Source organism: Mycolicibacterium xanthum (assembly GCF_019710635.1).
GTDB lineage: Bacteria > Actinomycetota > Actinomycetes > Mycobacteriales > Mycobacteriaceae > Mycobacterium > Mycobacterium xanthum.
The window spans coordinates 1-82,221 of sequence record NZ_JAIFZS010000058.1; the positions used below are offsets into that span (position 1 = coordinate 1).

The window sequence follows — 82,221 nt, forward strand, 5'->3', positions numbered from 1 at the left end:
GAGTTGTCACTGAAACAAGTGAATAAAGTTACGGCGGAAATAGCGGCAGGGAAACGCCCGGACCCATCCCGAACCCGGAAGCTAAGCCTACCAGCGCCGATGATACTACCCACCCGGGTGGAAAAGTAGGACACCGCCGAACACAAATTGGAATCGCCCCCCACGATCACGTGGGGGGCGATTCTCTTTTGCGCATATTCCCGCGGCCGAATTCCATCAAATTGCGGGCGAATTGTGGGCCAATAGAACTTGGCCGTATCCTTTGCAGGACGACGCTTGACACGAACACGTGAAGGAAGGGCCTACGTGCCCCAGGACAATCAGGGCGGCAGGCCGGAACGGCGCCCGCAGCGCGGGGCGCAATCGGCCGCCCGACGGCCCCGCCGCGATCAGCGCGACCATCTCGGGGCGCCGAGGACCTCGGGGCCGCAGCGGGCCCGCCCGGTCCAGCCGCGGAACGAGGACGATCAACAGCGTCCCAGCGGTCCGCCGATTCCGCCCGAGATCGAGGCCAAGCAACTCGCCCCGGAGGTCCGTGGCGAGCTGACCACCCTGGACCGCACCACCGCCGACTTCGTGGCCCGCCATCTGGTCGCCGCCGGCGAGCTTCTCGACGAGGATCCGGAGGCCGCGCTGGCGCACGCGCGCGCGGCGCGGGCCCGTTCCGGTCGCATCGCCGCGGTCCGCGAAGCGGTCGGGATCGCGGCCTACCAGTGCGGCGACTGGGCGCAGGCGCTCGCGGAGCTGCGCGCCGCCCGCCGGATGGGCAGCCGCTCACCGCTTCTCGCGCTGATCGCCGACTGCGAACGCGGCGTGGGGCGCCCGGAACGCGCCATCGACCTCGCGCGCAGCCCCGAGGCGGCCGAGCTCACCGGCGACAACGCAGACGAACTGCGCATCGTGGTGGCCGGCGCCCGTTCCGATCTGGGCCAGCACGAGCAGGCCCTGGCGGTGCTGTCGACCCCGCAGCTCGACCCGTCGCGCACCGGGCAGACCGCTGCACGGCTGTTCTACGCCTACGCCGAGACGTTGCTGGCCCTCGACCGCGCCGACGAGGCGGTGCAGTGGTTCCTGCACGCGGCGGCCGCCGACCTCGAAGGAGCCACCGACGCCGAAGACCGGGTCACGGAGCTGTCCTGACGTGACCTCGCTTGCCGAACAACATGATTGCCTGCTGCTCGACTTGGACGGCACGGTGTTCCGCGGACACGAGCCCACCCCGGGGGCGGTCGAGACGCTGGCCACCGTCGATGCCCGCGTCCTCTACGTCACCAACAACGCTTCGCGTGACGCGGGCCAGGTCGCCGGGCACCTGCGGGAGCTGGGCTTCACCGCCGAGCCGGGCGATGTCGTCACCAGTGCGCAGAGTGCGGCCCGCCTGCTCGCCGGCCAACTTGCGCCGAATGCCAAGGTGCTCATCGTCGGCACCGAGTCACTGGCCAACGAGATCGGCGCCGTCGGGTTGACCCCGGTGCGCGAGTTCTCCGACGCCCCGGTCGCCGTCGTGCAGGGTCACTCAACGGAGACGTGCTGGGCCAACCTCGCCGAAGCGGCGCTGGCGATCAGGTCCGGTGCGCTGTGGGTCGCCGCCAACGTCGACAAGACGCTGCCCTCGGAGCGCGGTCTGCTGCCCGGCAACGGCTCGATGGTTTCCGCGCTGCGCACCGCCACCGATCAGGACCCGCAGGTCGCCGGCAAGCCGTCGCCGGTGCTGATGGCAGATGCGTTGGCCCGCGGCGACTTCCGCAACCCGCTGGTGGTCGGCGACCGCCTCGACACCGACATCGCGGGCGCCAACGCCGCCCGACTGCCCAGCCTGATGGTGTTGTGCGGAGTCAACACCGCCGCCGACGCGGTCTGGGCCATCCCCGGGGAACGTCCGGGCTACCTCGCCGAGGATCTTCGGGCCATCACCACCGACGCCGAGATGCTACGCGTCGCTCCGCACCCGGCCTGGCGGATCGAGGTCGGGCCGTCGGCGCTGACGGTGCACTCGACCGGCGCCGAACCGGGCGACGATCTCTCGATGGTGCGTGCGCTGGCCGCCGCGGTGTGGGAGCTCGACGGCGACCGGCGCCCGTCGGCGGTCACCGCCGCCGACGACGCGGCACGACAGGCCGTCGACCGGTGGTCGCTCGGTGCGGTGGCGATCGACTAGCGTGAACACCGAGATGAGTACCGACCCCGACCAGATTCGCGCCCAGGTCGCCGAACTTCTGGGCGAGCCGACCGAACCGTCGGCCTCCGATCCGGCCGCTGACCTGGATTCCGTCGCGGCGCGCCTCGAGGAGGCGCACGAACTCCTGGTGCGCGCGCTGGAATCGGTCGAGAAGGGCTGATCCGCGTGACGCGGCGCGCTCGTGTGGACGCCGAGCTGGTGCGGCGTGGCCTGGCCAGGTCGCGCCAGCAGGCCGCCGAGCTGATCGGCGCGGGCCTGGTGAGCATCGACGGGATGCGCGCGGCCAAGCCTGCGACGGCGATCCCGCTCAATGCCAATCTCACCGTCGAGGAGGCCGACGAGCACTCCTGGGTGTCACGGGGTGCGCACAAGCTGATCGGCGCACTCGACGCGTTCGGGGTCCCCGTCGCGGGCCGGCGCTGCCTGGATGCCGGCGCCTCGACCGGCGGATTCACCGAGGTGCTGCTCGACCGCGGCGCCGCGGAGGTCATCGCCGTGGACGTCGGCTACGGCCAGATCGCCTGGTCGCTGCGCACCGACCCGCGCGTGACGGTCATGGAACGCACCAACGTGCGGGAGCTGACCGTCGACGCCGTCGGCGGCCCGGTCGACCTGGTGGTGGCCGACCTGTCGTTCATCTCGCTGGCGATGGTGCTGCCGACGCTGGTCGGGTGCGCGTCACGGTCCGCCGATATCGTTCCCATGGTGAAGCCGCAGTTCGAGGTCGGCAAGGATCGTGTCGGATCCGGCGGGGTGGTGACGGATCCGATGCTGCGCGCCGAAGCCGTGGCCTCGGTGGCCCGTCGTGCCGCCGAACTGAACTGGCACACCGTGGCGGTCTGCGCCAGCCCGTTGCCGGGCCCAGCCGGCAACGTCGAGTACTTCCTGCTGTTGCGCGCCGAGACCGCCGGGGCCCTGACCGGAGCGGCGCTGGACGCCGCGATTCGGCGCGCCGTCGACGAGGGGCCGCAATGACCCACCGGGAACGTTCCATCCTGCTCGTTGTGCACACCGGCCGCGACGAGGCCACCGAGACGGCGCGCCGAGTAGAGAAGGTGCTGGGCGACAACGGAATTGCACTGCGAGTGCTCTCCGCCGAAGCCGTCGACCGGGGCCCGGTGCACCTGGCGCCCGACGACATGCGCGCGCTCGGCGTCGACATCGAGGTCGTCGACGCCGACGAACGCGCCGCCGAGGGATGTGAACTGGTGCTGGTGCTGGGCGGCGACGGCACGTTCCTGCGGGCCGCCGAACTGGCCCGCAACGTCGAGATCCCGGTGCTCGGCGTCAACCTCGGCCGGATCGGCTTCCTGGCCGAGGCCGAGGCCGACTCGATCGACGCGGTGCTGGACCGCGTGATCACCCGCGATTACCGCATCGAGGAGCGGATGACGCTCGACGTCGCGGTTCGCGCCGGCGGGGAACTGCTGGACCGCGGCTGGGCGCTCAACGAGGCCAGCCTGGAGAAGGGCCCCCGGCTGGGGGTGCTCGGCGTCGTGGTGGAGGTGGACGGGCGCCCGGTGTCGGCGTTCGGCTGCGACGGCGTGCTGGTGTCCACGCCGACGGGGTCCACCGCCTACGCCTTCTCGGCCGGCGGACCGGTGCTGTGGCCCGATCTGGAGGCCATTCTCGTGGTGCCCAACAACGCCCACGCCCTTTTCGCACGGCCGATGGTCACCAGCCCGGCGGCGACGATCGCGATCGAGATCGAGGCGACCGGCCATCCCGCGCTGGTGTTCTGCGACGGCAGGCGCGAGATGCTGGTGCCGGCCGGCGGACGGCTGGAGGTGACCCGGTGCGCTACCCCGCTGAAGTGGGTACGCCTGGACAGCGCACCCTTCACCGACCGGTTGGTGCGCAAGTTCCATTTGCCGGTGAAGGGCTGGCGCGGACAGTAGTGCTCTCCGAGATCCACATCGAGTCGCTGGGGGCGATCAGCGCCGCGACCGCCGAATTCGACGGTGGTCTGACCGTGCTCACCGGCGAGACCGGCGCAGGTAAGACCATGGTCGTCACCGGCCTGCACCTGCTCGGCGGGTCCCGCGCCGACGTCACCAAGGTGCGCTCGGGCGCCGACCGGGCGGTCGTCGAAGGCCGCTTCGTCACAACCGAACTCGGCGCGGCGGTGGCCGCGCAGGTGGACGAGATCCTGGATTCCTCGGGTGCCGAACGCGACGACGACGGCAGCGTGATCGCCGCACGCTCGGTGACCCGAGACGGTCCGTCCCGGGCCTACCTCGGCGGGCGCAGTGTGCCGGCGAAGTCGCTGAGCGGATTCACCAACGAATTGCTGACCCTGCACGGTCAGAACGATCAGCTCCGGCTGATGCGCCCCGACCAGCAGCGGGGGGCGCTGGACCGCTACGCCGAGGTCACCGGCCCGCTCGAGCACTACCGCACCGTCCGTGAGGAATGGCTCGCGGCCCGGCGTGACCTGGCCGACAGAAGGCGCCGGGCCAGGGAGCTGGCCCAGGAGGCCGACCGGCTGCAGTTCGCCCTGCACGAGATCGACGCGGTGGCACCGCAACCCGGCGAGGACGAGGACCTGGTCGCCGACATCCGCCGGCTCAGCGAGCTCGACGCGGTGCGCGAGGCCGTGCAGACCGCCCGGGCCGGACTGGCCGGTGACGGCGAGGACGTCGTCGACGGATTCTCCGCCACCGGAGCTGTCGGGCAGGCCCGTGCGGCGCTCGGGGGCACCCACGACGCAGAGCTGAAGGCCCTGGCCGAGCAGCTCGGGAGCGCGCTGACGGTGCTCGTCGACGTATCCGGTGAGCTCGGCCGCTATCTGTCCGAGCTGCCCAGCGACGCAAGCTCGCTGGAGTCCAAGCTGGCCCGACAGGCCGAGCTGCGGACCCTGACCCGCAAGTACGCCGCCGACATCGACGGGGTGTTGTCGTGGGCGCGCGAGTCGCGGGACCGGCTGGCCCAGCTCGACGTCTCCGAAGAGGCACTGGCCGACCTGGCCCGCCGCGTGGAAGGGCTGCAGGCCAAGGTCGCCGCGGCAGCGCAGGAGCTGACCAAGGTGCGGGCCAAGGCCGCCAAGGGCCTGTCCAGGGCGGTCACCGAGGAGCTGGCCGGGCTGGCGATGGCCGGTGCCGAGTTCACCATCGCGGTGACCCCGCTACCGGCCCGCGAAGGCGACAGTGCGCCGCTGGAACTGCCCACCGGCACCACGGTGCACGCCGGTCGCGACGGTGTGGACGCGGTCGAGTTCGGCTTCGCCCCGCACCGGGGCTCCGACATCCTGCCGTTGAACAAGAGCGCGTCGGGCGGCGAGCTGTCCCGGGTGATGCTGGCGCTGGAGGTGGTGCTGGCCGCATCCACCGAGGGCACCACGATGGTGTTCGACGAGGTCGATGCCGGTGTGGGTGGACGCGCGGCGGTCCAGATCGGCCGCCGGCTGGCCCGGCTGGCCCGCACCCACCAGGTCATCGTCGTCACCCACCTGCCCCAGGTCGCCGCGTATGCCGACGTCCACCTCGTCGTCGACAGCGCGGCCGACGGCCGTGGCGGACGGGCCAAGTCCAGCGGGGTGCGCCGGCTCGACGAGGACGACCGGGTCGCCGAACTGGCCCGGATGCTGGCCGGGCTGGGGGAGTCCGACAGCGGCCGCGCCCATGCCCGCGAGCTGCTCGACGCCGCCCGCGGCGACCGTGAGCAGGCCGAGTGACTTGTGTGACAGATGTGAAAAGACTTAACTAATGAGGCTGGTGTTACGGCGCGCCTCCGACGGATAACGGTCGATCCTGGCCAGAATCGCCGCATGAAGATGTCAGCGCTGCTGTCCCGTAATGCCAGCTCACGCCCCGGTATCACCGGCACCGCCCGGGTGGACCGCGACATCGACCGGCTGCTGCGGCGCGTCAGCCCCGGCGACATCGTCGTGATCGACGTCCAGGATCTCGACCGCATCACCGCCGACGCACTGGTCGAGGCCGAGGTGGCCGCCGTGGTCAACGCCTCCCCGTCGATCTCGGGGCGCTACCCGAACCTGGGGCCGGAGGTGCTGGTCGCCAACGGCATCACGCTGGTCGACGAAACCGGCCCGGAGGTCTTCAAGAAGGTCAAGGACGGCGCCCGGGTCCGGATCAACGAGGGCGGCGTCTACTCCGGTGACCGCCGGCTGATCCTGGGCACCGAACGCACCGACGCCGACATCCACGAGTTGATGCAGGAAGCCAAGGGCGGCCTGGTCGAGCACCTCGAGGCGTTCGCCGGCAACACCATCGAGTTCATCCGCAGCGAGAGCCCGCTGCTGATCGACGGCATCGGCATCCCCGACATCGACGTCGACATGATTCGCCGCCACGTCGTGGTCGTCGCCGAGGAGCCCTGCGCGGCAGCCGATCTCAAGGCGCTCAAACCGTTCATCAAGGAGTACCAGCCGGTGCTGGTCGGTGTCGGCACCGGTGCCGACACGCTGCGCAAGGCGGGCTACCGTCCCCAGCTGATCGTCGGCGACCCGGACACCATCAGCACCGAGGTGCTGCGGTGCGGTGCGCAGGTGGTGCTGCCCGCCGACGCCGACGGTCATGCCGCGGGCCTCGAGCGCATCCAGGACCTCGGCGTGGGCGCGATGACGTTCCCGGCCGCCGGCTCGGCCGCCGACCTGGCCCTGCTGCTGTGCGACCACCACGGCGCCTCGCTGATCGTGACCGTGGGTCACACCGCCTCCATGGAGGAGTTCTTCGACCGCACCCGCCAGCAGAGCAACCCGTCGACGTTCCTGACCCGGCTCAAGGTCGGCGAGAAACTCGTCGACGCGAAGGCCGTCGCGACGCTGTACCGCAGCCGGGTCTCCGGTGGCGCGATCGCGCTGCTGGTGCTCGCCATGCTGATCGCGGTGATCGCCGCGCTGTGGGTGAGTCGCGCCGACGCCGCGGTGCTGGACTGGGTGATCGACTACTGGAACCGGTTCACCCTGTGGGTGCAGAACCTCGTCTCGTAGGGGGCCGACCGTGATCTCGCTGCGTACGCACGCCATCTCGCTGGCCGCGGTGTTCCTGGCGCTGGCCATCGGGATCGCCCTGGGCTCGGGACTGCTGTCGGACACCGTGCTGTCCGGGCTGCGCGCCGACAAGAGCGAGCTGGGCGACCAGATCGACGCGCTCACCGACGAACGCAATGCGCTCAACGAGAAGTTGAGTGCGGCAAGTGATTTCGATGCCCAGATGGCCCCGCGGATGCTACGGGACAGCCTGGCGGACAAGTCGGTGGTCGTCTTTCGCACGCCCGACGCCGCCGACGACGACGTCGACGGGCTGAGCCGGCTGGTGACGCAGGCCGGTGGCACGGTCACCGGCACCGTCGCGCTCACCCAGGAGTTCGTCGACGCCAACTCGGCGGAGAAGCTGCTCTCGGTGGTCAACTCGCCGATCGTGCCCGCCGGCGCACAGCTGAACACCGCGACCGTCGACCAGGGTTCGCAGGCCGGCGACCTGTTGGGCATCGCGCTGCTGGTCAACCGGGATCCGGCGGCGCCGCCGATCGACGACGCCCAGCGCGACACCGTGCTGGCCGCGCTGCGCGACACCGGTTTCATCACCTACGGCACCGAACACATCGGCGCGGCCGACACCGCGCTGGTGGTGACCGGCGGTGCGCTCGGTGACGATGCGGGCAACCAGGGTGCCACCGTCGCCCGGTTCGCGGCGGGGCTGGCCCCGCACGGCTCCGGCACGGTGCTGGCGGGCCGGGACGGTTCGGCGACGGGCACCTCGGCGGTGGCCGTCGCACGTTCCGACGCCTCGCTGAACTCCGCGGTCAGCACGGTCGACGACATCGGCGTGGAGTCCGGCCGGATCACCGCGGTGCTGGCGCTGGGCGACCTGATCGCCGGCGGAAAGCCCGGCCAGTTCGGCATCGGTCAGGGTGCCGCCGCCGTCACCGTCCCGCAGTAGCGGGGCACGGCGCCCGCGTGTCAACAACGCCGTGCCGGAGTCGGTGTTAGGGTGGGGTTCCGTGGGTCGGCAGGCCCCAAACCGGGTTTCGGCCCAGCACAACAAGCCCTGCCCGTCGTCACGGAGGTAGCACTTGCCTGGTCATGCGAAGCCGTTACGCAAGCACCCGCAGACCGCCACCAAGCACATCTTTGTCACCGGTGGTGTGGTGTCATCGCTCGGCAAGGGCCTCACGGCGTCCAGCCTCGGCCAGTTGCTGACCGCGCGGGGCCTGCAGGTGACCATGCAGAAGCTCGACCCCTACCTCAACGTCGACCCCGGCACCATGAACCCGTTCCAGCACGGCGAGGTCTTCGTCACCGAGGACGGCGCCGAGACCGACCTCGACGTCGGCCACTACGAACGTTTCCTGGACCGCAACCTGTCCGGCTCGGCCAACGTGACGACCGGCCAGGTGTACTCCTCGGTGATCGCCAAGGAGCGGCGCGGCGAGTATCTCGGCGACACCGTCCAGGTGATCCCGCACATCACCGACGCGATCAAGGAACGCGTCCTGGCGATGGCCGACCCGGACGGCAAGGGAAACCGGCCGGACGTCGTCATCACCGAGATCGGCGGCACCGTCGGTGACATCGAGTCGTTGCCGTTCCTGGAGGCCGCCCGCCAGGTCCGCCACGAGGTGGGCCGGGAGAACTGTTTCTTCCTGCACTGCTCGCTGGTGCCCTACATGGCCCCGTCGGGCGAGCTGAAGACCAAGCCGACCCAGCACTCGGTGGCGGCGCTGCGCAGCATCGGCATCACCCCGGACGCGCTGATCCTGCGCTGCGACCGCGACGTGCCCGAGCCGCTGAAGAACAAGATCGCGCTGATGTGCGACGTCGACATCGACGGGGTCATCTCCACCCCGGACGCCCCGTCCATCTACGACATCCCCAAGGTGCTGCACCGCGAGGAACTCGACGCCTACGTGGTGCGGCGGCTGAACCTGGCGTTCCGCGACGTCGACTGGACCCAGTGGAACGACCTGCTGCGCCGGGTGCACGAGCCCCGCGAGACCGTGCGAATCGCCCTGGTGGGCAAGTACATCGACCTCTCCGACGCCTACCTGTCGGTCGCCGAGGCGTTGCGCGCGGGCGGGTTCGCCCACCACGCCAAGGTGGAGATGCGCTGGGTGGCCTCCGACGACTGCGAAACCGACACCGGTGCCGCCGCGGCACTGGCCGACATCGACGGCGTGCTGATTCCCGGCGGTTTCGGGATCCGCGGCATCGAGGGAAAGATCGGCGCGATCCGCTACGCCCGCAAGCGCGGCCTGCCGGTGTTCGGGCTGTGCCTGGGCCTGCAGTGCATCGTGATCGAGGCGGCCCGCTCGGTGGGCCTGTCGGGCGCCAACTCCGCGGAGTTCGACCCGGCCACCCCCGATCCGGTGATCTCCACGATGGCCGACCAGCGCGACGCGGTGGCCGGTGAGGCCGATCTCGGCGGCACCATGCGACTGGGCGCCTACCCGGCGGTGCTGGAGCCGGATTCGATTGTGGCCCATGCCTATGACGCGACCGAGGTGTCCGAGCGTCACCGGCACCGCTACGAGGTGAACAACAGCTACCGCGACAAGATCGGCGAGAGCGGTCTGCGGTTCTCGGGCACTTCGCCCGACGGTCACCTGGTCGAGTTCGTCGAGTACCCGGCCGAGGTGCATCCCTTCCTGGTCGGCACCCAGGCGCACCCGGAGCTCAAGAGCCGCCCCACCCGCCCGCACCCGCTGTTCGTGGCGTTCATCGGTGCGGCGCTGGACTACAAGAACGAGGAACGGCTACCCGTAGAAATCCCGGAGATTCCGGAGATCCCCGAGCCGCCCGAACACCGGGCCAACGGCGCCGAGCACGCCCTCGAGGACGCCCCGGCCCGTGGCTGAGAACGATCCCGGCAGGCACCAGTTCTCCACGGCGGCATCGGAAACGCTCCACATCGGCAAGATCTTCGCGCTGCGCTCCGACGAGGTCCGGATGCCCGCCGGCCGAACCGCGCGCCGCGAGGTCGTCGAGCACTTCGGCGCGGTGGCGGTGGCCGCCCTGGACGGGGACGGCCGCATCGTGCTGGTCCACCAGTATCGGCATCCGTTCGGCCGCCGGCTGTGGGAGCTGCCCGCCGGTCTGCTCGACCTCGGCGGCGAACCCCCGCACGTCACCGCGGCGCGCGAACTCGCCGAGGAGGCGGGCCTGGCCGCCGAGCACTGGCGCACGCTGATCGATCTGGACTCCGCACCGGGGTTCTGCGACGAGAGCGTGCGGGTGTTCCTGGCGACCGGCCTGTCCGACGTCGAGCGTCCCGAGGCGCACGACGAGGAGGCCGACCTGACCCTGCGGCGGTTCACGCTCGAGGACGCGGTCGCGATGGTCTACGCGGGCGAGATCGTCAACTCGACCGCGGTGGCCGGCGTCCTGGCCGCGCATGCCATGACCGATGCCGGGGCACTGCGTCCCGTCGACGCTCCGTGGCCGGACCGGCCGACGGCCTTCGCGCGGCGGATGGGGCATCTGTGACGCAATCCCCGGTGTCGCTGGGTGTGTCCCTGGGTGACCAGGTGCAGGGCTACCTCGACCACCTGGCGATCGAGCGTGGGGTGGCGGCCAACACGCTCAGCTCCTATCGCCGGGACCTGCGGCGATACACCGAGCACCTGGCAGCCAGGGGCATCGACGATCTGGCCGCCGTCGCCGAGGCCGACGTCAGCGAGTTCCTGGTGGCGCTGCGCCGCGGGGATCCCGACAACGGTGTGGTGCCGCTGTCGGCGGTGTCGGCCGCCCGGGCCGTCATCGCGGTGCGTGGGCTGCACCGGTTCGCCGCCGCCGAGGGCATCGCCGCGATCGACGTCGCCCGCGAGGTCAAGCCCCCGACCCCGAGCCGCCGGCTGCCGAAGAGCCTGACCGTCGACGAGGTGCTCGCGCTGCTGGAGGCCGCGGGCGGGGACAGCGAGGCCGACGGTCCGCTCACGCTGCGCAACCGGGCGCTGCTGGAACTGCTGTACTCGACCGGCGCCCGGATCTCCGAGGCCGTCGGCCTGGACCTCGACGACGTCGACACCGCGGCCCGCTCGGTGCTGCTGCGCGGCAAGGGCGGCAAGCAGCGGCTGATCCCGATCGGCCGGCCGGCGGTCGCCGCGCTGGACGCCTACCTGGTGCGCGGGCGTCCCGACCTGGCCCGCCGCGGCCGAGGCACGCCGGCGATCTTCCTCAACGTCCGGGGTGGCCGGTTGTCCCGGCAGAGCGCCTGGCAGGTGCTGCAGGACGCCGCCGAGCGGGCCGGGATCACCGCCACGGTGTCCCCGCACGTGCTGCGCCACTCGTTCGCCACCCATCTGCTCGACGGCGGCGCCGACGTGCGCGTCGTGCAGGAACTGCTCGGGCACGCCTCGGTGACCACGACGCAGATCTACACCATGGTGACCGTCAACGCGCTGCGCGAGGTGTGGGCGGGCGCCCATCCGCGGGCGCGCTGAGGACGACGATCAAGCGGCGAGGGACGAGCCGCGTTGAGAAGTCCGACCAGACGGGCTCAGCGGTCAGCCCCGGTACACCGACTCCAACACCAGATCGGGCACCAGCGACTGGTACTCGAGGTGGGTCTTGTGCTCGACGGTGTCCCACAGCGTGCCCTGGTGCTCGCGCAGGTAGGAGCGGTAACCGGGTGCGCCGGGCATCCCGACGTTGTCGGCGACCACGATCGTCCCCGGGTGCAGCCAGCCCCGGCCGAGGATGCTGCGCAGATCGGCCAGGTAGGCGTTCTTGTCGTGGTCGATGAACACCAGGTCCACCGCACCGGCGCCGAAGCCGTGTTTCACGCTCCAGGGTGTCGAGGGTACGGCCGCCGTCGCCGATGGTGCCGACCACGCAGCGGACCCGGTCGGCCACCCCGGCGTGCGTCCAGATACGCTGCGCCACTTCGGCGTTGGCGGCCGAGAACTCGACGGAGACGACCCGTGCCGCGGGCGCCGCGCGGGCGATGCGCAGCGCGCTGTAGCCGCAGTAGGTGCCGAGTTCGAGTACCAGGTCCGGTGCGGCCCGACGAACGGCCGCATCGAGCAGCAGGCCCTTCTCGTCGCCGATGTTGGCCAGCACGGCCCGCTGCCGGGCGAACGTGTCGATCGCCGCCAGCGCGGCGTCGATGTCGCCCGGCCCGGTGGTTTCCTCGACGTGGGTCGCGCACGCCGCCTCGCGCCCGTCACCGATCTGGCCGGTTTTCAGGAACGACCGCATGCCCAGCGCCCAACGCCCCCAGTAGCCAAGTCGGCTCAGCACAGCCATGCCTCCAGGGTAGGCAGCCCCCGCCGGCCGCGACCGTGCGCCCAGTGCGAATCTGCCGCCGATTTTTCGCAGTGGGTTCACGTTCGGCGCCGCTCGGCCGGCCGTCCGGGGAATCGGCGAGGATCTTGCCTGCGGGTCTGCCTCACCGGCGCGACGCTCACCGTTAAACTTGCCGCGATGTCCGCCATGCCCGTGGGTTGCCCGACCAGCGACGGTCCGGTATGAGCGACCCCACCGGCGGTGCGCCGGCCGATCCGGCCGGGACCGTCGGCCCGCCCGTGGAGCCCGAGCCGACGCCCGGCCTGACCGGCCGGATCCCTCGGCACATCCCCGAACCGGCCCCGCGGACCAGCCATGGGCCGGCCAAGGTCATCGCGATGTGCAACCAGAAGGGCGGCGTCGGCAAGACCACCTCCACCATCAACCTGGGCGCCAGCCTGGCCGAATACGGCCGGCGGGTGCTGCTGGTCGACCTCGACCCGCAGGGCGCGCTGTCGGCCGGGCTCGGGGTACCGCACTACGAGCTCGAGAACACCGTGCACAACCTGCTGGTCGAGCCTCGGGTGTCTATCGACGACGTGCTGCTGAGCACCCGGGTGCCCGGCATGGACCTGGTGCCCAGCAACATCGACCTGTCCGCGGCCGAGATCCAGCTCGTCAACGAGGTCGGCCGGGAGCAGTCGCTGGCCCGCGCGCTGTACCCGGTGCTGGACCGCTACGACTACGTGCTGATCGACTGTCAGCCGTCGCTGGGCCTGCTCACCGTCAACGGGTTGGCGTGCGCCGACGGCGTGATCATCCCGACCGAGTGCGAGTTCTTCTCGCTGCGCGGGCTGGCGCTGCTCACCGACACCGTCGACAAGGTGCACGACCGGCTCAACCCGAGGCTGTCGATCAGCGGGATCCTGATCACCCGCTACGACCCGCGCACCATCAATTCCCGTGAGGTGATGGCCCGGGTGGTCGAGCGGTTCGGCAACCTGGTGTTCGATACCGTGATCACCCGCACGGTACGCTTCCCGGAGACCAGCGTCGCCGGTGAGCCGATCACCACCTGGGCGCCGAAATCGGCTGGCGCCGAGGCGTATCGGGCGCTGGCGCGTGAGGTCATCCACCGGTTCGGCGCGTGAGCGGGTCGGCGCCCCAGGACGAACCCGGCCCCACCGGCTTCCAGGTTCGGCTGAGCAACTTCGAGGGTCCGTTCGACCTGCTGCTGCAGTTGATCTTCGCGCACCGGCTCGACGTGACCGAGGTGGCGCTGCACCGGGTCACCGACGAGTTCATCGCCTACACGAAGGTGATCGGCAGCCAGCTGGGCCTCGACGAGACGACGTCGTTCCTGGTGGTCGCCGCGACGCTGCTGGACCTCAAGGCGGCCCGGCTGCTGCCCGCCGGCGAGGTGCACGACGAGGAGGACCTGGCGCTGCTCGAGGTCCGCGATCTGCTGTTCGCCCGGCTGCTGCAGTACCGGGCGTTCAAGCACGTCGCCGAGATGTTCGCCGAGCTGGAGGCCGCGGCGATGCGCAGCTACCCGCGCGCGGTGTCGCTGGAGCAGCGCTTCGAGGACCTGCTGCCCGAGGTGATGCTCGGGGTGGACGCCGAGCGGTTCGCCCAGATCGCCGCCGCCGCGTTCACGCCGCGCCCCGTCCCCACCGTGGGCATCGATCATCTGCACCAGGTCGAGGTGTCGGTGCCCGAACAGGCGGCCAACCTGATGACGTTGCTGCAGGGGCGCGGGATCGGGCACTGGGCATCGTTCTCCGAGCTGGTCGCCGACTGCCAGGCGCCGATGGAGATCGTCGGCCGGTTCCTGGCGCTGCTCGAACTGTACCGGGCCCGGGCGGTAGCATTCGATCAGCCAGAACCGCTTGGTGTGCTCCAGATTTCGTGGACCGGAGAGCGGCCGACCAGCGATCAACTGGCCACCGCAGACACCGAATAGCACGGACAGAAAGACCGATGACTGACGACTTCGCGCCGGAGAGCACGGCCGAGCTGGATCTCGAGCCCGCCCCCGGCCTCCACTCGGATCTGGAGGATGCCGAGCTCGACGCGGCGCTCGAGGCGCTGCTGCTGGTCGTCGACACCCCGGTCAGCGTCGAAGCGCTGGCCGCCACCACCGATCAGCAGCCCGCCCGGGTGGCCGACCGGCTGCGGCAGATGGCCGACGGGCTGGCCGCCCGCGACAGCGGTATCGACCTACGGGAAGCCGGCGGCGGATGGCGGATGTACACCCGGGCCAAGTTCGCCCCCTATGTGGAGCGGCTGCTGCTCGACGGCGCCCGGTCGAAGCTGACCCGCGCGGCCCTGGAGACGCTGGCGGTGATCGCCTACCGCCAGCCGGTGACCCGGGCACGGGTCAGCGCGGTGCGCGGGGTCAACGTCGACGCCGTGATTCGCACACTGCTGGCACGCGGCCTGATCACCGAGGCCGGCACCGACGCCGACTCCGGTGCGGTGGCCTTCGCCACCACCGAGTTGTTCCTGGAGCGGCTGGGCCTGACCTCGCTGACCGACCTGCCCGACATCGCGCCGCTGCTGCCCGATGTGGACGTGATCGACGACCTGTCCGAAACCCTCGGGGAAGAGCCCCGCTTCATGAAGCTCAACGGTGCGGCCGCGCCCGCACCCGACGCATCCTTCGACGTGGACCGGGATTGACGATGACCGAAGACAACGGTGTGCGGCTGCAGAAGGTGTTGTCCCAGGCCGGAATTGCGTCGCGGCGCGTCGCCGAGAAGATGATCCGCGACGGCCGGGTCGAGGTCGACGACGTCATCGTCACCGAGCTGGGCACCCGGGTGGATCCGGCGGTGTCGGTGATCCGGGTCGACGGCGCGCGGATAACCGTCGACGACACCCTGGTGCACCTGGCGATCAACAAGCCGCGCGGGATGCACTCCACGATGTCCGACGACCGGGGCCGGCCCTGTGTCGGCGACCTCGTCGAGCACCGGGTCCGCGGCAACAAGAAGCTGTTCCATGTCGGACGGCTGGACGCCGACACCGAGGGTCTGTTGCTGCTGACCAACGACGGCGAACTCGCGCACCGGCTGATGCACCCGTCGTTCGAGGTGCCCAAGACCTATCTGGCCACCGTGCTGGGCTCGGTGCCGCGCGGGCTGGGCCGCAAGCTGCGCGACGGCATCGAGCTCGACGACGGGCCGGTGCGGGTGGACGACTTCGCCGTCGTCGACGCGATGCCGGGCAAGTCGCTGGTGCGGGTGACGCTGCACGAGGGCCGCAAGCACATCGTGCGCCGGCTGCTCGCCGAGGTCGGCTTCCCGGTGCAGGACCTGGTGCGCACCGACATCGGTGCGGTGTCCCTGGGCGATCAGCGCCCGGGCAGCATCCGGGTGCTGACCCAGAAGGAGATCGGCGAACTGTACAAGGCGGTGGGGTTGTGAGCCGGGCACTGGTGATCGCCATCGACGGCCCGGCGGGAACGGGAAAGTCCTCGGTGGCAAGGGGTTTGGCGACCTCGCTGGGGGCCCGCTACCTGGACACCGGCGCGATGTACCGGATCGTCACGCTGCACGTGCTGCGCCGCGGCATCGACCTGACCGACGCGACCGGGATCGCCGCGGCGGTCGGCGACATCGACCTGGCCGTCGGTCACGACCCGGGGGAGGACCGGTCGTTTCTGGCCGGCGAGGACGTGTCGGCCGAGATCCGCGGGGATGCGGTGACCAAGGCCGTGTCGGCGGTCTCGGCGGTGCCCGAGGTGCGCGCCCGGCTGGTCGGCATGCAGCGGGCGCTGGCCGGCGGGTCGGGCCATGTGGTGGTGGAGGGCCGCGACATCGGCACCGTGGTGCTGCCCGACGCCGACGTGAAGATCTTCCTGACCGCCTCGGCCGAGGAACGTGCGCGGCGGCGCAACGACCAGAACGTCGCGGCCGGCCTGCCGGGCGACTACGAGGCGGTGCTGGCCGACGTCAAGCGCCGCGACCACCTCGACTCCACCCGCGCGGTGTCCCCGCTGCGTGCCGCCGACGATGCCGAGGCGGTGGACACCAGCGACATGAGCCAGGCCGAGGTCATCGCGTTCCTGACCGGGCTCGTCGAGCAGAGGGCGGGGGCCACCCGATGACCGACGACGGAACGTGGGCCGACGAGAGCGACTGGGAGCTGGGAGCCGAAGAGGTCGCGGAGGCGATCGAGGAGGCGTCGGCGCCGCCGCCGGTGGTGGCCGTCGTCGGGCGGCCCAACGTCGGCAAGTCCACCCTGGTGAACCGGATCCTGGGCCGGCGCGAGGCCGTCGTGCAGGACGTCCCCGGGGTGACCCGCGACCGGGTGTCCTATGACGCGTTGTGGTCCGGGCAGCGGTTCGTCGTGCAGGACACCGGCGGCTGGGAGCCCGACGCCAAGGGCCTGCAGCAGCTCGTCGCCGAGCAGGCGTCGGTGGCGATGCGCACCGCCGACGCGATCATTCTCGTCGTCGACGCCACCGTCGGCGCCACCTCGGCCGACGAGGCCGCCGCCAGGATCCTGCAGCGCTCCGGCAAGCCGGTGTTCCTGGCCGCCAACAAGGTCGACACCGAGCGCGGCGAGGCCGACGCCGCCGAGCTGTGGTCGCTGGGGCTGGGGGAGCCGCACCCGGTCAGCGCCATGCACGGGCGCGGTGTCGCCGACCTGCTCGACGTCGTCGTCGACGCGCTGCCGACCATCTCCGAGGCCGCGGGCGCCGGCGGTGGTGGACCGCGCCGGGTGGCGCTGGTAGGCAAGCCCAACGTGGGCAAGTCCTCGTTGCTCAACCGGCTGTCCGGCGACGAGCGCTCGGTGGTGCACGACGTCGCGGGCACCACCGTCGACCCGGTCGACTCGCTGATCGAGATGGACGGCAAGCTGTGGCGCTTCGTCGACACCGCCGGGCTGCGCCGGAAGGTCGGGCAGGCCAGCGGCCACGAGTTCTACGCCTCGGTGCGCACCCACGGGGCGATCGACTCCGCCGAGGTCACCATCGTGCTGATCGACGCGTCGCAGCCGCTGACCGAGCAGGACCAGCGCGTGCTGTCGATGGTGATCGAGGCCGGCCGGGCGCTGGTGCTGGCGTTCAACAAGTGGGACCTCGTCGACGAGGACCGCCGCTACCTGCTGGACCGTGAGATCGACCTGGACCTCGCACAGCTGCAGTGGGCGCCGCGGGTCAACATCTCGGCCAAGACCGGCCGCGCCGTGGCGAAGCTGGTGCCGGCGCTGGAGACCGCGTTGCGGTCCTGGGACACCCGCGTGCCCACCGGGCGGCTGAACACGTTCTTCAAGGAGGTGGTGGCCGCCACGCCGCCGCCGGTGCGCGGCGGCAAGCAGCCCCGGATTCTGTTCGCCACCCAGGCCACCGCTCGCCCGCCGACGTTCGTGCTGTTCACCACCGGCTTCCTGGAGGCCGGCTACCGCCGGTTCCTGGAGCGCCGGCTGCGCGAGACGTTCGGCTTCGAGGGCAGCCCGATCCGGATCAACGTGCGGGTCCGCGAGAAGAGGGGAGCCCGCTCCCGGTGATTTCGGTGTGAATCTCGTCGCTGAGCGCCGATGAGCACACCGAAATCGCTCGGCTAGGGTCTCTCTGGTGCCCGTCATCGACATGGTCCTCATCGCGCTGGCGGGCGTCGGGGCCGGTGCGATCAACGCGCTCGTCGGCTCGGGCACGCTGATCACCTTCCCGACGCTGGTGACGCTGGGCTATCCGCCGGTGACGGCGACGATGTCCAATGCGGTCGGCTTGGTCGCCGGCGGGGTATCGGGGACCTGGGGCTACCGCCGCGAACTGCGCGGCCAGGGCAACCGGCTGAAGTGGCAGATCCCGGCGTCGCTGCTCGGGGCCGGGTGCGGTGCCTGGCTGCTGCTGCATCTGCCGGAAAAGGTGTTCACCCAGGTGGTGCCGGTGCTGCTGGTGATCGCGCTGGCGCTGGTGGTGGTCGGCCCGCGCATCCAGGACTGGGCGCGCCGGCGTGCCGAGCTGACCGGGCGCTCCGCGGAGCATCTGTCGCCGCGACGGCTGACGGCGCTGGTCGTCGCGACGTTCGCGATCGGTGTCTACGGCGGCTACTTCACCGCCGCACAGGGCATCATGCTGATCGCCGCGATGGGCGCGCTGCTGCCCGAGGACATGCAACGGATGAACGCGGCGAAGAACCTGCTGTCGCTGCTGGTCAACATCGTGGCCGCGGCGGCCTACACCGTGGTGGCGTTCGACCGGATCAGTTGGGCGGCGGCCGGCCTGATCGCGGTGGGGTCGCTGGTCGGGGGTTTCCTCGGGGCGCACTACGGGCGGCGCCTGTCACCCGACGCGCTGCGGGCCGTCATCGTCGTGGTGGGACTGATCGGGCTCTACCGGCTGTTGACCGTGTAGTCTGACCGAAGCTTTTTCCGGGTTCAGTGGTGATGGAGATGTCGATGGCGGAATGCGTGCTGGTCGCACCGGCGCCGTCCGACGCGTCCGCGCTGGAGCCTTTCTGGCCGTCGCGCCGGCTGATGGCGTTCGACGAGTGGTGTTGTCCGCGTCCCTGACGCACGCCCACCCGTCCATCGCGGTCCCTTGTCGGTGATCGCAGTCCCCGAAAGCAGCCATGCGTTCGCTTCTCATCTTCACGCTCGTCGGCGTCGGAGCCCAGCTGGTCGACGGCGCCCTGGGCATGGCGTTCGGCATCACCGCCACCACGCTGCTGGTGCTCTCCGGCGTCGGCGCCGCCCAGGCCAGCGCTGCGGTGCACCTCGCCGAGGTGGGCACCACGTTCGCCTCCGGGCTCTCGCACTGGAAGTTCCGCAACATCGACTGGTCGCTGGTCGCCAAGCTGGGCGGCCCCGGGGCGGTGGGGGCGTTCCTCGGCGCGACGGTGCTGTCGTCGCTGGCCACCGAGCACGCGGCCCCGCTGATGGCCGGGATCCTGGTCGCGATCGGCACCTACGTGCTGCTGCGGTTCTCGCTGCGCACACCGCTGACGTTCGGCCACCACGGCTCCAGCCACAGCGCGAAATTCCTTGCACCACTGGGACTTTTCGGCGGCTTCATCGACGCCTCCGGTGGCGGCGGCTGGGGCCCGGTGACCACCAGCACGTTGCTGTCGCAGGGCAAGACCGCGCCGCGGACGGTCATCGGCTCGGTCAGCGCCTCGGAGTTCCTGGTGTCGGTGTCGGCGTCGCTGGGCTTCCTGATCGGGCTGCGCGAGGAGTTCCTGGCGAACTGGCCGGTGGTGGTCGGGCTGATGGCCGGCGGGGTGATCGCCGCGCCGTTCGCCGCGTGGCTGGTGAGCCGGGTCAGCCCGGCCCTGCTGGGCACCGCGGTCGGCGGGGTCATCGTGCTGACCAACAGCCAGAAGCTGGTGCACTTCTTCGGGATCCACTGGCCGTGGTCGTCGGTGATCTACGGGTTGATCATCGTGGCGTGGGTGTCGCTGGTGCTCTACGCCTGGCGGGTGTCGCGGGCCCCGAAGTTCGCCCCGGAGACGCCTTCGGTGGCGGCGGGGGAGTCGGAGTCGGAATCGGTCACGCGGTGATCCAGGGTGGTCGCAGGGCGTCGGTCCGGCGCGGCATCGCCCGCCGACCACGCGGTTTCGGTCTGGGCGGGGGCCTGAGGTAGGCTTTCGACCGCCTACCGGTGATCCCGGAGGCACCACGGGCTGTGGCGCAGCTTGGTAGCGCACTTGACTGGGGGTCAAGTGGTCGCAGGTTCAAATCCTGTCAGCCCGACCGTTTAACCAGCACGAATGCAAGTCCGTGCAAGGTGCGTGCAAGATGCGGCGTGGTCTCCCAACCCAAGGAGAACCAGCCCATGACCACCAAGTACCCCGTCGACAGCGCCTACTACGACTGCTGCAACGCCATCGGCACCCACACCGAGCAGTGCCCCGGCCCTGACATCCCGGTCCCCGCCGGCGCCACCGCGGACGGCTGGAACAGTATCGGCGCCGACGGTGTCCTGGTGCGGGGGCTGGAGTGGTCACGCCACGACACCGCGAAGGTCGGCGTCGGCGTCGACGGTTTTCAAGATTCCACGGGCGCCGTGTGCCGCAGCATCAACCTCTACCTGCGAAGCGGCGAGGACCTTGGCGCCGACGACGCCCGCGCCCTGGCCGCGAAACTGATCGAGGCCGCCGACAAGCTCGACGCGATCAGCTAGCCCAACAGCCCCACGTTCGGCCCGTCACCAACACGGTGGCGGGCCGACTGCGTTGACCATAGTTTTTACTGACCTCAGTAAAAACCTCGGCAACCACGGTCATCACGACCGTCGTGGCAACTGCCGCCGGGGCCGAAAGTTTCATTTCGTACAAATCCCGGCATGCTATGCCGACCGCGCCGCGCTTCTGGGGGCCCGGAGGGACTGCTTCCCTGGTGGTGGGGGAAAAAGTTTTTTCCGGCCTCCCTCTCGCCACGCCTATGGCTGCGATGGCGCGCGGCGGGTACCGGAGGGGTGGGTGCCCTGGGGGGTGGTCAGGCCCGCGCGCGATCACCAAGTCACGCGGGCCTGACCGTTCCCGGGGTGCTGCGGGCTGGCGGACTCGGCAAGAGGTAGGCCAGCCGCGCACACCCGAGCCTATTTACGAACCGGGCTCGAGGCTGAACTTGCCCAGCCAGTTCGGCCTGGTGACGCCCCAGCCGATACGCCACGTCGCCCGCAGCTGCACGGCGTCGCGGGAGAACAGGGCGTGCTCGGACACGGCGACCTGCACGGGCCCGATCGCACTGACGATGGCGCGCCGGTCGAGGACCAGGCCGTGGTAGGCGGGGATGAACCGGCTACGCAGGATCGGCAGCGACAGCAGGCGGGGTTCGGTGGTTTCGGTTCCTGCGCCGAGCAGCATGGCGTTGTAATCGGTGCCGATCTTCATCGTCTGAAGGCTGCTCCATGCGTACGGATCCACCGCGATCGCCGACGGTGTGGCGCCGTTGGACTCCAGCGTGGCGATCAGCTCCACCAAGTTGTCGAGGTTGTCGTACACGCCGGCGTCGGCGGACACGGTGCCGGGGATGTTGAGCAGCCCGGTCGGATCGGTCACGTCAGCAATGTAGGAGTTGTCGGCCTTGCGGACCAAATCCCTTGCAACGCTTTGGGATACCTGCTCGGCGGTCATCTCCTGCCGGAACTGCTCGCTGGAGAGGTTGACCAGGCGGGCCAGCTTCTTGGTTCTGACGACCGCCTCGCTCAGGGTCGGTTCGTCCTCGGGGATCTCGGCGTTCTCATCGACATAGTCCGCGCTCTCGGCGTCGTCGACGTAGGCGACTCGGACGGCAGGCTGATCACCGTCAACCTCCCCGGCGATCGTGGAGGTTTGCAGGATCAGGGCGTCACCGACGACCTCGTTCGCGGCGAAGAACGTGGTGTCCGGCCGCCACGGATAGGCAGAGGTGGGGGTAGTGAGCGTACTCACGGGCAGGGTTCCTTTGAACGGTCACAACGTGTTCAGGGCAGCGTCGTGAAAACTGTTGGTTTTCATCGCGGCTGCCCGTCCTGGGCTGTGCCGTGCCCGCGCCTGGCGGGGAGCGTGCGCCGGGCCGATCAACCTGGACCGGGATCCCGGCGCAACGCCCATTCTATCCGCTATCTGGTGCGCGGCTTGAACGCCGACTCCCAACGGTTCGGGTTCGGCAGGATGTTGGGCACGTTGCCGACACCGGGCACCGGGGCGCCCTTCGTCTGCACCCCCAACGTGTCCCGGGCCTGTTTGACGGCGTCGGCGACTTTCCGGGGATCGACCGCCCCGTCATCACCGACCATGTCCGACAGGGCGGCGACCGCATGCACGGCCGCCGGCCGGACACCGGCGGAGTCGGCGATCGCGTCGATCTGCGACCGCTGCAACGCCTCGACGGTGGCGGCGAGCCGGTCACGCTGCGCCTCGGCGTCACGTAACTTCCGGCGCCACTTCGCGGCCTCCTTGTTGGAGGACTCCTCGACCGGCTCGGGCGGGGTTTCCTCCGCAGCCTCGGGGGCCGGATCGACCGCCTCGACGGGCTCGGCAGGATCCGCGGTGGTGTCGGGGGTGGGTTCAGTCATCAGGGTTCTCCATACGGACATGGTTGACGAAGTCACGAACCTGCTCATCGGTCATGGTGATCGCCTGGTGCAACACGTCGTGCACCAGGGCCATCTGGTCGGGCTCGAGCACGACGTGCAGGCGGCCGATCGGCGCCGGCAACTCCATCGCCAGATGGCAGGCGATCCGCCCGGGTTCTTCGGCGGGGCCGAAACTCACGCCGACCTGATACGCCCGCACGTAGACGGGGTCTGAGGTGTTCTCGATCATCTTGGTGTTCCTTCCAATTGGTTGGGTGGGAAATTTCTTTCGACTGGGCGTCGGGGACTATTCGCGTCCGAGCCCGTCCGGGGAAAACGCGGCGCTCCACCGATTCGCGCGCGACGACGGCGCGCCGAGCCCGGACTTGAGGCCCTTCACCGACAGCCGCCGACGCGGCGACGGCGGGGTGATACCGAAATGCTCCCGTGTGGCCGCCACCGCAGCGGCGACCAGATCGGCGTCCACCGTGCCGTCGGCGCCGACCAGATCGGACAGGGCGACACCCGTCGCCCACAACGCCGCCGGCCGCACCCCAGCCGCGGTGACCTGAGCATCGACCTGCACCCGCTGGAGCGTCTCCAGCTTCGCCGCGAGATCGTCACGGGCCGCCTCAGCATCGCGGAGCTGGTGCCGATACCGGGCCGCCTCACCCGATCCCCCGCTGTCGGGGGTGTCCTCGGCGGGCGTGTCCTGCGGGGTTTCCGGCCCGTCGACGGGGTCGTTTACGGGTTCAGCGGATTCATCAGACATTCAAAACCTCCTATAGGTGTCGGAAAAGCGGACTATGGATCGGTTTGTAAAAAATGTCGAAGCTAACCTGCGACTGCTTCGTTGTCGCAGGTCAGGGGGTTGACCCCCACCGGGGTGGGTGGTCATCGTGGCCTGCCCAGCTTGGTGGCCTTGTCGATCAGGTGGTGTCCGATGTCGGCGGCCATTGCTGGGGTGAGTGCTACGCAGATCGGGTTGTGGTCGTTGTCGCGGATGGTGAGCATCACGACGTCGGCGCCGGTTTGGGCGATGTGGCCGGCGGCGATCTGGGTGGGCTGCCCTGCGGCGGGCGTGATGACGGTTGCGCCGGCGGGGATGTGGTTGAGGATGCTGTTGTCGGGCTCGTCGGGGCCGGACTCGTTCGGGTTGGTGGTCATGGTTGGGTTCCTTTCTCAATTGCGGTGCTGTAGTTGGTGATGGTGTCGCCGACGACGATTCGGCAGTCGCGGCAAATCCTGCTCGGGTGCCGGGTCAGCCGGGTGGTGCAGACGAGGCACGGGCCGGGGGTGCGGCGGCGGCGCCGGGGTAGGCCGGTTGCTGTCATGGGCTATCCCCGTTCTCACTGCGGCCAGCGGCCATAGTGAATTCGTCTGCCATGAAACGCATTTCGTCGGTGGTCAGCTTCGCCGCCAACGCGGCCGCTAATTCCTCCAGCTCGGCGCACCGTTGCGGTCCCAGACGGCGGCGCCTGGCATCACGTGCTCTGTCTTCCCTGCTGGCACCGCTGGCACGGGCTCGGGAGCGCCGGCTGACCGGCGGCTTGCGGGTGCGACCGCGATCGGTCACCCACCCGTAGCGCTTGGCCAGACTGATCAAGGTTTCACCGTCTGGGCATGGCCCCCACACTTCCGAAGCGATCCGCAATGGCCGGTGCTGCTCGTCGCGCTGGTCGAGCATCGGCGCGAGGGCCGCCGCTGCGGCGCGGCCCTTGAACACCTCGCGCATGTCGTCGTACTTGACGCCGCACGTGATCAGGAAGTAGTCGAACTCGGCAGCCTGCCAATGGCATGCGTGTCCGTTGATGTCGTAGTTGCGCCAGGCGCCCGAGGTGGCGATGTCGACGACGGCCTCCGCGATGCGCGCGATACTGCCCGCGTCGAACATCCTGGTTGCGAATTCCCGGACGCGTTCATTGTTGGCGTCGTGAACGGTGGCTGGTGGATTAGTCACACCGCCTGGCTGGTCAGTGTGGCCGGTGGCCATAGTGGTCATGTTGTGCCTCTTCCTGTTGATTGGGTTTCGTTCCCGCCGGGCACCTTTGGCACGTTTGCCCGTATTAACTCCCGTCTGCGCGCCCGTGAAAGTGAACCCGGAACACGTGCCAAACGTGCCCTACCTGTCTTCATCGGGGGTGTCCTCGCTGGCCAGGACGCAAATACCGTGGCGCCAACGATTTCCGTGGGAAGGCTTGGCGGCGGGGTATCCGCGCCGGTCCAACACCTCGCCGAAGTTGCCACGGCCGATGTCGTCGCATCCTTCGGCTTTCGCCCACCGCTGCCATTCCTCGTAGAGCTGGGTGGTGGTGGCCTTCACCGTGGGTGCGCACACGCACCGGTCGGCGATGAATCTGCCGACGGTGTCGCTGCGGCGCTGATAGTCGTCGGTGCGGGCCCGCACCGCGTCGGGTTCGGCCAGGCCGCCGTCGAGGTATCCGCGCAGCCCGGCGATCGCCCACGACAGGATGCCGTCGGCCTCCAGCTCGAGCTTGCCGGGAAGGGTGTCGTCTTGTTCGTCGTCGGGGATGACGGTGTCGAACGGGACGACGCGCAGCCGGCGCCAGATCGCGGGGCTGTCACCGGACACCAGCGGTAGATGGTTAGTGACCAGGACGGGTAGGTGCGCCGGGGTGAACTCCACGAAGTCCTGCCGCATGCGGCGGGCCTTGATGCGGTCACCGCCGGTCAACCGTTTCATGGTGGCTTCGGCCAGGCGCCGGCCCTCGTCGGTTTCGGACACCACCACCAGCCGCCGGCCCATCAGGTCCATTTCTCCGGTGGGGTGTGCCCCTTCGCGGTGCATGAACAGGTCGGGCTCGGCGGTGGCGGCGTAGTCGCCGAGGGTGTGCAGCACGGCGTTCCAGAAGGTGCTTTTGCCGTTGGCGCCGACACCGGTGCAGATCGGCAGCAGGTGCTCGCGGACCTCGCCGAGCAGCGCCAGGCCGAGGAGGCGTTGCACGAACCCGCGGACCTGGCTGTCGGGCAGGATGCGGGACAGGAACCCTTCCCATTGCTCGGCTGTCTGCTCGCTGCTGTAGCCGCCGTTGCAGACCTTGGTGATGCGGTCGGCCGGATCGTGTGCCCGCACCCGTAGGGTGTGGAGGTCCACGGTGCCGTTGGCGGCGTTGAGCAGGTAGGGGTCGGCGTCGAGGTCGGCGACGGTGGCGGCGAACTCGGTGAGCGCGGAGGCGATCCCGAGGACTCCGACGACTCCGGAGTTCGATTCGCAGGCCCGGATGTCGCGTTGCAGTTGCCGGTCGCCGAGCGCGCCGGCCAGCGCCGCCCGGAGTACGTCGAGGACTGCCCGTTTCGCGGCGCCGATCTCATCGACCGCCCAGCGGGTGCCGTCCCAGTGATACCAGCCGATCCCGTGGACGTGCAGCAGCCGGTCGCGGTGGGACGCGGCGAGCCGGTAGGCCATCCGCACCTGCCCGGAATGCCCGAGCCCGCTGGCGTCGGGACCGGGATCGGCCGGGCCCGGATCATCGGGGTGGTGCCCGTTGCGGGCCGCCTGATCGCGGCGGGCATCGTCGGCGATGAGTTCAAGCAATTCGTCGGAGCGGTCCAGATCGTCGGTCACGCGACCACCTCCTTCCGCGCCGCTGTGCAGTCGGCTCGGTGCCGGTGATGAACAACCGGGTAATACAGGCATTGGTCGCAGTACTCGGCCGGTTTCGGGACCGCGGTGCAGTCGGCCCGGTGTTCGCCGCTGTAGACGACCGGGTGGTATCCGCAGCCGGTGCAATAGTCCGTTGGCGGCGGGAACGTGTTGCCCTGAGAGACAAGGGTGAAGTCGTGGTGATCACGCCGTGCGAACATTCAGACCACCGCCTGCGGGTCGGCCGTCGAGGTGTCCAAGTTGGACACCTCGGGATCGGCCCACCGGTAGACCCGTTCGGGGTGCGCATCGCGCCATTGCCGATGCCGGTCATCGCAAACCGCGCAGTCTGCATCACACTGCCAGGAGCGGATCTCGTCGAACCCCGTCCCGAGCAGCCGCCCGAACAGTTCCCGGTCGGCCAACCAGTGATCCGCCTCGCGCAACTGATGCCATGTCATCCGCTCCAGGACGTCGCCGACCGTCTGCCAGTTCGCGCCCTCACGATGCTGCATGAGAGCGGTCATGGCGATCCGGCCCTGCAAGTCGTTGATCTCGGTGACGACCTGTTTTTCTAGCTCCTCAAGCTGGCGACGTTTCTCGGCGCGGATCTCTTCGGCGCGTTCCTCCTCCCGGCGTTTGGCCTCTGCCGCAATCTCGGCTTCGGCCTGGCAGAGGGCGGCGCGGACCGCTCCCACCGTGGACGGCGAGCAGCCGACCCGGCGGGCAATTGCACGGTCGGAATCCCTTGTACGGCGACGGATCTCGTGGCCGATGATGTCGCGGACCTGTTCACGTGTCAGATGGCGGCGTGAGCAGTTGAGCGCGACCGCCCGGTCCATCGCGTCATCGTCGTCATCGACGGTGATCACGACGACCGGGTAATTGATGCCGAGTTCGGCGGCGATGGCCGCCCGATGGTTACCATCGACGATCCGGCCGTACTGATCTTTGATGACCGGCATCTGGACGCCTTTGTCCATGATGTCGTTGCGGAGCGCTTCGTATTGCTCGGCCGGCAGCTCCGGCATCGGCTGGAAGTGGTCACTCATGCGATCACCCCGTCGGTCAGCCGGTGCAGTTCCTCGGCGAGGGCGCGGTCGTCGCCGCCGCGCCGCCACATCTGGCGCAGCGTCGTCGCGTCGAACAACGGTGCCAGTCCGGCGATCGCCAGGTGCTCGGCCGCAGCCACCACACCATCGGCCTGCGGGTCGGACAGCACATCGGGACGCCACGGTGTCCACGGATCAGCCACCCGGCTGTGCTCAAGGACCGGCAGGCGCCGGGACGCGGCACGCCGACGACGAACACCAGCCACAGCCGCGCACTGACGGTCTGCGGCGCTAGACTGCGGATAGCCGTCGGCTTCGTGGTGGTTGTCGGTGGTGGTGGTTAGTGTGGTGTCGCCCAGGCCGTGCGCCTGGGCTTCATCTTTTCGGGCCATCTACGCACCGCCGTCCAACTCGGCGCGGATCATCCTTACAACGCGGCACAACTGTTCATCGAGCGTGTCGCTGTCATCGACGCGGAACACCAGCCAGCCCTGCGAACGCAGCCAGGCATCGCGGGCGACGTCCTTCACAGCCACATCAGGTCGCCAATGGTGCGGGCCGTCGGCCTCAAGTGCGATTCTCACGGTGGGCCAGGCGTAGTCGAGCCGGTATTTGCCTACGCGGTATTGGGTCTGATCGAGAATGTCCCAGGTGTGCAGCCGCCAGGTGACTCTGTTCTCCAGCGATGTGCCGGTTGGCAGGCCGTGCTGCTCGATGAGGTTGCGGGTGATGTGATGGATAGCGGTGGTCACGCCGCACCGCCGACCGGCTGGATAAAAGCCTCAAGTTCGTTGAGGTCGACCTTGATCAGGCGGGGGCCGACACGGTAGCCGGTGAGCCTGCCTTCGGAGATCCAGCGGCGAAGGGTTCTCGGGTGAACGTCGGCGTTCTTGGCGGCTACGGGAATGCCAGCCAGACGCGGCTGAGCCTTCGATTTGGACATGGCGCACCTCTCGCACCGGGTGCCGACTCCGGTAGGGGTGCGCCAATTCTGGACGGGCTCAGTGTTCCGTTATGCCTACATACGTTACATGGTGTTCCCGCGTGGGAGCGGGATCGTGGCGCCTCGGCGGGTTGCGGCGAGATCCTGGCGGATCTCAGAGAAGGTGATGTTGAAGAACGTCCGGTGTGGGCACCGCAGTGTGATTCGCTCACTCTCACTGTCGCCGCTGGTGAGCCACTGAGCCCGCGCCGGGTCGCGTTCGCGTTCAACCTGGAACACGTCGGGGCGCCCAGCGCCCGCGGCGGGCCGTTGCGGCGGGCGGCCGAGCAGCACACCATCGGGTGTCGAGAGCACATGCAGAAGGACGCAGCGGCACCCTGCCCGCCGGTAGGTGATCAGCAAGTGGGCGTTGAGCTTTCGCTTGTCCGACAGGAAAGACTCGTATCGTGCGGCCCGCTGCCGTGCCGGCTCAAGGACAACCCTGTCCATGATGTTGATCAGCCGGGCGATGTCATCGGGGTCGACGCGGTCCTCTTCGTCATCCATCAGGCACCGCCTGCGGCAAGTTTCGACAGACGTTCGGCAATCTCGGCGTCGCGGCCCTCGGCGACATGCTGGTACTTGAGCGCCATCGCCGGGCTGGTGTGACCCAGCCTGTGCATCAACTCGGCGGTGGTGGCGCCGGACTGCGCGGCCAGAACCGCGCCGACGTGCCTTAAGTCGTGGACGCGGAAGTTCGGCTTGCCGATGGCGGCGCGGGCTTTCTCCCACGGATACTGGTACTCGTAGTGGCGCACATGCCCGCCGGCCTTGCCGGTGAACAGCAGCGAGTCGCCGGCCTTGCCGACATGCTCGGCGAGATGCTTCTTCAGGGCCGGCCTGATGTGCGGCGGCACGTTCACGGTTCTGATGCCCGCCGACGTTTTCGGCTCCCCGACGTGGATCGCGCCCTGGCGGTAAGTGACCGCCCGCCGAACATGCACCGCACTGCAATCGCGCTCGATGTCCTTACGGCGCAACTCCGATGTCTCACCCCAGCGCAGTCCGCACCAGGCGGCCAGAGTCACGGTCATCTGCAAATGCTTCGGCATCTTCGCAGCGAGCTTGTCCAGCTCGGCCGGGGTGAGCACGTCGACCTGATGACGCCGCCTGGTCTGCGATGCCTTCGGAATGCGGCACGGGTTGCCGTCGAGCAGTTCGTCCTGCACGGCGGTGGCGCAGATCGCGTGCAGCAGGCTGTATGCGTGGGCGTTGCGGGTCGGGGTGTCCGCGCCGAGGTCGGCGTGCCATTCGCGAACCTGGGCGGGGGTGAGCTTCACCAGCTTGGTGTCGCCGAGGTCGGGCAGAATCAGCCGATCGAGCAGTGACCGGTAGAGCTGGTGGGTGCGGGGGCGTAGCCGCCGCTGTTCCAGCCAGCGGTCGGCGTACTTGGTCAGGGTGATGCCGTCGGAGCGTTCCGCGGCGCCCCAGGTGCCGAGGTCGATCTTGCGGCGTTCGTTGGACAGCCAGCCCTCGGCGTCGGACTCCTGGGAGTACGTGCGCGGCGCTTTGTGCAGGCGCGTGTCGGGTCCGACGTAGGCTGCCTGCCATCGGCCGCTAGGTAGTTGGCGCACCCGGCCGAACCCGCGTTTCTTCCGCGCCATCGTTTGCCATCCCCTCGGTCATTCCGTGCAAGATTCGTGCAACATGAATGTACCAATGTGTCTGACAGTGTCCTATACTGTCACTGCGGCTTGAGCGGCATACCAGCAGGTAGAAGCGCGAAAACCGCTGATAAGAGAATCGGCCACGTCGCATCCACCATCAGGTTCAAATCCTGTCAGCCCGACCAAGAATAAGGGCCAGGTCGGCTTCAGCCGGTCCTGGCCTTTGCGTTGCGGAGGGCGACCAGGATGTCGCGAGCCCGAGTGCCCTCCGGGTCAGCGGCGCTCAGACGGCGGCTCCTGTCAGCCCGACGTTGTGATGTCTCAGGACATCGGAATGGTCCCGCTTGACCGTCGAACGAGTCCGCTCGCATCTCGATGCCGAGCCGTGGCACTGCGATCCTCAAGCGACAAGCTCGATATGGGCATCGTGGCCATGAGATCGGGCGAGCCGTCCGTCGCAGGTGACAAGCGGTACGTCGAAGCCCTCTGCGAGGGCGATGTAAAGTCCGTCGGCCACGCTGTGAGTGCTCCGCAATTGGTAGGCGCGCGAGACGAATGGCTTTGTCGGCCAACGACGAACCGGCAGGCTCAGGAAGTCGGCAACCGCGACGAGTCCTTCGTGATCGCTGATCAGCCGCCGCATGACGGCCCGCCGTACCGCCCCCATGACCTCGACGTCGAAGTGGGCAGGGGCATGCACCGCCTCGCCCCGCAAGCGCTGCGCCACTGCCGCACCCGGCGGCGTCGCGAGGACGAGTTCGACCACCGCAGAGGCGTCCACCACGATCACTCGGACCGAGCCTCGTCAAGCAACTCGGCTGCGCTCGCACCGAGGTCTCGGCGCGGCAATGCCGCGAGACGGGAAAGAACATCATCGAGGGCTGGCTCTCCCGCGATCTCGGCGAGCCGAGTCAGCAGGAAATCGCTCAGGCTCATCCGCTGCGCTGCGGCACGGGCCTTCAGTTCGTGGAGAAGTTCGTCCGGAACATTTCGAATCTGGACCATGCTAGACATGCTTTAACCATACTCTTCATGTTTTACACATGCGATAAAGTTTGAGCGGCGCTGGGATTGTCGGATGGGACCGCGTCGGGACCACTCGTCATCCCCTAATGCCGAACGCCGCAACACGGCCGCCGACCCATGGCGCCGGCCGGGGCGAGCGCCGGGCACCGACCCGGGCAGAGCGTGCCGATGAAAATTGCGTTCACCGCCGGCAGGAGGAGCTGCGCCGCGAGCTTCGGGACTACTTCGCGACGCCGATGACCCCGAACGCCGCGAGGCGCTGAGCTTCGTCGACGGCCAATACCGCGACGGCGCGGTCTATCTCGAGGTGATCCGGCAGCTCGGCAGGGACGGCTGGCTGGCCATCGGCTGGCCCACCGAGTTCGGCGGTGGGGCCCGGTCGATGGTGGAGCAGCGGATCTTCGGTGACGCCGCGGCAGTGGCCGGAGTGGCCGTCCCGTACCTGACCATCAACACCATCGGCCCGACGCTGATGCAGCACGGTACCGGAGATCGCGGCGCGGATCTGTGCGAACGGCCCACTGGCGGTGCAGAAGTCGAAGGCGTCGATCCTGGCCACGGGCTGGCTCGACGAACAGGACGCTCGGGCGATCGAAAGCGGATTCACCGCGCAGGTCATCGGTTCGCAGGATGCCCGCGAGGGCCTCAGGGCGTTCGCGGAGAAGCGCAGGCCGCGCTTCGGCGGACGGTAACTTGCTCGGCGCGCATCGCGGGACACCTCCCGCACTGGCCGCCCCCGGGTCACCGGCAGCACGTCGAGCACTGGTCAGCCGACAATCGGCAGTCGCCGCTCGCGGGCGAGCCGGTGTAGCGCAGCCTGCATCACGCGGCGCACGTGGGCGTCGACCACCGCGGGGTCGGCGTCGGGTCCGTATTCGGCGATGACGTCGACGGGTTTGAGCACCTCGGTGATGATCTTGGTGGGCAGCGGCATGTTGACCGGGAGAAGGGCACTCGGCCCGAACGGGAAACCGATCGAGACGGGCAGGATGTCCGTCCGGCCCAGCCTGCGTTCCAGGCCGGTCAACCGCAGCGCACGGGCCAGCCATACGCCGCGGGTCAGGTACAGCTGCGTCTCCTGGCCACCGATCGACACCGCGGGCACGATCGGGACGCCGGCCCGCACCGCGGCGGTCACGTACCCGGTGCGGCCGGCGAAGCTGATGAGGTTCTCCCGAAGCGTGGGCCGGTACACGTCGTAGTCTCCACCGGGGTACAAGAGGGTCACCGCCCCTGCCGCCAGCGCCGCGGCGGCGTTTTCGGGGTTTGCCTGAACGATCCCGAGCTGGGGCAGCCACTTGCCCGCGGGGCCGTGGAACAACATGTCGTGGGCCAGGATGTAGAGCGGGCGCTGATAACCGAACCTGCGGTAGAAGTCGACCGCGAACACCGCCGGGTCGGGAGTGACCATACCCCCGGAGTGGTTGCACACGACCAGCGACGCCCCGCTGGGGAGGTTGTCGAGACCGCGCACCTCCGATCGGAAGTACAGCTTGTTCATCGGTTGCAGCACAGCGACCAGTCGCCGCACGGCACCGCGGTTCCACCTGCCCACCTGGGTGCGCACAATATTGGCGTCGCTGCCGGCCATCGCCCTCCTCGGGGAGATGAACATACGCCACCGCGAATGCTTCCGCGGCCGTTTCGGCCGGGCGGCGGGGGCGGTCGGCGAAGCTCCGGCTCGATTCATTGACAGCCGGCCCGGTTCGGTGTGATAGTCGTCGTGCGCAACTGAAAATACCGTTTTCGAAACTGGTGCCCGCCGGTGCCGGAACGGAGAAATGTGGCCGAAGAGCAGGCGCCCACCGCGTGGAGAAACCCGATGGCTTGGCTACCGCAGTCGATTGCCGATGCGGCCCTGTCGGACGGCGCCGGTGCGGATGGACAGCTCGCCGCTGCCTGGGCCCACCTGCAGGAGCGCTTGTCCGCGGCCGAACGACTGGTGGCGTCGGCGCCGGTGAACCAGAACCGGATCGACTACGCCTCCGGGATGCGCCACCTCATGGTCTTGCTTGCGGTGGGCGTCGACACGGCGCTTCGGGCCGACCCCGATCCGGTCCTCGCGGTCAATCGCGCCAAGATGGACGACATCGTCACCTGGGGCCTGGAATGCCCCGACTGTGTCTACATGAACGCGGGCATGCGTGCCGGTGAGACCTACCGGCTGTCCGGGAACCGGGGCACAGCACGCTATGTCGGCCTACAGACCATGGACGGAATGACCACTGTCGCAAACTGTCTCGTCGACGATCTCCAGTTGGACGACGACGGACACTTCGAGGCGATCCTCTCTGCCGACGAACACAACGGCAACTGGTTGCGCCTGGCCGGCGATCATCCGGTCCTGACGGTGCGGAACTTCCTCTACGACTGGGACACCGAGGAGCCGGCGTCGCTGAGGATCGAGCGGATCGGTGCGGAAGTCGGCCCGATGGACCGACCCGTCGAGCCCGACGTCTCCGTCTCGCGGCAGCTCGTCGCGCTGGGCGACTTCGTCCACGACAACCTGAAGTTCTTCCTGGACTTCGGCGCTATGCCGCAAGCCAACGGTTTCATTCCGCCCATGGACATGACGGAGATCGGTGCTGCCGCCGAAAACCGGCCGGTGATAGGACGATTCGAACTGCAGCCCGATGAGGCACTGATTCTGGAGCTCGACCCGCCCCGAGGCGTCTACTGGAGCATTTCACTCGGCAACCCGTGGCTGGAGACCATCAACTATGGGCGCCACCAATCCAGCCTCAACGGCCATCAGACGGTCATCGACGCGGACGGACTGGTGCGCTTCGTCATCTCGGCGACGGATCCCGGGGTGGCCAACTGGCTGGACACCGCCGGACACAGCAACGGCGCGATGCTCCTGCGTTGCGTGCGAACCGACACCGCCCCGGTGCCGAAAACCCGCGTGGTGCCTGTCGACGCGGTCCTCGCGGCATTGCCCGCCGACACCGCGATGACCACCTCCGACGAACGCGCGAACGTCATCGCAGCACGTCGCCGCGCCGTGCACGAACGGTTCTACCGATGAGCTTCACCGCCGACGAACTCGAAGACGGAGCCCGCACAGCCACCGGGTTGGAGGACTTCGGGTCGACCTACTACCGCGAGGGTCTCGAGCGGACCGTCGCCGCGCTGAACACCGAGGCCGACCTCAATGACCTCGGCAGCATCATTCAGCACGCCACGATCAGCAATGCACTGATCCAGCGGCTCAAGATCATCGACACCTATCGGGCCCACCCCGAGATCGCGGACGAGACGATCGAGGGACCCATTGTCATACTGGGCCTACCACGCACCGGCACAACGGCTCTGGGCCAGCTGGTGGCCAACGATCCGCAGTTCAGGTCTTTGCGGACCTGGGAATCGCAGGCCCCGACACCGCCGCCCGAGGCGGCCACCCAGTACACCGACCCCAGGATCGCGCAGGCGGCCGAGGATATCGCAATGATCGACAGCATGTTCCCGGACTTCAAGACCATGATGAGTTCTGAGGCCGAGGCGGCCACCGAATGCCAGGACCTGATGGGAATGAGCTTCCGCACCTACCACTTCGACGGTGTGGTCCGGGTTCCCGGCTATGTCGACTGGCTGCTGCACTGCGATATGCGGGAGACCTACCAGTTTCACAAGTGCGTGCTCAAGCTACTCCAGTGGCACTGCAAGCCGAGTCTGTGGCAGCTGCGCACACCGGTGCACATGTTCGCACTCGAAGCGTTCGTCGAGGCATACCCCGACGCCAAATTCCTCTGGAGTCATCGTGATCCGGCGAAGGTGCTGGGCTCGGTGTGCAGTCTCATCGGCTATGTCCGGAGCTGGAGCAGCGACTACCGGAACCCGCACGAACTCGGCGCCGAGCAACTGGCGTGGTGGGCCGAGGCGACCCAGCGGGCCATGGACTTCCGCGCGAAGTTCGAAGACGACCGCTTCGCCGACGTGTCGTTCGCGGACCTGCAGACCGATCCGATCGGCACGATCGCCGCGAGCTACGAACAGCTCGGGCTGACCTTCAGCGATGCGGCCAGGGCGAAGGTCGGCCGATGGGCTGCCGACCACCGGCCCGGCCACCGGGGCGCGCACACCTACGAGCTGGCTGAGTTCGGCTTGACGCCGCAGCAGGTGCGGGATGCGTTCGGCGACTACCTGACAAAGTTCGGCGCCACGGCCTGATGGATACGACCAGGATGAGCGTGCGGCGGGAAGCCGGCGGGGCGGGCGGGCGACGGAAGGTCGAGCCAGACCCCGAGGTACGTGCCGCCATTCTGGCTGCGGCCTCCCGGATCGTCGATGCGGAGGGGGTCGGCGCCCTGGGTGTCGCGAAGGTGCTGGACCGGGCTCAGTTGAGCACCCGCGCGTTCTACCGGCACTTCGGTTCCAAGGACGAACTCGTGTCAGCCCTGTTCCTGGAGATGGCCCGGGCCGAGAGGCTGCGCCTGCGTCAGCGCATGGACACCGCGGCCGACCCGGTCCGGGCGGTGGCAGCCTGGATCGACGCCCGCCTGGACCTGGCGCTCAACGCTCGTACCAGGTCGGACCTGCGCAAGATGTCGCTCGAAGCGCAGGCGCAGATGTCCGCCACACCGGAACTGATCGGACCCGCATACGCCGAGATCCTGCTGCCACTGGTCGAAGAGCTGCGCCGCGGCCGGGACGGCGGACTGTTCCCCGACATCGACCCGGAGACCGAGGGGTTGTCGATCCAGGCCGTTGTGTGGGCCGCTGTCGAACGGCACTGGTCGACCGGCGGTTCCGTTCCCGGCGAGCTGCGCAGCCACGTCCAGCGCTTCTGCCTGCGCGGCCTGGGTGTCGCCCCGGAGACCATCGCCGCGGTGATCGCCGGCGGCACCGGACGGTGACCCGTCCCGGACTGCTCAGTGGCCGAACCTCGCAACGACAAGGAACAGCATGGATCTAGGTCTGGCCGGCGCCGCCGCCGTGGTGACCGGCGGCAGCAAGGGGATGGGGCTGGCGATCGCGACGACGCTGGCCACCGAGGGATCACGTGTCGCGGTGATGGCGCGGAACCGCGCCGCACTGGACGCGGCCACCGACACCCTGCTGGCAGCCGGAGCTCCCGACGCCGTGGGTATCAGCGCCGACATGTCGGACGCCGGTTCCATCGCCGCGGGCTTCGGGCAGGTCAGGCAGCGCTGGGGTCTTCTCAACGCGCTGGTACATACCGTCGGACCCGGCGACGGCTATTTCGAGGACATGACGGACGAGGACTGGGACGCCGCCTTCACGCTGGGCACGATGTCGGGGGTCAGGTCGATCCGGGCAGCGCTGCCGCTGCTGCGGAGCGCGGACTGGGCACGCATCGTCACCCTGTCCGCCCACTCCATCCAGCGCCAGAACCCGAGGATCGTGGCATACACCGCATCGAAGGCCGCGCTGAGCAGCGTCACCAAGAACCTGTCGAAAAGCCTTGCCAAGGATGGGATCCTGGTGAACTGTGTGTGCCCGGGCACCATCGTCACCGCCAGTTTCACCGAGAGCCTCAAGGACGTCCTGGCCGCCGACGGCCTGGATGCGACCGACCCGGTCGACGTCATGACGTGGATCGACGACAACTTTCACCAGCCCTGCGATTTGGGCCGGGCCGGTCTTCCCGAGGAAATCGCCTCGATCACCACGTATCTGGCGTCCCGGCGCAACGGCTATGTCACCGGCGCGACCGTAAACGTCGACGGCGGAAGCGACTTCATCTAGCGCAAAAAGCTGTCGAATGCCGGCCCGCCGATCTAGGCTACCGTTCGACAGCCACCGGGAGGTCGGGCATGCCGACGGTGCGGGGAAGCGCCGAGGACTTCGAAGTCGATCCGGATTGGGCCGACATCTGGTTCGGCGCGGTCCATCCGATGCAGATCGAGGTGCCCCGCTTCCACGAGGCGCTGCAGATGATCGACGAACGGGGCGGCGTCGCGCCGGCGTGGTTCTTCCCGGGCATGCCCTGCTACGTTCTGACCAGCCACGACGACGTCCATCGGGCGTTCCTCGATACCCACACGTTCTCGCCGCGCAAGACCCAGGAAGTCATGACGTTTCCGATCCTGGGCCCGACGTTCCTCGGCTACGAAGGCCGTGAGCACGATCTGCACCGCAACGTGGTTGCCCGACAGTTCACCAAACGCCGTTCCGAAGCCTATGTCCCCACGCTGCTGGAGCCGCAGGCGCACGCCGTCATCGACGGTTTCTGCGCCCGTGGGGACGCCGATCTCATGGGTGAGTTCGGCAAGCAGTATCCGCTGGCCGTGATCGGCGGGCTGCTCGGCATCCCGATCGACGACTGGGACCGGATGTCGGCGTGGGCCAGCGACCTGATTCTGGGCAGCGACCCCGACCATCAGCAACAATCGGCGCGCGCCTTTCGGGAGTTCCTTCTGCCGCATGTCGACAGTCGCCGCGGCCGCCCCGCCGACGACATTCTGTCGCTGCTGGCCAACGGTGAGGTCGACGGCAAAGCGTTGACCCAACAGCAGATCGCCAGCTTCATGCTGTTGCTGTTTCCCGCCGGAGCCGACACCACATGGTTGGGCATCGGCAACATGATGTCGGCCATCCTCACCACGCCGGGTGCCCTGGAAGCGCTCAGTGCCGACCCGGAATTGCGGCACCGGGCTGTCGAGGAAACACTGCGGTGGGCCCCGCCGGTCGCTCTCGTCCCGCGAATCACTGCCCGCGACATCGAAATTCGCGGAGTCGGCATTCCAGCCGACTCGCTCTGCCTCCTCGGGATCGCTGCAGCCAATCGGGATCCGAGCCGGTTCAGGGAGCCAGCGAGCTGGATTCTCGACCGTCGCCCCAACAAACACATCTCCTTTTCATTCGGCGAGCATTTCTGCCTGGGCGCCCACATCGCGCGCGGGGAGATGAGGAGCGCACTCGACGCCATCCTCGACCGCCTGCCCGGGCTCAGGCTCGTCGAAGAGCCGACCTACTGGGGCGCGAGCATCCGCGGCCCAGACGCCCTGCGGGTGACCTTCGACCCCTCCGAACCCGGTCGGCGCGAACGTCGGTAGGTCCCCAACCGGCGGTGTAGCCGCGTCGCTCGGCGGCCCCGGTGGACAAACCGGGGCAATTCTGCCGAAGCGGCCCGGCCGTACGCCGCGTCTTGCAGGATTGACTGAGCGGCACCCCTTCGGCGGGGTGCGTGATCTGCGGCGGTTGGCTCATGAGATTGATGGTCGGCTATCTGGCCACGCCCGGCGGGGCGGACGCCCTGGCGCTGGGCGTCCGGCTGGCCCGCACCCTGAGCGCCGAAGTGGAGATCTGCCTGGTGTTGCCGCACGGCAGCGATCTGGGCGCCGTCGTGGCGACCGGCGGATACGAGGAACAGCTCGGCCATCAGGCCCACGAGTGGCTGGCGGACGCGCTGGACCTGGTGCCCGAGGACATCGTCGCCCACTGCCACGTCAACATCGACGATTCGTTCGCCGAAGGGCTGATCGACGCGGCGGTACAGCTGGAGGCCGTGGCCATCGTGGTGGGCGGGTCGGGCGGTGGCCTGAGCGCCAACTACACGCTGGGACCGGTGGTCAACGAGCTGTTGCACGCCTCACCGGTACCGGTGGTGGTGGCACCGCGGGGAGCCCGCGATTCGAAGATCGACCGGGTCCGCACGGTGACCTGCGCGATCGGCGAACGCGAGGGAGCCGACCTACTGCTCGAGACCGCCTTCCGGGCCAGCGAAGCGGCGGGCACGCCGTTGCGGCTGGTGTCGCTGGTGGCGCTCGATCCGGTACCCGGGGCAATTCGCGGCGACGACGAGGCCGTCCGCCATCGGGCGGTCGAACACGCATTTCAGACCCTGGACGCCGCGAAAAAGGCTCTGCGAAAAGGTTTCCCGGTCACCGCGAACGTCGCCGACGGCGGCACCGTCGAGCAGGCGGTGAAGAAGCTCGATTGGCACGACGGCGACCTGATCATGGTCGGCTCGAGCCGCCTCGGCACCGCGCGACGGACCTTTCTCGGTTCGACCGCGGCGAAGATGCTGCGAGCGCTCGACGTACCGATGGTGGTGGTGCCCAAGGCGGAGATCGCCACCGGCCACATCCCGCAGTGATGTCCCGCCCGCCGGCGGCGCGGGGGCCACCGGGCCGGACGGGTTCGTCGCGCCGCATCCAGATAAAGTGCGCCTTATGGCCGACGAAACGATGGCGGGATTCCCCCCACCGCCCGAGTCGGTGGCGACGCTGGAGAACTGGCAGCAACCACCCTTCAACCGGTGGGCCTTCCAGCATCTGCGCGAGCTCATCCCCACCCAGCGCATCGCCCCGGGCCCCGAGAAATCCGCGCTGGCGTACCACGCGAACCCACCCGACCTCGACGGCATCGCCGTGACGCGGATCGGCGAGGGCCCGCCCACCGTGGGTGCGGTACTGGCCGACAGCTGGACCGACGCCGTCATCATCGTGCACGACGGCCAGGTCGTCCTCGAGCGCTATCTCGGCGAGATGCGAGCCGATACGCCACATCTGTTGATGTCGGTGTCGAAGTCGATCGTGAGCTGTGTCTGCGGAAACCTCGTGGCACAGGGCCTGCTGGACCCCGACGCGCCCGTCACCCGGTACGTGGCCGAGTTCGCCGACTCCGGCTACGACGGGGCGACGGTGCGCAACCTGCTGGACATGCGCACCGGCGTCGCGTTCAGCGAGGAGTACGAGAACCCCCAGGCCGGGGTCCGCGTCATCGAGCGGCACATGGGCTGGCGTCGCCGCACGGACGAGAACGGGAATGTCGGCATGTACGCCTACCTGGCCTCGCTGCCCTCCGACGGGCCGCACGGCGGGCCGTTCGTCTACCGCTCGGCGGATACCGATGCACTGGGCTGGGTGTGTGAGCGGGCCGCCGGGGTTCGGATGGCCGATCTGGTGTCCAGCCTGATCTGGGCCCCGATGGGCGCCGAGTTCGACGCCGAGGTCACCTGCGACCCCCTCGGATCCGCGGTGCACGACGGCGGGATCAACGCCACCGCACGCGACATGGCCCGCTTCGGCATGATGCTGATCGACGACGGCCGGGTGGGGGAGCGGGCCGTGGTGCCCGAGGGCTGGCTGCAGCAGGCCCGCCACATCGACGCCGACATTCGCGGCGCCTTCTCCGGCTCCGACTCCGAGCCCGTCCTTCCCGGCGGCTGGTACCGCAACCAGTTCTGGTTCGTCCCCGGCCCGTCCGGCGACATCCAGCTGTGCCTCGGCATCAACGGCCAGATGGTCTTCGTCGACCACGAAACCCGCACGGTCGCGGTGAAGTTGTCGTCCTGGCCCACCGCCCAGGACGCCGCCTATCTGATCGACACCATCCGGGCGTTCGGCGCGGTCGGCCGCCACCTGGCCGGGTTGGGACCGGTCGGTGGAGTGGCCTCACCCCACCCGTCCGGACCGGCCGGGGTCGTCGAAGGATCCGAACGCGGGCACGGGCGCCCCGGAGCTATTTGACGTAGCCGATCGGCACGACCGTCGGTGTCTCGGGCAGCTTTTCGCTGACATACTGCGACCGGATCCCGTCGATGTAGCGGCGGCAGCGCTGGGTGAGCCCTTCGGAGGTCTGCATCCGGCCCTTGGTGACCAGGACGCCGAGATCGGCGCCCTTGAAGCGGTAGTCGCCCGGCCCGTAGACGCGCAGGAAGAAGCACTCGTCCTCGTGGGTGACGTCGTGCCAGTCCTTGGTGACACCGGCGAACCGCAGCGATCCGTCGTCCTCGAGGTGCCAGGTGCCGGTGCGCGGCACCTCCAGCAGTCGCTCGACGGAGTCCACGGTCTCCTTCATGATCAGCTGCGCCCACACGTCCACTGCCGCCAGATCGCGCCAGCGTTCGTTGATCTCGCCGATGTCCAGCTCGTAGTCGACGTCCATGAACTCCAGCAGGTGGAACAGGAACAGCGGAATGTCGGCGTAGGCGCCCGCGGTCACGTTGGTCATCGACGACGCCCCGGAGATGCGCGGGTTCAGCTCGCCGAGATAGACCTCGTCGGAGTCGAGGTCGACGAGCACGTCGACCTCGAAGAAGCCCCGATAACCCTCCTGGCGCAACCGATCACCCAGCCGGCGGACGTGTTCGATCGCGACGGCGCGGTGCTGCTCGCTGAGGGCCTCCGGAAACAGGTCGTTGCCGCACCAGCCGCCCTTGTACGGGGTGAGCTCGGGATAGCCGGTCAGGTCTGTCATGAACGGCCCGACGACCGTCCCGTGCCGGGTGTTGACGGCCTCCACCGCCGCGGCGCGGTTGTTGATGCGCTTCATGATCTTGAGTTCCTCGCCGACCATGTGCTCGGCGTTGCGCCGCCAGTCGTCTTCTTCCTTGATGAAGAAGGTGGTCTTGCCCGAGTCGCCGTAGGGGGTCTGGACGACGAGGTCGGAGCCCAGGCCCGCGGCGCTGGCCTGCGCGGACAACTCGGCGTAACTGTCGGCGCGTCCGAGGACGTTGGGTACCGACGGAGCACCCGCCTCCTCGCCGAGTCGGGTCGTGACGATCTTGGAGTCCAGATGCCGGCGCAGCGAGTCCGGCGGCAGGATCAGGTTGTAGCCGAGCTCCGCGCAGATCTCCTCGGTCTCCTCGTCGAAGAACACCATCGCGATCATCGGCGCCATCCCCGAGGCCTCCGAACGAGCCGCGATGTGCGCCTGCACCTCGGGGTCGCGCAGCAGGTAGTTGTTGATCTCCTCGCTGCTCTCGAACTCGACGTAGGGCTTGTGTTTCGGGGTGAACACCAGCGGGTGGGCACCGTCCCAGGAGTCGTAGTAGACCAGGTAGCGGAAGTTGCGCACCCAACGGTCGATGCCCAGCAGGTTGAACGCGGTCGGCCCGACGAAGAAGATCGGGGACACGTTGGTCCGGAAGAAGCCGCGGATCTCCGAGATCGTCCGCAGTGTCTTGCGCGACGGCCCACTCGCACCGGCAACCTGGCTCTTTGGCCCCATCACCACCGCCTCTCGGGGGTATCGTCGCATAGTCAACGACGGTCGTCCATGCCCGGCAAGGGGTCTGGGCTCACCGGCCGGGACAACCCGGCTGGGCCGTCGTCGTTGCTGGTCTGAAAGGGGCTGTCGGCCATGGCATCACACCCACTGGAACCTCTGAATGCCGAGGAGTTCAGCCGCACCGCCCAGATACTGCGCCGCGACGGCCACGTCACCGACACCTTCCGCTTCGCGTCGATCGAACTGCTGGAACCGCCCAAGCAGCAGGTGCTGGCGTGGCGGGCCGGCGACCCGGTGCCGCGGCAGTCCTTCGCGGTGGTGTGGAACCGTTCGGACAACAAGACCTACGAAGCGATCGTCGATCTGACCGGCGACACCGTCGTCTCGGTCGAGCACATCCCCGACGTCACGCCGAACTTCACCGTCGACGAGTTCCACGACGTGGACGAGGCGCTGCGCCGGCATCCGGACGTCATCGCCAAGCTGCGGGACCGCGGCATCACCGACATGAGCCTGGTCATCGTCGACGTCTGGACCTACGGCAAGGCGCTCATGCCCGAGAAGTACCGCGACCGTCGGCTGGGCTGGGCCGACCTGTGGGTCCGCGAGACGCCCGACGGCAACCCGTACGCCCACCCGGTCCCGGGGCTGAAGCTCATCGTGGACATGAACACCAACGAACTGCTCGACATCGACGACGGCTACGACGTCGGAATGCCTGCGGTGCAGGGCGAATACGTGCCCGGGCCGTGGAAGGGCGAGCAGCGCACCGACCTCAAGCCCCTGCACATCACCCAGCCCGAGGGCGGATCTTTCACGATCGACGGCACCGAGCTGCGGTGGCAGAACTGGTCGATGCGGCTCGGCTTCAACTACCGCGAGGGCCCGGTGATCTATCAGGTGGCCTACGACGACCACGGGGTGCGGCGCGAAATCGCCTACCGGATGTCGTTCGCCGAGATGGTGGTGCCCTACCGCGACCCAACCTTCGACCACTACCGCAGGACCGCCTACGACATCGGCGAGTGGGGCCTGGGTTTCATGACCACCTCGCTGGAACTCGGATGCGACTGCCTGGGCGAGATCACCTATGTGGATGCCGTACTGCACGATTCGACCGGTGCGCCGTACGACATCAAGAACGCGATCTGCCTGCACGAAGAGGACAACGCCGTGCTCTGGAAGCACGTCGACCCCGCGACCGGTGCCGAAGTACGCCGGCAACGACGCATGGTGGTGTCCTGCCACGTCACCGTCGCCAACTACGAGTACCTCGTCTACTGGCGCTTCTATCAGGACGGCAACATCGAGTGCGAGGTGCGGGCGACCGGCATCATGGTCACCACGCCGTACGCCGAGGGTGCGGACGCACCGCCGTACGGGACGGTGGTCGACACCCGCACCTACGCACCGTTCCATCAGCATTTCCTGGTCGCCCGACTGGATCTCGACGTCGACGGCTCGGCGAACACGGTCGTCGAGGTCGACTCGGTCGCGCCCCCGGTGTCCGCGGAGAATCCCTACGGTCTTGCGCTCGTCACCCAATCCACCCCGATCACGTCGGAGTCGTCATCGGCCCGCGACTACAACTGGGAGACCCAGCGTGGGTGGAAGGTGATGAATCCGGACAAGCAGAACCGCCACGGCACCCCGGTCGCCTACAAGCTGGTGCCCGGTGCCGCGTTCCCGGCGATGATGGATCCCTCGACGCCGCAATACCTTCGGGCCCCGGTGATCGGCCACACGCTGTGGGTGACGCAGCACGACGACGACGAGCGCTGGCCGTGTGGCAAATACCCCACCCAGTCCACCGTCGACACCGGATTGACCGAGTGGATCAAGGACGACGCGCCACTGGAGTACGCCGACGTCGTGCTCTGGTACGTGTTCGGCATCCACCACATCACCCGGGTGGAGGAGTGGCCGATCATGCCCGTCGACACGGTGTCGTTCTGGCTCAAGCCGTTCGGGTTCTTCGATCAGAACCCGTCGATCGACGTCGCACCGACGCCGAAGGCCGACGGCGGCGCCTGCCACACCACGGCCTGACCCCGGGGCAGGCGGGGCACCGCCCGGCGGCTACGGCTCGTCGACGACGAGGACCGGCGTGTCCTTGCGCAGCGTCTGTCCACGGAAGAACGCCGGCTGGCGGGCCCGCATGATCAGCATGAACACCAGGCCGACCACGATCAGCCCGAGACCGAGGATCAGCACCAGGCCGACACCGCCGATGCTGGCGCCGCTGCCGTAGTCCGGTGAGGCGCTGTCCCGGATCGTCACCAGGAAGACCCCGAGCAGACCCAGTCCGCCGAGCAACGGGAACAGGAACTTGAACACCACGCTCTGGATGTTCTTGAACAGTTCGTGGCGGAAGAACCAGATGCAGGCGAACGCGGTCAGGCCGTAGTAGAAGCAGATCATGATGCCCAGCGAGTAGATGGTGTCGGTGAGCACGTTTTCGCTGGTGAACGTCAGGATCGAGTAGAACAGTGCCGCGCCGACGCCGGCGGCCAGCGTTGCGAAGGACGGGGTGAGGAAGCGCGGGTGGATGGTGGCGAAGCGCTCGGGGAACGCCTTGTAGGTGCCCATCGCCAGCATGGTGCGCGACGTCGGCAGGAACGTGGTGATCAGGCTCGCCGCGCTGGAGGCCAGCACGGCCAGGAACAGGAACAGGTGCAGCGGGCCGCCCATCACCGGTTCGGCCAGCGCCCCGAACACGTTGTCGGCGATCTCCTCGTTGCCCAGCCCCAGGCCCTCGGCGCCGACCCCTGCGTACATCTGGGTGGCGACGGCCACCAACAGGTAGGTCAGCAGGATCGACAGCACGCACAGCAGCGCGGCCCGGCCCGGGGTCTTGTCGGAGTCCTTGGTCTCCTCGTTGACGGTCAGTGCGGTGTCCCAGCCCCAGAACGCGAAGATCGACCCGGACAGGCCCGCGATGAACGCCGACAGCGTCAGACCGGCGGGGCTGAACCAGTCCCAGCTGAACGATATACCGGTCGGCGAGGAACCGGCCTTGGCGAAGGCCATCACGGTGAACACCAACAGCACCAGCATCTGGAACCCGACCAGGAAGAACTGGACATGTTCGGTGGTGGTGATGCCCCGGTAGGCGACCGCGGTCGCGATGGCCAGGAAGGCCAGGCAGGTCAGGACGTTGATCGGTTTGTTCTCCCACAGTCCGGCGATGGACTCGCTGTTGAACAGGTCGCCGATGAATTGATAGAAGAACTGCACGGCGACGCCGGCCAGGTTGGAGAGCACGATGACGGTCGCGAGCACCGCCGCCCAGCCACCGAGCCAGCCGACATAGGGCCCGAACGCCTTGGTGGTCCAGGTGAACGACGTTCCGCAGTCCGGTGCGACCTTGTTGAGTTCGCGGTAGGCGTATGCGGCGAAGAACATCGGCAGGAACCCGGCGATGATGACCACCGCCATCTTGCTCTCGGCCTCGGCGACCAGAATGCCGATCGTCGCCGTCAACGCATAGGCCGGGGCCACCGACGAGATGCCGAGGACGGTACCGCCGAGTAACCCGACGGCGTTGTGGGACAGTCCCTTGTCCTGAAGATCAACCTCAGGGCGGTGGAGCGGGTCGTGCGCCTCGATCTGCATGATGACCTCACCGGATCGGTATGGGATTTTGCCCAAGCTAACCACGGTTTCACCAGCTAAGCAGCGGTTTCCGGGCACCTCGCCGGTGTCGGGAATCGCGCCGGGCCGCGGTTGGCAGCGAATGCACAGCAGCCGCGACTGGTCTCGGGAGGCGCCCGGCGTGCAGCATCGAGCGGCAGGTGTCACAGCGACATCGAGACACCTGGGAGGTGCGCCATGAATGACCGACACAGCTGCGCCGGCTGCCACCGACGTCCGCGCCTAGTCGATTCCGTACTGTGTGTGACCTGCGGATTCTCGACCATCGAAGCGTCCGAGGCGCGCTGGAATCAGCAGGCTCGTCCCGGCCCGGTGGCCGGTGCGCTCCCGTCGCGGCGATACGGCGCCACAGCGTACGGGACCTGACATGTCGGCGACCACGGGTCGATCTATCAACGATCTTTGAACCTGTTGTACGCCAATATCTTTCACGGTCAGATCCGAACCGTCAGGTGGCTGTGGGGCCGTGGCGGTGGCCGGAGCCGGCGATGCCGCCGGACCGCACCACCACCGCCTGCCTGAAGCGAGGCTGAAGGAAACCCGGCTGAGGCGCCCGACTTCAGGTTCGCTTCAGGTAACCCCGCGAACGTCGACTCCGTAAGTACCCAACAGGCGCCGCGGGAAGACCTGATGTCTGCATCGCAAACCCAGCGGTCGTCGACGAAAGGAGAGTTCGATCATGACCGCAGTTGACACGACCACAGTCACGTTTGACACCCGCTCGACCGCCGCGCAACGGCCCACCGCGCGCGGGGCCCACCTGCCCGCGACCGCGCGGCGGTACCTCGTGGAAGCGATCGGGACGCTGGTTCTGGTCTTCACCGTCGGGGCCAGCGTTCGCAGTGGCAGCATCCTGGCGCCGCTGGCCATCGGGGCGGTGCTGATGGCGATGATCTACGCCGGCGGCCACATCTCGGGAGCCCACTACAACCCGGCGGTCACGGTCGCCGCGCTGGCGCGCGGCCGGATCGACGCGCGCGAAGCGATCGGCTACTGGATCGCCCAGTTCGCCGGGGGGTTGGTCGGCGCCGGCGCCGTGTCGGCCGTCGTGCCGGCCGGAGAAACCGCGGCGCTGGGCCTGTCCGGCCACGCCCTGATGGGCGCGGTCGTCGCCGAGCTGCTGTTCACCTTCGTCCTGTGCTACGTCGTGCTGAATGTCGCCACCAGCAAGGACCACCCCGACAACTCGTTCTATGGGCTGGCCATCGGCTTCACCGTGGCGGCCGGCGCAGTCGCCGTCGGCGGCGTCTCGGGTGCGGCGTTCAACCCCGCGGTGGTTCTCGGCGGCGCCGCGTTGGGTTTGTTCACGCTGCCGATGTTGCCGGTGTACTTCGCGGCCCAGATCGTCGCCGGCGTCGCCGCGGGTATGGCGTTCCGGGCACTGAATCCCGACGACAAGTAAGGACCGAAGCGGTTCGCAGCGCGCGGCCCTCCTCTCAACCGGGCACCGGAGAGAGGAGGGCCGCCTGCTGAACGCTGTAAACCGCGGCCGACAGATCGTAGAATCCGCCGCAGAACACCTGTCCGAGCTATCGCGGAGGTGGTACGGGCGTGGCTCCTCATCCCGATGACGTCTACCCGTGGTCTACCGGTCGATCCAGGCGCAGCGCCCTTCGCGATCTGGGCGCACTCGCGGCGCTGGCCGTGACCGGGTCGACTCTCGCCTGCTCCCGGCGTGGACAGAACGGTGAAGATTCGGCGCCGGCGCCGGCGGCCGGCGCCAGCCTGTTCGAGGCCGACGTCGCCCGGGCCGCCCGAGAGCTCATCGATGTCACCCCGGACGACCAGCGGGCCAGACTGGTGATGGCCTTCGACAGTGAATCCCGCACCCGCGGGCAGGACCGGAGCCAGACCGAAGCCTTCTGCGCGGTGCTGCAATGGTGTCCGCTGGGGTGGGGAATCACGATCGGTGCGATGACGACACCGCAACGCACGGCGGCGCACGCCCTGCTGAATCGGGCGATGTCGCCGGGCGGGTACCAAGCTCTGCTTGCCGTCCTGAACCGCAACCGCGTCATCGGCGAAATGGAGGACGTCGGGGACGGGGGAGTCATCCGCCGGATTCTGGACACCGATCCGACCGCGAGCGGCGCACAATCGGTGTTCGATGTCGCGCAGAACCCGGACCCGTCCAAGCCGTGGTACCCGGTCGTGGGCGGCGCGAAAGAGTTCCTGGGGTCGGGCATGGCCATCGATTGGAGCTGGGGCCTACCGCCCGGCCTACAGGCGCGATACGACCAGTTCTCCAACTACACGATCGGGATCTTCGGAAACCCCGGCGACGACGCCTGGGCCATTCGGTTCGAAGGGCATCACATCACCGTGAACCTGACGTTCCAGAAGAACGACGACGGTCGGGTCGACGTGCATTCCACGCCGATGTTCTTCGGCTCGTTCCCGATGATCATTCCCGAGTCCCCGTTCGGAACCGAGGACAAGGACAAGCAATGGCACTGGACCACGGGCCAGGTGCTGATGCTGGGTGTCGTTCACCACCTTCGCGAATTCTGGCGCAATGTCCCGGAGGCGGCGCGCAGTGCGGCGTTCATCGGCGCGGACCTGATGGAGCAGGCGCCGCCGCTGGTGCTCGACACACCGGCCTCCTCGATGATCGCGGCGCTGTCACCCACCGTCGATCGGCAAGCGATCGCCGCGTACCCACACATCGAGGTCAGCGCCGCCGAGTTGGGTGAACCCGCGTTGTGGAATCTGCGCCAAGCGTTTGCCTTCTACACGGGAGCGATGAATCCCACCATCGGCCCGGACTATCTGGCCCGCTTCGACAATGCGGTCGACGGCGGAGCGAAGTTCACCCTGTCCTGGGCCGGAGAGCAGCTGGATGAGATCGGTTCACATCACTACACCTACGCCGTGGTGGATGATCTCCTGCTGGAAGTCCTTCAGAGCAACCAGTTTTCGGTGCAGCACGACCCGGAGGTCACGGGCAACCATCTGCACACCATGCTGCGCGATCTGAGCTTCGACTGGGACGACCCGATGCGTCGGCATCATCAGGGCGATCACACGACGACGCACCAGGGTTGACCCGCGGGTCAACCGACCGGCAGCGACAGCCGGAAGGTGGCCCCGTCGCGACTGGACAGGCACTCCAACGACCCGTGGTGGGCCTCGGCGAGTCCGCGGGCGATCGGCAGTCCGAGCCCGGCGCCACCGGAGTCCTGGTCCCTGGCGTCGTCGAGGCGGACAAGTCGGTCGAATATCCGTTCCCGGTCGCCCTCGGCGATGCCCGGACCGGTATCGCTGACCGTGACTTGTGCCGTGTCGTCCACCTTTTCGACGTGAACGGTGATCTGGCCCGCCGGCGGTGTATGGCGGCGGGCGTTGTCGAGCAGATTGGACAGAATCTGCGCGACCCTGGTCGGATCGGCGTCGACGTAGAGCTCTGGATCGCCGGTACGCCGGACGGTGACCTCCGGCGCCAGCATCGCCGTGCGATCCACTTCGTCGGTGGCGATTCGCCCGAGGTCGGTGTGTTCCGGACGCAGGCTGAGACCGGCGTCGATGCGGGCGATGTCGAGCAGGTCGTGGACCAGCCGCGCGGCCCGTCGGGTTTCGCCGGCCAGCAACTCGGCGTACCGCCGCGTCCGCGCCCGCGAAGGGTCCGCACCGTCGGGCGCATCGGACCGTTTGGTGGCAGAGGCGATGAGCTGGTCGGCGACCGCCTGGATGCCCGCCAGCGGGGTACGCAGCTCGTGGGCGGCGTCGGAGAGAAAGCGTCGGCTCTGCGCTTCGGCCCGGCGTGCGACCGCCGCGGCGTCATTGGCGTTCTGCTCGGCGGACTCCAGCGCATCGAGCATGCGGTCGAACGCCTCGGCGGCGTGTCCGAGTTCTGTCCCCGGGCGGTCGGGATGCAGCCGGCGGCCCCGATCGCCGAGCGTGATGCCGTCGGCGGTCGCAGTCAGGCGCTGCAGCGGAGACAGCGCCCGCCCGGCTGCGAACCGCACCGCCAGCGCCGCCACCACGAGCGTCACGATCGCCCCGATCAGCATGTTCCGCCGCACCGTGGCCCGCGTCCGGCTGACGCCGCTGGTGTCGGCCTGGATGGTCAGCAGCGAGCCGTCGGACAGCAGGCCGGTCACCTTGAGGCTCGGAAGGTCACCCCAGGGCATCGGTGTCTGCCCCGCGACGTCTATCGGGGCGGGCGTGGGTAGCGGATGGGGATGTTCTGGCGCCGGAACGATGTCGGGATCGCCGTAGCGGGTGCCGTCGGCGCCGATCAGCTGGACCCGGAAATCGGGCTCCTGAAGAACGTCGACCAGTTCCTGCGGGCTGAGCCCCGCCTCGACCAGGGCCGGCGCATCGTAGAAGAGGTCGGCCAACTCGTCATCGAGGTCGTCGGTGAGGCGCGCACCGAATACGGTGTCGAACGCGAACCCCACCAGGATCAACAGCACGGCGATCAGCCCGACCGCGGCGACGGTGACCCGGCGGCGCAACGACGGGGTCGGCGTGGTCTGCCGGCTCATTGTTCACTCGCCGAGAGCCGATAGCCGATTCCCCGCACGGTGTGCAGCACCCGCGGGCCATGGGCCTCCAGTTTGCGCCGCAGTGCGCTGATGTACACCTCGACGAGGTTGGGGTCATAGGCGTCGTACCCCCACACCGCGGCGAGGATCTGGTCCTTGCTGACCACCCGGCCGCGCTGATCGGCCAGATAGCCCAGCAGCCGAAGTTCGGTGGCGGTCAGATCCAACACCACCCCGGCGCGGCTCGCGGTCGACGCGTCGACGTCGAGTACCAGGTCGCCGAGTTGGATGGCCGATGAGACCCGGCCCCGGCGTCGCAACACCGCCGCCACCCGCGACAGCAACTCGGCCATCTCGAACGGTTTGACCAGGTAGTCGTCGGCTCCACTGTCGAGCCCCCGCAACCGGTCCGCCAACCCGTCGCGCGCCGTCAGCAGCACGATTCCGGCATCACCGTAGCCGCGCACCACATCGATCAACTCGAACCCGTCGCGACCCGGCAGCATCACGTCGAGCACGACGACGTCCGGGCGGAATGCCGCCAGCACGTCTTCGAGTCCGCCGCCGTGAGTTCGGCCGCCGCTGACGTAGCCGGTGTCGGCGAGCGCCTCGACGACCATCTCGCGGATCGTGACCGAGTCCTCGACGACGAGCACCCGCGGGGGACCGATGTCTTTGCCGGGTTTGGTGGACACATCCGCCATTGTCCCCGTCGATACCTGAAGTGAGGCTGAAAGAAGCCAACTCACCGTGGCCGGCTTCAGGTTCCCTTCAGCCGCCCGGGCGAGTGTTCACCTCGTAGGAACCAAACCGGTCGCCGAAGATCCGTTGTGCTGCATCCGATCCTCCGGCGACCACCACGAAAAGGAGTAATCCCATCATGGCCAAGAAGACCTACCTCACCGCAGTGGTCGCCGGCGGATTCTGCGCGCTGTCGCTGGCTGTCGCTCCGATGGCGTCTGCGGCGCAGACCGCCCCGACCTGCTCGCACGTGGGCGGCCAGACGACGCTGTGTCAGTCCAACGGCAGTGCCAGCCTGCGGACTTCGCCGGAAATCAGGGCCAACGGCTGGTCCCCGTCCTGGTACGGATACGGCGGGTACCACCGCCGGTGACCTGCACGGCGTGCAGGTTCGCACCTCGTTGATGTTCGATTGTCCTGCCCCACAGGAGATCATGGCTTCGCCAGGCGGCTCCACGCTCCGACCTCCGAACGCCCGATCACCGTCGCCGAGGTCTCTCGGACCTCGTGAATCAGTCGCTGTGTCAGCGTGTCTCGTCCGACCTCGGACGCGGTGGCCACGCCCGTCGCTTCCATCGCAGGCAGCAGCGTCTCGACGATGTCGACGAGCGCCTCCAGCCAGACCTCGGCGGTATCTCCTGATCCGATGAAAGTCCGCATCGTCAGCGTCGGTACCGGGAAGCCGGCCTCGGTGAAGGCGCCGTGCAGTCGGTCGGCCATGTTCCAGGACGTGTGCATGCGGTCCAGCGTGTCGAGCACCCATCGACAGCAGCGGTCGTAGGTCGGCGCCGGGGGAGAGGATCGGATGGCGCGCCAGTCCGGTTCGTGGAAGACGATGACGCCGCCGGGCGCCAGGTGCCGGGCAAGGTGACGAAGCATTGCCGCGGGATCGGGCTGGAAGGTCAGGACATAGCGGCCGACGATCGCATCGAACGATTGGTCGAAGGTCAGCTCGGCGGGGTCACCCAACCGGAAGCCGACGATCTCGGACAGGCCCCGCGCCGCGGCGGCGGCCGAAGCCGCGTCCACGGCGGTTGCCGCCGTGTCCGTTCCGAGCACCTCACCGCCGGGCATCGTGAGCGCCGAGGCGAGGAACGCGACATCGCCGGCACCGCTACCCACATCCAGCACCCTCATCCCCGGTGCCAGACCGGCCGATGTGAGGTACTCCCGGGTAGTGGGGGCGAGCAGGGCCGCCTGGCGCCGCAACCGGCCCAGCTCGTGATCCGAGTGGCCCAGTACATAGTCGGGTTCGTCCATGTGGCAACCCCTGCCTGCTGGTCCGCACGATGAGCTACCGCCCTGACTGGGCAGATATGCTAACCCTCGCGCGCTCGCGTCCGTCGCGACGACACTGCCCGCGCGCGCCGCCCGCCGTCCCCGTAGGGTCTGTGGCGGATGGCGGTTCAGGTTCTGTTTGTGTTGGCGGGGGCGGCGCTTCTGGCGTTCGCATCGGATCAGCTCGTCATCGGCGCGAGCCGGCTTGCCGCCGCCGCGCGGATGGCGCCGATCGCCATCGGCATCCTGGTTCTCGGATTCGGCACCAGCGCCCCGGAGCTGGTGACGTCCGCCTCGGCGGCGGTGCGCGGCGAAACGGATGTGGCGGTCGGCAACGTCCTCGGATCGAGCATCGCCAACCTGACGCTGGTGCTCGGCGTGGCCTGCCTCTACCGGCCGCTTCGGGTCAGCAGGCGGGCACTGTGGCGGGAGGCGCCGATCGCGATCGTCGCCGCCTGCGCCTTTCTGATCGCGCTGTATCTCGGTTTCGGGCGCCTGCTGGGAGCGGCGCTGCTCGCCGGTGCGGGCCTGTTCGTCTGGCGCGCCCTGACCGTGCCCGACGACACGACCACCTCGGACGCCGGCGAGGTGTTCGACGACGGTCGACACCACCCGTTGCGCCCGGAGGCCGCACGCACGCTGCTCGGGCTGGCCGGGACGATCGGCGGCGCTCAGTTGCTGCTGCTCGGCGCGCTGGGCATAGCGGACTCGTGGGGAATCTCCGAGGCGTTCGCCGGCCTGACGCTGGTCGCGCTCGGCACCTCGCTTCCCGAGGTCGTGACGGTTCTTCAGGCCGCCCGGCGCGACGAAGCCGATCTGGTGGCCGGCAACCTGTTCGGCAGCAACGTCTTCAACTTCCTCGTCGTCGGCGGTGTTGCGGCGCTCGTCGCGACCGCACCCACCGAGCCGACCCCGCTGATGGTCGGGGCGGGAGCGCTCGCCATCGGCGTCTCGGGCCTGGCCTGGTTGCTGAGCGCCAACGGAGGGCGGCTGAACCGCTGGGAGGGCGGTGTGTTGTTGGCCGTCTACCTGGTCGCGATCCCGCTCCTGTACTGAACCGGTCGACCCGACCTCACGCGTCGCCGGCGATCCAGGCTTTCGCCGCGTCGGTCTGCCCGGCCGGGAAATGCTTGATCTTCGCGGAGACGAAGTGCGAAGCCAGGTGCTCGCCGAGATCGCCGACCGGCGAGTCGGTGACGACGGCGACCTTCTTGACGTGCTTCTGATGATCGCGGACGAAGCGCAGATGGCTGACCAGGGCGCCGAAACTGTCCCAGCCGGGGAACTTCGGCGCGTCGAGGATCAGCCCGGCGAGATCACCCGACGTCTCGATCTGCGGGTCGATGGCCTTGGCCAGTTCGACGAAGTCGCTTTTGTCCAGCGGCGCCTCCGGCTGCACCAGTACCACTGAGTTCGCGGCGTCCACGTCGACGTCGATCATGACAACCTCCCAGCTAGATCACCTGTGGCCACCTGATCGGATGCGCCACCGCCAGTATGGGTCTACAGAAATGCGCATCCGTAGGGCACAACGTCACCCGGCCCGACAGGAAGCTCAGGTGCTCACGAACTGTGTGTTGCGCTCGGCGCCGATTCACCGCCGGGACCCTTGCCCTTGAACTGGCTCATGTACAGCGCGTGGTAGAAGCCTGCGGCGGCCATCAGATCGTCGTGCCCCGCCATCCCGACGATCTCGCCGCCGTTGAGCACCATGATGCGGCTCGAGCTGCGGATCGTCGCCAACCGGTGCGCGATGGAGAAGCTCGTCTTGTTCTCCATCAGCCTGCGCCTACCGTCCTGGATGAGCTTCTCGGTGCGGGTGTCGACGTTGGAGGCCGGACTATGTCCGACGCCACGGTGATGCTCGCGTCCCCGGTCCTACACCGTGGATGGCTACAAGCTCGGCCAGTGGGTTGGACGGCAACTCCGCAACCCCTCCAACGGTACCCTCGACGCTGAAACGCTGACCTCCAACATCGACTCCAGGGCATCTCCGGCTGGACCTGGGACCCCTTCGCCGACCAGCGGGAGGAGGGGTTCCAGCACCTCCTGGACTACGTCGAACGCTACGGTCACGCCCGCGTCGCGCAGTCCTGCGTGGTCAACGGCTACCCGCTCGGTACGTGGGTCGGTACGCAACGCGCGTTTCACACCAAAGGCGGGCTTGACGCCGACCGCGAACGCCGACTCCAGGAGCTGCCCGGCTGGACATGGAAGGCATCGTCATCGGAATAGGCCGAGCTGGCTGGCCGGTCGCAGCAGCGTAATTCATGACCCGGGCCGGTGATCTCGCACAGGGCGTTTAGCGACGGCAATCGTGCTCTGCGCGAAGGGAATTCATCCCGCGTGCGTGATGCTGGCGCGGGCCCGGTCGATCTGGTCGTAGGCGTAGGTCGCCATCGCGGCGGTGGTCATCGTCTTGCCCTTGCGGGCGAACGATTCGTAAACCTGGTCGCCGAGAACCTCGCGCAGGTGGGCGATCGCGGTGCCGAGCTCGGGGACCCACGCTGCGGTGAGGGGATCGAACGCGAATCCGGCGACGGTGGCCGCCGGTTCGTGGCATCCGAGCCGGTCGAGAAACGTGGCGAGGATAGCTAGAGGGACACGAATCGTGGTGGTGTCGCCCGAGTCGTGGTAGTTGCGGATTGACAAAGCGAAGTAATCGAGTGCGGCCGACGGGTCGCCGTGGGCGGCTTCGAGGCGGCACAGGCTGGCTGCCAGATGCGACTCGTTGGCCCGGTTGCCGCTGTCTTGGGCGATGACCAGGCCCCGGCGCGTGTCCTCCAGCGCGCGGCTGGGATCGGTGTCGCGGCGGGCGAAGCCCTGGGCCAAGAGCGCGTAGGAGAGCGCATGCGGATTGCGGGCCTCTTCTGCGGCATCGATCAGACCGGTCGCGGCGGCCATCGCCTCGTCAAAAGACCCGGCGATGGCCAGGCACAGGACCAGGGATGCCCTGGTGAGCGTGTGAGTGTCGCGACCGCGTGCGAGCTGGGTGCGGCACCATTCGGCCGCCCGTTCAGGCTGGCCGATGAACACATACGCACCACCAAGCTTTTCCTCAACGCCCTCAACGCCGAACGGCACCTCGTAGCAGCCAGCGCTCATTACCATCTCACCGGCATTGCTGTAGCGGACGGCGTCATCGGTCCTACCAGCCAGGTAGCACTGCGACGCGACCACATACAAGGCCGCGAGCCGGGGATGGTCGACGGCGCGGGCGGGTCCGATAAGTTCTTCGGCCCAGGCGATCGGCTCGTAATTTTCGACCATTACGCCGAGGAACGCCGCGTACGTGGCGATGACGGCGGCGGCATCGTCGAGGTCGCCGTGGTCGGCGGCCCACCGGAACGCGGCGCGTAGGTTGGCCAGCTCGGCGGTGAACCAGTCGTAGGCTTCGCGTTGTCGGGGGCTGTCCCACAGGGCCAGGATGTCGGCTTCCCGTCCGGCGAAATGTTGGGCATGCGCCGTCCGGACCTCGGTGGCCGCCCCCCCCCGCGACGAGTTGCTCCTCGGCGAAATCGCGGATCGTCTCCAACATGGAAAACCGGGTCCGCCCAGAGGACCGGTCAGCGACCAGCAGCGACTTACGCACCAGGGCATCGAGTAGATCCAGCACGGCGAAGTCGTCGTGGTCATCGGTTCCCGCTACCGCGCAAGCACTTTGGAGGTCGAATCCGCCCGCGAACACCGAACACCGTGTCAACAGCGACTTTTCGGCGTCGTCGAGCAGGTCATAGGACCACCCCACCGCGTGGCGCAGCGTGTGGTGGTGGTGCAGCCCGCGCCGGGAGCCGACCAGCAGCCGGAACCGCTGATCGAGACGATCCCGCACCTCAATCGCGGTCATCGACGCCATCCGCGAGGCGGCCAGCTCGATGGCCAGCGGGATGCCGTCGAGGCGGCGGCAGATCTCCACCACCGCACCCGCCTCCTCGGGCGTGGCCAGCGAGAAGCGCGGGGCCACACTGCGGGCACGGTCCACGAACAAGCTCACCGCCACCGAATCGAATCCTCTACCGAGGTCCAGCGCTGGCACCGGCCACACTTGCTCATCGGCGACCCCCAACCCTTCACGGCTGGTGGCCAAGACCTTCACCGTCGCCGACTGGGTGAGGATGGCCTCGATGAGATCGGCGGCGGCATCCAGCACGTGTTCGCAGTTGTCGAACACCAGCAACCGGATTCGGCCCTCCAACGCCGTCGCCACCGACTCACCCACGCTCTTGCCCGGCTGCTGGGTGATGCCTAACAAGGCGGCCACCGCATCAGGCACCGCCGCCGGATCGGCGACCGCCGCCAGCTCGAAAACCCAGACACCGTCGGGGAACTCCTCAGCCAGGTGCGTGGCGACTTCCAGGGCCAGGCGTGTTTTGCCGACCCCTCCGACGCCGGTCAACGTCACCAACTGACATTCGCGCAGCGCCGCTGTCACCTCAGCGAGATCTGATTCGCGCCCAATGAAGCTGGTTTTCTGAGGCCGCAGGTTCCCCGGACCCGCATCCAGTGCCCGCAGGGGTGGGAAGTCTGTCTTCAGCCCGGGCGCTTGAACCTGGAACACCTGTACCGGGGTGGGTAGATCCCGCAGCCGCCGCGGCCCCAAATCCAGCAGGTCCACTCCGCTGAGCAGTCCCGCCGTCGAGTCGGCGAGCAGGACTTGACCGCCGTGACCGGCGGCCATCACCCGCGCCGCACGATTCAAGACCGCCCCGAAATAATCGGCCCCGCGCAGTTCGGCCTCCCCGGTTGCGATGCCCATCCGCACCGGCAACTCCAGCGCCCGCTGCGCGGCCACCGCCGCATCCACCGCCCCCTGCGGCGAGGTGAACGCGGCGCATATCCCGTCGCCGGTGTGCTTGAACACCCAGCCTCCGCGCGCCTCAATCGCCGCACACAGAACCTGGTCGTGGGCGGCCAGCGCCGCCCGCATCGCCTCGGCATCGTCCTCCCACCGACGGGTCGACCCCTCCACATCGGTGAACAGAAACGTCACCACCCCCGAAGGCGGCACCGCCGGATCAGCGGACACCCACCCAGAATGGCACACCGGACCCGCTGTGACCTGAAAGATCAACGGGAATGCACGGCCCCTTCCACATGTACGGCCCGCGATATCCCAGGTTCGACCTCTTGGCGGTCAGTCCCGTGTTGCAGTCCTTCGGCCCGCGCAGAGGCCGAGGTAATGCTCGGTGCGGCGCTTGGCCCGAGCAACTGTTGGCCGACGTGGATAACCTGGCTTACTTGATGCCGACCACCATCGAGTCGGGGCCGGCCAGGTGCTCGACGTAGCTGTCGCTGAAGCCGGTTTCGGCCATCCACGCGCGGCAGTCCGCGCCCGTGTAGTCGAATCCGTGGGGCGTCTCGATCAGCATGTTGAGACTCATCAGGAGACCGAACGCGTTCTCGCGCCGGTCGTCGTCGATGATGGCGTCGTACACGATCAGCGCGCCGCCTTCAGGGAGGGCGGCGTGGGCCTTCTGGAGGAGTAGACGCTTCTGGTCCAGGTCCCAGTCATGCAGGATGTGGCCCATGATCAGCACGTCGGCGCTGGGCAGTGGGTCGGCGAAAAAGTCGCCACCGATGAAGCTGAGACGGTCGGCGAGCCCATTGGTTGTGACGTAGGCGTGGAAGATCGGTTCCAGCGCGGGCAGGTCGAAGCCGCCACCGGTCAGGTGCTCGTGTGCGGTGGCGATGGCCACCGGGACTGCGCCTTGCGCGCAACCGATATCGATCACACTGTGGTAGTCGTGCCACCCGAACTTGGCTGCGATAGCGCGAGCTGCGGCGGTGCTGACCCCGCTCATCCCGCGGGCGAACTGTTCCAGCCGCGCGGGGTCGGCATAGAGCGTCGCGAAGAAGTCTCCTCCGGTCTTGGCCTCGTTCTGCGGTTGTCCAGTCTGCAGACCTTCAGTCAGTGATCCCCAGAACTGGTAGAGGCGGGCACCCGCCATCTCCAACCATCCCCCCACGTAAGTCGGCTTGGCCGGGTCGAGGAAGAGGTCGGTTGCCGCGGTGTTGGAGTACGTCTCGCCGTCACGCTCGAGCATTCCGAGCGCGAGCAGCGCGTCGAAGAAATCTCTGGCGCTGCGCGAATGCAAGCCAAGTCGCTGCCGTAGCTGTTCGGCCTCGAGCGGACCCTCACGCAGCACGCCGAACAGCCCGAGCTCGACGGCACTCAACAGCGCTTTGGAGCCCCAAAAACCGAGTCCGAGTTGCATGATCGCGTCTGGAGTCACCGCCGCGGGCTGCTCGGCAGCGGTCGGCATAACTGGTTTCGTCATCAGATTCCGTCCATTCGGATACTGGTATGCCAGAAGCCCATAGTCCCCCTTCGACCGCATGTAAGTAGGAGGACTCGACAAACGGCGACGTTACGCCCGTTACGTCCGCCGCCACGCCGGGCGTAAGGATCTTCAGGCGATTGACAGCCAGTAGGGCGACTAAGGTTCTCGAAAGTCCCTACCGGTCTTCCCAACTCAACGTGGGGAACGCCACCAGCCGTGATGTCCGCAGCAGTTCATAGGGATTAGCGGCGCAGTCGTTACAGCCAACGCCTGCCGGTGGTTCAGGATGATGACCTGGGCGCTTTGGCGGCGTCGTTCAACCGGATGCAGGCCGGTTTGGCCGAGCGGGAACGACTTCAAGCGGCGTTCGGCACCTACGTCGACCCCGCCCTCGCGGCCCGACTACTCGAGCAGGGCCACGACGTCTTCACCGGTGAGCGCCGTGCGGTGACGGTGATGTTCGTCGACGTTCGCGATTTCACCCCGTTCGCGGAGGCCAACACCGCCGAGGACACCGTGGCCCGGCTCAATGCGCTGTTCGAGATCGTGGTTCCCACGGTCGTCGATGCCGGTGGGCACGTGAACAAGTTCCTGGGCGATGGCGCTTTGGCCGTTTTCGGCGCCCCGATCGGCCTTGCGGATCGCGCCGACGCCGCGGTGGGCGCCGCAGTACTGATTCATTGCCTGGTCGCCGAACGTTTCGACGGTGCACTTCGGATCGGCATTGGGATCAACACCGGTCTGGTGATCGCGGGCACCATCGGTGCCGGAGGCAGGCTCGAGTTCACCCTCATCGGTGACACCGTGAATGTCGCCGCCCGCGTCGAGCAGCTCACCAAGACCACCGGTGACGCAATCCTTCTCACCGGCCAGAGCGTCGACGCCCTGGATCATCGACCGGCCGCCCTCACCGACCGGGGGTTCCACGCACTGAAGGGTAAGTCAGCGGCAGTGCAGGTCTTCGGCCTCGACCCACGGGAGGATGCCATCTCGGGCTGATCCCTACGCGGGCCGGTCGGCTACCGGGGCAGCGGACTGTAGAAGACCAGGCCGTTGCCCTTGGTGTCGTAGACGACCGCGCGGCGCTCGTGGGCGTCGTCGTAGGGTCCGCGCACCACGCCGCCGCCGCTTTCCTGGACCGTCTTGGCCACCGCGTCGACGTCGGCGGTCTTGATGCCGACGACCACCTGACCGGGGATCGGGTGATCGACCGGGGTGGCAAGGGCCAGGGTCACCCCGCCGCCATCGAGGGCGGCGAAGTGGGTGCCGTCACGGAACTTGACCGGCATCCCCAACGTCTCGCTGTAGAACTTGATCGACTCGTCGAGATCGTCGGTGGACAGGATGATCATCCGAACCTGGTGCTCGCTCATGCTGCGGACCGCTTCGTCTGGGGTTTTGTCGTCATGGTGTTCACATTAGGCATGAGGCCGGCCGCAGACTGCTGCCGACAGCCCTCACCGTGGAGGGACCAATGTCCCTGGGCGGGGGCGGCCCGATCCGCCTGGTCCGCGCGGGCCATGACGTCGGCGGCATCGGCCTACGCTGAGCCGATGGGAACCAGCGAGCTACTGGACCGGGTGCTCGATGCGCACGGCGGCATCGATCGATGGCGAGCGGCCCGGACGATCCACGCGCGGGCGCGCACCGGCGGACTGCTGCTGCGCACCCGCGTCCCCGGCAACCGGCTGGCCGACTACCACATCACGGTCGACGTCCAGCACGCGCTGACGGTAATGGATCCATTCCCGCGCGACGGGCGGCGCGGGGTCTTCGACGGAGGCGCCGTGCGCATCGAGGCTTCCGACGGCTCGGTCCTCGGTTCCCGGTCCCGTCCGCGGGACGCCTTCTTCGGCCGCGCCGGCCTGCGCAGGAACATCCGTTGGGATGCACTGGATTCCGTCTACTTCGGCGGTTACGCGATGTGGAACTACCTGACCACGCCGTATCTGCTCACCCGCGACGGTGTCGTGGCCGTCGAGGGCGAGCCCTGGACCGAGGCGGGGGAGACCTGGCACCGGCTGAACGTGGACTTTCCCCCCGGGATCGTCACCCACTCGCCCCGCCAGACGTTCTACTTCGACGCCGACGGACGCCTCCGTCGCCACGATTACGTGGCCGAGGTGATCGGCGGCTGGGCACGGGCGGCTCATCGGTGCACCGACCACGTCGAGGCCGGCGGCCTGGTGTTTCCGACGCGCCGGTGGGTGCGCCCCATCGGGCCCGGCAACCGCGCGCTGCCGTTCCCGACCCTGGTGTCGATCGAGTTGTCGGAACTGCGGGTCGTCACCGACTAGGTTCGATCAGCGCCGTGCGCACTCGATGACGATCGCCGGCGGGTACTGCAGGTAGTCGTCCCAGAAGTCGCCCTCGTCGACCCCGTCGGGTGGCGGTGCGACCGTCGGCAGATGCACCCGAAAGTCGGTGAACCCGGCGTCGTGAAGAGCCGATTCGTAGGCCTCGATCGGCAGGTAGTAGTTCTCGATGACCAGCCCGGAGTCGCCTGCGGTGACGGTCAACTCGATGGGAGCCCCCTCGGCTGCGGCATCGGCGAGCCGGATCCGGAACCCGTACTTCCGATAGTCGGGCACCCGGTCGAAGTGATAGAGATCGGGGTTGGTGGTCAGCGTGACGAACCGGCCGCCCGGCCGGATCCGGCCGGCCAGCCCGCGGCACATCTGCGCCAACTCGTCCCGGTCGCGCGCATACACCAGCAGGTAGGCCGCCACCGCGATGTCGAAATCCTGTTGCGGCACCACCGTGCGCGCGTCGGCCACCCAGTAGTCGATGCCCAGCGGCTCCTGCGCCTCGTGCCCGCGGGCCAGCGCGATCATCTTCTCGGAGATGTCGAATCCCGCCACCCGGGCCGCCCCGGCGCGCGCCAGCATCCGGGTGTAATGCCCTGCGCCGCAGGCTACATCGAGCAGGTCGAGATCACGCACATCGCCGATGTGGTGCAGAAAGGAGTGCGCCTCGACCCGAGAGCGCACCGGGATGTCCTTGGTACGCGTGTACAGCTCGGCCGTGTCGCCCTCGTCGTAGTCGGTGATCACGACGTTCCCCCTCTGCGCGGGCCGTCAGCCGCCGGCGGTGGCCGTCAACCGGCGCGCGCGGGCCCGGCGCTCCTCGATGACACGGCCGATCTCCTGCATCAGCAGCGGCCTGCGCAACACCAGCGCCTCGATGTGCTCGCGGTCGAGTTGGGCCACCGTCAGCTCGTCGACGGCGCGGCCGACCGCCGCCACGGGTTCGCGGGTCAACGTGGTCTGGCCCAGGAACTCTCCGCGTTCCAGCGTGCGGATGCCCAGCGCCGTCCCATCGGGCCCGCGCATTTCCAGCCGCGCCCTGCCGCTGACCACGAACTGCATGCCGGCCGGTACCGAGCCGGGCTCCTGGACGATTTCGCCGGCGCCGTAGCGCAGCACCCGAAGGTGTTCGCGCATCACCTCCTGGTCGGTGCGGCCCAGGTGCAGGCTGCGCCCCACGATGCGCAGCGCCTCCTCGAACACCGCAGGCGGCGGGAACTCGTCGGCGATGTCGTCCAGCTTGAGCGCTTCGCGGCGGGCCGCGTACCAGACCCAGCGCAGGAAGGTCGAGCGCGTCTCGACGTCGTCGGCTGGGGAGTGCAGCGGGATCGTGGTGGTGAACTCGCCCGATCCGCCGGTGCGGGTGACCGGTTCGGCGTCGCGACGCAGCAGCGGCAGCTGGTGTGCCACTGCTGTCAGCGTCCGGGACACCGCATCGGGCGGGTCGCCGGCGGAGAACTTCGTGACGACATCGATCGAGTGCTCGTCGCGGGGCAGGCTGAGGTTGATGAACCACTCGGTGGCCAGCAGCGAGTTGGGCAGCACGTAGATACCGTTCCCGGAATCCAGATGGGTTGCCCGCCAGTTCACCTCGACCACCCGGCCGCCGCCGATCCACCGGGTGGCCACCCAGTCACCGATCTGGAACGGCTGCTCGAACAGCACCAACAGGCCCGAGATGACCTGTCCGACCGAGTTCTGCAGCGTCAGGCCCAACACGATCGAACCGATACCCAGCGCGGTGAACAGCCCGCCGATGTTCGCGCCCCAGACGAACGCGAAGATCAACCCGACCCCGACGCTGATCAGGACGAAGCGTGCGACGTCGAGGAAGATCGACGGCACCCGCTTGCGCCAGCTGCCCTCGGGTGCGCTCTGGAACACCGTCGCGTTGAGCCCGGACAGCAACAGCACCAGGACGACGAAGCCGAGCACCGTGGCAACCACCCGAACCGGGGTGGCGTCCGCGCGCACCTCGGTGGCCTTGACCAGCAACAGCAGCAGGGCTCCCAACGGGAGCACGTAGTTGCGGATCAAGCTGACCGGCCGCGCCAGGTAGCTGTCGCGGCGCAGCAGGGCGTCGTGGATCTCGGTGAGCACGACCAGCGAGATGGGTAGCGCCACCGCGATCGCCAGTGCCCACCAGAACCACGGAGCAGAGAAGATGTCGGTCATCGCCGCTCTCCGGACAGCCGCCAGACGCGTTCGGTGTGCTCGTTTACGGTGATCTTGCCGGCGGGGCCGAAGTCCTCGACATCCCGCATCGCCAGGTAGACGACCTCGGTCACGTAGATCCCCGCCTCCGGCGGTGATTTGTGCAGCTCGTAGGCGGTGGTGACCGCCGCGCCCCAGATGTCGTACACCAGGTTGGACCGGCCCAGCAGACCACTGGTGACCGAGCCGGTGTTGATGCCGGCCCGCAGCCGGAGCCGGTGTCCGGTCTCGGCGTTGAACCGCTCCACGATGCGGTGCATCTCGATGGCGAAATCGACGGTGCGCCGGGCGTTGTCCAGTCTCGGGAGGGTAAGTCCGCAGCTGGCCAGGTAGCCGTCGTGCAGGGTGCGGACCCGTTCGATGCCCAGATTCTCGGCGGCGGCGTCGAACTGGCGCACCAGCTGGTTGACCACACCGAGCGACTCGTTCGCGGTGAGCGTATCGGCGAGCTTCTCCAGGCCGTCGACGTTGGCGAAGATCACCGTCACGTTCTGATGCTCCTGCGCGATGTTCTGTTCGCCCTCGCGGTAGCGTTGCACCACCGACTCGGGCATCAACGACAGCAGCAACCGGTTGTTCTCGTCGCGCTGTTCGTTGAGCTGGTCCTCCTTGGTGCGCAGGCTCGAGCTCATGTCGTTGAAAGCCTTTGTCAGGTCGCCGAATTCGTCGCGGGACGTGACGGGCAGCGCGACGTCGTAGTCGCCGGCTCCGATGCGCCCGGCGCCGGCCTCGAGGCGGCGGATCGGACGCACGAACACCCGGGCCAGCAGCAGTGCGGCGATACACACCACCAGGATGATGGCCACGGTCGACAGCACCAGCGTGCGAGTGAACGCGGCCACCGGGGCCGACGCCTCGGCGACATCGATCTTGGCCACCAGCACCCAATTCAGACCGGTGAACTGCACCGGCGAGTAGGCCTGCAGCGTGCGGTGCCCTTCGTAGTCCGTGGTGATCAGCGTTCCGGTCCCGCCCTGGAGCGCCCGTTTGACCGCCTCGGTGTCCACCGGCTGCACCAGGATCGTGCTGCCCAGCCGCACCGCCTCGTCGGCGACCTCGACCGGGGTGCCGGCCTCCACCACATCGGTGCGGTAGGCGTCGGGGTCCTCGATGAACAGCCGGGATTCCGAGCGCATCAGCAGGTCCGGGCCCACCAGGATGGTCTCACCGGTCTTGCCGAGGCCCGCGCCCTGCCAGTCCCCACCGAAGGTCATGCCCCGGTTGAGGTTGTCCACCGGCAGCGCCAGGGCCAGGACGCCGGACACGCTTCCCGGCGGGCCGATCGGCGACACCATCCACGCGGTCGGGCGGCCGGACGGCTGATAGATGTCGAAGTCGCGGATCACCACCTCGTCCAGCGAGTTGGAATTCATCGCCTCCTTGAACGCCTCGGCGAGGTTGGTGCCTCGATAGGGTCCGTAGAGCAGGTTGGTGCCCAGATCGATGCCCTTGTCGACGCTGTACACCACGATCCCGCGGGGATCGATGAGCAGGGCGTCGGCGGAGTGCTGCCGCTTGATCACCTGGCGGAAGTACTCGTTGTACTTCGCGTTGGCCGCCGACCAGGCGCTCCCGTCGCCGGCGTCGTCGAGGTTGGCGCCGCCGTCCGTGTGGTCGGCACGCACGGTGTAGTGGGCTTGCAGGTAGCGCTGGGCCGGCGGTTTGGGCAGCAGGGCCTGCACCTTGGCCTGGGTGGTGTCGTGGTCGGGCTCGCCGTAGTTTCGCTGGTAGTAGTCGACCAGGGCCTGCTGCTGCTCCGGGGAGATCTCGGCGTCGCGCAGTTCGTTGAAGCCGGCGGTGAACGCGGCGATCGCCTGCTCGGCGGTGGCGCCGCGGGTGTAGACGACCATCGAGCTGGTCAGGTCGCTCAGCGACTTCTCCAGCAGCCTGCCCTGCGCGCTGCGGATCAGCGTCAACCGCTCGAACGCCGCATCCCGTAATGACTGGCGGCCGGATTGAAACCCGATCGCGCCGACCACCGCGACCGACAAAACGCTGGTCAACAGCAACATCACCAGCAGCTTGGACTGGATGCTGATCCGTCGGAGTCGCCGTGGGGTGTCCGGCACACTGACCCTTCCGTCGCTGGCGGTACTCATGGCGCGCAGCGCAGGAACGGAAGCGTCGCCGTCCGGTCCCATTCAGTCGGCGCTTGGCCGAGCCTACCCGGGGTGTGCCATCGTGCAGGAATGACGGGTGCCGATCCCTTCGCGCTGCAGAGGTTCGTGACGGCCCAGGAACGCGTCTACGACGCGGCGCTGAGCGAGCTGCGCGCGGGGCGCAAACGCACCCACTGGATCTGGTTCGTCTTCCCTCAGCTGGCCGGTCTGGGCAGCAGCCCGACCGCGGCGCGCTACGCCATCTCGGGCCTGGACGAGGCCCGTGCCTACCTGCGCCACGACGTGCTGGGACCCCGCTTGCGGGAGTGCTGCGAGGCCCTCCTCGCGGTCACCGACCGCTCCGCCGACCAGATCTTCGGCTGGCCCGACGTGCTGAAGGTGCGCAGCTCGATGACATTGTTCGGGATCGCTGCGCAGGTCGCCGGCGATGACCGGGGAGTCTTCGCCAGCGTGCTGGACAAGTACTACGCCGGCCTTCCCGACGGGCCGGCCGACCCGCGCACGCTGGCCAATCTGGGCCTGACCGATCCCGGAGGAACTCGCTGAATCACGCGGCCGACCCGGGGCCGGCGGCGTAGCTTTACGGCGGGTCGGCGGAAGGAACCTCATGGGTTGCGCCAGGTACATCGGTCGGGTCGGCGCATTGGCGGTGACCTTGGGCGTGGGGGTCGCGGTGGCGACGATGTCGGGGGTCGCCGAAGCCACGCCCACGACGGCCTCGACCGGCGATACGACGGCGGTGAGCGCATCGCCGTCGACGACCTCATCCGACGGCGACGACCCAGCGTCGGACGGCGGGGGCGCACAGCCGACCGATGAGGCCGACGGGCCCGCCGATGACGAGCAGGACGGTGGCGATCCGGCCGACGATCTCGCCGACGATCTGGCCGACGAGGCTGATGACCCCTACAGCGAGGAGGACGGTCTCGACGCGGACGTCGAAGCGGTCCCCGACCTCGTCGACGAGACGCCCGAGGATTCCGCCGGCGGCGACTACCTCCAGCCGCCCCCGGTGCCCGTCGAACCGGACGCGGGGTCTGCCGGGGAACCCGACAATGAGATCGACGACTACATCGACGACTATGCCGTAACCGACGAGACCGCCGACGCACCGGTGGTCGAGGAATCGGCCGTCGCACCGGACCCCGAACCGCCGGCACGAACCGCGGTGGCGCCGCAGGTCGAGCCCGAGACGGTGATGAACACGCTGGCCGCGCCGTCGGCGGGCAGCGTGCAGTCCGATCCCGCACCGGTGCCCGGCGCCCCGCTACAGGCGACCTTGATGGTGGCGGCGCTGGCGGCGGTGCGCGACGAGCTGGAACGCAACCTGCTGCCCAGCACCACCGTGGCGCCGCAGCAGCTGCAGGGTTTCCTGGTCGACCCGTCGCCCAACGTCCTGGTGATCGGGGTGGACGGCACCAATCTCAGCAGGGTGCTCGACGACTACTCCAACGCCAACTTCTTCGCCCTGATGCAGGACGGCACCACCGCGCCGGCGAGCATCGCCGGCCACACCACCATCTCCAACCCGTCGTGGACGGCCATCCTCACCGGGGTGTGGGCGGAGACGACCGGAGTGATCAACAACGTCTTCACGCCGTGGACCTACGACACCTGGCCGACGGTGTTCAACCGGCTGGAGACGCTCAACCCGGCCATCCAGACCACGGCCATCGCCGACTGGGACGTCATCGCCGCCATCGCGGGGGCCGGCTCGGTGCCCGCGGACACCATCATCTACCAGCAGCAGATCGACGGTGACACCAACTGGTTGCTCACCGACGACGCCATCGGCGACGCGACCGAATCGGCGATCGCCGCCGCCGACCCCGACGTCCCCAATTTCATCTTCAGTTACTTCGTCGGGGTGGACGAGAACGGCCACCTCTACGGCGGTGCGTCACCGGAATACGCCGAGGCGATCAACAACGTCGACCGCAACCTCGGCGAGATCCTGCAGGTCGTCGACGAGTGGGAGGCGCTCACCGGCGAACAGTGGACCGTCATCGTCGTCACCGATCACGGCCACCAGCCGCAGAAGGGTTTCGGGCACGGCTTCCAATCACCGGACGAGACGGCGACTTTCGTCATCGCCGAGAACCCCCTGCTGTTCTCGGCCGGCGTGATCAACCTGCAGTACCAGATCATCGATGTGACGCCGACGGTGGTGACGCTGTTCGGCGGCGTACCCGCCGACTACTCCGACGGCGTGTCGCTGACGACGCTCGGCGACAGCGATGTGGTGCCGGTCGACGACGACGAGGCGCTGCGCGCGGGCCTGCAGGACATCATCGACAAGTACGGCTATCCCGACATCGGCACCGAGCTGGCGTTGGGTGCGCGCACGATCTTCGCCACCCTGCCCTACTGGGTGTTCGGGTTCACCAACGGCATCGTCGACGATCTGCAGTCCGTCGCCGATGAGGACATCCCCGTGGTCAGCCAGCTGGCCGTGCTTGCGATCGTTCCGGTGAAGATCATCGGCGGGCTGGTCTACGCGGCGACCAACACCATCGCGCAGATCGTGGCGTGGCTGACCGGCGTGCAGGGTGCGAGCATCTTCCCGCTGTGGCCGCCGGAGCCGCCGTCGTTCGAGACCCCGGAGCCCGACACATTGCTCGACGCCGCGGTCTGCGACGGCGGGCTCGAGTCGGCCGGTCAGTCGTCGTGCGAGGAACTGGACATCGCGGTCTGAGCGGCCGGCTACTGCTTCATCGAGCTGATGTAGTACGTCTCGTTGCCGGTCGGGTAGCCGCCGCCGATCGTGGCGATGTGGACGTGGTCGAAGTGGTTGGCGGTCTCGTTGCCGTAGTCCGCGGTCCAGCTCGGCGCCCCGATGCCGGGGTAGAAGCCCTGCCGCCAGATCACGTGCAGCACCCCCCAGCGCTGGGCGTTGGCCAGCGCATAGCCGGCGATCTGATTGCCGAGCTCGATGCCTTCCTCGGAGTGGTAGTTCGGGATCATCACGTCGATCGCCAGCCCGTTGGGATGCCACTTCAGCGGATCCTGCCGGTATCCGCCGATGGTGGTGATGTCGGGGAACAGCGCGCTGATCGCGCGGGCGGCCCAGATCGTCCGGACCTGCAGTCCACCCTCCGGCGCAACACCGGCGGGCAGCGAGAGGTCGAACACCCGGGCGTCGACCGGCTCGCTGGCCGCCAGCAGCTCGGCCTCCGACGGTGTCGGCAGCGAGGCCGCCTGCGTGGGTGCCGACTCCGGGGCGGCCGGCGCCGCCACCGGCGGACCGGAACAGCAGGGAGTCTCGGCGGTCTGGGCGTAGACCATCGCGCCGGAGATCACCACGGACAGCCCGACGGCCAGCCAGCGGCGGCGCCCCTTGGCGAACAGACCCTTTCCCACGAACAGAAACCATAGTGTCGGGACTGACGCGTGAGGCGATCTTTCACACGTTTGCCGGGCGCGTCGTGTCCGCACCGGCCGGTGCGGACGCGGTCCGGCGGCCCAGCGCCACGAACAGTGCCCCGCCGAGCAGCGCCGCGACCCCGGCGAAGGTGAGAAAGCCGTTGAAACTCGGGCTTTCCCGCAGCGTCCGGCTCAGGATCAGCGCGCCCAGCGCCGAGGACAGCCCGATGGCGGCCGACAGGATGCTCAACACGGTGCTGTAGATCTGCAGACTGAAGCGCCGCGCCACCAGATAGGCGATCACGTCGCCTTCGGCGCCCCACGCCGCTCCCAGGCAGCAGACCGCGATCACCACCGCCGGCAGCCCGTCCCACGGGGAGGCCAGCAGCAGGGCGCCCACGCCGGGCAGGCCCATCGCGACCGCGGCGACCAGGTGGGCGGGAAACCGATCCAGCGCGACCCCGCACACGAACCGGCCGACGATCACGGCGGTGGCGAACGTCGAGATCAGCACCGCGACCGCATCGCCCGGACCCACCGAATCGCCGAGCACCACCCCGAGTTGCGAGGTGGTCACCGAGTGATACAGGTTGCACAGCAGCACGCCGCCGAGCAGGATCCAGAACACCGGGCTGCGGGCGATGGCCCGGTAATCCCGGCTCGTCTTCCGCGCTCCGGGAACGTGATCCGCGGGCCCGGCGGGCGGGATCAGCATCAGCGCCGCGACCCCGATCGCAGCGATGACGACCGCGATGCTCAGACAGCCGATCCGCCAGCCGTGGGCGCGGTTCACCGCTTCGAGGGCAGGCGCTCCGATCGCACCCAGCAGCGGCGGTCCCGAGATCGCGACGGCCAACGCCAGCCCCCGGGCGCGCTGGAACCGGGTGGCCACGATGCGGCTGTAGACGGCGGGTGTGGTCGTCACGCCGAGCGCGATGACCGCGACGCTGATCGCGAAGTACTGCCAGATCGGCCCGGTCATCGCCGCATACGCCACCCAGCACAACGGCAGCCCGACGACACCGACGATGGCGACCCGGCGCACCCCGAGCAGGTCGGTGAGGCGCCCGTAGAACGGCAGGAAGACGAAGGTGAGCAGTGCGATGACACCGGTGAGGGCGAACTCGGAGCGGCTCCACCCGAACGCCCCGAGGAACTGCGGCGCCATCGCGGCGTTGGTGTAGGCGCTCAGGCTCAGCCCGGCGCTCAGGCCCGCGGTGGCTGCCGCGAGTGGCCGCCAGTTGATCCGAAGCTCGCCGAGGTAAGTCATGTCCGCACCTGCCTAGCACACGCGGTGGCGCGGGTGATCACGGCAGGCCTGCCGCTCACGGCTCGGTGACAGCAGCCGTCAGGTGCAGCAGTTCGGGTCCAGCACCCTGCACAATGCGCCCACCGCGTCGGAGGAGGGGCGGTGGAACACATGCATGCCGTGCCGATCCGAGGTGACGAAGCCGGCGCGGCGCAACTGCGCCAGGTGGTGGCTGACGGTCGACTCGCTCAGGCCCAGCGCGGCCGCCAGCTCGCCGCTGTTCTGGGCGCCGGAGGCCGAGCTGAACAGCATCGACATGATCTTGACCCGAACCGGGTCGGCGAGCGCCTTGAGGCGCAGCGCCACGTGCAGCGCGTCCTCGTCGGACATCGGGCCGGCAGCCACCGGTGCGCAACACACCGGCGCGGACATGTCGATCATCGGCAACGACTTGGGCACGGGGCGATCCTGCCATAGAGTTTGACATATATCAAAAAGGTGGCAGGCTCAGGTGTATCGACCATTTCGACATAAGTCACACAGGTTCGGAGGTAGCACAATGTCCCGACTGCAGCTCGCCCTCAACGTCGACGACCTCGACGAGGCGATCACCTTCTACTCGAAGCTCTTCGGTACCGGGCCGGCGAAGGTCAAACCCGGGTACGCCAACTTCGCGGTCGCCGAGCCGCCGCTGAAGCTGGTGCTGATCGAGAACCCCGGCCAGGGCGGCTCGCTGAACCACCTCGGTGTCGAGGTCGAATCCAGCGACACCGTGCACAGCGAGATCGCCCGCCTCGCCGGCGCGGGCCTGTTCACCGAGGAGGAGATGAACACCACCTGCTGCTTCGCCACCCAGGACAAGGTGTGGGTCACCGGTCCGGGCGGGGAGAAGTGGGAGGTGTACACGGTGCTGACCGATGCCGAGGTGTTCGGCACCAGCCCCGATCTGCTCGCCGACCCCGGCGCCGGGGTGTGCTGCGGCAACGCCGGTTGACGTCGTCCCCGCAGGATCGGACCCCGCTCAGGGCAGCTTGGCGACGGTCAGCAACAGCGCGGAGTCGGCCAGCGCCACCACCGAATGACGGGCATCGGGAAGCTTGAGCAGATCCCCGGCGCGGGCGTCCCACTGCTCGTCGCCGGCCGACATCCGGACCGAGCCCTTGATCACGTACAGGGTGGCTTCCCCGGGGTTCTCGTGTTCGCCGAGCTCCGCGCCGGCCACCATGCCGATGACGGTCTGGCGCAAGACCTTCTCGTGGCCGCCGACAACGGTGTCCGCGGCGTTTCGGCCGTTGGCCCCGGCCCGTTCCAATTGTTGGCGCGCCAACGCCTCTATCGAGACCTTCTGCATAACCCCCATTCCATGCCCGTCGCCACCCCCCGTCAACCCTGAGGCGCCTGCCCGATCCCGGTGTGCCGGCCGGCCCGCCTGGATACGGTGACACGATGGCGGATCAGGACGGGCCGGCGATGCTCGGCGTGCACCACGTGTCGTTGACGGTCACCGACCTCGACACCAGCGTCGCGTGGTACGAACGGGTCTTCCGCACCCGTCGGCTGGACTTCACCGTCGCGCACTACGGCCGCCCGGAGACCGGGTACGCCGTGCTGGTGCCCGAGCCCCGCTCGGGCCTGATATTCGGACTGCACACCAACACCGGCAACCGCGGCGAACGGTTCGACGAGGCGGACACCGGCCTCGATCACGTGTCGTTCGGCGTCGCCGGGCGCGCCGACCTCGAGGCCTGGGCCGCCTGGCTCGACGAGCTCGGGGTCGACAACAGTGGTGTCATCGACGAGACCGCGCCGTTCCCCTATTCGACCGTGGTCTTCCGCGACCCGGACAACATCCAGCTGGAGCTCATCGCGGTGGGCTGAACACCCGTCAGAACGGCTGCACCATCCGGACGCTGACCACCGCCCCGTGCCCGGTCTCGTCGTTGGTGAAACGCAGACCCGACGGGGACGCGACGATCGTCCAGCCCTCGGCCCGGTAGGTGCGTTCGGCCAGCGTCGTGGTCGGCGGCGTGCCGAGGTTGCCGTCCACCCACGACCCGGTCCCGTCCGGGTTGATCCGGACCCCGTGGTAGGGCCCACTGCCGTCGGCGTGCTGGGGCCAGCTCATCTCCCCGGTCTCGCACCCGACGTACGTCGTCTCGATCATGCACCGGATGTCCCCGGAGGCGGTCTGGACGGCGACGTAGCCGTACCGGTTCGGCGGGATGGTCTCGACGCCGGCCGGAGGCACCGCGGCGGGCAGGTCCGCCGTCGAGCGGGCCAGCGCCGCCGACTGATACGACACCACGTCGAAGCCGTATCTCTTGAGCGGATCGAGGTCGCTGGCCTCGCCAGACGGGGTCCAGATCGCCAGCGGACGGCCGTCGACGACGGTCTTCGCCACATACGGCGAGGCCGCCCAGGACAGCATCGAGTCCATCGACGAGGCCGACTCGAAATGGTCGAAGTTGACGACCCCGTCGCCGTCCTGCGGCACGCAGGTGCTGCCGTCGACGATGTGGCTGGTACCCGAGTCGGTTTCGGTGCCGTCCCGGCACACCGAATCCCGCCACTCGGTCAGCGACCCGGACACCGACGGCTCCGCGGCGGTGTTCGCCGAACCGCCCGTCACCGGTGCCGACGAGCAGCCCACCGCGGCCAGCGCCAGGGACAACGTCGCTGCGCCGCAGCACAGCGGGCGGGTGAACCCGGCAGGTCTCATGGTCGTTCCTCTCCCGGCGTCGGCGGCGAACGTTGCCCCCGATCGGCGTGAATGTAGCGACGGGAGTCGATCGCCCGGGCGCGACTCGCCGAGGCCGGCGCAGACCGTGATCGACCCGTGCCCGGCGCTGGCCCGACCCGACCGGTGGACCGTTCGGTACGCTGCGCCAGAAGGGTGCGGTGCCGCGATACTGGAGGCAGCCGTTGGTCCAGGCGAACATGGCGCCGCGCCCCGCGTGAAGCTTCTTCGACCTGACCGAAACTGACGCCGGGAGACATCACATGAGCGCCGAGCAGCCGACCATCATCTACACGCTGACCGACGAGGCGCCGCTGTTGGCGACCTACGCCTTCCTGCCGGTGATCCGTACGTTCGCCCAAGCCGCCGGCATCGACGTCAAGTCCAGCGACATCTCGGTGGCCGCCCGCATCCTGGCCGAGTTCCCCGACTACCTGACCGAGGAGCAGCGGGTCCCCGACAACCTCGGCGAGCTGGGCAAGCTGACGCAGCTGCCCGAGACCAACATCATCAAGCTGCCGAACATCAGTGCATCGGTGCCCCAGCTCGTCGCGGCGATCAAGGAGCTCAAGGAGAAGGGCTACAACCTGCCCGACTACCCGGGCGACCCGAAGACCGAAGAGGAGAAGGAGATCAAGGCGCGCTACTCCAAGGTCTTGGGCAGCGCGGTGAACCCGGTTCTGCGCGAGGGCAATTCGGATCGGCGCGCCCCGAAGGCCGTCAAAGAGTACGCCCGCAACCATCCGCACAGCATGGGGGAGTGGTCGCAGGCCTCGCGCACACACGTCGCGACCATGAAGGGCGGCGACTTCTACCACGGCGAGAAGTCGATGACCCTGGACCGGGCCCGCAAGGTCAAGATGGTCCTGGAGACCCAGAGCGGCCAGACCATCGTGCTCAAGCCCGAGGTGGCACTCGACGAGGGCGACATCATCGACAGCATGTTCATGAGCAAGAAGGCGCTGTGCGACTTCTACGAACAGCAGATCGAGGACGCCTACAAGACCGGGGTGATGTTCTCCCTGCACGTCAAGGCCACCATGATGAAGGTCAGCCACCCCATCGTGTTCGGGCACGCGGTCAAGATCTTCTACAAGGACGCCTTCGCCAAACACCAGCAGTTGTTCGACGAACTGGGCGTCAACGTCAACAACGGGCTGTCCGACCTCTACAGCAAGATCGAAGAGCTGCCGGCCTCGCTACGCGAGGAGATCGTCGAGGATCTGCACCGGTGCCATGAGCACCGTCCGGAACTGGCGATGGTGGACTCCGCCAAGGGCATCACCAACTTCCACTCGCCGTCGGACGTGATCGTCGATGCCTCGATGCCGGCGATGATCCGGCTGGGCGGCAAGATGTACGGCGCCGACGGCCGCACCAAGGACACCAAGGCGGTCAATCCGGAGTCGACGTTCTCCCGCATGTACCAGGAGATCATCAACTTCTGCAAGACCAACGGGCAGTTCGACCCGACGACGATGGGCACCGTGCCCAACGTCGGTCTGATGGCACAGAAGGCCGAGGAGTACGGCAGCCACGACAAGACCTTCGAGATTCCCGAGGACGGGGTGGCCGACATCGTCGACATCGACACCGGCGACGTCCTGCTGTCCCAGAACGTCGAGGTCGGCGACATCTGGCGGATGCCGATCGTCAAGGACGCGCCGATCAGGGACTGGGTCAAGCTGGCCGTGACCCGGGCCCGGCTGTCCGGGATGCCGGTGGTGTTCTGGCTCGACGACGAGCGTCCGCACGAGAACGAACTGCGCAAGAAGGTTCACACCTACCTCGAGGACCACGACACCGAAGGCCTCGACATCCAGGTCATGCCGCAGGTGTGGGCCATGCGCTACACGCTGGAGCGGGTGATCCGCGGCAAGGACACCATCGCGGCGACGGGCAACATCCTGCGCGACTACCTCACCGACCTGTTCCCGATCCTGGAGCTGGGCACCAGCGCCAAGATGCTGTCGATCGTGCCGCTGATGGCCGGCGGCGGCATGTACGAGACCGGCGCGGGCGGCTCGGCGCCCAAGCACGTCAAGCAGCTCGTCGAGGAGAACCACCTGCGGTGGGACTCGCTGGGCGAGTTCCTGGCACTGGGCGCCAGCCTCGAGGACATGGGCAGCAAGCTCGACAACGAGAAGGCCAAGGTGCTGGGCGCCACGCTGGACACCGCGGTCGGCAAGCTGCTGGACAACGACAAGAGCCCGTCACGCAAGACCGGGGAGCTGGACAACCGCGGCAGCCAGTTCTACCTGGCGATGTACTGGGCCGAGGCGCTCGCGGCCCAGACCGAGGACAAGGAGCTGGCCGAGTTCTTCGCGCCGCTGGCCAAGACCCTGGCCGAGAACGAGGACACCATCGTCGGCGAGCTGGCCGCCACCCAGGGCAAGCCCGCCGACATCGGTGGCTACTACTACCCGGACGCGGGGAAGACCGAGTCGGTCATGCGGCCCAGCAAGACGTTCAACGAGGTGTTGGCGGCCGCCAACGGCTGACCCCACCGCGCTGCGCTGGCGAGGCACGGCAGGAGCGGTAGTTCTACTCACGCTGTCCGGGCCCCTGCCCGGCATGCTTACCTCATGACTACCAGCACGCCCACCCCCGACAGCACACCGACGGGGCGCGACCGCGCCGTCGACGTCGCCCGGCTCTCGGCGCTGATGGTCGTGATGTTCGGCCACTGCGCGCTGCTGTTGGCCACCATCGACAGCTCCGGTGTCCGCGTCGGCAACTCCCTCGGCGAATTGCCCCACCTTGCCGCGATCACCTGGATCCTGCAGGTCATGCCGCTGTTCTTCCTGGCCGGCGGCGCCGCGGGCGGCTACGGATACCACCCGGACACCCCGTGGGGCGCCTGGCTGTTCACCCGCGCCCAACGGCTGTGCCGCCCGGTGTTCTGGTACCTGGCGGTGTGGTCGACGGTCCTCGTCGTGGTGGGACTGACGCTGGGCCCCGAGTCCGCGGCCAGGCTCGGCGGCGAGAGCGTGGCCCTGCTCTGGTTTCTCGGCGTGTACGTGCTGGCGCTGGCGTTCGTGCCCGCCCTCACCCGACTGGGCAGCAGCCACGCCATCGCGGTTGCGCTGGCCGCGCTGCTGGCGGCCACGGCCGCGATGGACGGGATCCGGTTCGCCGTCGGCTCGCCGATGGCCGGGGTGGCCAACTTCGTGCTGGTGTGGTTGATCCCGATGGTTCTCGGCGTCGGCTACGCACGACACCTGATCGGCGTCCGCGCGGCGGCCGTCCTGGCCCTGTCGGCGCTGGCCGCCCAGATCGCGCTCGTCGTGCTGGGACCCTATGACGTGCCGTTGGTGGCCACCGGGGTGGAACGGATCTCCAACGTGTCACCGCCCACCCTGGTGCTCGCCATGCAGTGCACCTGGATGTCCGGAGCATTCGTGGTGATGGCAGGTGCGTTGCGGCGCTGGGCACAGCGACCCCGGGTGTGGCGGTTCGTGGCCACCGGCAACGCGGGCGCGATGACGCTGTACCTGTGGCACATCCCGGCCATCGCGATCGCCGCGTTCGGCCTGCACGCCGCCGGTCTGGACGCCTTCGACGTGCACGCGCCCGGCTTCTGGGGCCTGCTGGCATTGCGGGCGGCCGTGTTCGCCGTGATCATGCTCGCGTTGTTCACGGTGCTGTCACCGCTGGAGCACCGCCCGCTGCCCTGGTGGGACACCCGCTCCGGGACCACCGGGGTGCGCGCGACGGCGGCCGGGGCGCTGATCTGTGTCGCCGGTGTCGCGCTGGTCTCCATGGCCAAGTTCGGGCTGGGCGACACGCCGGGATGGACGGCGATGGCGTGTTTCGTCGCCGCGGCGGTAGCAGCCAGGATCGTCGCGGGAGCGGTGACACGGCCGCGTGTGCACGCCGATTCCGTCGCCGGCGTTCGGTAGGGTCCTGCGGGTGAATTCGAGCTCTGCCGTGAAGTCCGTAAATGCCCGTCTCGCTGCGGAACTGACCGTGGGAGAGGGTCAGGTCAGCGCCGCGGTGCGGCTGCTCGACGACGGCGCCACCGTCCCGTTCATCGCCCGCTACCGCAAGGAGGTCACCGGCAGCCTCGACGACGCGCAACTGCGCCTGCTCGAGGAGCGGCTGGGGTATCTGCGTGAGCTCGACGACCGCCGCGACGCGGTGCTCGCGTCGATCAAGGAACAGGGCAAGCTGACCGCCGGGCTGACGGCGGCGCTGCTGGCCGCCGACACCAAGGCCCGGGTCGAGGACATCTACCTGCCCTACAAGGCCAAGCGCCGGACCAAGGCGCAGATCGCCCGCGAGGCCGGGCTCGAGCCGCTGGCCGACCGGCTGCTGACCGAGCCGGGCGTCGTCCCCGACGTCGCCGCGGCCGAATTCGTCACCGGCGGCGTCGCCGACGCGGCGGCCGCACTCGACGGTGCGCGCCACATCCTGGTGGAGCGGGCCGCCGAGGACGCCGAGTTGGTCGGCGCGCTGCGGGAACGGTTCTGGGAGCACGGCTCGGTGCGCACCCGGGCCGCCTCGCAGGACGCCGAAAGCAGTTCGGCCGCAAAGAAGTTCCGCGACTACTTCGACTTCACCGAGGCGCTGACGAGCATCCCGTCGCATCGGGTGCTCGCGGTGCTGCGCGGGGAGAAGGAACAGGCGCTCACGCTGACCCTGGAGGCCGGCGGCGGTGACGACGTGTATCCGTCGATGATCGCGGACGCCCTCGGCATCGACCTGTCCGCCCGCGCCGCGGCCACCCCGTGGCTGACCGCGACGGTCGGCTTCGCCTGGCGCACCCGGCTTTCGGTGTCGGCATCGGTGGACGCCCGGATCCGGCTGCGCCGGCGCGCCGAGCAGGACGCCGTCGCGGTGTTCGCCCGCAACCTCTCCGACCTCCTGCTCGCCGCGCCGGCGGGCGACCGCGCCACGCTGGGCCTGGATCCGGGCTTCCGCACCGGGGTCAAGGTCGCCGTCGTCGACGGCACCGGCAAGGTGGTCGACACCTGCGCGATCCACCCGCATCAGCCGCAGAACAAGTGGGATGCGGCCAAGGCCACGCTGGCCACGCTGATCGCGCGCCACGGTGTCGAGCTCATCGCGGTCGGCAACGGCACCGCCTCCCGCGAGACCGACGCGCTGGCAACGGAGTTGATCGCCGACCTCCGCGCCGCCGGGACGGCCGCACCGGCCAGGGCCATGGTCAGCGAGGCCGGCGCATCGGTGTACTCGGCCTCGGCGTACGCCGCCCACGAACTGCCCGATCTGGACGTGACGCTGCGCGGCGCGGTGTCGATCGCCCGCCGGTTGCAGGACCCGCTGGCCGAACTGGTCAAGATCGAGCCCAAGTCGATCGGCGTGGGACAGTACCAGCACGATGTGACGCCCGGCCTGCTGGCGCGCAGCCTGGGGGCGGTGGTCGAGGACGCCGTCAACGCGGTGGGGGTCGACCTCAACACCGCGTCGGTGCCGCTGCTGGCCCGCGTCTCCGGCATCAGCGAGGCCCTCGCCGAGGCCATCGTCGCCCACCGCGACCGCACCGGGCGGTTCAACAGCCGCGAGCAGCTTTTCGATGTTCCGCGGCTGGGGCCCAAGGCATTCGAGCAGTGCGCCGGGTTCCTGCGGATCCGCGACGGCGTTGATCCGCTGGATGCGTCGGGCGTGCATCCGGAGGCCTACCCGGTGGTGCGCCGCATCCTGGACCGCACGGGTGTCACGCTGGCCGAGATGATCGGCGACGAACGCGCGCTGCGTTCGCTGCGCCCCGCCGAGTTCGCCGACGACCGGTTCGGCATCCCGACGGTCACCGACATCCTGGCCGAACTGGAGAAGCCCGGCCGCGACCCGCGACCCGCATTCGTCACCGCCACCTTCGCCGCCGGGGTGCAGAAGGTCGCCGACCTCGAGGTGGGCATGGTGCTCGAGGGTGTGGTCACCAACGTCGCGGCGTTCGGCGCGTTCGTCGACGTCGGCGTGCACCAGGACGGACTGGTGCACGTCTCGGCGATGGCCGACCGCTACATCTCCGACCCGCACGAGGTGGTGCGCTCCGGACAGGTGGTGCGGGTCAGGGTGACCGACGTCGACGTGGAACGTCAACGCATCGGGCTGAGCCTGCGCTTGAACGACGATGCGCGGCCCGGGCTCGGCGGGCGCGGGCCCGAGCGCGGCGGGTCCCGCGGCGGAGCCGATCAGCGGCGCACTGCCCAGCAGCGAAATCAGCGGCGTTCCAACACTTCCGGCCGAAACACAGGCGACCAGTCGACCGGGTCGATGGCGCAGGCGTTGCGGGACGCGGGCTTCGGTCGGTGAGCTGCTCCGCTCGCCGCCGCACCGCCGCGCCGCTGGCGGTGGTCGCCGCGGCTGGCCTGCTCGCCGCGGGGTGTACCCGTCAGATCGATGACGCCACCCCCACCGCGCAGTCGTTGGCCGCGCCGATCGTCACCACCCAGGTGGTGGACCTGCTCAGCCCCGACGTGCTGGGTGAGGAGGGCAACCTGTTCGCCTCCGCGCAGCCCGACCGGTGTGCCGGGCTGGCGCGTGAGGTCGATCCGCCGTTCATCCAGGACAATTGGCCACTGGCCACCGACGGCGGCCACTGGACCGCCATCGGCGACACGACGGTCTACGTCGAGGAGATGGTGGCGGTCTACCCCTACGACTTCGACCCCACCGCGGCCCTGGAGTCAATGCGCGGCACGATCGGCGAGTGCCGCGGCACCACGCTGACCGTGACGACGATGGCCGGCCGCACCTATTCGTTCGACGTGGGTGCACCAGCCGCCGAAGGACCCGAGGGCAGCGTGGTGTGGACATTGCGCGCGGTCGACTGGAACTGCGACAACACGTTCGTCGCGGCCTACAACGCGGCGATCGAGATCACCGCATGCGGCGCGGCCGGCGGATTCGACATCGCCGCGCTGGCCCGGCAGGCCCTCGATCGGATCGATGCGCTGGCCAACACGACCGCATAGCGGCGCGCGGGTCACGGCACGCCCAGTCGCCGGGCGCCGGCGACCAGCGCGGCGGCTGCGCAGCCGGCCAGTTCGTCACCGGACCGCTTCGGCGTCGCCTTGGCCAACACGTCGACCAGACCGTCGAACTGGTAGGTGTGGCCGCAGAGTCGTTGGGTGTAGGCCATTCGGGCTTCGGCTCCGTCCGGATGTGTGACCTAGCGCACGCTGCTCGGATGCCGGGCGGTGCAACACCCAGAGCAGTTGAGCGACATGGTGATCGCTGGGTCCTGCGGTCTCGGTGACACAGGCCGCGACGGCGTCGTCGCGAGCGCAGGGCGCGCGGGATGCCTGCGTCGGCGTTACGCTCCTGCCGTCCGGGCGCGGGCCGCCCGGCGGCCAAAGGTCTTCAGTCCGACCTTTGGATGACGAGCCCATGGCCCGTCGTAGGTGGTGTCCACCCGAGCGGTGGTGTAACAGCAGGTCCAAGGCGTGCGATACATCGCACACACCGGGTTTCGAGGGATAAGGAGTGCGTCGTGGGCATCGTGCTCGGGCTGTCGCTGACCGCCGGCGAGGTGGCCTGGGTCGTGGCCGACACGACCGGCGGCACCGTCCTCGATCATGACGCGCTGACCTTCGACACCGGAACGGAGATCGCCGGGACCGCCGCCCGCGGCGCGCACGCGATCGCGACCGCCGACGGACACCGTGTGCAGCGAGTCCGGCTGACCTGGAGCCCCGATGCGGCCGACGACGCTGTGCGGCTGCGGACCCGGCTGCGCGACATGGGCTTTGGGCCCGTCGAGGCGGTTCCGCCGGAGCACGCATCGGCAGCGTCGGCGGGCCACCCCGACGGCCTGACCACCTCGGTCGTACTGGCCTACGGCGCGGCGCTGGCCGTGGTCGACCCGAGCGAGGCGATCACCGAACCGGTGGCCCAGCGCATCCCGCCAACCCGTCCCGCCGGCCGCCGCCGCTCACTGACCGGCTGGATGGGCGTGGCCGCCGCCGTGGCGGTCGGTGTGCTGTGCCTGTCGGCGGGTGCGGTCCCCACCGTGGCACCCGCCGCGACCTCGGCCGAGCAGACCGCCCCGGATCCCGGAGCAGGCTGGGAGTCGGTGACCGCGCCGCCGAACCCGGCCAGCACCCAGATCCGCAAGGTGGTCCCCGCCCCGTCGGCGGCGACCAGGCGGCCCGCGCCGGTACCGGCCTATTACCCGCCGGCCCAGCCCGCCGGCGTCACCGGCCCGGTGCCGGCAGCCGCCCCCGTGCCCGCCGGCGAGCCGCACCTGCCCGACGCCCAGCCCCACCTGCCCGGCGCCGGGCCCACGGCCGGGCCCGTCGAGGATCCCGCGCCGGCTCCGGAGGCGCCCGGACCACCGATGACAGTTCCGGTGAATCTGTTCAGTGCCCTGCCCTGACGGGCGTAGCGTTTCCGGTGTGACGGCGGGATCACAGGCAACCGATGTCGAAGGCCGGGTCGTCGGATTGGCCCGTGAGATGCGGGATCTGGTGCTCGCCGAGGCCGCGGAGTCCGAACGGCTGCGCACGATGACACCGGCGATCGTGGCGGCGATGTGGTCGACCGGGCTGATGTCGGCGTTGAACCCAACCGCGGCGGGCGGAGTCGAGCCGTCGTTCGCCGAGATGATCGACACGTGGATCGAAATGGCCTGGCAGGACGGGTCGTTCGGCTGGGTGGGGATCGCGAACATGCCATCGGCGTTCGCCGCGGCGACCTACCTGCCCGATGCGGGCTTCGCCGAGGTGTTCACCGCGCACGACAACCGCGTCACGATGGGCGGGCAGTTCTTCCCCAACGGTCAGGGCGTGGCTGTCGACGGGGGGTACCGGTTGACCGGGGCCTGGAGTTTCGGCTCGGGCACCGGGCACGCACAGTACATCGGCGCCGGGTTCCTGCCGATGGTCGACGGGGAGATCCGCTGGGTGGCCGAGGGTATACCCGACATGCAGGTGGCGGTGCTGCCGCGCGACGAGGTGACCTTCGACGACGGCTGGTTCGTGCAGGGGCTGAAGGGAACGGGCTCCTACGACTACGCGGTCGACGACGTGTTCGTGCCGCATGCGCGAACGTTCGCGCTGTTCACCCGCGAGCCGCGGCGGGGGAGTTCGCCCGTCACCCGGATGGGGATGATGCCGGTGACCGCGGCCGGGCACGCGGCCTGGGCGCTCGGGGTGTCCAAGAGCATGCTCGACGACGTCGCCGCGCTGGCCGCGACGAAGTACCGGATGAGCGACATGGCGGCGCTGGCCACCAGGCAGACGTTCCAGAAGGGGCTGGCCCACCACGTCGCCGCGTGGCGCGCGGCGCGGCTGCTGGTGCTCGACACGTTCGCCGCCGCCGAATCCGCCGTCGCCGCGGGCGAGGAACTGACCCCGACGCTGCGGGCCGACATGCGGGTGGCCGCCGTGTTCGCCACCGACACCGCCCGCGGATGCGCAGAGTGGGCCCACCTGGTGGCCGGCACTAGTTCCATCCGTGAGGGCAGCCGGCTGGAACGCGCGTTCCGCGACGTCTACACCGGCACCCAGCACGCGTTCATCAGCGAGAAGGTGGCCATGGACGCCGCCCAGGTGTGGCTGGGGATCGTCGACGACCACTTCGGGCTCTAGCACAGTGCGCCGTGCAGGGACGACGTCGTCGCGCGTCATCGCGGATTCCGCCACCATTGCCGTGGTGGTAGCCCGGTGTGACGCGGCACCGGCGGATCCGCGTCCAGGGCCACAGCCGACACAGTGGTTGTAGCCGTGTGGTTCTCGTCGTCGGGTCTGGTTCCCTGCGTAAAACCCGTTGCGACAAGTGTTGTCACGAGGCTGCCCTAGAACGGTGGGGGTTCGTCGGGGTCGTGGGGCGTCATCGGTGGGGGTTGCCAGTCGGGTGGCAGGGTCTCGGGTTCGTAGGGTTCGTTGACGAAGGCCATGAACGGGCTGGTGGAGGGTTTGACGCCGGGCGGGCAGCCGTGGAACAGCGTGCGGTACCAGCGGGCCCGGTTGCGCCATGTCCGGTGGGCGGTTTCCGTGCGCGCCGCCCGGTTGCGGTAGCGGTGGTACTCGGTGTGGGGCAGATGCTCGCGCAGCCGCTTGCGGGCGGCGGCCACCCGGGCACGGTCTTCGGGCCGGCGCCGGGCGAGTCCGGGGAACAGGTCGGCGCTTGCCGGGGCGGTGCGGTATTCGTCGCCGGTCGGTGAGGTCCAGACGATGATCCCGTCGGCCAATTGCCGGTCTGTCCAGCCGCAGTCAAAGGTTTTCAAGCGGTGATGCAGGCGGCAGTAGCAGGCC

79 protein-coding genes, 1 tRNA gene, 1 rRNA gene and 7 pseudogenes are annotated in these 82,221 nt (G+C 68.7%); 49 read left to right on the plus strand and 39 right to left on the minus strand.

Annotated features, from left to right (window positions below):
* The first annotated feature begins 29 nt into the window (after positions 1-29).
* From rrf to xerD, 12 genes are all read left to right on the plus strand, one after another.
* Positions 30-142, plus strand: a 5S ribosomal RNA gene (gene rrf, locus JDV09_RS20940).
* 164 nt (positions 143-306) lie between these two features.
* Positions 307-1,140: a tetratricopeptide repeat protein gene (locus JDV09_RS20945; protein ID WP_221371065.1), complete on the plus strand. Its 834-nt coding sequence runs from the start codon at positions 307-309 to the stop codon at positions 1,138-1,140.
* A 1-nt stretch (position 1,141) separates the two neighbouring features.
* Positions 1,142-2,158: an HAD-IIA family hydrolase gene (locus JDV09_RS20950; RefSeq protein WP_221371066.1), complete on the plus strand. Its 1,017-nt coding sequence runs from the start codon at positions 1,142-1,144 to the stop codon at positions 2,156-2,158.
* Positions 2,159-2,171: 13 nt separating this feature from the next.
* Positions 2,172-2,339 (plus strand): hypothetical protein, encoded by a 168-nt coding sequence (locus tag JDV09_RS20955; RefSeq protein ID WP_221371067.1) that lies wholly within the window; start codon positions 2,172-2,174, stop codon positions 2,337-2,339.
* Between the two features lie 5 nt (positions 2,340-2,344).
* Positions 2,345-3,154 (plus strand): TlyA family RNA methyltransferase, encoded by an 810-nt coding sequence (locus JDV09_RS20960; protein WP_221371068.1) that lies wholly within the window; start codon positions 2,345-2,347, stop codon positions 3,152-3,154.
* Positions 3,151-4,077, plus strand: coding sequence for an NAD kinase (locus JDV09_RS20965; RefSeq protein WP_221371069.1), 927 nt, complete (start codon positions 3,151-3,153; stop codon positions 4,075-4,077). Before JDV09_RS20960 ends, JDV09_RS20965 begins: the two co-directional genes overlap by 4 nt.
* A complete protein-coding gene (gene recN, locus JDV09_RS20970) occupies positions 4,077-5,852 on the plus strand; it encodes a DNA repair protein RecN (RefSeq protein WP_221371070.1) in 1,776 nt (591 codons plus the stop codon). Before JDV09_RS20965 ends, recN begins: the two co-directional genes overlap by 1 nt.
* A gap of 93 nt (positions 5,853-5,945) precedes the next feature.
* Positions 5,946-7,130: a putative cytokinetic ring protein SteA gene (steA, locus tag JDV09_RS20975; RefSeq protein WP_221371071.1), complete on the plus strand. Its 1,185-nt coding sequence runs from the start codon at positions 5,946-5,948 to the stop codon at positions 7,128-7,130.
* A 10-nt stretch (positions 7,131-7,140) separates the two neighbouring features.
* Complete coding sequence (locus JDV09_RS20980) at positions 7,141-8,082, plus strand: copper transporter (protein ID WP_221371072.1); 942 nt, start codon at positions 7,141-7,143, stop codon at positions 8,080-8,082.
* 133 nt (positions 8,083-8,215) lie between these two features.
* Positions 8,216-9,997 (plus strand): CTP synthase, encoded by a 1,782-nt coding sequence (gene pyrG / locus JDV09_RS20985; RefSeq protein ID WP_221371073.1) that lies wholly within the window; start codon positions 8,216-8,218, stop codon positions 9,995-9,997.
* Entirely contained in the window at positions 9,990-10,625 is a 636-nt protein-coding gene (locus JDV09_RS20990) for an NUDIX domain-containing protein (RefSeq protein WP_221371074.1), read from the plus strand. Before pyrG ends, JDV09_RS20990 begins: the two co-directional genes overlap by 8 nt.
* Positions 10,622-11,581, plus strand: coding sequence for a site-specific tyrosine recombinase XerD (xerD, locus tag JDV09_RS20995; protein ID WP_308124191.1), 960 nt, complete (start codon positions 10,622-10,624; stop codon positions 11,579-11,581). Before JDV09_RS20990 ends, xerD begins: the two co-directional genes overlap by 4 nt.
* A 63-nt stretch (positions 11,582-11,644) precedes the next feature.
* Here the strand turns inward: xerD and JDV09_RS21000 are convergent.
* Positions 11,645-12,386, minus strand: a pseudogene (locus JDV09_RS21000) (O-methyltransferase).
* Between the two features lie 221 nt (positions 12,387-12,607).
* Between JDV09_RS21000 and JDV09_RS21005 the strand changes: the two are divergent.
* From JDV09_RS21005 to JDV09_RS21050, 10 genes are all read left to right on the plus strand, one after another.
* Entirely contained in the window at positions 12,608-13,516 is a 909-nt protein-coding gene (locus tag JDV09_RS21005) for a ParA family protein (RefSeq protein ID WP_221371075.1), read from the plus strand.
* Complete coding sequence (locus tag JDV09_RS21010) at positions 13,513-14,328, plus strand: segregation/condensation protein A (RefSeq protein ID WP_221371076.1); 816 nt, start codon at positions 13,513-13,515, stop codon at positions 14,326-14,328. Before JDV09_RS21005 ends, JDV09_RS21010 begins: the two co-directional genes overlap by 4 nt.
* 17 nt (positions 14,329-14,345) lie before the next feature.
* Positions 14,346-15,047, plus strand: a complete 702-nt coding sequence (scpB, locus tag JDV09_RS21015; protein ID WP_221371077.1) for an SMC-Scp complex subunit ScpB — start codon at positions 14,346-14,348, stop codon at positions 15,045-15,047.
* 2 nt (positions 15,048-15,049) lie between these two features.
* On the plus strand, positions 15,050-15,793 hold the full coding sequence (locus tag JDV09_RS21020) for a pseudouridine synthase (RefSeq protein ID WP_221371078.1): 744 nt from the start codon (positions 15,050-15,052) through the stop codon (positions 15,791-15,793).
* Entirely contained in the window at positions 15,790-16,476 is a 687-nt protein-coding gene (gene cmk, locus JDV09_RS21025; RefSeq protein ID WP_221371079.1) for a (d)CMP kinase, read from the plus strand. Before JDV09_RS21020 ends, cmk begins: the two co-directional genes overlap by 4 nt.
* On the plus strand, positions 16,473-17,882 hold the full coding sequence (der, locus tag JDV09_RS21030; RefSeq protein ID WP_221371080.1) for a ribosome biogenesis GTPase Der: 1,410 nt from the start codon (positions 16,473-16,475) through the stop codon (positions 17,880-17,882). The genes cmk and der overlap by 4 nt, the downstream gene beginning before the upstream one ends.
* 67 nt (positions 17,883-17,949) lie before the next feature.
* Positions 17,950-18,732 carry a sulfite exporter TauE/SafE family protein gene (locus JDV09_RS21035; RefSeq protein WP_308124192.1) on the plus strand — a complete coding sequence of 261 codons (783 nt, stop codon included), beginning with the start codon at positions 17,950-17,952 and terminating at the stop codon, positions 18,730-18,732.
* A gap of 217 nt (positions 18,733-18,949) precedes the next feature.
* Complete coding sequence (locus tag JDV09_RS21040) at positions 18,950-19,876, plus strand: sulfite exporter TauE/SafE family protein (protein ID WP_221371081.1); 927 nt, start codon at positions 18,950-18,952, stop codon at positions 19,874-19,876.
* A 119-nt stretch (positions 19,877-19,995) separates the two neighbouring features.
* Positions 19,996-20,069: transfer RNA gene (locus tag JDV09_RS21045), tRNA-Pro, on the plus strand.
* 82 nt (positions 20,070-20,151) lie between these two features.
* Positions 20,152-20,499 (plus strand): hypothetical protein, encoded by a 348-nt coding sequence (locus tag JDV09_RS21050; RefSeq protein WP_221371082.1) that lies wholly within the window; start codon positions 20,152-20,154, stop codon positions 20,497-20,499.
* A 421-nt stretch (positions 20,500-20,920) separates the two neighbouring features.
* On the opposite strand, the gene JDV09_RS21055 is transcribed toward JDV09_RS21050, so the two are convergent.
* The 15 genes from JDV09_RS21055 to JDV09_RS21125 form a co-directional block, all read right to left on the minus strand.
* On the minus strand, positions 20,921-21,751 hold the full coding sequence (locus tag JDV09_RS21055; protein WP_221371083.1) for a phage major capsid protein: 831 nt from the start codon (positions 21,749-21,751) through the stop codon (positions 20,921-20,923).
* Between the two features lie 170 nt (positions 21,752-21,921).
* Entirely contained in the window at positions 21,922-22,377 is a 456-nt protein-coding gene (locus JDV09_RS21060) for a hypothetical protein (protein ID WP_221371084.1), read from the minus strand.
* Complete coding sequence (locus tag JDV09_RS21065) at positions 22,370-22,627, minus strand: hypothetical protein (RefSeq protein WP_221371085.1); 258 nt, start codon at positions 22,625-22,627, stop codon at positions 22,370-22,372. The genes JDV09_RS21060 and JDV09_RS21065 overlap by 8 nt, the downstream gene beginning before the upstream one ends.
* A gap of 57 nt (positions 22,628-22,684) precedes the next feature.
* Complete coding sequence (locus tag JDV09_RS21070; RefSeq protein ID WP_221371086.1) at positions 22,685-23,149, minus strand: hypothetical protein; 465 nt, start codon at positions 23,147-23,149, stop codon at positions 22,685-22,687.
* Between the two features lie 122 nt (positions 23,150-23,271).
* Entirely contained in the window at positions 23,272-23,544 is a 273-nt protein-coding gene (locus tag JDV09_RS21075) for a hypothetical protein (protein WP_221371087.1), read from the minus strand.
* A 163-nt stretch (positions 23,545-23,707) separates the two neighbouring features.
* The gene (locus JDV09_RS21080) at positions 23,708-24,370 is read right to left on the minus strand and encodes a hypothetical protein (protein WP_221371088.1); all 663 of its coding nucleotides are present in this window, start codon (positions 24,368-24,370) and stop codon (positions 23,708-23,710) included.
* A 129-nt stretch (positions 24,371-24,499) separates the two neighbouring features.
* Positions 24,500-25,804, minus strand: coding sequence for a DNA primase family protein (locus JDV09_RS21085; RefSeq protein ID WP_255605765.1), 1,305 nt, complete (start codon positions 25,802-25,804; stop codon positions 24,500-24,502).
* 398 nt (positions 25,805-26,202) lie between these two features.
* Positions 26,203-27,033, minus strand: a complete 831-nt coding sequence (locus tag JDV09_RS21090) for a ParB N-terminal domain-containing protein (RefSeq protein WP_221371090.1) — start codon at positions 27,031-27,033, stop codon at positions 26,203-26,205.
* The gene (locus tag JDV09_RS21095) at positions 27,030-27,236 is read right to left on the minus strand and encodes a hypothetical protein (protein WP_255605750.1); all 207 of its coding nucleotides are present in this window, start codon (positions 27,234-27,236) and stop codon (positions 27,030-27,032) included. Before JDV09_RS21095 ends, JDV09_RS21090 begins: the two co-directional genes overlap by 4 nt.
* A gap of 189 nt (positions 27,237-27,425) precedes the next feature.
* On the minus strand, positions 27,426-27,785 hold the full coding sequence (locus JDV09_RS21100; protein ID WP_221371091.1) for an endonuclease domain-containing protein: 360 nt from the start codon (positions 27,783-27,785) through the stop codon (positions 27,426-27,428).
* A complete protein-coding gene (locus JDV09_RS21105; protein ID WP_221371092.1) occupies positions 27,782-27,976 on the minus strand; it encodes a helix-turn-helix domain-containing protein in 195 nt (64 codons plus the stop codon). Before JDV09_RS21105 ends, JDV09_RS21100 begins: the two co-directional genes overlap by 4 nt.
* A gap of 84 nt (positions 27,977-28,060) precedes the next feature.
* The gene (locus JDV09_RS21110) at positions 28,061-28,522 is read right to left on the minus strand and encodes a hypothetical protein (protein ID WP_221371093.1); all 462 of its coding nucleotides are present in this window, start codon (positions 28,520-28,522) and stop codon (positions 28,061-28,063) included.
* Positions 28,522-29,619, minus strand: coding sequence for a tyrosine-type recombinase/integrase (locus tag JDV09_RS21115; RefSeq protein ID WP_221371094.1), 1,098 nt, complete (start codon positions 29,617-29,619; stop codon positions 28,522-28,524). The genes JDV09_RS21110 and JDV09_RS21115 overlap by 1 nt, the downstream gene beginning before the upstream one ends.
* Before the next feature lie 403 nt (positions 29,620-30,022).
* Positions 30,023-30,412 (minus strand): type II toxin-antitoxin system VapC family toxin, encoded by a 390-nt coding sequence (locus tag JDV09_RS21120; RefSeq protein WP_221371095.1) that lies wholly within the window; start codon positions 30,410-30,412, stop codon positions 30,023-30,025.
* Positions 30,409-30,636, minus strand: a complete 228-nt coding sequence (locus JDV09_RS21125) for a FitA-like ribbon-helix-helix domain-containing protein (protein ID WP_221371096.1) — start codon at positions 30,634-30,636, stop codon at positions 30,409-30,411. Before JDV09_RS21125 ends, JDV09_RS21120 begins: the two co-directional genes overlap by 4 nt.
* A 319-nt stretch (positions 30,637-30,955) precedes the next feature.
* Between JDV09_RS21125 and JDV09_RS27325 the strand changes: the two are divergent.
* Positions 30,956-31,075: pseudogene (locus JDV09_RS27325) on the plus strand (acyl-CoA dehydrogenase); the annotation flags it as partial.
* A 64-nt stretch (positions 31,076-31,139) separates the two neighbouring features.
* Positions 31,140-31,340, plus strand: a pseudogene (locus tag JDV09_RS27330) (enoyl-CoA hydratase-related protein); the annotation flags it as partial.
* Between the two features lie 74 nt (positions 31,341-31,414).
* Here the strand turns inward: JDV09_RS27330 and JDV09_RS21135 are convergent.
* Entirely contained in the window at positions 31,415-32,239 is an 825-nt protein-coding gene (locus tag JDV09_RS21135) for a 1-acyl-sn-glycerol-3-phosphate acyltransferase (protein WP_221371097.1), read from the minus strand.
* A gap of 231 nt (positions 32,240-32,470) precedes the next feature.
* Here JDV09_RS21135 and JDV09_RS21140 point away from each other — a divergent pair, with 231 nt between their 5' ends.
* The 7 genes from JDV09_RS21140 (at position 32,471) to JDV09_RS21170 (ending at position 40,085) form a co-directional block, all read left to right on the plus strand.
* The gene (locus JDV09_RS21140) at positions 32,471-33,676 is read left to right on the plus strand and encodes a DUF1214 domain-containing protein (protein ID WP_221371098.1); all 1,206 of its coding nucleotides are present in this window, start codon (positions 32,471-32,473) and stop codon (positions 33,674-33,676) included.
* Positions 33,673-34,818, plus strand: a complete 1,146-nt coding sequence (locus tag JDV09_RS21145; protein ID WP_221371099.1) for a sulfotransferase family protein — start codon at positions 33,673-33,675, stop codon at positions 34,816-34,818. The genes JDV09_RS21140 and JDV09_RS21145 overlap by 4 nt, the downstream gene beginning before the upstream one ends.
* A 14-nt stretch (positions 34,819-34,832) precedes the next feature.
* Positions 34,833-35,504 carry a TetR/AcrR family transcriptional regulator gene (locus tag JDV09_RS21150; RefSeq protein WP_221371100.1) on the plus strand — a complete coding sequence of 224 codons (672 nt, stop codon included), beginning with the start codon at positions 34,833-34,835 and terminating at the stop codon, positions 35,502-35,504.
* A gap of 49 nt (positions 35,505-35,553) precedes the next feature.
* Positions 35,554-36,357 carry an SDR family NAD(P)-dependent oxidoreductase gene (locus tag JDV09_RS21155; RefSeq protein WP_221371101.1) on the plus strand — a complete coding sequence of 268 codons (804 nt, stop codon included), beginning with the start codon at positions 35,554-35,556 and terminating at the stop codon, positions 36,355-36,357.
* A 68-nt stretch (positions 36,358-36,425) separates the two neighbouring features.
* Positions 36,426-37,667 carry a cytochrome P450 gene (locus JDV09_RS21160; RefSeq protein WP_221371102.1) on the plus strand — a complete coding sequence of 414 codons (1,242 nt, stop codon included), beginning with the start codon at positions 36,426-36,428 and terminating at the stop codon, positions 37,665-37,667.
* Between the two features lie 152 nt (positions 37,668-37,819).
* Positions 37,820-38,710: a universal stress protein gene (locus JDV09_RS21165; protein WP_221371103.1), complete on the plus strand. Its 891-nt coding sequence runs from the start codon at positions 37,820-37,822 to the stop codon at positions 38,708-38,710.
* Positions 38,711-38,786: 76 nt separating this feature from the next.
* Complete coding sequence (locus tag JDV09_RS21170) at positions 38,787-40,085, plus strand: serine hydrolase domain-containing protein (protein WP_255605752.1); 1,299 nt, start codon at positions 38,787-38,789, stop codon at positions 40,083-40,085.
* Here the strand turns inward: JDV09_RS21170 and JDV09_RS21175 are convergent.
* Positions 40,078-41,568 carry a biotin carboxylase gene (locus JDV09_RS21175; RefSeq protein ID WP_221371104.1) on the minus strand — a complete coding sequence of 497 codons (1,491 nt, stop codon included), beginning with the start codon at positions 41,566-41,568 and terminating at the stop codon, positions 40,078-40,080. The two genes, JDV09_RS21170 and JDV09_RS21175, sit on opposite strands and share 8 nt — an antisense overlap.
* 132 nt (positions 41,569-41,700) lie before the next feature.
* Here JDV09_RS21175 and JDV09_RS21180 point away from each other — a divergent pair, with 132 nt between their 5' ends.
* Complete coding sequence (locus tag JDV09_RS21180; RefSeq protein ID WP_221371105.1) at positions 41,701-43,617, plus strand: primary-amine oxidase; 1,917 nt, start codon at positions 41,701-41,703, stop codon at positions 43,615-43,617.
* Between the two features lie 30 nt (positions 43,618-43,647).
* On the opposite strand, the gene JDV09_RS21185 is transcribed toward JDV09_RS21180, so the two are convergent.
* Positions 43,648-45,183 (minus strand): APC family permease, encoded by a 1,536-nt coding sequence (locus JDV09_RS21185; protein ID WP_221371136.1) that lies wholly within the window; start codon positions 45,181-45,183, stop codon positions 43,648-43,650.
* A 718-nt stretch (positions 45,184-45,901) separates the two neighbouring features.
* Between JDV09_RS21185 and JDV09_RS21190 the strand changes: the two genes are divergently transcribed.
* Positions 45,902-46,624 carry an MIP/aquaporin family protein gene (locus JDV09_RS21190; protein WP_221371106.1) on the plus strand — a complete coding sequence of 241 codons (723 nt, stop codon included), beginning with the start codon at positions 45,902-45,904 and terminating at the stop codon, positions 46,622-46,624.
* A 149-nt stretch (positions 46,625-46,773) separates the two neighbouring features.
* The gene (locus JDV09_RS21195) at positions 46,774-48,267 is read left to right on the plus strand and encodes a DUF3500 domain-containing protein (RefSeq protein ID WP_221371107.1); all 1,494 of its coding nucleotides are present in this window, start codon (positions 46,774-46,776) and stop codon (positions 48,265-48,267) included.
* A gap of 8 nt (positions 48,268-48,275) precedes the next feature.
* On the opposite strand, the gene JDV09_RS21200 is transcribed toward JDV09_RS21195, so the two are convergent.
* A complete protein-coding gene (locus JDV09_RS21200) occupies positions 48,276-49,709 on the minus strand; it encodes a sensor histidine kinase (RefSeq protein WP_221371108.1) in 1,434 nt (477 codons plus the stop codon).
* Positions 49,706-50,404, minus strand: a complete 699-nt coding sequence (locus tag JDV09_RS21205) for a response regulator transcription factor (protein ID WP_308124193.1) — start codon at positions 50,402-50,404, stop codon at positions 49,706-49,708. The genes JDV09_RS21200 and JDV09_RS21205 overlap by 4 nt, the downstream gene beginning before the upstream one ends.
* Before the next feature lie 185 nt (positions 50,405-50,589).
* Between JDV09_RS21205 and JDV09_RS21210 the strand changes: the two genes are divergently transcribed.
* Positions 50,590-50,823 carry a hypothetical protein gene (locus tag JDV09_RS21210; RefSeq protein ID WP_255605753.1) on the plus strand — a complete coding sequence of 78 codons (234 nt, stop codon included), beginning with the start codon at positions 50,590-50,592 and terminating at the stop codon, positions 50,821-50,823.
* A 59-nt stretch (positions 50,824-50,882) separates the two neighbouring features.
* Here the strand turns inward: JDV09_RS21210 and JDV09_RS21215 are convergent, their stop codons facing one another.
* Positions 50,883-51,710: a class I SAM-dependent methyltransferase gene (locus JDV09_RS21215; RefSeq protein WP_221371110.1), complete on the minus strand. Its 828-nt coding sequence runs from the start codon at positions 51,708-51,710 to the stop codon at positions 50,883-50,885.
* A 138-nt stretch (positions 51,711-51,848) separates the two neighbouring features.
* On the opposite strand from JDV09_RS21215, the gene JDV09_RS21220 reads away from it, so the two are divergent.
* The gene (locus JDV09_RS21220; protein WP_221371111.1) at positions 51,849-52,784 is read left to right on the plus strand and encodes a calcium/sodium antiporter; all 936 of its coding nucleotides are present in this window, start codon (positions 51,849-51,851) and stop codon (positions 52,782-52,784) included.
* A 16-nt stretch (positions 52,785-52,800) separates the two neighbouring features.
* Here the strand turns inward: JDV09_RS21220 and JDV09_RS21225 are convergent, their stop codons facing one another.
* Together JDV09_RS21225 and JDV09_RS21230 are read right to left on the minus strand one after the other, a co-directional pair.
* The gene (locus JDV09_RS21225) at positions 52,801-53,169 is read right to left on the minus strand and encodes a SpoIIAA family protein (protein ID WP_221371112.1); all 369 of its coding nucleotides are present in this window, start codon (positions 53,167-53,169) and stop codon (positions 52,801-52,803) included.
* Positions 53,170-53,291: 122 nt separating this feature from the next.
* Positions 53,292-53,507 (minus strand): hypothetical protein, encoded by a 216-nt coding sequence (locus JDV09_RS21230; RefSeq protein ID WP_221371113.1) that lies wholly within the window; start codon positions 53,505-53,507, stop codon positions 53,292-53,294.
* 210 nt (positions 53,508-53,717) lie between these two features.
* On the opposite strand from JDV09_RS21230, the gene JDV09_RS27550 reads away from it, so the two are divergent.
* Positions 53,718-53,963, plus strand: a complete 246-nt coding sequence (locus JDV09_RS27550) for a helicase associated domain-containing protein (RefSeq protein ID WP_221371138.1) — start codon at positions 53,718-53,720, stop codon at positions 53,961-53,963.
* A gap of 102 nt (positions 53,964-54,065) precedes the next feature.
* Here the strand turns inward: JDV09_RS27550 and JDV09_RS27335 are convergent, their stop codons facing one another.
* The 3 genes from JDV09_RS27335 to JDV09_RS21245 all read right to left on the minus strand — a co-directional run bounded on the left by JDV09_RS27335 (position 54,066) and on the right by JDV09_RS21245 (position 57,991).
* Complete coding sequence (locus JDV09_RS27335) at positions 54,066-54,833, minus strand: hypothetical protein (RefSeq protein WP_308124194.1); 768 nt, start codon at positions 54,831-54,833, stop codon at positions 54,066-54,068.
* Between the two features lie 43 nt (positions 54,834-54,876).
* Positions 54,877-56,754 (minus strand): ATP-binding protein, encoded by a 1,878-nt coding sequence (locus tag JDV09_RS21240; RefSeq protein ID WP_308124195.1) that lies wholly within the window; start codon positions 56,752-56,754, stop codon positions 54,877-54,879.
* A gap of 208 nt (positions 56,755-56,962) precedes the next feature.
* Positions 56,963-57,991, minus strand: a complete 1,029-nt coding sequence (locus tag JDV09_RS21245; protein WP_255605754.1) for a methyltransferase — start codon at positions 57,989-57,991, stop codon at positions 56,963-56,965.
* A 276-nt stretch (positions 57,992-58,267) separates the two neighbouring features.
* On the opposite strand from JDV09_RS21245, the pseudogene JDV09_RS21250 reads away from it, so the two are divergent.
* Positions 58,268-59,008: pseudogene (locus tag JDV09_RS21250) on the plus strand (adenylate/guanylate cyclase domain-containing protein); the annotation flags it as partial.
* A gap of 20 nt (positions 59,009-59,028) precedes the next feature.
* On the opposite strand, the gene JDV09_RS21255 reads toward JDV09_RS21250, so the two are convergent.
* A complete protein-coding gene (locus tag JDV09_RS21255) occupies positions 59,029-59,382 on the minus strand; it encodes a VOC family protein (RefSeq protein WP_221371114.1) in 354 nt (117 codons plus the stop codon).
* Between the two features lie 180 nt (positions 59,383-59,562).
* Here JDV09_RS21255 and JDV09_RS21260 point away from each other — a divergent pair, with 180 nt between their 5' ends.
* A complete protein-coding gene (locus tag JDV09_RS21260) occupies positions 59,563-60,306 on the plus strand; it encodes a hypothetical protein (protein ID WP_221371115.1) in 744 nt (247 codons plus the stop codon).
* Between the two features lie 6 nt (positions 60,307-60,312).
* Here the strand turns inward: JDV09_RS21260 and JDV09_RS21265 are convergent, their stop codons facing one another.
* Genes JDV09_RS21265 through JDV09_RS21275 form a run of 3 tightly spaced genes read right to left on the minus strand, consistent with a single transcriptional unit; the run spans position 60,313 to position 64,628 of the window.
* Positions 60,313-61,062, minus strand: coding sequence for a class I SAM-dependent methyltransferase (locus JDV09_RS21265; RefSeq protein WP_221371116.1), 750 nt, complete (start codon positions 61,060-61,062; stop codon positions 60,313-60,315).
* 24 nt (positions 61,063-61,086) lie between these two features.
* Entirely contained in the window at positions 61,087-62,490 is a 1,404-nt protein-coding gene (locus tag JDV09_RS21270; protein ID WP_221371117.1) for a mechanosensitive ion channel family protein, read from the minus strand.
* Positions 62,487-64,628, minus strand: a complete 2,142-nt coding sequence (locus JDV09_RS21275; RefSeq protein ID WP_221371118.1) for an adenylate/guanylate cyclase domain-containing protein — start codon at positions 64,626-64,628, stop codon at positions 62,487-62,489. The genes JDV09_RS21270 and JDV09_RS21275 overlap by 4 nt, the downstream gene beginning before the upstream one ends.
* 90 nt (positions 64,629-64,718) lie before the next feature.
* Between JDV09_RS21275 and JDV09_RS21280 the strand changes: the two genes are divergently transcribed.
* Positions 64,719-65,195 carry a DUF1810 domain-containing protein gene (locus tag JDV09_RS21280; RefSeq protein WP_221371119.1) on the plus strand — a complete coding sequence of 159 codons (477 nt, stop codon included), beginning with the start codon at positions 64,719-64,721 and terminating at the stop codon, positions 65,193-65,195.
* Positions 65,196-65,256: 61 nt separating this feature from the next.
* Complete coding sequence (locus JDV09_RS21285; RefSeq protein ID WP_255605755.1) at positions 65,257-67,344, plus strand: alkaline phosphatase family protein; 2,088 nt, start codon at positions 65,257-65,259, stop codon at positions 67,342-67,344.
* An 8-nt stretch (positions 67,345-67,352) separates the two neighbouring features.
* On the opposite strand, the gene JDV09_RS21290 is transcribed toward JDV09_RS21285, so the two are convergent.
* The 3 genes from JDV09_RS21290 to JDV09_RS21300 form a co-directional block, all read right to left on the minus strand.
* Positions 67,353-68,015, minus strand: a complete 663-nt coding sequence (locus JDV09_RS21290) for a VldE C-terminal domain-containing protein (RefSeq protein ID WP_255605769.1) — start codon at positions 68,013-68,015, stop codon at positions 67,353-67,355.
* Between the two features lie 37 nt (positions 68,016-68,052).
* Positions 68,053-69,282, minus strand: a complete 1,230-nt coding sequence (locus JDV09_RS21295) for an MFS transporter (protein WP_221371121.1) — start codon at positions 69,280-69,282, stop codon at positions 68,053-68,055.
* 78 nt (positions 69,283-69,360) lie between these two features.
* Complete coding sequence (locus tag JDV09_RS21300; RefSeq protein ID WP_221371122.1) at positions 69,361-69,720, minus strand: Rv2640c family ArsR-like transcriptional regulator; 360 nt, start codon at positions 69,718-69,720, stop codon at positions 69,361-69,363.
* A gap of 100 nt (positions 69,721-69,820) precedes the next feature.
* On the opposite strand from JDV09_RS21300, the gene JDV09_RS21305 reads away from it, so the two are divergent.
* Positions 69,821-70,255, plus strand: coding sequence for an ArsI/CadI family heavy metal resistance metalloenzyme (locus tag JDV09_RS21305; protein WP_221371123.1), 435 nt, complete (start codon positions 69,821-69,823; stop codon positions 70,253-70,255).
* 27 nt (positions 70,256-70,282) lie between these two features.
* Here the strand turns inward: JDV09_RS21305 and JDV09_RS21310 are convergent, their stop codons facing one another.
* On the minus strand, positions 70,283-70,612 hold the full coding sequence (locus JDV09_RS21310; protein ID WP_221371124.1) for a cupin domain-containing protein: 330 nt from the start codon (positions 70,610-70,612) through the stop codon (positions 70,283-70,285).
* Between the two features lie 95 nt (positions 70,613-70,707).
* Here JDV09_RS21310 and JDV09_RS21315 point away from each other — a divergent pair, with 95 nt between their 5' ends.
* Positions 70,708-71,139, plus strand: a complete 432-nt coding sequence (locus JDV09_RS21315) for a VOC family protein (protein ID WP_221371125.1) — start codon at positions 70,708-70,710, stop codon at positions 71,137-71,139.
* Positions 71,140-71,146: 7 nt separating this feature from the next.
* Here the strand turns inward: JDV09_RS21315 and JDV09_RS21320 are convergent, their stop codons facing one another.
* Complete coding sequence (locus JDV09_RS21320) at positions 71,147-71,980, minus strand: hypothetical protein (protein ID WP_221371126.1); 834 nt, start codon at positions 71,978-71,980, stop codon at positions 71,147-71,149.
* 281 nt (positions 71,981-72,261) lie between these two features.
* Between JDV09_RS21320 and JDV09_RS21325 the strand changes: the two genes are divergently transcribed.
* From JDV09_RS21325 to JDV09_RS21340, 4 genes are all read left to right on the plus strand, one after another.
* Positions 72,262-74,499: an NADP-dependent isocitrate dehydrogenase gene (locus tag JDV09_RS21325; protein ID WP_221371127.1), complete on the plus strand. Its 2,238-nt coding sequence runs from the start codon at positions 72,262-72,264 to the stop codon at positions 74,497-74,499.
* 84 nt (positions 74,500-74,583) lie between these two features.
* Positions 74,584-75,900 carry an acyltransferase family protein gene (locus JDV09_RS21330; RefSeq protein ID WP_221371128.1) on the plus strand — a complete coding sequence of 439 codons (1,317 nt, stop codon included), beginning with the start codon at positions 74,584-74,586 and terminating at the stop codon, positions 75,898-75,900.
* Between the two features lie 10 nt (positions 75,901-75,910).
* Positions 75,911-78,277 carry a Tex family protein gene (locus tag JDV09_RS21335; protein ID WP_221371129.1) on the plus strand — a complete coding sequence of 789 codons (2,367 nt, stop codon included), beginning with the start codon at positions 75,911-75,913 and terminating at the stop codon, positions 78,275-78,277.
* Entirely contained in the window at positions 78,274-78,939 is a 666-nt protein-coding gene (locus tag JDV09_RS21340; protein ID WP_221371130.1) for a sensor domain-containing protein, read from the plus strand. Before JDV09_RS21335 ends, JDV09_RS21340 begins: the two co-directional genes overlap by 4 nt.
* A 53-nt stretch (positions 78,940-78,992) precedes the next feature.
* Here JDV09_RS21340 and eutB read toward each other — a convergent pair.
* Positions 78,993-79,106, minus strand: a pseudogene (gene eutB / locus JDV09_RS21345) (ethanolamine ammonia-lyase subunit EutB); the annotation flags it as partial.
* A 351-nt stretch (positions 79,107-79,457) separates the two neighbouring features.
* Here eutB and JDV09_RS21350 point away from each other — a divergent pair.
* A complete protein-coding gene (locus JDV09_RS21350; protein ID WP_221371131.1) occupies positions 79,458-80,342 on the plus strand; it encodes a DUF7159 family protein in 885 nt (294 codons plus the stop codon).
* A 79-nt stretch (positions 80,343-80,421) separates the two neighbouring features.
* Positions 80,422-81,555 (plus strand): acyl-CoA dehydrogenase family protein, encoded by a 1,134-nt coding sequence (locus JDV09_RS21355; RefSeq protein WP_221371141.1) that lies wholly within the window; start codon positions 80,422-80,424, stop codon positions 81,553-81,555.
* Between the two features lie 51 nt (positions 81,556-81,606).
* Here JDV09_RS21355 and JDV09_RS27650 read toward each other — a convergent pair.
* Positions 81,607-81,816, minus strand: a pseudogene (locus JDV09_RS27650) (hypothetical protein); the annotation flags it as partial.
* A pseudogene (locus JDV09_RS21360) lies at positions 81,762-82,221 on the minus strand (HNH endonuclease signature motif containing protein); the annotation flags it as partial. The pseudogenes JDV09_RS21360 and JDV09_RS27650, both read right to left, overlap by 55 nt.

Excerpts from the sequence above, each read along its gene's own strand:
- JDV09_RS20955 (WP_221371067.1), top strand. The coding sequence starts at position 2,172 with ATGAGTACCGACCCCGACCAGATTCGCGCCCAGGTCGCCGAACTTCTG.
- JDV09_RS20965 (WP_221371069.1), top strand. The coding sequence starts at position 3,151 with ATGACCCACCGGGAACGTTCCATCCTGCTCGTTGTGCACACCGGCCGC.
- steA (WP_221371071.1), top strand. The coding sequence starts at position 5,946 with ATGAAGATGTCAGCGCTGCTGTCCCGTAATGCCAGCTCACGCCCCGGT.
- JDV09_RS21005 (WP_221371075.1), top strand. The coding sequence starts at position 12,608 with ATGAGCGACCCCACCGGCGGTGCGCCGGCCGATCCGGCCGGGACCGTC.
- scpB (WP_221371077.1), top strand. The coding sequence starts at position 14,346 with ATGACTGACGACTTCGCGCCGGAGAGCACGGCCGAGCTGGATCTCGAG.
- JDV09_RS21020 (WP_221371078.1), top strand. The coding sequence starts at position 15,050 with ATGACCGAAGACAACGGTGTGCGGCTGCAGAAGGTGTTGTCCCAGGCC.
- der (WP_221371080.1), top strand. The coding sequence starts at position 16,473 with ATGACCGACGACGGAACGTGGGCCGACGAGAGCGACTGGGAGCTGGGA.
- JDV09_RS21040 (WP_221371081.1), top strand. The coding sequence starts at position 18,950 with ATGCGTTCGCTTCTCATCTTCACGCTCGTCGGCGTCGGAGCCCAGCTG.
- JDV09_RS21050 (WP_221371082.1), top strand. The coding sequence starts at position 20,152 with ATGACCACCAAGTACCCCGTCGACAGCGCCTACTACGACTGCTGCAAC.
- JDV09_RS21060 (WP_221371084.1), bottom strand. The coding sequence starts at position 22,377 with ATGACTGAACCCACCCCCGACACCACCGCGGATCCTGCCGAGCCCGTC.
- JDV09_RS21065 (WP_221371085.1), bottom strand. The coding sequence starts at position 22,627 with ATGATCGAGAACACCTCAGACCCCGTCTACGTGCGGGCGTATCAGGTC.
- JDV09_RS21070 (WP_221371086.1), bottom strand. The coding sequence starts at position 23,149 with ATGTCTGATGAATCCGCTGAACCCGTAAACGACCCCGTCGACGGGCCG.
- JDV09_RS21075 (WP_221371087.1), bottom strand. The coding sequence starts at position 23,544 with ATGACCACCAACCCGAACGAGTCCGGCCCCGACGAGCCCGACAACAGC.
- JDV09_RS21080 (WP_221371088.1), bottom strand. The coding sequence starts at position 24,370 with ATGGCCACCGGCCACACTGACCAGCCAGGCGGTGTGACTAATCCACCA.
- JDV09_RS21085 (WP_255605765.1), bottom strand. The coding sequence starts at position 25,804 with ATGGCCTACCGGCTCGCCGCGTCCCACCGCGACCGGCTGCTGCACGTC.
- JDV09_RS21090 (WP_221371090.1), bottom strand. The coding sequence starts at position 27,033 with ATGAGTGACCACTTCCAGCCGATGCCGGAGCTGCCGGCCGAGCAATAC.
- JDV09_RS21105 (WP_221371092.1), bottom strand. The coding sequence starts at position 27,976 with ATGTCCAAATCGAAGGCTCAGCCGCGTCTGGCTGGCATTCCCGTAGCC.
- JDV09_RS21110 (WP_221371093.1), bottom strand. The coding sequence starts at position 28,522 with ATGGATGACGAAGAGGACCGCGTCGACCCCGATGACATCGCCCGGCTG.
- JDV09_RS21115 (WP_221371094.1), bottom strand. The coding sequence starts at position 29,619 with ATGGCGCGGAAGAAACGCGGGTTCGGCCGGGTGCGCCAACTACCTAGC.
- JDV09_RS21125 (WP_221371096.1), bottom strand. The coding sequence starts at position 30,636 with ATGTCTAGCATGGTCCAGATTCGAAATGTTCCGGACGAACTTCTCCAC.
- JDV09_RS21135 (WP_221371097.1), bottom strand. The coding sequence starts at position 32,239 with ATGGCCGGCAGCGACGCCAATATTGTGCGCACCCAGGTGGGCAGGTGG.
- JDV09_RS21140 (WP_221371098.1), top strand. The coding sequence starts at position 32,471 with ATGGCTTGGCTACCGCAGTCGATTGCCGATGCGGCCCTGTCGGACGGC.
- JDV09_RS21145 (WP_221371099.1), top strand. The coding sequence starts at position 33,673 with ATGAGCTTCACCGCCGACGAACTCGAAGACGGAGCCCGCACAGCCACC.
- JDV09_RS21150 (WP_221371100.1), top strand. The coding sequence starts at position 34,833 with ATGAGCGTGCGGCGGGAAGCCGGCGGGGCGGGCGGGCGACGGAAGGTC.
- JDV09_RS21155 (WP_221371101.1), top strand. The coding sequence starts at position 35,554 with ATGGATCTAGGTCTGGCCGGCGCCGCCGCCGTGGTGACCGGCGGCAGC.
- JDV09_RS21160 (WP_221371102.1), top strand. The coding sequence starts at position 36,426 with ATGCCGACGGTGCGGGGAAGCGCCGAGGACTTCGAAGTCGATCCGGAT.
- JDV09_RS21165 (WP_221371103.1), top strand. The coding sequence starts at position 37,820 with ATGAGATTGATGGTCGGCTATCTGGCCACGCCCGGCGGGGCGGACGCC.
- JDV09_RS21170 (WP_255605752.1), top strand. The coding sequence starts at position 38,787 with ATGGCCGACGAAACGATGGCGGGATTCCCCCCACCGCCCGAGTCGGTG.
- JDV09_RS21175 (WP_221371104.1), bottom strand. The coding sequence starts at position 41,568 with ATGGGGCCAAAGAGCCAGGTTGCCGGTGCGAGTGGGCCGTCGCGCAAG.
- JDV09_RS21180 (WP_221371105.1), top strand. The coding sequence starts at position 41,701 with ATGGCATCACACCCACTGGAACCTCTGAATGCCGAGGAGTTCAGCCGC.
- JDV09_RS21185 (WP_221371136.1), bottom strand. The coding sequence starts at position 45,183 with ATGCAGATCGAGGCGCACGACCCGCTCCACCGCCCTGAGGTTGATCTT.
- JDV09_RS21190 (WP_221371106.1), top strand. The coding sequence starts at position 45,902 with ATGACCGCAGTTGACACGACCACAGTCACGTTTGACACCCGCTCGACC.
- JDV09_RS21200 (WP_221371108.1), bottom strand. The coding sequence starts at position 49,709 with ATGAGCCGGCAGACCACGCCGACCCCGTCGTTGCGCCGCCGGGTCACC.
- JDV09_RS21210 (WP_255605753.1), top strand. The coding sequence starts at position 50,590 with ATGGCCAAGAAGACCTACCTCACCGCAGTGGTCGCCGGCGGATTCTGC.
- JDV09_RS21215 (WP_221371110.1), bottom strand. The coding sequence starts at position 51,710 with ATGGACGAACCCGACTATGTACTGGGCCACTCGGATCACGAGCTGGGC.
- JDV09_RS21220 (WP_221371111.1), top strand. The coding sequence starts at position 51,849 with ATGGCGGTTCAGGTTCTGTTTGTGTTGGCGGGGGCGGCGCTTCTGGCG.
- JDV09_RS21225 (WP_221371112.1), bottom strand. The coding sequence starts at position 53,169 with ATGATCGACGTCGACGTGGACGCCGCGAACTCAGTGGTACTGGTGCAG.
- JDV09_RS21230 (WP_221371113.1), bottom strand. The coding sequence starts at position 53,507 with ATGGAGAACAAGACGAGCTTCTCCATCGCGCACCGGTTGGCGACGATC.
- JDV09_RS27335 (WP_308124194.1), bottom strand. The coding sequence starts at position 54,833 with ATGAGCGCTGGCTGCTACGAGGTGCCGTTCGGCGTTGAGGGCGTTGAG.
- JDV09_RS21245 (WP_255605754.1), bottom strand. The coding sequence starts at position 57,991 with ATGCCGACCGCTGCCGAGCAGCCCGCGGCGGTGACTCCAGACGCGATC.
- JDV09_RS21255 (WP_221371114.1), bottom strand. The coding sequence starts at position 59,382 with ATGAGCGAGCACCAGGTTCGGATGATCATCCTGTCCACCGACGATCTC.
- JDV09_RS21260 (WP_221371115.1), top strand. The coding sequence starts at position 59,563 with ATGGGAACCAGCGAGCTACTGGACCGGGTGCTCGATGCGCACGGCGGC.
- JDV09_RS21270 (WP_221371117.1), bottom strand. The coding sequence starts at position 62,490 with ATGACCGACATCTTCTCTGCTCCGTGGTTCTGGTGGGCACTGGCGATC.
- JDV09_RS21275 (WP_221371118.1), bottom strand. The coding sequence starts at position 64,628 with ATGAGTACCGCCAGCGACGGAAGGGTCAGTGTGCCGGACACCCCACGG.
- JDV09_RS21280 (WP_221371119.1), top strand. The coding sequence starts at position 64,719 with ATGACGGGTGCCGATCCCTTCGCGCTGCAGAGGTTCGTGACGGCCCAG.
- JDV09_RS21285 (WP_255605755.1), top strand. The coding sequence starts at position 65,257 with ATGGGTTGCGCCAGGTACATCGGTCGGGTCGGCGCATTGGCGGTGACC.
- JDV09_RS21295 (WP_221371121.1), bottom strand. The coding sequence starts at position 69,282 with ATGACTTACCTCGGCGAGCTTCGGATCAACTGGCGGCCACTCGCGGCA.
- JDV09_RS21305 (WP_221371123.1), top strand. The coding sequence starts at position 69,821 with ATGTCCCGACTGCAGCTCGCCCTCAACGTCGACGACCTCGACGAGGCG.
- JDV09_RS21310 (WP_221371124.1), bottom strand. The coding sequence starts at position 70,612 with ATGCAGAAGGTCTCGATAGAGGCGTTGGCGCGCCAACAATTGGAACGG.
- JDV09_RS21315 (WP_221371125.1), top strand. The coding sequence starts at position 70,708 with ATGGCGGATCAGGACGGGCCGGCGATGCTCGGCGTGCACCACGTGTCG.
- JDV09_RS21320 (WP_221371126.1), bottom strand. The coding sequence starts at position 71,980 with ATGAGACCTGCCGGGTTCACCCGCCCGCTGTGCTGCGGCGCAGCGACG.
- JDV09_RS21325 (WP_221371127.1), top strand. The coding sequence starts at position 72,262 with ATGAGCGCCGAGCAGCCGACCATCATCTACACGCTGACCGACGAGGCG.
- JDV09_RS21330 (WP_221371128.1), top strand. The coding sequence starts at position 74,584 with ATGACTACCAGCACGCCCACCCCCGACAGCACACCGACGGGGCGCGAC.
- JDV09_RS21355 (WP_221371141.1), top strand. The coding sequence starts at position 80,422 with ATGCGGGATCTGGTGCTCGCCGAGGCCGCGGAGTCCGAACGGCTGCGC.